The organism is Acidovorax sp. ACV01 (assembly GCF_014851495.1).
GTDB lineage: Bacteria > Pseudomonadota > Gammaproteobacteria > Burkholderiales > Burkholderiaceae_C > Acidovorax > Acidovorax radicis.
This window is the reverse complement of record NZ_JACUZT010000005.1, coordinates 115,344-229,771: the sequence shown is the minus strand read 5'-3', so window position 1 is coordinate 229,771 and position 114,428 is coordinate 115,344. Positions and strand designations below refer to the sequence as shown.

Below are 114,428 nucleotides of genomic sequence, written 5' to 3'. Positions count from 1 at the left end.
CCTTCCTGCCCGCGCGACTTGAGGATGGCCTGACCGTCACCCTCCCGCCAGCATCAGACACCATCTTGCGTGTTGCCTTGCGGTGCGGCCGGGACTACCCCATCGGGCAACAGACGCACTGGACGGTGCAAGGCGCAGAGTACAAAAAACCCCTGGTCGCCATACACACCCGCTACCTGGGGTCCAACTACTACGACCTGGAATGGACACTGACCATGCCAGCAGGCCAAACCCAGGGCGCCACGGTTTCCTCGACGCTGGGTCCGCTCGATTGCGACGTCTCCGCAATAGCCCGTCCTCTCCAGATGCACTGACAAGCCTCCCCGAAAAGGCTGCAAGAAGCATCACCGCAAAGCTCGTGGGCGGTGAAGTGCCTATGTCCGGCCCAACACCCAGGAAAGCGGAAAAAAGTCCCTCCGCGGGGTGGCCTCTTGTTGTTCTGCACCGGCTCTGTGTCGCAACGGCCATATGGTCGTTCGGGATGCAACACACACTCAGCGCTGGAACCTTTTCATCAACCGGCGCAAGAGCCCCGGGGGAGCACCGGGAGTCGTTTCAAACCATTCAGCAACACTCCAGGGCTGGGACGCCTGCAGCCCCGCCCCTCCTTCGCAATCCACTGCCTCTGCTTCTCCTTTGAAGCCTTCAGACGCCACCACCCCACTGCTATAAATAGCGCGCTGTCGCCACAAGTCGGAATATCCGTTGCCATCGGCAACTCCAAAATCCGACAGCCCCGGTGAGCCCATCCGTTTTCTTTTAATGGCCACGATTTCATTTCGCAGAATCAAGCAATGCGACTTTTCATCGGAAGGTAATTCAATGTTTCGGGCAGCTCTCGCGACCATCTCTTTTCCGACCAACCCCGCCACACCCGTGATGAGATCCTGAGGTTCGCACACGGTCGCCAACGCCTTGCCAAAAAGCGCTGGCCCAGTGGGGCACAGCGGTGTGTTGCCGTAGTAGCCGCGGCGCACATTGGCACAGACCATTTGAATAGCGACCTCCAATGCCTTGTGTCTGGGCGGCACGGAAAATACTCCGTTGCTCACATCCCAGGGTGAGGACCACATGAAATCCCGAAACACCACCACGCGGCGCGCATCCATCGGCAATGAGCGCAGAAAATAATACGAAAGATCCGCATAAATACCTCCGTACTCATACAGGACGCAATACCGTGCCAGATCTGCCTTGTATGCGTAGGGCTTCAGCTCCCCAAAGGCCCTCAACACCTCTTGAGAAAATTTTTCTTCAATGAATGAAAACAGCTCCGCATAGCCAAAAAGCTTGTGGGGAATATGGGGGTGGTTTTTTTGAAGAGAATGGACGTTCTCCAGGATGAGATATGGCAAGGACGCTGCATTGGCGTCACCGGACGAGTTGATCCAAATGCTGGTCAGCAGCACTTCTCAACCTTTCAAGCCGAAAGTCATCACAGGCGGCCGATGACCAACATCCATGTGTTCCACGGCTGCGCTGCAGGCCGGATGATCCTGGGCATCTGTCATGGATGCGCGGCGTCCCAATCTTGCAATCTTTCAAAATTGCCGATCTCCATCGCCGTTGTCAGCGGCCGAGGGTGTGCGCCCAATACGGTAGAGAGCAAGATTTTCTCGGCGCCAAGGTACGCGCTCCGGGAGAGTTCTTCTTCTGAAGAGCCGCAATGCGGCAGCCTGATATCCATCAAGATCACATCCCCAGCTTCCACACCGATGGATTGAACGAGAGAGGCATCAGCAGGTTCGCTGGCGGAATCGCTGTCGAGTGAAATGGGCGCCAAATGGGCGCCGGGCACCGTCTTCAGGCTCTTTCCGGCCTGCAGATATACCAAGGCCTTGTATACCCCTCCTCCATCAGGCCCCCAACACAGATCAGCGTTGAGGTGATGCTGGTATTTCCCCCTCAGAAGATCAACATGCCAGGGTTGCGATCTGTTGACGGTGATGTCGCTCAAGCCGATGGATCGGAGCCTGTCACTTCCTGACGCCTCGCCCAAAACCGCCAGAATCTTTTCATTCCCGGATATCCATGTATGAAGCGGCTCCAGGTCGGGATATCGATGAAACCCCGCAAGATGGCCCGCAGAGGGATGGGGGCGTGTTTGTTTTAAAGAACCGATGCTTCTCAGCACCAACTCTCGTGCCCACTCCACTTGGCTGAGGGGATACAAAGCGGGCAATACAACACAACCATCCCTCCGCAGGATCTCCGCTTTTTCGATTGCCTCACCTGAGTTCATCCTCACATCTTTCGATCAAAAGTGGCCGTGCGTAAAACAGTCGCACATTCACAAGGCCCTTCTTGTAGTGCCCCACATCGGTTTGACTCAATACAAATACCCAGATGGGGAACGACAAGTGAAGGTCAAATCAGCCTTGGAGAGCCCATCGGTTGGCGTCTCTATTCGCACAGGAACAGCTGACATTTTTTGGTGGCATTGTTTTACAACAAAAAAGCCCGGGGGTTGCCCGGGCTTCCTGTTCTCACACCCCGCTGATAGGCAGGGGTTGACACTCCATCTCAGTGGAACTGCTCTTCTTCGGTCGAACCCGTCAGGGCCTTCACAGAGGACGAGCCGCCCTGGATCACCGTGGTCACGTCGTCGAAGTAGCCTGCGCCCACTTCCTGTTGGTGCGACACGAACGTGTAGCCCTTGTCGCGTGCTGCGAATTCTGGCTCTTGCACCATGTTCACGTAGTGCTTCATGCCTTCGCCGTTGGCGTATGCATGGGCGAACTGGAACGTATTGAACCAGTTGATGTGGATGCCGGCCAGCGTGATGAACTGGTACTTGTAGCCCAGGGCCGACAGGTCTTCCTGGAACGAAGCGATCTGGCTGTCGTTGAGGTTCTTCTTCCAGTTGAACGATGGCGAGCAGTTGTACGACAGCAGCTTGCCGGGGCAGGCGGCGTGCACGGCCTGGGCGAATTCGCGGGCGAAGCCGATGTCTGGCACGCCGGTTTCGCACCACACCAGGTCGGCGTAGGGAGCGTAGGCCACGCCACGGCTGATGGCTTGTTCCAAGCCGTTCTTGACGCGGTAGAAACCTTCTTGCGTGCGCTCGCCGGTCAGGAAAGGCTTGTCGTTGGCATCGTGGTCAGACGTGATCAGATTGGCAGCTTCTGCATCGGTGCGGGCCAGAACGATGGTGGACACGCCCATCACGTCGGCCGCAAAACGTGCGGAGATCAGCTTTTCGCAGGCTTCCTGCGTAGGCACCAGCACCTTGCCGCCCATGTGGCCGCACTTCTTCACGGCAGCGAGTTGGTCTTCGAAGTGCACGCCGGCAGCGCCCGACTGGATCATGTTCTTCATCAGTTCGAAGGCGTTCAGCACACCACCGAAACCGGCTTCTGCATCGGCCACGATGGGCAGGAAGTAGTCGATGAATTCCTTGTCGCCGGGGTTGATGCCACGGCCCCACTGGATTTCGTCGGCGCGCTTGAAGGTGTTGTTGATGCGGCGAACCATGGTGGGCACCGAGTCGTAGGCGTACAGCGACTGGTCGGGGTACATGGTCTCGGACGTGTTGCCGTCAGCGGCCACTTGCCAGCCCGACAGGTACACGGCTTCGAGGCCGGCCTTGGCCTGCTGCATGGCCTGGCCGGCGGAGATCGCGCCGAATGCGTTCACGTAGCCCTTCTTGGCGCCGCCGTTGATCTTGTCCCACAGCTTTTCAGCGCCGCGCTTGGCCAGCGTGTGCTCGATAGGCAGCGAGCCGCGCAGGCGCACCACGTCGGCGGCGGAGTAGCCGCGCTTCACGCCCTTCCAGCGGGGGTTCTGGGCCCAGTCTTTTTCCAGGGCGGCAATTTGCTGTTCGCGGCTCAGTTGTTCGTTGAGGGATTGAGGCATGAGATCACTCCAGAGGTTGGTTGAAAACGCCGGGCTGCTTGTGCTGCCCTTGGAGATAACTTTAAGTCTTCTATAAGACTTGAGCAAGCTCTTATGTCTTATACAAGAGATAAATTTTTCTCCTTGAAAAACAACAACTTAACCACACCATTTCTCAATACAGAAATTGATTTCTCATATCGAGAAAAATTGCGGCAATGCAACATCTATCGTATTCTGCATTACGAAATCTAGTTTTTGCATTACAAAAAAATCTATGGCGTCACAGAGTGCCCGAACGCGGGGCCTTCAGCCAGTCCCCCTCGGGAATGCGCGGCGCAGAGACTACATATCGGGGATTGATCTCATAGACCAGGCAAGACACGGCTCGCCCGCCTACATCGACCACGATGTCGCGCTTCACATACTCGTCGCTGGGATTAGCGCCCAGGTCCTCGATCTCGTCCAGAACGGTCTCCAGTGCAGGCTCAATGGCATACACCTCGCCCTGAACCCACAAGGGCCCGCCCAGCGCCATGCCCGGATAGGCTCCCAGGTGGTAGAGCACCCCCGCCACTTGGGCGGTGCCCAGGAACCGGGGCGCCGGGCGAAGGCGGGTGATGTCATTGGATCCGCCGCGCCGCAGCGTGCCATAGACAAAGACACAGCGCAGGGAGGCAGCGGGCAGGATTTCGTCGGGCATGATGCGCACCTCTTTTTGGCATAAAACAGGTTCTTGGCAATCTCCAGTCTAGTGAACACCATCCCCAGCCGACCTTTCGCGTATCTGTGCCTGGCCCTCAGCATGGTGCTGGTGGGCAGCTACGTGGCGCTGTCCAAACCCCTGGCCGCCGTGCTGCCGGTATTCCTGCTCGCATGGATGCGCTTTGGCATTGGCGGTGTGGCCATGCTGCATTGGCTCAGGAAGCCCGTGGACGAGCCCCCACTCACCCCACAAACCCGGCGGCTGCTGTTTCTGCAATCGTTCCTGGGCAATTTCCTGTTCACCATCTGCATGATCTACGGCGTGAGTCTGACCGATGCCGTCTCGGCCGGCGTGACCCTGGCTGCGATTCCCGCCGCAGTGGCGGTGATGGGCTGGGCTTTTCTGCGGGAACGCGTCGCACCACGCACCTGGGCGGCCGTGGCCTGTGCCGTGGCGGGAATTGCCTTGTTTTCGCTATCAAAACAAGAGCATTCAGCGCATATTGGACAAGCGCTAGGCACTAAAAACACTCAAAACTTTGCCTGGTTGGGGCCTTGGCTGCTGCTGGGCGCGGTGGTGTGCGAGGCGGCCTATACGGTGATCGGCAAGAAGCTCACGGGCAGCCTGGGGCCCAAGCGCATCTCCTCGCTCATCAACCTGTGGGGCTTTGTGCTGTCCACGCCGTTCGGGCTGTACGCAGCCTGGCATTTCGACTTTGCCGCCGTGGGCTGGGGCATCTGGACGTTGCTGGTGTTCTACGCGCTGGCGGCCTGCGTGTGGACGGTGTGGCTCTGGATGACCGGGCTCAAGGCCGTGCCAGCTGCGCAGGGTGGCGTCTTCTCGGTCATGCTGCCGGTGAGTGCCGCCTTGGTAGGCGTGCTGGTGCTGGGTGAATCGCTGACCCGCTGGCAATGGGCGGCGTTTGCCATCGCGCTGGCCAGCATGCTGCTGGCCACCCTGCCCTCGCGCGCCGCCCTGCGTGTGGGCCGGCATGGCGGCCGCGCAGGCTGATGGGGGCCCACCAGCCACCCAGCCCCAACGGCTACGCAGCCAACGGGCGCGCGCTGACGACGATGCCATCCGCATCGGCATACAACCAGTCGCCCGGCCGCACCCAGACCCCCTGGATCTGCACAGCGACGTCGCGCTGTCCCTCCCCCCTGCGCTCGGTCGGCAAGGGAATCAGCGCCAGTGCACGAATGCCGACGGCCGCCGCGTTCAACTCGGCCACGTCACGCACGCAGCCGTCCACCACCACACCGGCCCAGCCATTGAGCGCAGCGGCAGCCGCCAGATTGCCCCCAACAAGCGCCCGGCGCAGCGATCCGCCACCATCCACCACCAGAACGCGGCCCTCTCCCGGCGACTCCACCGCAGCCTTGACCTGCGTGTTGTCCTCATGGCACTTGACGGTGCTTACCGGGCCTGCAAATGCGGCCACGCCGCCAAAACTCTGAAAAACGGGGGGCAGAACCCGAAAAGCCTCGGTCATGTCGCCCTTGTGCACATCGCAAAAATCACAGGTACTGAAGGGGGCGGCAGAAGGTGCAGCAGTCATTTTTGGAAGGCCTTTCGGACGAAGTGAACAACGGGAACGCAGCGGGCGCACAGCGCCGGACAGGTTGCCCCGCATTGTCATACAGCCCCAGGGGGCGGACTGGAAAACGCGGCCGTCGCAGGCGGCTTTGTCAAGGCGGAAGCGCCGCGTGGGCGACTTATTGGCCTGCACGCGGCACCACCGCTACAAATCGAGGCAAAAAAAGCCGTTTCTCCCTTGGAAACGCGTTTTTTTCCCAGTAGCATCAGCCTGCCAGTGGGAAAGCCTAGTTTTCGCTGGTGAAAATTTACTTCCAACAAGGAAAACCCAACATGGCAACTGCAAAAAAAGCTCCGGCAAAAACAGCCCCCGCAGCCAAGACGGCTGCTGCCCCCGCCAAGAAGCGCACCCCCAACGCTGCTTTCATGAAAGCACTCACGCCCAGCCCCGCGCTGGCCGCCGTGGTGGGCTCGGCACCGCTGCCACGCACGGAGATCATCAGCAAGCTGTGGGTCTACATCAAGGCCAACAACCTGCAAGACGCTGCCAACAAGCGCAACATCAACGCCGACGCCAAGCTCAAGGAGCTGTTCGGCAAGCCCCAGGTCTCGATGTTTGAACTGGCTGGCCTGATCGGCAAGCACGTCAAGTAAACACGCACCGTGGTGCACAAAGAAGCCGGCCCAGCCGGCTTTTTTTCGTCTGGACTCCGGCAAACTGTGGCGTATTGGCATCAATGCAAATGAGAATGACCCGCATTTGATGTAACATAAAGAAGCAAGTCGAAGCACAGCCATGTTGATCTAGCCACTGCCTTTCGTCTGCAATCAGCGCCCCACGCGCCACCTGCACCCATTCCCCATCGACGGAGGCCATCTTGGCAAAAACACGCGCTCAGCGCCGCAGCTCCGTGCTGCGCCCACAACAATCCTCTCCCTCCCCCGTGTCCACCGCATCGCGCGGCTTGTCCTCCGACAAGGCACTGCTTCCGCTGGGCGCGCTGATGCTGGCCGCCTCCGTGGGCGCCATGGCACAAACCACCACACCAGAGAAAACACTGGCCCCCGTCGTGGTCAAGGAACGGGCCGAAGCCCCTGAGGGCAAAGACAGCGTGCGTGCCACCGAGACCACCATTGGCAAGGGCAAGCAGCAGCTGCGTGATATTCCGCAGTCGATCACGGTGGTCACCGAGCGCCTCATCGACGACCGTAACCTCGACACCGTCAAGGAAGCCCTGAAGAACACCGCCGGCATCACTTTTCTGGCGGCCGAGGGCGGCGAGGAAGACATCCGCCTGCGCGGCTTTGCGCTCCAAAGCACGGGCGACATGTTCATCGACGGCATGCGCGACCCCGCGTTCTATGACCGCGACACCTTCAACCTGGACCGCGTCGAGCTGCTGCGCGGATCCGCCTCCATGCTGTTTGGGCGCGGCTCCACCGGCGGCGCTGTGAACCAGGTCAGCAAGGCCCCCCGTCTCATCGATTCCCACCAGGTGGACCTGACCCTGGGCAGCCACCAATACCGCCGCATCACGGGCGACTTCAACATCCTCACGGGTGAAAACGCCGCCCTGCGCCTGAACGCGATGAGCACCACGGCCGACAACAACGGCTCGGGCAGCAGCCTTGAGAAGAAGGGCATTGCAGGCACCTACGCCTTTGGCATCGGCACGCGCGACGAGTTCGCCGTGAGCCTGTACCACCTGGACAACAAGAACGGCATGAACTACGGCATGCCCTGGATCCGCCGCAGCGCCAACTCGCCTGTCAGCGACACCACGCTGCTGCCGCTGGACCCCAAGAACTACTACGGCGCCGCCAGCGACTACAACGCAGGCAGCGCAAGCTTTGCCACGCTGGGCCACATCCACCGCTTTGACGGCGAATCGGAGCTCAAGACCCAGGTGCGTTTTGGCCGCTTCGAGCGCGACCAGCGCGCCGGCACCGTGCGTCTGGCCGCCGCGGCCCAACAGCCGGGCGGCATCGCTGCAACGCTGGACAGCTTCGGCCCCGCCACGCGCCTGACGCGCGGCACGCAGCTCAAGATCCAGAACATGGACACCGTGCACCTGCAAAGCGACTTCAGCAAGAAGTTCGAAGCACTGGGCTACAAACACGAATTGCTGGCAGGCGCCGACTTCGCGCACGAGAAGAAGACCGTGTACGCCGCACGCAACGCCGCACAAGGTGGCGTGGACCTGGTCAAGCCCCCCACCACCGTGGCCACGCCCAACGATGGCGTCGGCGTGGACGAAACACGCCGCGTGCTGCGCACGTCGAGCGACTTCGATGCCAAGGGCTACGGCTTCTATGCCCAGGACCTGATCCAGATCGCTCCCCACTGGAAGCTGCTGGCCGGCCTGCGCTACGACAACATGGATGGCAGCTACAACACGTTTGGCATCCCTGCTGCAGCCCCAGGCCCTGTCACTACCACCAGCTACCGCCAGAAGATTTCCGAGTGGAGCAAGCGTGCGGGCGTGCTGTACCAGCCCAACGATCTGCAGTCGTACCACTTCTCGTACGGCACCTCGTTCAACACCTCGGGCGACACGTACTCGTACAGCGCCGCGACGGTGAACACGCCCCCCGAAGCCAGCCGCAACATCGAGATCGGTGCCAAGCTCGACTCGGCCGACAAGCGCTTCACCACGCGCCTGGCCGTGTTCCACTCCACCAAGTACCGCGAGCGCAACACCGATCCCGACCTGAATATCGCCGTGCTGTCGGGCAAGCGCCACGCTGCCGGCGCCGAGATCGACGTCACGGGTCGCCTGACCTCCAAGTGGGAGGTCTACGGCTCGTACATGTGGATGCCCAGCGCCAAGATCGACATCGGAGCTGAAGGCGCCGAAGGCCAGGGCAGCCGTCCATCGCTCACGCCCCGCCACAGCGGCACGGTGTGGACCACCTACCAGATCACACCTGAACTGCGTGTGGGTGGCGGCCTGAACTTCCGCAGCTCGCAAACCCCCAACCGCAACCCCGGCTGGGAAGTGCCTGGCTACGTGACCGCCGACCTGATGGCCGAATATGCCATCAACGAGCGCTACACGATCAAGGCCAACCTGAGCAACGTGACGAACAAGCTTTACGCCGACTCGATCTACAGCGGCCACTACGTGCCCGGCGCAGGCCGCATCTTCCAGGTCACGGCCAGCATGAAATTCTGATCTGCGTCACAACGTTTCTTCAAGGTATTTGCCGCCCCCTTACCGGGGCGGCTTTTTTGCTTTACAACCCACGCCATGCTGCTCACGCTCCCCGATCTTCTCTCGCCCCACGACCTGCAGACCGCCCGCCAGCTGCTGCGCAATGCCCCTTGGGCCGACGGCAAGGACAGTGCGGGCACACAGGCGCGCCAGGCCAAGAACAATGAACAACTGCCACGCGACTGCGAGGCCGCGCAGCGCATTGCAGCCCTGGTGATGGCGTCGCTGGACCGCAGTGCGCTGTTCCTGACCGCCACCCTGCCCAAGCGCGTGTTTCCCCCGCGCATCAACCGCTACGGCGGCGGAGCCAACCACTACGGCGACCATGTGGACAGCGCCGTGCGCCAGATGGCCGACCGGCGTGAACGCCTGCGCACTGACATCTCGTGCACGGTGTTCCTGTCGGAGCCCGACGAATACGACGGCGGCGAGCTGTGCATCGACGACACGTTTGGCGAGCAGCGTGTCAAGCTGCCGGCAGGCCACGCGGTGATCTACCCCGGCACCAGCGTGCACCAAGTCAGCCCCGTGACCCGCGGGCACCGCATGGCCTGCTTCTTCTGGGTGGAAAGCCTGGTGCGCAGCGACGAGCAGCGGCGCCTGCTCTACAACATGGACATGGCCCTGCTGCGCCTGCGCCAGCAGCACGGCGAATCGCCCGAGACCGTGGCGCTCACTGGCACCTACCACAACCTGCTGCGCATGTGGGCGGATACGTGAGCCAGCCTCCCGCCGATCCCCGCACCGCGCTGCCGCCCGGCATCGTGAACCTGGCAGACCACGAGACCCATGCAGCCACCCACCTGGAGCCCGGAGCCTGGGCCTACTTCAACGGAGCTGCGGCCGACGAGATCACCCTGGCTGCCAACCGCCGGGCCTGGAACCAGATCGGCTTGCTGCCCCGCGTGCTGCGGCCCCTGGCGGGCGGGCACACACGCGTGGAGCTGCTGGGCCGTACGCTGGCCCACCCCATCCTGCTGGCCCCGGTGGCCTACCAGCGCATGGCCCACCCCGACGGCGAACTGGGCGCAGCCTATGCCGCCGCCGCCTTGGGCGCGGGCATGGTGCTGAGCACCCAAGCGAGCACCCGGCTGGAGGCCGTGGCCAGCGCCATCCGGGACGATGCGGGGCGGGGGCCGCTGTGGTTCCAGCTGTACCTGCAGCACGACCCCGATTTCACCCGTGAATTGGTCGAACGGGCCGAACGCGCGGGCTACGAAGCCCTGGTGCTGACGGTGGACGCGCCCTGCCACGGCGCACGCGACCGCGAACGGCGGACCGGGTTCCGCCTGCCGGCTGGCATCAGCGCCGCCAACCTGCTGGGCATGCTGCCCCCGCCGGAAGTCCCGCTCGCCCCCGGCCAGAGCGCACTGTTCGATGACTTGTTGCACCACGCCCCCACCTGGGCCGATGTGCAGTGGCTGCAGTCCATCACCCGGCTGCCCGTGCTGCTCAAAGGGGTGCTGCACCCCGATGACGCCCGTGAGGCAGCCAGCCTGGGCGTGGCAGGAATCATCGTCTCCAACCATGGCGGGCGCACGCTGGACACCACGCCCGCCACCGCCACCCAGCTGCCGCAGGTGGTCGAGGCGGTCCGCGCCGTTCACCCAACGATGCCGGTGCTGGTGGACGGGGGCATCCGGCGTGGCACCGACGTGCTCAAGGCGATGGCGCTGGGGGCCAGTGCCGTGCTGGTGGGGCGCCCCGCCGTCCACGGCCTGGCCAATGCCGGGGCTGCCGGCGTGGCCCACGTGTTGCGGCTGTTGCGCGATGAACTGGAGATCGCGATGGCGCTCACCGGCTGTGCCACCTTGGCCGACGCCTCCCCCGCGCTGCTGGTGCGGCGTTGACGACTTTCCGGCGATCTGGCGCTTTGTCCCCGTTGCGGGAAATGATTTATTGCAAATGCGATAGATTCGTATTTATAATGCAGACACCTTCAACAGCCAGCCACACTGCCTGCCGCCATGATCGTCTGTGTTTGCCGCCGGATTTCCGACCGTGAGATTGCCCGCCACGCACGTGCAGGCATGAGCTTTGACGAAATCCAGTTCGAACTGGGCGTGGCCACCCAATGCGGGTGCTGCGAAAGCTGTGCCCGCGATGTCGTGGCGCAGTGCAGTGCATCGAATCCGGTGGCCGCCCTGCACAATGAGGCAGCGCCGAAAACGATCCAGCTTGCCAGCTCCATTCTGGAAAGCAAGTCATGGAACTCCTCTCTACACTCGCAGGCAGCCTGATCCTCGTCGCAGGCTCGGCCTGGTGGATCTTTCGCAAATAATCGAGGTCTTTTAGGGCGCTAGCGCTTGATGTACAAGCGCTAGCCGCTATCATTTTTATGTCTCACCCAGATCGTTTTGCCACCCCCGGGGGGTTCAGCCGCAACACCGTGATCGTGGGCTCTGTCGTCGCTTTGCATGTTGCGGGCCTTTGGGCCCTGCAGTCCGGCCTGCTGCGCAAGGCCGCCGAGATCATCGTGCCGGCGGAACTGCTGACGGAGTTCATCGCGCCACCCGCCGCACCCAAGATCACGCCCCCGCCGCCCGCCCCCCCGCCGCCGCCCAAGCCCGCCCCCAAGGTGGCTCCGCGCCCCGCCCCCATGCCGGTGGCCATTGCAGACCCCACCCCCGCGCCCAATGCCCCCACGGGCATCACCACACCCCAGCCGCCAGCGCCCCCCATCGAGGCACCGGTAGCGCCCCCGGCGCCACCCGCCCCGCCTGCGCCACCTGCGCCGCCCAAGATCGAGCTGCCTTCCAGCGACGCCGCCTACCTGAACAACCCCAAACCCAGCTACCCCGCCATCAGCAAACGCATGGGCGAGCAGGGCAAGGTGATGCTGCGCGTGCTGATCGGCATCGACGGTACCCCGCAGAAGGTGGAAATCAGCAAGTCCAGCGGCTTCGACCGCCTGGACCGACAGGCCCAGGAAGCCGTCATGCGCTGGCGCTTCGTGCCCGGCAAACGCAACGGCGTGCCCGAGACCATGTGGAACCTGGTCCCTGTCAACTTCGTTCTCGAATAACCAAATTCACCACCAATTACCGCTTTAGGGAGTTTTTCGCATGGAATCGCAATTCGGCATCGCCAACGTCTGGATCCAGGGTGACTTTGTCACCCGCGCCGTCGCCATCCTGCTGCTGGCCATGTCGCTGGCCTCGTGGATCGTCATCCTCATCAAGGCACTGGACATCATCAAGTTCAAGAAACACGCCCGCTCGGCCCAGGACTTCTGGCACAGCGAAGACTTTGCCGCTGGCCTGACCAAGCTGGGCGCCGACCCGACCAACCCCTTCCGCCACCTGGCGCTGGAAGGCCGTGAGGCCACGGCCCACCACCGCAACACCAAGGCGCACCTGCACGACAGCCTGGACGTGAGCGACTGGGTCACCCGCTGCCTGCGCAACTGCATCGACGAATTCACGTCGCGCCTGCAGTCCGGCCTGGCCATCCTGGCCTCGGTGGGCTCCACCGCGCCTTTCATTGGCCTGTTCGGCACCGTCTGGGGCATCTACCACGCGCTGCTGGCCATTGGCACTTCGGGCCAGTCCACCATCGACAAGGTGGCCGGCCCCATCGGCGAGGCGCTGATCATGACGGCCCTGGGCCTGGCCGTGGCCATCCCTGCGGTGCTGGGCTACAACGCGCTGGTGCGTGGCAACAAGTCCATCCTGGGCGGCCTCAACAGCTTCGCCCATGACCTGCACGCCTACTTTGTCACCGGCGCCCGCGTGAATGCGCCCGGCGAGCAAGGCAAGGTCCTGCCCATGAAGAAAGGTGGCTAAGCCATGGCCTTCGGAACCCAAGACGACGCCGATGACGTGATGAACGAAATCAACATGACGCCCCTCGTCGACGTCATGCTGGTGCTGCTCATCATCTTCATCATCACCGTGCCCGTCATGAAGCACTCGGTCAACGTGGACCTGCCCCGCGCCACCAACCAGCCCGAGAACATCAAGCCCGAGACCGTGCGCCTGTCGGTGTCGGCCGATGGCAAGTATTTCTGGAACGAATCGCAGGTCACGGAAGAAGAACTCTTCCCCCGCCTGCAGGCCGAGGCCGCCAAGGAGCCCCAGCCTGACCTGCACATCCGCGGCGACAAGGAAGTGCGCTACGAACGCGTGGCCCAGGCCATGGCCGCAGCGCAACGTGCAGGCGTGCGCAAGATCGGGTTTGTGACCGAGCCCCAGTCCTGAGCGGAGCGTGCGGTGGGCATGTCCTCCGCACCCGATGCGCCAACAGCCTCTGACTCCGCCGGGCTCTCAGCCCGGCAGCCTGTTCAAGCCGCTGCCCGGTACAGCTTTGCTGGCCGGGCAGCGGCGTTGAAGGCCCCCCGGAAAAGCGCCCCCGGACCGGCCAGAAAAAACAACAAAAAGAAACATCAAACCCGCTTGACTTGTAATTGCGAATCGTTATCATTAACAAAACGCACTGCAACGCAACAGGAAAAATCTTCATGCAAGCCACATTGACCGCCGCCTCGCTCCTGCGTCCTCTTTCCGCCGACAAGGCTGCCTCGCAGGTCGGCCACGAAGGGGCCGCCCCTTTTGCCGAGACGGGTGCTGCCGCCGTGGACAGCAGCGCCTTGCTGCAGGGCCAGAAGGCTGTGGCCATCAGCCACAACGGTTCGGTCTACCGCCTGCAGGCCACCAAGCTGGGCAAGCTGATCCTGACCAAATAACGGCGTTTCTCCCTCCCGCGTGAACGGGTGAACGCAAAGGCCCAGCACAGGCCCTCCAGACAGGTTTCATCGTGGGGCGACTCCCGGGCTTGCAACAAGCTCGCAAGGGTCGTTTTTGCCAGCCAACGGGTTCGCCCGCGTAGCCAGGCTTTTTTTCTGCCCAGTTCTCCCCGCCCCAGGATGCTTCGAACCCAACAAAAAACCGGCCACTGGGCCGGTTTTTTGTTGGGGATGCAGGTTTGGAGTGCAAATTTGAAGATTTTTGGCGGTTAGCGCCTGATGGACAAGCGCTCGCAGCTATAAATTCAATAGCACCTTCGATAACCCATGTGCATCAAAGCCCGAGCGCTGCAATCCCGGCACGGGCAATTTGCGCATCTTCGGTCGACTTCACGCCACTCACACCCACGGCACCCAGGCACTGGCCGTCCTTGAGGATCGGCACACCGCCTTCGAGCAGGCCGTCGATGCCCGGCGCGCTCAGGAAGGACGTGCGGCCCCCGTTGACGACGTCCTCATACACCTTGCTCTCACGGCGGCCCAGGGCAGCCGTGCGGGCCTTGGACGGGGCGATGTGCGAGGACACGGCGGCGGCGCCATCCAGGCGCTGCAGCCACAGCAGGTGGCCGCCATCGTCGACGATGGCGATCGTTACCGCCCAGTTGTTCTTCAGGGCTTCGGCTTCGGCCGCAGCGGCCACCGCCTTGACGTCGGCCAGTTCGAGTTCGGGTTTGGTTTTCATGGAGCAATCCGGAAAAGGAAGAAATGAAATGGAGGGTGAACGGGTTGCCAGCAGGCCGCCCCCGGCACCAGAACCGGCAAGCATAGCGGCATCGCAGCGGCCCTTCACCCCCACCCAGGGTGAAAGAACCCTTACCAAAAGTAGGTGACCCAAAGCGGTTATTACAAGGCCAAAAACCATCACCACCTAAAATTTGTCGTGTCTGCGTTGTGCAGGCCAACAAGGAGAGACACAAGATGAATGACCAAGTCACCACCCTGGGCCACTCTGCGGGCTATGGCATCTCGCAGGAAGAGCGCCACAAGGTGCTTCGCAATACTTACTGGCTGCTCGCGCTGAGCATGATCCCCACGGTGCTCGGCGCCTGGGTGGGCGTGGCCACGGGCATCACCCAGTCGCTGCGCGGCGGCGTGGGCCTGATCGTGTTCCTGGGCGGCGCATTCGCCTTCATGTTCGCGATCGAAAAGACCAAGCGCTCGGCCGCTGGCGTGCCGGTGCTGCTGGCCTTCACGTTCTTCATGGGCCTCATGCTCTCGCGCCTGATCGGCATGGTGCTGGGCTTCAAGAACGGTACCGACCTCATCATGACGGCGTTTGCCGGCACCGCAGGCGTGTTCTTCGTGATGGCCAGCCTGGCCAGCGTGATCAAGCGCGACCTGTCGGGCATGGGCAAGTGGCTGATGGTGGGCGCACTGGTGCTCATGGTCGGCGCCGTCATCAACGTGTTTGTTGGCTCCTCGGTCGGCATGATGGCGATCTCGGTGGCTGCCATCGGCATCTTCAGCGCCTACATGCTGTATGACCTGAAGCAGATACTGGACGGCGGCGAAACCAACTACATCAGCGCCACACTGGCGCTGTACCTGGACATCTTCAATGTGTTCCAGAGCCTGCTGGCCCTGCTGGGCATCATGGGTGGCGAGCGGGACTGATCCCCCCGTACTCGCGTGTGACCATCCTCAAAGGCTCCTCCGGGAGCCTTTTTTCTTGTACCTTTGCGCCGCCCGGGCCTCAATAGCGCGCACGGCGTGCCGATAATGCAAGTACATGTATCGCAAACCTTCCTCCACCGCATTGCGGCTGCTGGCTCTCTCCAGCATCCTGCTGCTGACTGCCTGCGACAAGATTCCCGGCCTGGGCCCGGACCCGCGCGTCGCCCAGCGTGAGGAGGAAGCCAAGGCCATCGGCGGCGCCTGCCGCCACGCACTGCGGGGCCTGGAAGACTGCTACACCCTGAACCCCAAGGCCGCCAAGGCCTCGGTGTTTGCCGGGTGGAAGGACATGGACGCCTACATGCGCGAGAACAAGCTGGAAGGCACACCTTCGGTGCTCGGCAAGGTGGAGAAGCCCGAACGCACAGAGCGGTCCGGCGACATCGAGACCGAACCCCGCGACCCCGCTGCCAGCCGCAGTCGCAGCTAACAACCCCGTCCCGCCATCAGCATCTGAGGGGGCAGCCAGCACAGTGGCCGCCCTGCCCTCGCCTTGGGCTCAGACGCGCTCGAACACCGCCATGCTCTCCACGTGGGCCGTGTGCGGGAACATGTTCACCATGCCCGCCGCCGTGCACTGGTAGCCCCCCAGGTGGACCAGCAGCCCGGCATCGCGGGCCAGCGTGGCGGGGTTGCAGCTCACGTAGACGATGCGTTTCGGGGGCGTCCAGCCCTCGGCCCCAGCAGGCAATGGCCCTGCGCCCTCAGCACCGATGCGCGCCTGCTCGATGTCCGCAAGGGCCTTGGCCAGGGCGAATGCGCCTTCGCGGGGCGGGTCCACCAGCCATTTGTCGGCAGATCCGTCGGCCACCAGCATCTCTGGGGTCATCTCGAACAGGTTGCGCGCTACAAAATCAGTAGCTGCCAATGCTTTATGGTCATGCGCTACGGCCTGATTCAAGGCATAGTTTTCGCGCGAACGTGCCACCAGCGCCTCGCTGCCCTCAATGCCCAGCACCTCGCGGGCCTGCGTGGCCAGCGGAAGTGTGAAGTTGCCCAGGCCACAGAACCAGTCGATCACACGCTCATGGGGCTGCACATCCAGCAGGCGCAGCGCGCGCGACACCAGCACGCGGTTGATGTGCGGGTTCACCTGCGTGAAATCGGTGGGCTTGAAGGGCATGGTGATGCCGAAGTCCGGCAGTGCATACGACAGCTGCTCGCCGCCTTCGTCCAGCAGCTTCACGGTGTCCGGCCCCTTGGGCTGCAGCCACCATTGCACGTGGTGCTCGGCCGCAAAGGCGCGCAGCCGGGCGAGGTCATCCGCGCTCAGCGGCTCCAGGTGGCGCAGCACCATGGCGGTCACGGTGTCGCCACAGGCCAGTTCGATCTGTGGGCAGGTGTCGCGTGCGTCCATGCCTGCAATCAGCGCCCGCAAGGGCATCAGCATGGCGTCCACATGGGGCGGCAGCACAGGGCACTGCTGCATGTCTGCCACATAGCGGCTTTTGCGTTCATGAAAGCCGATCAGCACCTGGCCCTTCTTGATCACATGGCGCACGGACAGCCGGGCGCGGTAGCGATAGCCCCAGGATGGGCCTTCGATGGGGCGCAGCATGGTCTGGGCCTTGACCTTGCCCAGGTGCCAGAGGTTGTCTTCCAGCACCCGCTGCTTGACGGCCACCTGGGCGCCGACATGCAGATGCTGCATCTTGCAGCCGCCGCACGCACCGGCATGCAGGCCAAAGTGTGGGCAGCCAGGGCGCACGCGCTGCGACGATTCACGGTGAATCGCCAACAGGCTGGCCTGCTCCCAGTTGTTCTTTTTGCGGTGGGTGTTGGCGGTAACCAGCTCGAATGGCAAGGCACCGTCGATGAAGATGACCTTGCCGTCGGGCTTGCGGGCGACGCCCTGGGCATCCAGGTCCATGGACTGGACCTGCAGCCAGCCCTCGGGCAGGTCGCCCTGGGAATTCTGCTCGGTCGGTTCAAACGCGGGGGATAGTTCTTTCGGTTCGCTCATCCCCCGATTGTCTCAGGCCCGGGACGCCCTTCCGCCGGGGCCGCCTGACCGGGGTCCTGAGAACCTGCTCACGATCACGCAGGGGATCGTGAGCCGCTTCTTAGCCGCGATCTGCGCGGGCAGGACGGCCACCCATGCCCATGGAGCCCGTGGCCCCCTGTGCAGACGCCAGAGGCAGCTTGTTGATGGGGAGGTCGCAGTTGTGGTTGTCGGGCGAGAACACCAGCGTGGAGCCCGGGGCAACGAGAGGCAGGGTCTGGTGAATCTGGTAGGACATGTCCACCGGCGGCTCGGGCGCGCGGTACACGATGTCCTTGTCGGGGCCGTAGACCACGTAGCACGAGGCCGCGGCCGACTGGCTGAAAAAGGCGGCTGCCAGCAGGGCAGCAGCAGCGTATGGGAAGCGGATCATGGTTCTTCTCCTCAATCTGGCAGGTCTGCTGGGCATTATGCGGGCTTTGGCAGGTCGAGCCAATGTGGGTGTGGCCTGGAGGCTGCGGTGCGGCTGCACGCCCCCCTGGCTTTCAACGCAGATGCAGGTGGTTGGTGTGCTTGACCTCCTCCATCACCGCATAGGTGCGTGTCTCGCGCACGCCCGGCAACTGCCACAGCACATTGCCCGCAAACACGCGGTAGGCATTCATGTCGGCCGAGCGCGTCTTGAGCAGGTAGTCGAACCCGCCCGCCACCATGTGGCATTCCATGATCTCGGGGTGCACCTGCACGGCAGCCTTGAACTGGTCGAACACGTTGGGCGTGGTGCGGTCCAGCAGCACCTCTACAAACACCAGCATTCCCGCACCCAGCTTCAGGGGGTTCAGGCGCGCCTCGTAGCCCAGGATGAAGCCATCGCGCGTGAGGCGCTGCACGCGCGCCAGCACCGCCGTGGGCGACAGGGCCACGGCCTCGGCCAGCTTGAGGTTGGCAATGCGGCCGTCTTCCTGCAGGATTGACAGGATCTTGCGGTCAATCCGGTCCAGATCGGGTTCTATTTGCATTTCGGTTAGTGATTTATTCGGTTTTGTCGCCAATTTTCGACCATTTATTCACCATTAACCCAAGGATCATCGCCAATAACGCGCCCCACCCACACTTTCACCTGGTGTTGGGCCCCGCCAAACTCCTGAAAGACACCGCCATGACGCAGCCCTCCGCCCCGTTTGCAGACTTCGCGCCCCGCACACCGCTGAACAACCCGCAGCGCGCAGCCATCACCGCAGCCACCCGCCGCCCCGAGCCCGAGGCCCTGGCCCCGCTGCTGGCCCAGGCCCGCCTGCCTGCCGATCAAGCAGCGTCGGCCGAGCAACTGGCGCTGCGCATTGCCAAGGCGCTGCGCGAGCGCAAGGCCAGCGCAGGGCGCGCGGGCATCGTGCAGGGGCTGTTGCAGGAGTTCTCGCTGTCCTCGCAAGAAGGCGTGGCGCTGATGTGCCTGGCCGAGGCCCTGCTGCGCATCCCCGACAAGGCCACACGCGATGCGCTGATCCGCGACAAGATCAGCCACGGCCAGTGGGATGCCCACCTGGGCAAGAGCCCGTCGCTCTTCGTCAACGCCGCCACCTGGGGCCTGCTGATCACCGGCAAGCTGGTGGCCACACACAGTGAAGGCAGCCTGGGCAACTCGCTGGGCCGCTTGATTGGCAAGGGGGGCGAGCCGCTGATACGCAAAGGCGTAGACATGGCGATGCGCATGATGGGCGAGCAGTTTGTGACCGGCGAAACCATCGACGAAGCGCTGCGCAACGCCCGCACGATGGAAGCCGAGGGCTTTCGCTATTCGTACGACATGCTGGGCGAAGCGGCACTGACCAGCGAAGACGCCGAGTGCTACTACGCCTCGTACGAGCAAGCCATCCACGCCATTGGCAAGGCCTCTGCCGGGCGCGGCATCTATGAAGGGCCGGGCATCTCCATCAAGCTCTCGGCCCTGCACCCGCGCTACAGCCGCGCCCAGTTTGGCCGCGTCATGGACGAGCTGTACCCGCTGGTGTTGCGCCTCACGGCCCTGGCCAAGCAGTACGACATTGGCCTGAACATCGACGCCGAAGAAACCGACCGCCTGGAGCTGTCGCTGGACCTGCTGGAGCGCCTGTGCCACGAGCCCACGCTGGCGGGCTGGAACGGCATTGGCTTTGTGATCCAGGCCTACCAAAAGCGCTGCCCCTACGTCATCGACTATGTGGTGGACCTGGCCCGCCGCACCCAGCGCCGCCTGATGGTGCGCCTGGTCAAGGGCGCGTACTGGGACAGCGAAATCAAGCGCGCCCAGGTCGATGGTCTGGAGGACTACCCCGTCTACACCCGCAAAGTGCACACCGACATCTCGTACATCGCCTGCGCCAAGAAGCTGCTGGCCGCGCCCGAAGCCGTGTACCCCCAGTTCGCCACCCACAACGCCGAGACGGTGGCCACCATCTACCAACTGGCAGGCAGCAACTACTACGCCGGGCAATACGAATTTCAGTGCCTGCACGGCATGGGCGAGCCGCTGTATGAGCAGGTGGTGGGCGCCATCACCGCCGGTAAATTGGGCCGCCCGTGCCGCATCTACGCCCCCGTGGGCACACACGAAACCCTGCTGGCCTATTTGGTACGCCGTCTGCTGGAAAACGGCGCCAACACCTCGTTCGTGAACCGCATTGCCGACGAAACGATTGCACTGGATGAGCTGGTGAAGAGCCCTGTAAAGGTGGTGGACCAACAAGCTGCGGCAGAAGGCGCCGCTGGCCTGCCCCACCCGCGCATTGCCACACCCCAAGGTCTGTATGGCGCGCACCGCACCAACTCGCGTGGGCTGGATTTGTCGAACGAAAACACGCTGACCGAACTGGCCGCCACGCTGCAAGCCACGGCAAACCACGCCTGGACGGCGGCGCCGCTGCTGGCCAAGGACGTGCCCGCAGGCCCCATCCAGCCCGTGCGCAACCCCGCCGACCACCATGACGTGGTGGGCCAGGTGCAAGAAGCCACCGCCGCCGACGTAGACCAGGCCCTGGCCCACGCCCAGGCCGCCGCAGCCCCCTGGGCCGCCACACCGCCCGCCAAACGCGCCGCCGCCCTGCTGCGCGCGGCCGACCTGCTGGAAGCGCGCATGTTGCCCCTGCTGGGCCTCTTGATGCGCGAAGCGGGCAAGAGCGCCAGCAACGCCGTGGCCGAAGTGCGCGAGGCCGTGGACTTTCTGCGCTACTACGCGGCCCAGGTGCAAAGCACCTTCGACAACGCCACCCACATCCCGCTGGGCCCCGTGGCCTGCATCAGTCCCTGGAATTTCCCGCTCGCCATCTTCATGGGCCAGGTGGCGGCGGCGCTGGCTGCGGGCAACCCCGTGCTGGCCAAGCCGGCAGAGCAGACCCCGCTGATCGCCGCCGAAGCCGTTCGCCTGCTGTGGCAGGCCGGCGTGCCCTGCGCCGCAGTGCAGCTGCTGCCCGGCCAGGGCGAGACCGTGGGCGCCCGCCTGATTGGCGATGCCCGCGTGATGGGCGTGATGTTTACCGGCTCCACCGAGGTGGCGCGCATCCTTCAGCGCACCGTGGCCGGGCGCTTGGATGCTGCAGGCCGCCCCATCCCGTTGATTGCAGAAACCGGCGGGCAGAACGCGATGATCGTGGACTCGTCCGCCCTCGTCGAACAGGTAGTGGGCGACGCCGTGTCGTCCGCCTTTGACAGCGCAGGCCAGCGCTGCTCGGCCCTGCGCGTGTTGTGCGTGCAAGACGACGCAGCCGACCGCGTGGTCGAGATGCTGCAGGGCGCCATGGGCGAGCTGCGCGTTGGCAATCCGGGTGCGCTGCGCGTGGACGTGGGCCCGGTCATCGATGCCGACGCACAAGCGGGCATCACCCAACACATCGAGACCTTCAAGGCGAAGGGCCAGCGCGTGTTCCAGCACCCGAACCATGTTTCGGCAGCCGGAGCACAGGGCACCTTTGTGCCGCCAACCCTGATCGAGCTGAACCACATTGGCGAACTGCAACGCGAAGTCTTCGGCCCGGTGCTGCACCTGGTGCGATATGCCCGCAACGACCTGGACCAGTTGCTCGACCAGATCAACGCTACCGGCTACGGCCTGACGCAAGGCGTGCACACCCGCATCGACGAAACCATTGCCCGCGTGGTCAACCGCGCCCATGCCGGCAATGTCTACGTGAACCGCAACATGGTCGGCGCCGTGGTGGGCGTACAGCCGTTTGGCGGCGAAGGCCTGTCGGGCACGGGCCCCAAGGCAGGCGGGCCGCTGTATCTGCTGCGGCTGCTTTCCCAGCGACCAGCCGACGCGCTGGCCCGCACCTTTGCCGACGCGGATCGCATCGTGCCGCCCGAGGAAACGCAGCGGGAACGGCTGCTGGCCCCGCTCCATACGCTGCAGCAATGGGCTACGGCACAAGGCCATCCCGCCCTGGCCCGCACCTGCGAGCGGTTTGCCGCAGAAACCCAAAGCGGCACTGCCCGCACCCTGCCCGGCCCCACGGGCGAGCGCAATGTCTACACCCTGGCTCCGCGCAGTCGCGTGCTGTGCGTGGCGCTAGGCACCGACGACCTGCTCACACAAACCGCAGCCGTGCTCGCCACGGGCGGCACGTCGCTTTGGCCGACCGATCAAGCCGGCCTGCGGGCACAACTGCCCACGCTGGTACAGGCCCAGATCACGCTGCAGGACAACGCACTGGTGGACACCGCGGTGGAGCTGGACGCCGTGCTGCACCACGGTGACGCGACCTCTCTGCACACGGTGTGCACCGCCCTCTCCCAACGCCACGGGCCGATCGTGGGGGTAACAGCATTGCCAACCGGCGCGGTGGATATCCCGCTAGAGCGCCTGATCATCGAACGCGCGCTGAGCGTGAACACGGCGGCTGCGGGCGGGAATGCGAGCTTGATGACGATTGGATGAGCACCAGCCACCGGAGAGTCTTCTTTAGGGAGAAAAATTGAACCGAATTGGCCGCTAGCGCTTGTTGATAAAGCGCTAGAAGCTATTGATTTAATAGCATTTCAAGATGCTGATGCTAGTGGCAGATTGAGCAACAGGTTCTGCGGCTTGATGCGCACCACGCCCTCGGCGTTGGTCGCCAGCCCCAGGTACACCGGCTTGCCCGCCACATCGGCGCGCATCTCGGCTGGGTTGCCGAAAGTCAGCGTAAACAGGCTTACCAAGCGCGCCATGCGGTCGGCATCCACCGGCCGGTCCTCATACAGGTCGTTGAGGATGGCCGTGGACTCCACATCCAGCCCCACGTGCCAACGCCACGCACTGTCGGTGACCTGGTGCACAGGCTCGATGTGCACCTGCACACCCAGAAAGTGCCGCACCCAGCGCTCCAGCACCCCCGACAGCGCCTTGAGGCCCGAGCGGGCGCGCGTCATCTTGAAGGTGAGGCCATGGCTCAGGTCCTGTGTCAGTTCGTGGGTCAGGTCGAGCAAGAAGTGGTGCCGGTCGCTTTGCGCCCAATACAGCGGCGCGTTGTCGGCCGTGAGCACCTGCAGGTCGATGGCGGGCTGCAACGCTCCGCTTTGCAGCAGCAGACGGCCTACGTCCCCCAGCCCGGCGGTCTCGTTGAGCAGGTCGAGCGTGGTCCTATCGCCAGCCAGCATCTGCCCGCTTTGCTGCGCAATGCGCTGCGGGCGAAACAGCATCTCGGCCGCGCGCGCCTCCATGGCATCGTCACAGCGGTCCAGCAGATGGCGCAGCACGGCCTGCACCATGGCGTCGATGAACACGGCCGGGATGTTGACGGCCCCGCTGCGCATGAGCTGCAGATAGCAGGCCTCCAGCGAACCCGCCTCCATCAGCGCATCCCGAAATCGCAGGAACACGGTGTAGTTCTCGCGCGCATCGCTGTCCTGCACCGCTGCCAGCTCCTGAGGTGCGACGCTGCGTGCGGGCGAAGCGGCCAGCGATTCGTGCAAAGCCACCTCCGACGGGCACGACTCTGGCACCAGGGCCAGTTCGGGTCGGGTCAGCAGCCATTGCAGGTACGCATCGGTGGGCACCAGCCAGCCGCGCGTATCCCGGGCCAGTGCCTGAAAGCCGCATCCGGGCCAGAAATCAGCGGGCGCCGTCATGCGAAGGCCCTTTGCCCCAGGGGGAAGAGCGTTGTGAGGGGGCCAGTGGGGGGCATCAAGGGTCGGACCATGGAGGACGTGGGGTGGAAGCTGGGGTGGATGTGGGCGTGCAACGGGTGGTTTCACAGAAGGTTGCGGCACGGCGCGGGCACAGGCGGTGACTGCTGCCATCGCATTCTGCACAGCTTATGCGGGGCGCGGGCGCCTCTCGCCGACTGCCCCGACCCCATCAGCGAAAAGGGTGCGGCCTCGTACCGAAAAGCACCGTTTTTCCGCTGCTTACTCCGGGATTGGCGCGGGCGAATTCAGGGATCATCAGGGCAACGTCCATAGAACCCCCATCGGCCCGGTGATTGGCCCGGTGCCACGCCATGGACTGCCAGTCCATTGAAGGAGTCGCAAGATGCTCGATATTTCACAAGCCACCAACATGCTGACGTCCCTGGGCGTCTCCAGCACCATGGCGGCCAAGGCGGCCGAGCGCACGGCCCAGAATCACGCGGGCGCAGACCCTGTCACCTTTCTCAAAGAACTGCAGACCACGCTGGAACAGCTGTCTGCCGAGGCGGCGCAGGGAACAGCGGCTGGCACCACGGGGGCTACCACCACGGCCGCACAAACCAAACCCTACCAATCCACTGCGGCCCTCTACAGCAGCAAGGCCGCGGCGGAAACCGGGACGACCCAGGCCGCAGTCAAGGCGCCCTTCAGCAACCTGGAAGAATTTCGCGAATGGGAAAGTGACCTGGGCGACACTTTTGCAGAAGACTATGAAGTGCCGGACTATGTGCGGATGATTTCGATGTCGCTGAGCGGTGGGGACCAGGAAGTGGTCGGCCGCTACATGTTCTTCAAGAACCACCCTGAGTTTGCAGCCGACTATGAAGCCATTCGCAGCGGCAAACTGTCCAAGTTCCCGACGGACGGCTCGACGCTCGTCAAGAGCGACCTGACCGAGATGCCTTCGGAGACTGCATCGTTCTACAAGAAAAACACCGCCAGGCTGCTGGCGGCCGAGGGGTTCAACATGGACCCGACACTCGCCAAGATGCGAACAGATGGCGTTGTCGAGGTGCCCGACGGCGTCAATCCGTCGGAATGGCTCATGAACAACCGCTGGACGCCCGACGAAATCGTGGCCCAGAACAACCGCGTCGTTTTTGCCCGCGCACCGTACATCGGCCTGGACGGAAAAGGTGCCGACACCTACCGCCTGACCACCTACGACTCCGCCACGAACAGCATCATCAACTTCGACGGAATCGCCTACGACCCGGTCACTGGCGAAGCCAAAGCCTGATCCTGGCCCAGCATGGGGGTTTGCCTTCTTCCATGGGAGGGGGAAGGCGCGGTCTGGCATGGTCCGCCTAAATGAACCTTTTCAACCAGGGGATACGGTGGAAAACCAGTGCCACCACCAGCGCGCCCCCAAACACCAGAGCAGCCACAAGCGGCACGGTGAGCAACGGCGCATGGTCCTCGGGCTTGAAACCGTATTCCCTGAACGACTCCAACAAAATGGGGTGCACCAGATAGACGCCCAGCGTCAACGGAGCAACCCGCTGAACAGACTGCGCCCATCTACCCGCCAACGCGCATCGCTTGAGCATCAGCATCACGCTGATCGACATGGGAACGACGGACAGGCTCAGGTAGCCATAGAAATACAGCCCTTTGTCCAGCCCTTGCGCACGGCCCAGCCAGTAACAGCCCACGGCGGTGACCGCCACAGCCAACCCAAAGACCGCCATCAACACGGACAGAGGGACCTTTCTGTCACTGGTCTGGATCAGGTAGCCGCAGAGGAAATACGGCAGGTACGGCAGAAACCAGTTGATGAAGAGGCCCGCTTCATCGCCAGAGAAAACGCGGGAAAACTCGTTCGCGCCAGACAGCACAAACATCAAGGCCACGAGCCACCACAGATCGCGCCGGCTTGTGTTGCGGACCAGCGTCCTCAGGAAGGGAACGAACAGGTACAGGCACAGGATCATGTACAGAAACCACAGGTGGTAATGGGGCCACCCTCTGGCAACGCTGCGCAAGACATCCATCGCGCGCAGCTCGGCCAGGGCCCCCCGGTGGTTCCAGAGAATGTAAACCGCGCTCCAGAAAGCAATTGGCAGCAGGACCCGTGCCGCCCGCTTGCGGTAGAACTCGGCCACGCTCTCGGTCTTGCGGGGGTCGAGCAACAACGCCCCACTCACCATCACGAACACCGGCACACACCAGCGCACGAGTGCGTCGTACAGATTGCCGTACCACCAGCCGGAGGAGCCCAGCGCGGTCAGGGTCACCACGCTGGCGGCCACGTGCAGGACCACCACGGCCAGGATCGAGACGACCCTCGCAGCATCAAGCCAGATCATTGTTTCCAGGTCTTGGCGTGACAGTGCTTGTTATTCCCACTCGATCGTCGCAGGCGGCTTGCTGCTCACATCGTAGGTCACGCGGTTGATGCCACGCACCTCGTTGATGATGCGGCCTGACACCTTCTTGAGCAGCGCATAGGGCAGCTCCGCCCAATCCGCGGTCATGAAGTCGCTGGTCTGCACGGCGCGCAGTGCCACCACGTAGTCGTACGTGCGGCCATCGCCCATCACGCCCACGCTCTTGACCGGCAGGAAAACGGTGAAGGCCTGGCTGGTCAGGTCGTACCAGGTCTTGCCGGTGGATTCGTCGATGTGGTTGCGCAGCTCTTCGATGAAGATCGCGTCGGCGCGGCGCAGCAGGTCGGCATACTCTTTCTTCACCTCGCCCAGGATGCGCACGCCCAGGCCCGGGCCGGGGAATGGGTGGCGGTAGACCATTTCAGGCGGCAGGCCCAGGGCCACGCCGAGTTCGCGCACTTCATCCTTGAACAAATCGCGCAGGGGCTCCAACAGCTTGAGGCCCAGCTGCTCGGGCAGGCCGCCCACGTTGTGGTGGCTCTTGATGGTGACGGCCTTCTTGCTCTTGGCGCCGCCGGATTCGATGACATCGGGGTAGATGGTGCCCTGGGCCAGGAAGGTAGCGCCCTTGTGGCCTCCGTCACCGGCCTTCAGTTTCGCGGCTTCGGCCTTGAACACGTCGACGAACAGGCCGCCGATGATCTTGCGCTTGGCTTCGGGCTCGCTCACGCCCGCCAGCTTACCCAGGAAAAGGTCGCTGGCGTCCACGCGGATGACCTTGGCGTGCAGCTTGCCGACGAACATGTCCATGACCATGTCGCCTTCGTTCAGGCGCAGCAGGCCGTGGTCGACGAACACGCAGGTGAGCTGGTCGCCGATGGCGCGGTGAATGAGCGCTGCGGCCACGGACGAATCGACGCCGCCTGAGAGGCCGAGGATCACTTCCTCGTTACCCACCTGCTGGCGGATCTGTTCCACCGCCTCGGCAATGTGGTCGCGCATGACCCAGTCGGGGCTGGTGCCGCAGATGCCGAGCACGAAGCGGTCCAGAAGCGCTCTGCCCTGCACGGTGTGCGTGACTTCAGGGTGGAACTGCACGGCGTAGAAACGGCGGTCTTCGTCGGCCATGCCGGCGATGGGGCAGCTGTCGGTGCTAGCCATGAGTTTGAAGCCCGGGGGCAGTTCTGTGACCTTGTCGCCGTGGCTCATCCACACGTTGAGCATGCCGTGGCCTTCAGCGGTGGTGAAGTCGGCAATATCCTTGAGCAGTGCGGTGTGGCCGCGGGCGCGCACGGCGGCAAAGCCGAACTCGCGCTTGTGGCCGGTTTCGACCTTGCCACCCAGTTGCTGCGCCATGGTTTGCATGCCGTAGCAAATGCCCAGCACGGGCAGGCCCAGATCGAACACGGCCTGCGGGGCGCGGTCGGTGGTGTCTTCAGTCACGCTGGCATGGCTGCCCGACAGGATGATGCCCTTGAGCGAACCGTCCTTGGCATAGTCACGCACCCATTCGTCGGTCACATCGCACGGGTGCACTTCGCAGTACACATTGGCCTCGCGCACGCGGCGGGCGATGAGCTGGGTGACTTGCGAGCCGAAATCGAGGATGAGGATTTTCTGGTGTTGCATGGTGGTGGTCCGTCAGAGGCGGGAGAGGTCGAGAAGTGGTACACCGCTGCGCTGTGCGGCAGCGGCCTGTTGGGGATCGAATGTGGCCAGCGGCAGGCGCAGCGAGCGCGCCAGCCACATATAGGCAGCGTCAAAGGTCGGCAAACCGGTTTCCAGCGCCACATCGAGCACGGCCTTGTGCTGGGCGGGGGCGAGTTCGTGGAGCTCCACCCGATGGCGGACGGCTTCAAGCACGCCCCACAGGCCTTCGACGGCGGAAGCGGGGATGCGTCCGCTGTTCACCCCGCTGGCAAGGATGTTGTTGCACTCCCAGTGCCAGAGGTTGGGTGCCTGGGGTTCGACCTCGTCCCGGCGGATCAGCGTGTACAAGCGGCGGGTATGTTCGCTAGCGGTATCGGGCAGCAGCCAGGCTGCGGTGACGGAGGCATCAAGCACGAAGGCGGTCATGCAGTGCTCCGTCCTGTGCGACGCAGGCCATCCACCGTTGATGACCCTGCGGGCTGGATGCTGGCATGCAGCGCGTCCATCTGACCCAGCTCGCGCGTAATCTGCTCGTCGGAAATTACCGGACGGCGGCGCACGGGCAGCATGCGCACTACTTCCTTGCCATGGCGGGTGATACGCACCTCTTCGCCCTGCTCGACCAGTTCGATCAAGGCAGAGAATCTGCTTTTCGCTTCATAAATGCCGACGGACTGCATAAATAAAAAAGTCTGGCCTGAATGGTGAATTCAGACCAGACTATATCAGTCTGGCCTGATTTTTTCAATCAGGCCAGATTGGATCAACGAAGGATCAGTCAGCGCGGTAGTTCGGCGCTTCCTTGGTGATCTGCACGTCGTGCACATGGCTTTCTCGGATACCTGCAGTGGTGATCTCGACGAACTCGGCCTTGTTGTTCATCTCTTCGATCGTGGCGCAGCCGCAGTAACCCATGGAGGCACGCACGCCGCCGGCCATCTGGTAGACGATGGAAACCATGGAACCCTTGTAGGGCACGCGGCCTTCAATGCCTTCAGGCACGAGCTTGTCGGCATTGGGGTTGCCAGTGCTCGATTCCTGGAAGTAGCGGTCGGCACTGCCCTGCTGCATGGCGCCAATGGAGCCCATGCCGCGGTAGCTCTTGTAGCTGCGCCCCTGGAACAGGATGACCTCGCCGGGCGCCTCTTCAGTGCCCGCAAACATGCCGCCCATCATCACCGTGCCAGCGCCAGCGGCCAGGGCCTTGGCGATGTCGCCGCTGTAGCGAACGCCACCATCGGCAATCAGTGGCACGCCCGTGCCCTTGAGTGCGGTGGCTACGTTGTCGATGGCCATGATCTGGGGCACGCCCACGCCGGCCACGATGCGGGTGGTGCAGATGGAGCCCGGGCCGATACCGACCTTGACGGCGTCCGCACCAGCTTCGACCAGCGCCAGCGCGGCCGCGCCGGTGGCGATGTTGCCGCCGATTACATCGATCTGCGGATAGTTCTGCTTGACCCAGCGCACGCGGTCGATCACGCCCTTGCTGTGGCCATGGGCGGTGTCCACCACAATGACATCGACACCCGCCTTGACCAGCGCTTCCACGCGCTCTTCAGTGCCCTCGCCCACACCCACCGCAGCACCCACGCGCAGACGGCCAGCGGCATCACGCGCCGCATTGGGGAAGCTTGTTTGTTTGGTGATGTCCTTCACCGTGATCAGACCCTTGAGCTCAAAGGCGTCGTTGACGACCAGGATGCGTTCGAGCTTGTGCTTGTTGAGCAGCGCCTTGGCTTCGGCGGGCGTGGTGCCCTCCTTCTCATTGACCGTGATGAGTTTTTCGCGCGGGGTCATGATCTGGTGGACCTTGACGTCGTAACGCGTCTCAAAACGCAAGTCGCGGCCGGTGACGATACCCACCACCTTGCCGCCATCGCACACCGGGAAGCCCGAGATACCGAGCTGTTCGGACAGCTGCAGCACCTGCAGCACGGTGTGTTCGGGGGTGATGACCACCGGATCACGCAGCACGCCCGATTCGTAGCGCTTGACTTTGGCCACGTGGGCAGCCTGCTCTTGCGCCGTGAGGTTCTTGTGCACGATGCCGATGCCGCCCTCCTGGGCAATGGCAATGGCCAGGCGCGCCTCGGTCACGGTGTCCATGGCGGCGGACACAAGAGGCAGATTCAGCTGGATGTTACGGGAGAGTTTCGTCGCGAGGGACGTGTCCTTGGGCAGGACCTGGGAGTACGCTGGCACCAGCAACACATCGTCGAAGGTGAGCGCTTTTCCAAGAAGGCGCATGAGAAAGCTCCAAAAAACGGATTGTACCCGCGCCGCGTGTGGCGAAAACACGCCCACCCGTCCGCAACGCACTGGCGGGGGGGGAATCACATGGATAAACTTGTCCGCATGAAAATGCACAAGCTTCTCCTGCTGGCCGTGGCCTGCACCTGGACCATGGGCGCAGCAGCGCAATGGCAGTGGATCGACAAGGACGGCCGCAAGGTCTTCAGTGACCGCCCGCCACCACAGGAAACCCCTGAAAAAAACATCCTGAAGCAGCCGGGTGGTGGCGTCCCACGTTCAGCACCCGCCCCAGCGGCAGCCACGCCAGCGGATGGCGTCCCTGCGGCCACCGCCACCGCAGCAGCCTCCGCACCAAAGCCCGCCGCCAGCGCGCCGGGCAGCGGCAAGGACAAGGCCCTGGAAGAGAAAAAAGCACAGGCAGAAGCCGCGGAAGCAGCCAAGAAAAAGGCGGAGGAAGAAAAGCTGGCCAAGGCCAAGGCGGACAACTGCACACGTGCGCGTCAGGCCAAGGCAACGTTTGACTCGGGCAAGCCAGTCACTCAGTCCAACGCACAAGGCGAGCGCATCTTCCTCGACGAATCCGCCCGCGCGGCAGAATCCAAGCGCATCGAAGGCATCATCGCTGCCGACTGCAAACGCTGACGCACAGCCGCCACCAAGGGCGGTGTCAGTAGCCCGATTTCCCCCCGGCCGCTGACGGGAAAACAAACCAGTAGTGCGGGCACCCTGGCGCGCAAAACGCTCACGGCGGGCAACCTTGGGGTCCACTTTCAGCGAGCGATAAACCTCTACGCGGTCCAGGTGCTTGACAGGCGCATCCAGTGACGCAGCACGGCCCCAGATTCCCAAGGTCGGCACATCTTCTGCACTGACTTGCGGCACCAGCGCGACATCCGCCCCGCAGGCCCGCAGTGCATCGCCCACGGTAGCGCCTTGGGGCAACTCCAGCACCCATTCCTGCGTTCTGCGGGGGGCGAGACAGACCACCACCGTGACCTGCACGGTAGGCCTGAGCACCAGCTCAGCCATACACCTGCTCCGCCCGCTTCACAAATGCATCGACCATGCTGCCCGCGATGCGGTCGAACACAGGGCCCACCAGCGCGGCCAGCGCCGCGTTGTCAAAGCCGTAGTTCAGGCTCAGCTCGACCTTGCAGGCGCGCTGGCTGCCATCGCCCACGGGATGGAAGTGCCAATCGCCGTCAAGCTGCGAAAACGGCCCTTTGATGAGGTGCATCTGTACGCGCCGCCCAGCCTCGTGGGTGTTGCGCGTCACAAAGGTCTGGCGAATCCCGCTGAACGCGATGCCCACCTCGGCAGTCATGCCATCCTTGGTTTGCTCCAATACGCCCGCGTGATCGCACCATGGCAGAAATTGGGGGTAGTGCTCCACCCCGGTGACCAGGGCAAACATTTCTTCGGGGCTGTACCAGATGAGGACGGACTTGTGAACGGTTTTCATGCAGACTGTGCCCGGCATCAATGTGCGCAAGCGGGGGAAATTAGAATCGCTGCCAGCGACACCCACCCATTGTAGGGAGGCCTTTTAACTCCCGGTTTGTGCCGCATCTACATCTTCATGGCCAAAAAACCCGATCCCACGTCCCGCATTGCCGACAACAAAAAGGCGGCCTTCAATTATTTCTTCGAGGAGCGCCACGAGGCGGGCATGGTGCTGCATGGCTGGGAGGTCAAGGCGCTGCGCGAGGGCAAGGTGCAATTGACCGATGGCTATGTGCTGATCCGCGACGGCGAGCTGTATCTGCTCGGCTGCCTGATCCATGCGCTCAAAACGGCCTCCACCCACGTCAATCCCGAATCGGCGCGCACCAAAAAGCTGCTGCTCAAGAAGGACGACATCAAACATCTGATCGTCAAGGTGGAGCAAAAAGGCTACACCCTGGTGCCCCTGAACCTGCACTGGAAAAACGGCTTCGTGAAATGCGAGATCGCCCTGGCCAAGGGCAAGGCAGAGCACGACAAACGCGACACCATCAAGGACCGCGAAGGCAAGCGCGAGGTCGAACGTGCGATGAAGAGCAGGAATCGCTAGCCCCCCTGCCCCAAGAGGCCAGTTAGCACCTGTTTGAGCGAAATGCCTTTTTTCTGGTGCCGTGGAATAAACCGCTGCACCCATGTGTTTACCCCTGTGCAAGGCAGCATTCGCGCCCACCTGCACCCTCTCAGGAGAAACCCATGAAGAAATTGGTATCAATGGCTGCCGCACTCATCGCCATCGCTGGCATGGCGGGTTGCGCGTCCATGTCCGAACCCCCCGTGAAGACCGTGGACGGCGTACTCGTCGGCGCGGGCGGCATGACGCTTTACACCTTTGACCGCGACGCAACCGGCAGTGGCAAATCGGTCTGCAACGGCGCCTGCGCCACCAACTGGCCTCCCCTCGCGGCCAGCACGGCGCCAGGCGGTGACTACACCATCGTCACCCGCGATGATGGCAAGACCCAGCTGGCCTACAAGGGCAAGCCGCTGTACTACTGGATCAAGGACACCAAGCCTGGAGACAAAACGGGCGAAGGCGTGAACCAGGTGTGGCGCACCGCACGGCCGTAAGAGCCCGCGCAGCGCAACACAGGCCCCACACGGCATGAATCGCACCCAGGTCATCGAACAGCTGCCGGGCCTGCGCCGCTACGCGCGGGTGCTGACGGGCGACAGCTGGGCTGCCGATGACCTGGTCCAGGACACGCTGGAGCGGGCCTGCAGCAAGTGGCTGCTTTGGCGCAACGGCAGCGACCTTCGCGCATGGTTGTTCACCCTGATGCACAACCTGTATCTCAACCAACGCCGCGCGTTGCCCGCGCTGCCCCCTCTGGCCATCGATGAGGTTCAAGACCAGCTGCAAGTCGCCCGCGCGCCCTCAGATGACGCCCGGGACCTGGAGCGCTGCCTGCAGCGCCTGCCCGCCGACCAGCGGGCCGTGCTGCTGCTAGTGGCGATGGAGGACATGAGCTACGAAGATACCGCACGCATCCTGAACATTCCGGTGGGTACCGTCATGTCACGCCTGTCGCGAGCCCGCATGCGCCTGCGGGTGCTGATGGACCGGGAGCCCACACCAGGCTCGGCACCGGCCGCCCCGGCGGGCCCAGCCGCAGCAGCAGGTACGCCGCCTGCGATGCGCCGCCTCAAATAGCCACCCTGACCCGATCCTCCACCATGGACCCGAAACACCCAGCCCCCCCAGCACGCGCTGATGAGAGCAGCGCCTGGCATGCCCTTGTGGACGGCCGGTTGCCGCCCGCCCAGGAACAGGCGCTGCGCGAGCAACTGCGGGACGATGAGGAGGCACAGGCCACACTGGCCCACTGGCAGGCGCAGCGGCAGCGGCTGCACGACCTGCACCAAGACCTTCTCCAAGCCCCCATTCCCGACGCCTTGCTGGCCGCAGCATTGCGCGCCACAGACCGCCGGGAGCAACAGGCGCAGTGGTGGCGTTGGGGTGGCATGGCAGCCTCGGTCCTGCTGGCCTTTGTGCTAGGCTGGACGGGACGCAGCCAGTGGCCCGCAGGGTTACCCGGTAAAACACTGGCTACTGGCCAAGGTGCCACGCTGGTGGCAGCCGAACCGGCACAGCGGTTCGCACAGCAGGCCTCGGTGGCCCACGCGGTGTACCAACCCGAAGTGCGTCACCCGGTAGAGGTCACGGCTGCCCAGCAAGACCACCTGATGCAATGGCTGTCCAAACGGCTGGACCGACAGCTGAAAGTCCCTGTGCTGGGCGCCCAGGGCTATGAACTGGTGGGAGGCCGGTTGTTGCCCGGCGATACCGGAGTGCGCGCACAGTTCATGTACCAAAACAGCGCAGGCCAACGAATCACACTGTACCTGGGCGCTCTAACTCCCACCCCGCCCCGCCCTGCCAATGACAATCAGGGCGGCACCAAAGCGCGCGTGGAAGCACCGACGGCAGCACCCACCACCGCGTTCCAGTTCACACACGAAGGCCCGGTGCCGGGCTTTTACTGGACGGATGCCGGCTTTGGCTACGCGCTGAGCGGACAGTTGTCACGCCCCGAGTTGTTGAGCCTCGCCACAGCGGCGTACCAGCAGCTGAACCCCTGACGCGCCGCTTGCGGCCCGGCCCGACCATGGCCGGCCGCCTAAGGTCAGGACAAATGGGCCAGCGGGTGGGCGTGTGTGGGCCAGGGGCTGGCGAAGAACGGCGCCACCATCTCCGGCGCCACATCTTCAATACGTCCAGGGTTCCACTTCGGCGCATGGTCCTTGTCCACGGCCAGGGCGCGGATGCCCTCCAGTGTTTCGCTCTCGCCCGGGCGCAGGAAGAAGCAGTGGCGCACCATGTCGCGCTCCATGCGCAAGTCTTCCGCCAGACCCATGTCGCGCGCTCGGCGGATTTGCTCCAGCACCACGTGCAGCATCAGCGGCGAGCGCTTGCGCAGCGTGGCGGCCGTGGCACGCGCCCAGTCGGTGTCAGCAGTTTCCAGCGCAGCGACAATCGCACCCACGGTTGGGAGCGAAAAATATTGGTCAATTTGGGCCCTGGCGCTTGAATGGCGAGCGTCAATAGCTATAAATTTAGAAGCAACAAAATCCCGAGCCGCCTTGCCATCCGCAAAGCTCTGGACTCCCAGTGCCTCCCACACGGCCGCCTGCTGGTCCGACGGCAGGCAGCCATCCGCCAACTGGTTTTCGATGGCATCACCCGCGCCAATGGTGTCACCCGTGAGGGCCAGCCACTCGCCCACGCGGCCGGGGCAGCGCGAGAGGAAGTAGCCGCCGCCCACGTCAGGGAACAGGCCGATGGCCGTCTCGGGCATCGCCATCTTGGTGCGCTCGGTCACCACCCGCAGCGCTGCACCCTGGCTGATGCCCATGCCGCCGCCCATCACGATGCCGTCCATGAACGCGATATAGGGCTTGCCGTAGTTGTGAATCAGGTGGTTGAGCGCGTATTCCTCGGTGAAGAAGTCTTCCAGCAGCGGATTGCCCTGGCTGCCCGCCTGGTGCAGAAATCGAATGTCCCCACCGGCGCAGAAAGCACCGAACGGACCCTCCTTGTTGCTGCCACGGATCGCCACCGCGAGCACACGCGCATCGTTCTGCCAGGCCAGCAGAATACCCATCAGATCGCGCACCATGCCCAGCGACAAGGCGTTGAGCGCACGTGGGCGGTTCAGGGTGATGAAGCCTATCTGGCCACGCACTTCACTCACAATTTCCGCCGCCACTGTCGTCTCCGTCATTTTTGTTCCTTCCAGCCTAAAAGTTCATTGAAAACCAGCGCACCGATCACCAGCGCGCCCCCAGTCAGCACCGCTACGCTGGGCTCTTCGCCCGCACCCAGCCATGCCAGCAAGATGCCAAAGATCACCTCCAACAGGCCCAGCAGCGCCATCTCGGGCGCCTTGAGCACACGCCCGCAGCGCACCGCCAGCACGCAAGGGATCGCCAATTGCACCACGCCCAGCAGGGCGAGCAATCCAAGGTCATGCAATGACGCTTGGAATGGCAGGGCCAGCGGCAGTGTGGCCACCACCGAAATCACCGCGCCCACCAGCACGGCCGGCACGAGATCCACCGCATGGCCATGCCGCTGCGAATGCTGCACCACGGTCCAGTTGATGGCTGCTGCCACCGGCACACACAATGCCACCAAGGTCCCCGCCAGCGGCAGGCCCGCCATCTGTGAACCATACATCCACGCAATGCCCAGACCCGCCACCGCAATCGCAGCCCAGGTGCGCGGTGTGATGTGGTGGCCGATGAAAACACGCGCAAACAGCGCCGTGAGCAGCGGTCCCGCTGCCATGGTGACCAGCACATTGGCCACCGGCATGAGCAGGATCGCCACCATGAAAGCGGTGAACATCACGCTCCAGCAGACGCCCGAGACCCACAGCGCGCGGCCGCTGTGGCGCATAGAGGAAAACACGGCCCGGCCCTGCAAGGTCGGCAAGATGATGAGCAACGCCAGCAGTGTGAAGAAGCTGCGCCAGAAGGTCACCTCGAAGCTGCGCGCGTGTTCGAGGTGGCGCGTGACCACACCGGCGATGGACCACATCAGGGTCACCGCCACCATCAAGGCCACCGCGCGGGAATGCGTGAGCTTCAGCATGGGAACCTGCAGTTCATGGAATCTGGGGGAACAAGGGATTCAAGACGGCAAAAAGGGCCACAGCATGGCAGTGGCCCTTCGGGTCGCGCATCGGGAGCGCAGCTCCTCGACGCGCAACGATGCTACCGGTTTAAGCCACCACAAGAAGCGGCCCCAACCAGTAAAGCAGCTCAGGAGCGGCCTGCGCGCTTGCGCTCGTTTTCCGTCAGGAACCGCTTGCGGATCCGGATGGACTTGGGCGTGATTTCGACCAGCTCGTCGTCCTCGATGAATTCCACTGCGTATTCCAGGGTGGCATCAATCGGAGGCGTGATCTTGATCGCGTCTTCCTTGCCGCTCACACGGAAGTTGGTCAGCTGCTTGGTACGCGTCGCGTTCACGATCAGGTCGTTGTCACGGCTGTGGATGCCCACAATCATGCCTTCGTACACAGGGTCGTTCGCCTTCACGAACATGCGGCCACGGTCGTCCAGCTTGCCCAGGGCGTAGGTGAAGATTTCACCGTCGTCCATGGAGATCAGCACGCCGTTCTTGCGGCCGCCGATGTCGCCTTTGTGCGGCTCGTAGCTGTCGAAGATGTTGCTGATCAGGCCCGAGCCGCGCGTCAGGTTCAGAAATTCGTTGGTGAAGCCGATCAGGCCCCGTGCGGGAATGCGGTACTCCAGGCGCACACGGCCACGGCCGTCCGGCTCCATGTTCACCAGCTCGCCCTTGCGCTCGCCCAGGGCTTGCATGACGCCGCCTTGGTGGCCTTCTTCGATGTCGACCGTCACCAGTTCGATAGGCTCGTGCTTTTCGCCATTCACGTTCTTGAACACGACGCGGGGCTTGGACACAGCCAGCTCATAGCCTTCACGGCGCATGTTTTCCAGCAAGATGGTCAAGTGCAGTTCGCCGCGACCCATGACTTCGAAGATACCTTCTTCGTCGGTCTCGGACACGCGCAGGGCCACGTTGTGCTGCAGTTCCTTCTGCAGGCGGTCCCAGATCTGGCGGCTGGTCACGAACTTGCCTTCACGGCCGGCCAGCGGGCTGGTGTTCACGCAGAAGTTCATGGTCAGCGTGGGCTCATCCACCTTCAGCATGGGCAGCGGCGCGGGATTGGCGGGGTCGGTCACGGTCACGCCGATGCCGATGTCTTCGATGCCGTTGATCAGCACGATGTCGCCAGGGCCGGCCAGGGGCGTCTGCATGCGGTCCAGACCCTGGAAGGTCAGCACCTGGTTCACGCGGCCCTTGATGCTCTTGCCATCGGGGCCTTCCATCACCAGCACGTCTTGGCCGGGCTTGATGGTGCCTTGGCTGATGCGGCCCACACCGATGCGGCCCACGAAGGTGGAGAAGTCCAGCGCCGAGATTTGCAGTTGCAGCGGAGCGGCTGGGTCACCCGTGTTCGGAGGAACGTGGCTGAGGATGGTGTCAAACAGGGCCGACATGTCGGGCCCCCACTGCTCGCCCGGCGCGCCTTCTTCGAGCGACGACCAGCCGTTGATGCCCGAGGCGTACACCACGGGGAAGTCGAGTTGTTCGTCGGTAGCACCCAGCTTGTCGAACAGGTCGAATGCGGCGTTCACGACCTTGTCGGGGTTGGCACCAGGCTTGTCCACCTTGTTCACGACCAGAATCGGGCGCAGGCCCAGGGCCAGGGCCTTCTTGGTCACGAAACGCGTCTGGGGCATGGGGCCTTCTTGCGCGTCGATCAGCAGCACCACGCTGTCGACCATGGACAGCGCGCGCTCCACTTCACCGCCGAAGTCCGCGTGACCAGGGGTATCGACGATGTTGATGTGCGTGCCCTTCCAGCTCACGGCACAGTTCTTGGCCAGAATCGTGATGCCGCGTTCCTTTTCGATCGCGTTGTTGTCCATCACCGTATCAACCACTTTTTCGTGGTCGGCGAAGGTGCCGGACTGGCGCAGCAGCTGGTCGACCATGGTGGTTTTGCCATGGTCAACGTGGGCAATGATGGCGATGTTGCGGATTTGTTTAGTCATAGTTTTTCCAATGTGCCGCTGGCTTGTAGGTGCGGCGTGCCTTCCAAAATTTGTTGAATTTCCAGCGGACTCAGGAGCCTGTCGGGCACCAGCTCCCCGCCAGCGATGTGACCTACCCCCAGCAAGGCCGGAGGGGTGTCGCCAAAAACGGCCACTGCACTTGCATCGGGCCAAGACCCACGGCGACGCACGCCCGACAGGAACCGCGCCGCATTGTCGCTGTCCAGCGTGACACGCACGTGTTGTGCCAACAGCGATTCAGGGGCTTCCAGGCAGGCAAGGCGCTCAGCCTCGGGCATGGCTTCAAGTTGGGCCAGCGTGACGCAGCGCTCCACACCGATACCGCCGGTATCGATGCGGCGCAGGAAGGTCAGATGTGCTCCGCAACCCAGCGCAGCCCCAATGTCTTCACCCAAAGTGCGGATGTAGGTGCCCTTGCTGCAGGTCACTATCATTTTAATAGCTACCTGCGCTTCATCTGCTTGCGCCAGGGTCAGTTTTAATGTATGAATGACGACATCACGCGCCTCACGCTCCACCGTGACACCGGCCCGGGCGTATTCGTACAGCGCCTTTCCATCCTTCTTGAGCGCGCTGTGCATGGGCGGCACCTGGCGGATGGGGCCGGTGAACTTCTTTTGCACGGCCTCCAGACGCTCAGGGGTCAGCTGTGCGGGGTCCACATCGCAGCGCTGCACCACATCGCCTTCGGCGTCGCCGGTGGTGGTGGTGGTGCCCAGCAAAGCAACGGCCTCGTAGGTCTTGGCGGCATCGAGCTGCAACTGGCTGAATTTGGTGGCTGCGCCGAAACACAACGGCAACACGCCGGTCGCCAGTGGATCAAGCGTGCCTGTATGGCCCGCCTTTTCGGCGCGCAGCAGCCATTTCGCCTTCTGCAAGGCGTCATTGCTCGAAAGGCCGAGCGGTTTGTCGAGCAACAACACCCCATGCACAGGGCGCCGCTGCACCCTGGTGCGAGGCGCGTGCATGGACTACTCCTCTTTGGCGCGCGACGAAACAGCCTTGGCAATCAAGGCGTTCATGTCGGCCGCACGCTCGGAAGTGCGGTCAAACACAAAGTGCAGCGTGGGCACCGTATGGATGTGCAAGCGCTTGAACAACCCATTGCGCAGGAAACCTGCAGCCTGATTGAGCGCCGCCTGCGTTTCCACAGGGTCACCCGTCAACAGGCTGAAGAACACCTTGGCATGGGCGTAGTCGGGAGTCACCTCCACACCCTGCAGCGTCACCATGCCCACGCGCGGGTCTTTCAACTCGCGCGCGATCAGCTCCGTCAGATCGCGCTGGATCTGATCGGCCACCTTGAAGGCGCGGTTGGGGGTGGAGGACTTCTTTGCAGCCATGTCGTCGTACCGTTGCTTTACAGCGTCCGGGCGATTTCCTTGATGTCAAAGAATTCGAGGTGATCGCCTTCCTTGATGTCGTTGTAGTTCTTGAGCTTGATACCGCACTCGAAGCCTTCCTTGACATCCTTGACATCGTCCTTGAGGCGCTTGATCGAATCGACTTCGCCGGTGTAGACCACCACGTTGTCGCGCAACAAGCGGAAGCGTGCGTTGCGATGGACCATGCCCGAGGTGATGTACGAACCAGCAATCGTGCCGATCTTGGTGGCCACGAACACCGTGCGAATCTCGGCCGTACCGATGATCTCTTCGCGCTGCTCTGGGGCCAGCATGCCGGACATTGCCACCCGCAACTCGTCCACAGCGTCGTAAATGATGCTGTAGTAGTGCAGATCGACGCCATTGCCCTCGGCCAGCTTGCGCGCACCGGCATCTGCCCGCACGTTGAAGCCGATCACGATGGCCTTGGAGGCGATCGCCAGGTTGATGTCGGACTCGCTGATGGCGCCGACGGCGGCGTACACCAGTTGCACCTTGACCTCGTCGGTCGAGAGCTTGAGCAGCGACTGGGCCAGCGCTTCCTGCGAACCCTGCACGTCGGCCTTGACGATGATGGGCAGTGTCTTCACTTCGCCTGCCGTCATGTCGGCGAACATGTTCTCGAGCTTCGCAGCCTGCTGCTTGGCCAGCTTGGTGTTGCGGAACTTGCCTGCACGATAGGTAGCGATTTCACGGGCACGGCGTTCGTCCGTGAGCACCATGAATTCGTCGCCTGCCTGGGGCACTTCCGTCAGACCCTGGATTTCCACCGGGATCGACGGGCCTGCCGTCTTGGCAACCTTGCCGTTTTCGTCCAGCATGGCGCGCACGCGGCCATAGGTCTGGCCGGCCAGCACGATATCGCCCACCTTGAGGGTACCGGCCTGCACAAGCACAGTTGCCACAGGGCCGCGGCCCTTGTCGAGCTGGGCTTCGATCACGAGGCCCTTGGCCAGCGAATCGACCGGAGCCTTGAGTTCCAGCACTTCGGCCTGCAGCAGCACTTGTTCCAGCAGCGTGTCGATGCCCATGCCGGTCTTGGAAGACACAGGCACAAAAGGCGAATCGCCACCGTATTCTTCCGGCACCACCTGCTCCACGACCAGCTCTTGCTTTACGCGCTCAAAGTTGGCGTCGGGCTTGTCAGCCTTGGTGATGGCCACCACGATAGGAACACCCGCCGCCTTGGCGTGCTTGATGGCTTCCTTCGTCTGGGGCATCACGCCGTCGTCCGCTGCCACGACCAGAATCACGATGTCGGTGGCCTGCGCGCCGCGGGCACGCATGGCCGTGAAGGCCTCGTGACCCGGGGTATCGAGGAACGACACCATGCCGCGTGGCGTTTCCACGTGGTAGGCGCCAATGTGCTGCGTAATGCCACCGGCTTCGCCCGCAGCCACCTTGGCACGGCGGATGTAGTCGAGCAGCGAGGTCTTGCCATGGTCCACGTGGCCCATGACGGTGACCACAGGTGCGCGTGGCAACAGCTCGACATCCTTCTGGCCCGAATCTTCGTCGGTGAAGGCTTCTGGATCGTCCAGCGCCGCCACCACAGCCTTGTGGCCCATTTCTTCCACCATGATCATGGCGGTGTCCTGGTCCAGCGGCTGGTTGATGGTGACCATCTGGCCCATCTTCATCAGGGCCTTGATGACTTCGTTGGCCTTGATCGACATCTTGTGCGCCAGTTCCGCCACCGTGATGGTTTCTGGAACGTGCACTTCGATGATGCGCGCCTCCACCGGAGCAGCCTGCTGGTGGTCGTCGCGATGATCGCGGTTGTCGCCACGGCGGCCACGGGGGCCACCACGCCAGTTGTTGCGCCCGACACCGCCGCTGCTGTCGCCACGGGTCTTGATTTCCTTCTTCTTGGCAGTATCGCCTGCCCAGCTGGAAGACAGCTTGGCCGACTTCACTTCCTTGCCCGCACCCGGTGCACCCGCACCTGCGCCAGCCGTGGCCGGAGCGCCTGCACGCGCCACACCGGTGCCGACAGCAGGCTTGTGCAGCGTGCCCTTCTTGGCGTCACCCACCGCAGCGGGCTTGGCCACCGGCTTGGGTTCCTCAGGCTTCTTGGCCACCATGACCGCCTTCTTGGGCGTGGCCATCATGGAGCGGATGGCGGCAGCTTCGGCCTCGGCCTTGCGGCGGCGGGCGTCGAGATCGGCGGCACGCGCTGTTTCCTCGTCGGCGCGCGCCTTGGATTCAGCAGCGGCCTTCTCGCGGGCTTCGGTCTGGGCGGCAGTGCGCGCAGCCGTTTCAGCTGCTTGCTCGCGGGTAGCCTCCTGCTTCACGGCAGAGGCTTGCGCCTTCTTTTCGGCTTCCTGGGCTGCGTAGGCAGCGGCGCGCTCTTCGGCTTCGCGCTCGCGCTTTTCGCGGGCTTCGCGTTCGGCGCGCTTTTCGGCCAGCTCTGTTTCCTGGCGGCGGATCAGCTCAGCCTGGCGGCGGGCCTCCTCCTCGCGGCGAGACAGTTCCAGGTCTTCGCTGGAAACAGCAGCCTCTTCCACGGCGGCGGACGCATGGGACTCCGCAGAGCCCTCGGCGCCTTCGTCGCGCTGAATGAACGTGCGCTTCTTGCGCACTTCCACCTGGATCGTGCGGGCCTTGCCGGTGGCATCGGCCTGCTTGATCTCGCTGGTGGACTTCTTCACCAGCGTGATCTTCTTGCGATCGGCCGAGGCCGTGCCATGGCTGGCCTGCAGGTAAGCAAGCAGCTTTTGCTTGTCCGATTCGGTCAACGCGTCGGAAGGGGCAGCCTTGCCCACGCCCGCAGCCTTGAGCTGGTCGAGCAGGGTTTCAGATGATTTTTTGAGTTCGGTTGCAAACTCGGCGACAGTATTACTGGACATATGTGGTTCGTGCCTCCCTGACCTTTACTCTTGCCCCGCGAACCAATGTTCGCGCGCCTTCATGATCAAGGCCTTGGCATCTTCTTCAGACTGTCCGGTCAGGTCGGTCAGTTCATCAATGGCCAGATCGGCCAGGTCGTCACGTGTGTGCACACCGCCTTCGGCCAATTTTGCAATCAGCTCCGGGGTGAGGCCTTCGAGGTCGCGCAGGTCCTGGGAGACCTCTTCCACGCTTTCCTCACGGGCGATTTCCATCGTGAGCAGCGCGTCCTTGGCTCGGGCGCGCAACTCGTTGACAGTGTCTTCGTCAAAGCTCTCGATCTCCAGCATTTCCTGCAGCGGCACATAGGCCACTTCTTCGAGGCTGTTGAAGCCTTCGGAGATCAGGATGTCGGCGATTTCCTCGTCCACATCGAGTTTTTCCATGAACAGCTTGCGGGCCGTATCGGTCTCGTTGGCCTGCTTCTGCGCGCTTTCAGCGGCGTCCATGATGTTGATCTTCCAGCCGGTCAGGTCGGAAGCGAGGCGAACGTTCTGGCCGCCGCGGCCGATGGCGATGGCGAGGTTCTCCTCATCCACCACCACGTCCATGGCGTGCTTTTCTTCATCCACCACGATGGAGGACACGTTGGCCGGAGCCAGTGCACCAATCACGAACTGGGCGGGGTCTTCGGACCACAACACGATGTCCACGCGTTCGCCGGCGAGCTCGTTGGTCACCGCATTCACACGGGTGCCGCGCACGCCGACGCAGGTGCCAATGGGGTCCACGCGCTTGTCGTGAGAGAGCACGGCGATCTTGGCGCGCGAGCCGGAGTCGCGGGCGCAGGACTTGATCTCCAGCAGGCCTTGCTCAATCTCGGGCACTTCCTGGCGGAAGAGCTCGATCATGAACTCGGGGGCCGAGCGCGACAGGATGATGGGCGCGCCGCGCAGCGTCAGGTCCACTTCCATGATCATGGCGCGCACACGGTCGCCACTGCGCAGGTTTTCCTTGGGGATCATCTCCCCACGGCGCAGGCGGCCTTCCACGCGGCCGGACTCGACAATGATGTCGCCCTTGTCCATGCGCTTGACGGTGCCGGTGAAGATGCGTTCGCCGCGCGACATGAAGTCGTTGAGCAGCATCTCGCGCTCGGCGTCGCGGATCTTCTGCAGGATGACCTGCTTGGCGGCCATGGCGCCGATGCGGCCGATGGGCACCGACTCGACGCCTTCTTCGATGTACTCACCGACTTCGATGTCTGCAATGCGATCCTTCGCATCCATCAGCAGTTCTTCGGCTTCAGGGTTTTGCAGGCCCGCATCATCGGGCACGACCAGCCAGCGGCGGAAAGTCTCATAGTTGCCGCTGTCGCGATCCACGGACACGCGAATGTCCACCTCGCCCTGGTACAGCTTCTTGGTAGCCTGGGCCAGGGCCGACTCTACGGCGCCCAAGACCACATCACGCTCCACGTTCTTCTCGCGTGAAATGGCCTCAACCAACATCAACAATTCGCGATTCATGCGACGACTCTCCTATTTCAATCACCTGAGGGCGGTGGCTGCGCAGTGCAGCCCTGCCCCATTTATTCAGCAGCAGGGGCAGGTGCTGACCCAGCCTTGCCCGCGCGCCCCTTGAAATCCACGATGGGGGCCAGACGGGCGTCCCGGATTTCATCCAGGGTGAATCCCATGGCCTGCAACGGAGCAGGCACGCGTTTTTTGCTGACTTTTTGACCTGGTTTCACGGGGGGCTCTTCGCTCCAGACGATCTGCCATCCCCCGTTGTCGGCCCGCTCGAGCGTGCCGCGAAATTTTTTGCGGGTGGCGTTGACTTGCCCGCCGCTTGCGGCGCCGATCGGCGCCCTCAGTGTGATGTCGATGACCGAGCCTTCAAAGCGCACGAAGTCCTGGTCGTGGCGCAGGGGGCGGTCGATGCCGGGCGAGGACACTTCAAGCCGCTTGTACTCAACGCCATCGACTTCCAGCGCAAACTGCAGCTGGCGCGTGACCTTCTCGCAATCCTCGACGGTGACATACTGCTCCACCAGGGGCGCGGGCGCATCGGCGGCCGGCTGCACCCAGGGCAAGTCGATGGTGACACGCAGCAGCCCCCCGGCGGAGCGTTCGATCTCCACCAGGTCATATCCCAGGCCCGTCACAATTTGTTCAACGACTTGCTGCAATGCCACGTGTTCAGTTCAATCCCGAAAAAAACAACACAACTTGCGCAAACCGGGATCAGGCACGTTGCCCACCCATCGGCACACTGCACGTGCACCCATTTTTTTGCGCAAATCCAAAACAAAAAACCCGATAACCCCCGGAGACCCTCTCCGACAGCTTCGAGCTCCAAAAGCGTTCGACCAAAAAAAACGGGCGGTTGGTACCCGCCCGTTTGGTCGTGAGAGTCGTATTGTAGCGTGCAAAGTGTTGATTTGCAAAGGCGCGCACAGGGAAAACTGTTGTCAACGTGCCCATGCCTGTGTTCATGCGGCCCGCCGGGCGGTGCAGGGCCAAAACGGCACCCGGCGCTTATCCAATCGGCGCGAGCAGCTATGACAGTGATAGCGGCGCCAGCAGCTCGGCCAGGTCGGCTTCGGTGAACAGCGGCTCCGTGCGTGCGGCGGCGCCGCCGCCGTACAGGCTGCCGGCCAGCTGCGCCTTCCTGTCCTGCAGCGCCAGGATGCGCTCTTCGATGGTGCCCTGCGCCACGAGCTTGATCACCCACACGCTCTGCGTCTGGCCGATGCGGTGGGCGCGGTCGGTGGCCTGGGCTTCGGCCGCGGGGTTCCACCAGGGGTCGAAGTGGATCACGGTGTCGGCCTGCGGCAGGTTCAGCCCCACCCCGCCCGCCTTCAGGCTGATGAGGAACAGCGGCACCTGCCCGCTGGTGAACTGCGCGATGACCGCGTCACGCTTTTGGCTCTGCCCGGTGAGCTTGACCCAGGGCAGGCCGCGCTTTTTCAGCTCGGCCTCGATCAGCGTGAGCATGCTGGTGAACTGCGAGAACAGCAGCACCCGCCGCCCCTCGGCCAGCATTTCGGGCAACAGCGCCATCAGCTGCTCCAGCTTGGCCGATGCGCTCACCCCCCGGGCGGCATCGAGCGGCAGCAGCTGCGGGTGGCAGCACACCTGGCGCAGCTTGAGCAATGCGTCCAGCACGGTGATCTGCGATTTGGCCAGCCCCTTGGTGTGCAGGGCCTCGCGCACGGTTTTCTCCATGCCCAGGCGGATGGTCTCGTACAGGTCGGCCTGCGCACCGGCCAGCTCCACCGGCATCACGGTCTCGACCTTGGGCGGCAGCTCGCCGGCCACCAGCGCCTTGGTCCGCCGCAGCATGAACGGCGTGATGCGCGCGCGCAACTGCGCCATGCGCGCGCCGTCGCCCTGCTTTTCGATGGGCGTGCGAAACACCTGCTTGAAGCGCTGCTGGCTGCCCAGAAACCCCGGCATCAAAAAGTGGAACAGGCTCCAGATCTCGCCCAGGTGGTTTTCCATGGGCGTGCCCGACAGGCACAGGCGGTGGCGCGCGTTGAGCGCGCCCACCACCTGCGCCGCCTGGGTGCTGGCGTTCTTGATGTTCTGCGCCTCGTCCAGCACCACCAGGTGCCACGGCTGGGCCAGCCACCGGTCGCGGTCACGCTGCAGCAGCGAATACGGGGCGATCACGAGGTCGTGCTCGGCCACCGCGTCGGCCACCGCATGGCGGCCCGCGCCATGCAGCACCAGGCAGCGCAGGCCGGGGCAAAAGCGTGCGGCCTCGCGCTGCCAGTTGCCCATCAGGCTCACGGGTGCAATGACGAGCGCGGGGTCGGTCAGGCGCCCGGCGTCTTTTTCGACCTGGATGTGGGCCAGGGTCTGCAGCGTCTTGCCCAGGCCCATGTCGTCGGCCAGCACCCCGGCCAGGCCGTGGGCGCGCAAGAACTGCAGCCAGTTCAGGCCCTGCTGCTGGTATGGCCGCAGGGTGGCGCGCACGACGGCGGGCAGCGGCACCTGGGGCAAGGCACTGGCGCCCTGCAGCTGGTCCACCACGGCGCGCAGCGCGTGGGCGCCCTGCCACGGCACGCCCTGGCCCAGCGCGGCGCTGGTGCGCAGGGCGTCCAGGCGCGACAGCTTCAGGCTGTCGGCGGTGAAGTCGTGCGCCCGGTCGCCCACCAGGTCCAGCAGCGCAGCCATCCAGGGGCGCAGGGTGTCGGTCGGCAGGCGCACGAAGCCCGGGCCCTGCAGCGATGGCAGGTACACATAGGGCGGCAGCTGCGGCAGACCGGTGGCGGCATCCAGCGGCTGGTCGGCTGCGGCGGCGATCAGGTCGGGCAGCCAGGGCAGGATGTTGTGGCGCACGCCGTTCACCTCCATGCCCAGCGACAGCGCAAACCAGGGGGACGTGGCCTCATCGCCTGCGCCTGCGCCTTCTCCTCCCTTGCCATCGCCATCGCCCGCACCCCCTGGCTGCAGCGCCACGGCCAGCGTGTCGGCATGGGTGATCCAGCCGTTGAGCGCCGCATCCACCGTGACGGCAAAGCCTGCGTCGCGCAGCACCGCGAAGCCGTTGTCGGCCCAGTGCATCCAGGCGGTTTGCGGCTGCTCGCCCGGAATGCCGAACAGGCCGTCGTCGGTGCCCAGCAGGCCCAGGTGAAGCAGGCGTTCGATGGCCGACAGCTCGGCCGCTGCATCGCGCTGCAGCAGCACCTGGCCGCCGTCGGCCCCCGGGACCATCACGGCCAGGTCCTGCCCCGCCCACCAGCCCACGTGGCCCTGGTAGTCGAACTGCAATTGCGCGGTGATGAGGCCCATGTCGGGCATGTCTGCAGGCGGTGTGGGCGCCAGAAACAGCCGCGCCAGGGGCTTCACGCCCTGCACCCGGGCGAAGGTCGCCCCCACCGGCGGCAGCGGCAGCACGCCGCCCAGGCGGGTGGCCAGGTCGGCCTGGTGTTTTTGCAGCGCCGCGGTGCTCAGCGCCGGCGCCTTGAGCAGCATGGCCAGTTGCGCCGCGCTCAGGCCCTGCAGGTCGACCGTGCCGCACAGGCCGTTGGCAGCGTCCACGTACAAAGGCGGGCTGTTGCTGCACAGCGTGGCCGTGGTGCCGGGCAGGCCGGGGCGCAGCGCCCAGGTGGTGTCGCCACCGGCCGCAGCCGGGGCGCGTGACTCGTGCCAGGCCCAGGCGATAGCCAGCGGTGGCCCCCAGGCCAGGGGCGTGCCCACCATGGAGCCGCCCGCATCCGCAAACAGCCGGCCGGTGCTGGCCGCCTGCTGCAGCGCCAGCACGCCCACCGAGCCCTCCAGCACCGCCACCGGCCCGGCGCTGTAGGCCGAGTAGTAGCCCAGCCCGCGCGGCATGGCGCGCAGCAGCTGCAGTACCTGGCGGTCGGCGTCGCTCGCGCGGTCGTACACCGCCTGCCCTGGCGCGGGCTGGGTGCGCACCGGCTTGGGCTTGGCCCAGCCGCCGGTCAGCTTGGGGTAGGACACCACGGCTTCGAGCTGCATTTGCTGCAGCGTGGCGCGGGGCAGCCCCACGGTGGAGACCAGATACAGGTACTGCTCGGGCCGGTCCACCTGCGGATCGGAGGGTGCGGTGGCCGACGCGCCCGCCGCGCGGTCCCATTCGCGCAGCCAGTGCACCAGCCGCGCCTCGGCCTCGGTGCGGGCCAGCGCTTCCTTGCGCTCTTGCAGGGCTTTCAGGGCGTCCGCAGCCTGGGTGGCCTGCGTGGCCGTGGCCGGCGGCTCGCCGCCCAGGTGCACGGATTTGAGCGCCAGCGCCACCGCGTGCTTGCAGTCGGCGCCCACCGGGCAGCTGCACTCGCCCCACCACGACTGGACCACGCCGGCGTCGGACAGGGTGAGCTGGACGCGCACGGCATACGGCACCGGCTGGCTGCCCAGCACCTCGCCGTCCAGCGCCCACCCGGCCATGCCGTCCGGCTTGACGGCGATGCGCAGCACGGCCCCTTGGCGGTGCAGCGCTGCCCCGCGCGACCAGGTGCCCTTGTCGCACTGGGCCTGCAATGAACCGATCTGGAACCAGGGGGGACGGGGTGTAGGCACAAAATTCAAGCAAAAAACGGCTCTACCGCTTGTCTATCAAGCGCCAGCAGCTATAAAAACAGGAGCATTTCGCACCAACAGAAGAGAAGACCGCCGCAGCGCCTACCGGCTGCGCGCCGCGCGCACGCGCTCGAAGACTTCTTGCGCCTCGCCCCCCGTACCGCCTGTACTGCCCGCACCGCCCGCCTGGGGCGACGACGCCTGCAGGCTGGCCAGCAGCCGCCCCAGTACCGGCGCCTGCGGCAGCAGCGGCCCGAGGAACAGCGCCCGTTCGCCATCGGCGATCAACAGCGTGGGGAAGGTTTCCACATCCAGATCCCCGGCGATCTCCGCGTCGTCCTCGATGTCCACCCATTCGAAGCGCACGTCCGGGTGCGCGCGGGCCAGTTCGTCGAACAGGGGGCGGTACACGCCGCAGGTGCCGCACCAGGCAGCGCACAGGCACACGGCCCACCAGCCGCCCGGGGTGGCGGCGGCCGGGCTCTGCGGCGTGGGGTCTGGCAACGGGGCCGGGCTTTGCATCGACGGGGGCTCCTTCGGGGGTGGGCGGCGCGGCGGGCGCTGCCGGCAGACCCTGCCACCGCACCACCGCGCCTTTACATGCCGCGCCGTTCGCGGGCGCGGTAAACCTCGATGGTACCCACACCGGGCGCCCGGTTGCCCCAGCTGTTGCGCACAAAGGTGGTCACCGCCGCCACGTCCTCGTCGCCCAGCGTTTGCTGAAACGGCGGCATGCCGTGCGGGCGCGGGTTGCCGGCCGTGGCGGGCAGGTAGCCGCCCTGCAGCACCACCCGCACCGTGTTGGTCGGGTCGGCCAGCAGCACGGCGCGGTTGCCCGCCAGCGCCGGGAAGGCGCCCGCCTGGCCCTGCCCGGCATCGCCATGGCATTGCGCGCACTGCTGCTCGTACACCTTGCCGCCCCGCGCCATGGCGGCGGCGGGTGGCGCGGTGTAGGGCGCCGGGGTGGCGCGGGCGGCCTGCTGCGGCAGCGCCTGCAGGTACACGGCCATGGCACGGGCGTCGGCATCGGTCAGGTACTGCGTGCTGCGGAACACCACCTCGGCCATGGGGCCCAGCACCGACCCGTGCGGGGCCACGCCGGTTTTCAGCAAGGCCACCACGTCGTCGGTGGCCCAGTCCTTCACGCCCGCCTCGGCCGCCGCGTTGAGCGCAGGGGCATACCAGTTCTGCACCGGGATCAGCCCGCCGTTGAAGGCCTTGGCGTCGGCCGTGGCGCCCAGCGCGTTGCGCGGCGTGTGGCAGGCCGTGCAGTGGCCCAGGCCGTTGACCAGGTAGGCGCCGCGGTCGTATTCCGCCGTCTTCGTGGGCGCGGCGTCGCCAGCGGTGCTGGCGGCGCCCGGGGCAAAGAACAGCGCACGCCACACCCCCAGCGCCGCCTGCGTGCTGTACGGAAAGCGCAGCGCGTGCGCGCGGTTCGGCTCGCTGGCGGGGGGCACGCTGCGCAGGTACGCAAAGATGGCGTCCGAATCCGCACGCGTCACCTGGGTGTAGTTGGGGTACGGAAAGGCCGGGTACAGCAGCCGCCCGTCCTTGCTGCGGCCATGGTGCATGGCGCGCCAGAACTCGGCGGACGTCCAGCTGCCGATGCCCTGTGCCGGGTCGGGCGTGAGGTTGGAGGTGTGCACCACGCCGAACGGCGTCTCGATGCCGCGCCCGCCCGCAAACGGCGCGCCGCCCTGCGTGGTGTGGCAGGCCATGCAGTTGCCGACGCGCGCCAGGTACTCGCCGCGCGCCATCAGCTCGGGCGTGCTCTGCAGCGTCTCGGCCGCGGGCAGCGGCTCTTCGCCGCGCAGGTTGAGCGTGATGACGGCCGCGGCCGCGATGCCCACGGCTGCCAGCACGGAAGAAAGGGTCCAGAGGATGCGTTTCATGGGGGCATCCTTCTCAACGTGCTGAAACTGCTGCGGCCACGGGCACCTCGGCCACGCCGCCGCAGCGGGCGGGCATGGCGGCCGGCAGCGTGCGCGCGGGCTTGCCGCCCGCTGCCACCGGCTGGGCCGCCAGCCAGGCCGACACGGCGCTCACATCGTCGGGCGTCAACTGCCGGGCGATGTCGGCCATGCAGTCGGGCGCATGGGCGCGGCGCTGGCCGGTCTTCCAGGCGCCCAGCTGGCTGTTGAGGTAGTCGCGCGGCAGGCCCAGCAGGCCCGGGATGGACGGCGCCACGCCCGTCATGGCGCTGCCGTGGCACGACACGCAGGCAGGGATGCGGCGCGCAGCGTCGCCCAGGTGCACCAGCACGCGCCCCTGCTCCAGCGCGGCGGCCGGCGCCTGGGGTGCGGGCGGCGGCGGGTACGGCACATCTTGCGCGGCAAAGTGCTCGGCCATTTCACGCAGGTAGTCGTCCGTCAGGTGCTCGATGAGGTAGGTCATCTGCGGGTAGCTGCGCCGCCCGTCGCGGAAGTTGAGCAACTGGTTGGCCAAGTAGCCCGCCGGCTTGCCGGCGATGCGCGGAAAGTAGCCGTCGGGCGTGGCGCGGCCTTCCTTGCCGTGGCAGGCCGTGCAGGCCAGCACGCGCGAGGCCATCGACGACGCGGACACCGTGGCGGACGGGGCCGCCGCAGCCGTCGCAGGAGTGGACACGGGCTGGGCCCAGGCGCCAGCGCTCCACGCGAGCGCCATTGCGGCAGTGGCGCCGGCCAGGCGGGAAACAGGGCGCAGCAGGCTGCGCAGGCAATCGATCATGGGGTTTTGTCAGTCGGGAAACGGCCGGCCCGCACACATCGCGACGGGCACCAGCACACGCCGCCACTCTACGCCCCGCCCCAAAAACAGTACAGATTCAGTTTCGAGTTAAAAATACAGATCAGTTTGCCCTGGATCAACCCCAGCCTCCCATGAAACGCTACGAACGCCACGCCGACGCCATCGCCCAGCTCATCCACAGCGGCGCCCTGCGCCCGGGCGACCGCGTGCCGTCGGTGCGCGAGGCCAGCCGCACGAGGGGCATCAGCCCGTCCACCGTGTTCGAGGCGTACTACCTGCTGGAGGCCCAGGGCCTCATCCACGCCCGGCCGCGTTCGGGCTACTACGTCAGCACCCGGCTGCCCGCCGCAGGCCTGCGCCCCGCCGAGCCCCTGCCCTCGCAGCCCGCGCACACCTCCACCGGCGTGGCCATCAGCGACCTGGTGTTCGAAGTGCTGGGCCTGGCGCGCGACCGCGACCTGGTGCCGCTGGGCTCGGCGTTTCCGGGGCTGGAGCTGTTTCCGCTGGAGAGGCTGGCGCGCTGCCTGGCCAGCGGCATGCGCAAGCTCGACCCCTGGAACATCGTGCAAAGCCTGCCGCCCGGCGACGAACGCCTGCGCCAGCAGATCGCGCTGCGCTACGGCCTGCACGGCAGCGCGGTGGATGTGGAAGAGATCATCATCACCAACGGCGCGATGGAGGCCCTGAACCTCTGCCTGGAAGCCGTCACCCAGCCGGGCGACATCGTGGTGGTCGAATCGCCCACCTTCTATGCCGCCTTGCAGGCGCTGGAGCGGCTGAACCTGCAGGCACTGGAAATTGCCACCCACCCGCGCGACGGCATCGACCTGGCCGCACTGGCCGAGGCGCTGGAGCGCCAGCCAGCCCACCAGCGGGTCAAGGCTTGCTGGCTCATGCCCAGCTTTCAGAACCCCCTGGGCAGCCTGATGCCCGAAGCAAAGAAGCGCGAGCTGGTCGCCCTGCTGGCCCGCCACCAGGTGCCGCTGATCGAAGACGACGTGTACGGCGAGCTGCACTTCGCCCCGCACCGCCCGCCCCCGGCCAAGGCGTTCGATACCCAAGGCCTGGTGATGCACTGCAGCTCGTTCAGCAAGAGCCTGGCACCCGGCTACCGCGTGGGCTGGGTGGCGGCGGGCCGCTTTGCCACGGCGGTGCAGCGCTTGAAGCTCATGACCACCCTGTCGGCCGCCACGCCGTCGCAGCAGGCGCTGTCCGAATACCTGGCCCAGGGCGGCTACGACCGGCACCTGCGCCAGCTGCGCCGCAGCCTGGCGCAGCAGCAGGCCATTGCCCTGGCGGCGGTGGCCCGGCACTTCCCGCCGGGCACGCGGGTCTCGCAGCCCGAGGGCGGGTACTTTGTGTGGGTGGAGCTGCCCGCGCAGGTCGACGCCCTGCAACTGCACCGCCAGGCACTCCAGCAGGGCATCAGCCTGGCGCCGGGGCAGATCTTTTCGGCAGACCGGCGCTTTGCCCACTGCGTGCGTATCAACTACGGGCATCCGGCGCAAGAGCGGTTTGAAGCAGCCTTGGCCACCGTCGGTAGACTGGCTACGGCCTTGGCGGTCGACGACTCTGCCGGAAAGCAAAAACAAGCTTCAAAACAGATGGAGCCCTGAGAGCACCTTGGTGTGCGGCAGAAAGAAAAACACAAGGAAGTCCTCCTTCATGTGCACTCTTCTGCACTCTTTTTTTGATAGCTACAAGCGCTTTATAGACAAGCGCTGGCAGCCTGTTTTGATCATTTTTTTGCCGCGCTTTGCATGCGTGGGCTCAGAAACGCTCCCATTCGTCGTCATCGCCTCCTGCCAATGCCGGCGCCGGGCTGTGCGCCCAGGGCTTGCCGTCGGCAGGGGCGGCACCTGCCTTTGGCGTGGGCAGTTTTGTCTGGGGTTTGACCGCCGTCTTGGGGCCGCGGAAGCTGCTGCCACCGGCCTTGGACGGTGTAGCGCGATGGGCGGCCATCCCCGGTGCAGGCATGGAGGCCCGGGCTGCAGGTGCAAGGGAAATGCCGGTGCTTGTATTGGCGTTGGCGTTGGCGTCCAGCTTGAACACAGCCACGGCCCCCACCAGCGCCTGGGCCTGCTGGCGGCAGCGGCCATTTCCTCCACCAGCGCGGCGTTCTGCTGCGTGACCTGGTCCATCTGCGTCACGGCCTCGCCCACCTGCGACACACCCGTGCTCTGCTCGCTGCTGGCCGCACTGATCTCACCCATGATGTCCGTCACGCGGCGGATGGAGGACACCACCTCGGTCATCGTCACACCCGCCTTGTCCACCAGCGCCGAGCCCTGCTCCACGCGCTCGACGCTGGCGGTGATCAGGGCCTTGATCTCCTTGGCGGCCTCGGCACTGCGCCCTGCCAGGCTGCGTACTTCTCCGGCCACCACCGCAAAGCCCCGGCCTTGCTCACCCGCACGGGCCGCTTCCACCGCAGCATTGAGCGCCAGGATGTTGGTCTGGAAGGCGATGCCGTCGATGACGCTGATGATGTCGGCGATCTTCTTGCTGCTGTCGTTGATGCCTTTCATGGTCTCCACCACTTCGGCCACCACGTCCCCCCCCTGCACGGCCACGGTGGAGGCGTTCACGGCCAGCTGGTTGGCTGCCCGCGCGTTGTCGGCGTTCTGGCGCACGGTGGAGCCCAGCTCTTCCATCGACGCTGCGGTCTCTTCCAGCGCGCTGGCCTGCTGTTCGGTACGCGCCGACAGGTCGTTGTTGCCCGACGCAATCTGCGAGCTCGCCGATGCAACACCTTCGGCATTGCTGCGCACCGCGGCCACGGTGTTCACCAGGCTTTGCTGCATGCGCTGCAGGGCACTGAGCAGGTGGCCAGTTTCGTCTTGGGACTGAACGGTGATCTGGCCACTGAGATCACCGCCGGCCACACGGTCAGCAGCCTCCACCGCCCGTGCAAGGGGGCGGGTGATGGACCGGATGATGGTGACGGCGAGAAAGAGGGCAATGGCAATCGCGAGTGCCCCCGCAATCAACACATCCCGTTGCAACGCAGTAGCAGCGGCTTCTGCCCGTTCACCCGCTTTTGCGGTGACCTGGGCCTGATATTCAACCTGCTCGTGGATGGCGGCCTGGTAGGCCCGCTGTGCGGGGCGGTATTGCTCTTCGAGCAGCTTGATGGCTTCGTCCTTCTGCCCTTGCTGGATCATGCCCAGGTACTGCACGCCGATCTTTGCAAACTCCGCCCGCCGCTGCTGCATCCGGGCAAGGAGTTCCTTGCCATTGGTGGAGGTGATCAGCGAATCCAGCGTTTTGTACTGCGCGTCCACTTCCGCCCTGGACGCGGTAATCTGGTCCATCGACGATTTGACCACCGCCTCGGTCGTGAAAATCGCCAGATTGCGCACCTGGATGGCTTGCACATTCACCCGGTCGGTAAGGGTTCCCAGTGCTCTGGTGATCGGGATGCGCACGTCAATGACGTCCTTGAGCTCCGTGCGCTGGTTCGCAGACCGGATCAGGCTGACCGCACCCAGCGCGATGAGCAAAAGCACCATGACGGAAAACGCTACGGCGAGTCGGGTTGAAATCCTCAGCTGGTTCATCCTGCTTCTCCTCTGAATGGATGTTTTCTCTGGCTGCCGACACCTTATCCGTGGGGGGCCTTTGTCACCAGACCTATTTCGCCGCAGCCGGGCCGTGTCTTGATCTTCGTCAAGATCGGCATGCTCTCGCCCAGGCATTTGCGGGCCAGCCACTGCACACGCAGCTGTCAAGTTGGCGACACCAACCCCGCCAGAGCCCAGCCCCCCAACCTTGGGATTGGAGAGCTAGCTCCAGTCCACCCCCCAATGCACAGCCAAAAAAATGCTACCTTCCATGGCGGCCTCACCGCCCGTGCGCGCCTTTGCTTTTGATTGACGACCCGATGCCCTTTTTCAGCAACAAAGAAACCGACCCCAACCACATCCCGGCTCCCGGCCTGCCGCTGCTGGCACTCGAGCTGCGGGCCCCGTGGGAGTTTGGCGCGGTGTTGCCCGCCTGGCCTGTGCTACAGCGCGCCCCACGCGGCGACGGCCACACGGTGATCGTGTTTCCGGGCCTCACGGCAGGGGATGCCACCACCGTTCCGCTGCGCCGCTACCTGGAGTCGCGCAACTACGACACCCTGGGCTGGGGCCAGGGCCTGAACCTCGGCCCCAAGGATGGAGTGCTGGAAAACGCCAAGCGCCAGCTGCAGGAGGCGTATGACGCGAGCGGCGGCAAGGTGAGCCTGGTGGGCTGGAGCCTGGGCGGCGTCTATGCGCGCGAACTGGCCAAGGAAATGCCCGATCGGGTGCGCTGCGTGATCACGCTGGGCACGCCGTTTGCGGGGCACCACACCTCCACCAACGCGTGGCGCATCTACCAGCTCGCCAGTGGCCGCAGCATCGAGCGCGAGACTGAAAACTACAACCTGCCCGAAGCGCCCCCGGTGCCTACCACCAGCATCTACTCGCGCAGCGATGGCGTGGTGGCCTGGCGCGGCAGCATCCAGGCGCCGGCGGCGCACAACCCGCACACCGAAAACATCGAAGTGGTGGCCAGCCACTTTGGCATTGGCCTGAACCCCAGCGCCTGGTGGGCCGTGGCCGACCGCCTGGGGCAACCGCACGGCCCTGACGTGGATTGGCAGCCCTTTCAACGCCCCAGGATTCCGGGCTTGCACCTGGTGTATCCAGACCCCCATCGGTAAGCGCCTTGGACGGGGCGCGGTCGCAAGCCCCACCCAAACCAACAAAAAACACGCTGAGGAAAATCCGCAGCGTGCTTTTTTTTTGATAGCTATGAGCGCTTGATAGACAAGCGCCAGGGGCTGTTTTTAATCACACCCCCATGGGCTCGGGCAGTGTGCCCCGCTCAGAAGCTCTCCCAGCTCAGAAGCTCTCCCAATCGTCGTCGTTGCCTCCCTTGGCTGCTGCGGGCGCTGGCGCGCTGGCAGCCGGGGCCTTGGTACTGGTTGCGGGGGCGGCTGCGCTGGTCTTGGGGGCCGCCAGGCTGGCCTGGGGTTTGGCGGGCTTTGTGCTGCCGATCTTGCCGGCGCTTTTGTTCGCGGCTGCACTTCGTTGGGCCGTGAATGCGGGGGCGGCGATGGGCGCGCGGGGTGCTGGCGCTGGCGCGCTGCTGCGTGCCGTGCTGGCATCGAGCTTGAACACCGCCACGGCGTTCACCAGTTCGCCCGCCTGGGCGTTCAGCGCGCTGGCCGCTGCCGCCATTTCTTCCACCAGCGCTGCATTCTGCTGCGTGGCCTGGTCCATTTGCGTGACGGCTTCTCCCACCTGGCCCACGCCTGCGCTTTGTTCGCTGCTGGCGGCGCTGATCTCGCCCATGATGTCGGTCACGCGCCGGATGGCGCTGACCACTTCGGCCATGGTGGCCCCGGCCTTGTCCACCAGGGCGGTGCCTTGTTCCACGCGTTCCACGCTGGCATTGATCAGGGCCTTGATTTCCTTGGCAGCCTCGGCGCTGCGCCCTGCCAGGCTGCGCACTTCTCCGGCCACCACCGCAAAGCCCCGGCCTTGCTCGCCCGCACGGGCCGCTTCCACCGCAGCGTTGAGCGCCAGGATGTTGGTCTGGAAGGCGATGCCGTCGATGACGCTGATGATGTCGGCGATCTTCTTGCTGCTGTCGTTGATGCCTTTCATGGTCTCCACCACTTCGGCCACCACGTCCCCCCCCTGCACGGCCACGGTGGAGGCGTTCACGGCCAGCTGGTTGGCTGCCCGCGCGTTGTCGGCGTTCTGGCGCACGGTGGAGCCCAGCTCTTCCATCGACGCTGCGGTCTCTTCCAGCGCGCTGGCCTGCTGTTCGGTACGCGCCGACAGGTCGTTGTTGCCCGACGCAATCTGCGAGCTCGCCGATGCAACACCTTCGGCGTTGCTGCGCACGCCCGACACCACGCGCGCCAGATTGGCACGCATGTCCCCCAGCGCCGTGAGCAGCTGGCCCATTTCGTCCTTGCCGCCCGGCGGCACCTCGGTCGTGAGGTCACCCTCGGCAATGGCCCGGGCAGCCCGCACGGCATGGTGGGCCGGCCGGGAAACGGTGCGCGTGATGCCCACGCCCAGCAGCGCAGCCAGCACCACACACACCACCAACGTGCCCAGCAACCACAGGCGCGCCCTGTCAAACACTTCCCGGGCGTCGGCATTGGCCTGCACCGCGTTCTCGGCGTTGATCTTCTGCAGCTCCCCCAACGTTTCCGCCGTGGCCACGAAGGCGGTTTCCGACTCTCCGGCATACAGCATGCCCAGCGCGTCGCCCGTCAGCTCCAGGGTTTCGGTGGTGCTGAAATCCACGTTCTTGGCGACCTCGATCAGGTTGGCCTGCACCACGAGGTAGGCGGCCTTGCGCTGCTTGTACAGATCGAAGGCCTCGCGCTCGCGGGGCGTATCGACCAGGGGCGCCAGGGTCCCCTCGACCCGCTCCACATCCTTGTGCCGCGCCAGCACCTGTTCGGAAAACGCCTTCACTTCGGGGACATTTCGCGCCGTGGCCAGGCCTCCCTCAGAGCGGCGCATGCGGTTGAGCAGCACCCGCAGCTCGCCCACCTGCGCGACGGTGGGCAACAGGTTCGTGGCCAGGTTGTCCGCGTTGCTGTGAATGCGCGACATCTGGACGAGCGCGGTCACGCCCAGCAGCGTGGTGAACAACACCATCAGCAGAAAACCCGCCCCCAGCTTGACGCCGATGCGCAGATCGGAAACTTTCATGAATCACCCTTCACATTGCGTTGCCCACACAAGGCACTTCGACGCATGCCAATCTGTATTGCTCAGCACCGCATATTTGTAACCAAATGCAGTCTAACAGTGTCACAAGTCCTGCAAAGCGGGCTTTTCCCCTACAGCGAGGCACCACGCGGCCATAAAAAAAGCATGCGGGTTGTGACCCGCATGCTTTTTCGAGGGAATCCCTTGATGCTATACTATTTATAGCTACAAATTAATTTCCATCAAGCCCTAGAGGCTATTTTTATGCCAACCGCCTTCAGGCGTGGGCCTTCTTGTAGCTTTCAATGCCGTCGACGATTTCCTTCTTGGCGCCGTCAATGCCTTCCCAGCCCAGCACCTTGACCCACTTGCCCTTTTCCAGGTCCTTGTAGTGCTCGAAGAAGTGGGCGATGGCGTTGCGGCGCATGGCGTTCACGTCGTCAATGGTCTTCCAGTGGTCGTACATGGGCAGGATCTTGGACGTGGGCACGGCAATCACCTTGCCATCCACACCGGCCTCGTCTTCCATCATCAGGATACCCAGGGGGCGGCACGTCACGACCACACCGGGGTGCAGGGGGTAAGGCGTGATCACCAGCACATCCACTGGGTCGCCGTCGCCCGACAGCGTCTGCGGCACGTAGCCGTAGTTGGTCGGGTAATGCATGGCCGTGGTCATGAAACGGTCCACAAAAATGGCGCCCGATTCCTTGTCCACTTCGTACTTGATCGGGTCGGCGTTCATCGGGATTTCGATGACGACGTTGAAGGCATCGGGAACGTTCTTACCTGGGGGGACGTTGTTGAGGGACATGTCTTTGGAGAGTGGTTTGTTGACGGTAACCCGCGAGGCATCCGGCGCTGATGCAGCGCAATGAAGCGTCGGGATTAACCCTGATTTTAGGCGCACGCCCCTTTCTGCCCGCTTGCAAACCGGCGTTTGCCTGTAAATTGGGCCTGTTGGCCAATCGACTCCTGCCGCGAAATGCACAGGGAGCACGAGGAAGCAACGCAACGGAAGCACCACCGTCCTGCGTTGTGTTTCCTTCCGTGCAACTGAATATTTCAAGGAGTGACGAATGGCTGGAAATACAGCGCTGACTGCCCCTCTGATACTGGCTCTGGTTTGCGGATTGATTGCGGTGGCCTATGGCATCTGGGCCCGGGGATGGATCCTGGCCAAGGACCCCGGCAACGCCCGCATGCAGGAGATTGCCGCCGCCATCCAGGCCGGTGCCGCCGCCTACCTCGCCCGCCAATACAAGACCATCGCCATCGTTGGCGTGGTGCTGGCGGTTCTCATTGGCATCTTTCTCGACGGCACCACGGCCGTGGGCTTTGTGGTGGGCGCGGTGCTCTCGGGCGCCTGTGGCTTCATCGGCATGAACGTATCGGTGCGCGCCAATGTGCGCACGGCGCAGGCGGCCACACAGGGCATTGGCCCCGCGCTCGATGTCGCGTTTCGCGGCGGGGCCATCACCGGCATGCTGGTGGTGGGGCTGGGGCTCCTGGGCGTCACGGGCTTTTACTGGTTCCTGGCGGGCAATGGCAACCTCACGCCCACGGCCAATCTGGCCAATCTGCTCAACCCGCTGATCGGCTTTGCGTTTGGCTCGTCGCTGATCTCGATCTTTGCGCGGCTGGGGGGCGGCATCTTCACCAAAGGCGCCGACGTGGGTGCCGACCTGGTGGGCAAGGTGGAGGCCGGCATCCCTGAAGACGATCCGCGCAACCCCGCCGTGATCGCCGACAACGTGGGCGACAACGTGGGTGACTGCGCGGGCATGGCGGCCGACCTGTTCGAGACCTATGCGGTGACGCTGATCGCCACCATGGTGCTGGGTGCCCTCCTGGTGGTGAGCGCACCGGTCAACGCCGTGGTGTACCCGCTGGCGCTGGGCGCCGTGTCCATCGTGGCGTCCATCATCGGCTGCTTCTTTGTGAAGGCCTCGCCCGGCATGAAGAACGTGATGCCGGCGCTGTACAAGGGCTTGGCGATTGCGGGCGTGCTCTCGCTCATCGCGTTCTACTTCGTCACGGTGTGGATCATGCCGGACAACTCCATCATGGCCAGCGGCAGCCAGATGCGCCTGTTTGGCGCCTGCTTCACCGGGCTGGCGCTGACGGCTGCGCTGGTCTGGATCACCGAGTTCTACACCGGCACACAGTATTCGCCCGTGCAGCACATCGCGCAGGCCTCCACCACCGGGCACGGCACCAACATCATCGCGGGCCTGGGCGTGTCCATGCGGTCCACCGCCTGGCCGGTGATCTTCGTGTGCCTGGCCATCCTCTCGGCCTACCAGCTCGCGGGCCTGTACGGCATTGCGGTGGCGGCCATGTCGATGCTGTCCATGGCGGGCATCGTGGTGGCGCTGGATGCCTATGGCCCCATCACCGACAACGCCGGCGGCATTGCCGAGATGGCCGAGCTGCCCAGCAGCGTGCGCGACATCACCGACCCGCTGGACGCCGTGGGCAACACCACCAAGGCAGTGACTAAGGGCTACGCCATTGGCTCCGCAGGCCTGGCCGCGCTGGTGCTGTTTGCCGACTACACGCACAAGCTCGAGAGCTACGGCCGCGCCATCACGTTCGACCTGTCCGACCCGCTGGTCATCGTGGGCCTGTTCATCGGCGGCCTGATCCCCTACCTGTTCGGTGCCATGGCCATGGAGGCCGTGGGCCGCGCCGCCGGCGCCGTGGTGGTGGAGGTGCGCCGCCAGTTCCGCGACATCCCCGGCATCATGGAAGGCACGGCCAAGCCCGAGTACGGCAAGGCCGTGGACATGCTGACCACCGCCGCCATCAAGGAGATGGTGATCCCCAGCCTGCTGCCCGTGGTCGTGCCCATCGTGGTGGGCCTGGCCCTGGGCCCCAAAGCGCTGGGCGGACTGCTGATGGGCACCATCGTCACCGGCCTCTTCGTGGCCATCAGCATGTGCACCGGCGGCGGCGCCTGGGACAACGCCAAGAAGTACATCGAAGACGGCCACCACGGCGGCAAGGGCAGCGAGGCCCACAAGGCCGCGGTGACTGGCGACACCGTGGGCGACCCCTACAAGGACACCGCCGGCCCGGCCATCAACCCGCTGATCAAGATCATCAACATCGTGGCACTGCTGATCGTGCCGCTGGTGGTCAAGTTCCACGGCGGATGAAGCGCACGGACCCGGCCTGACAAGCCGGAAATCCAGGTAAACAAGGGGCCTCAGGCCCCTTTTTGCCGCGTACCATGGCAGGCACCGGTTCCCGTCCTCCCAGAAGATGGCCTTGAAACACACCACACCGTCGGCCCCCGCGCCCTCCGCCAGCGATACCACGCCCTACCAGCACATCGTGCACGACGTGCTGGCACAGGCCCGGCCCTTGATGGAGCGCGTCGCTGAAGCCACGCGCATGGCCCTGCAGGCGCGCCAGGACCAGGCCCGCACACCGGGCGAACACCACGCCATGCAGGAAGCGCGGCAACAGCTGTCGCGGCTCACGTCCGTGATGGGCGAGCGTTACCCCGACGCACTGCGCAAGGCACTCGACCAGGAAGCGGTACAGAACGAGGAAAAACCCACGCGCTCCCTGTTCACCATCCATTTCGACGACCTCGAACTGATGGACGAGGCACAGATCAACGACAGCGTGGAGCGCGCCCGCGCCCGGCAGGTACTGATCTCTGCAGTGGAGGGGCCACTGGCCGACCTCGACGCCCTGGTGTGCGCGGCCCTGGACCTGCCCCGCGTGCAGCCCGAGCACAACCCCCTGCGCCCCGAAGTCTTCCTGCAGGCATTGCAGACCGTGGTGTCGCAGATGCAGGTCACAGACCAGGTTCGGCACGACTGGATGGGACCCATGGCCCAGGCGCTGGGCGCTGAGCTGCGTGGGCTCTACCTGGCGCAGACGGATCGGCTCAAGCTCAGCGGCGTGCAGCCTGTGGGCTATGCGATGCGCCAGGCCGACGGCCAGGTGGTCTACGTTGCGCCGGCCGAAGGCGGCGTATCCCCCGGCTTTGCATCTGACAACGACCTGTCCACAGCGGAAGCCCACGCCGACCCCCTGCTCACACTCGACCGCCTGCGCCGCCTGCTGCTGGGCGAGTTCAGCGAGAACCCCGCGCTGGCACAAGCATCTGCCACGACATCGACACCCGAGTCCGAAGAGAACTTCGCGGACCGGTTTGCCCGCGAGTTCGAGAACCCGGACCAACTTCCCCGCATCGACCCGCCCGCCACGGATTTCGCTGCCACCGTGCCCGCCGCCTTTGAGGCGCTGCAGGAGATGAACCAGGTCAGCCACATGATGGAGCGACTGGGAGGCCAGCGCTCCCAGGCAAGCGGCAGTGCAGGCGCCAACCCCGCAGCCCCGCCACGCAAACATTCCGGCGGGCTGGGAGAAGCCTTGAGCATGGAGGTGGTGGCGCTGATGGTGGACAACATCGCGCGCGACAGCCGGCTGCTGTGGCCCGTGCAGCAATTCATCCGCGCGCTGGAGCCCGCCTTGATGCAGCTGGCACTGGCCGACCCCCGGTTCTTCAGCCACAAGGAGCACGCCGCGCGCCGCCTGCTGCAGGACATCACCGACCGCAGCCTGGCCTTCAGCAGCACCGAGGCCCCCGGTTTCCAGAGCTTCATGCGGTCGCTCATGAACATTGCAGGCCCACTGGCCACGGCCACCATCGAGGGGCCCGACGACTTCGAGCACGTCCTGCAGCAATTGCACGCCAAATGGGCAGAGAAGGACCAGCAGCGCAAGCAGGAGCGCCAGCGCGCCATCGAAACCCTGCAGCATGCCGAGCAGCGCCACCTGCTGGCCGCCCGGATATCGCGCGACCTTTGGCTGCTGCCTGATTTCGGCAAGGTGCCCGACGAAATCTCCCGCTTCCTGCTGGGCCCCTGGGCCCAGGTCATGGCCCAGGCGCGCCTGACTGCCACCACCGGCCGTGCCGACCCGGGCCGCTACGAGGAACTGGTGGACGCCTTGATCTGGAGCGCGCAGCCCGAGCTGACCCGCGCAAACACCGGCCGGCTCGCGCGCCTGCTGCCCAAGCTGCTGGCCAAGCTGCGCGAGGGCCTGGCGTCCATCGACTACCCCGCCACCCGGACCGAGGCCGTCTTCGAGCTGCTGATGGAGCTGCACCAACAGGCCTTCAAGCCCGGTCCCAGGGTTGCCACCCAACCCCCCGCCCCGCCACCCGAGGCGCAGGCGGCGGCGCCGCCAGTCCCCCTGGACGATGACGACCCGTGGGTGGCCCCCTCCGAGGCCAAGGAATCCGGCTATGTGGATATCTCGCAGTCCCCCGAACTGGAGAGCGTGGTACCGGCGCCAGAGTCCACCTCCAGCGATGCCACCGCGATGCCCCACCTGGCCCCATTGGCGCCCTTGGCTATTGGCACCTGGGTGAACCTGCAGGTGGCAGGCCATTGGGAGCGCACCCAGTTGTCCTGGATCGGCTCACAAGGCAACCTTTTCCTCTTCACCAGTGCCTCTGGCCGAACCCAGTCGATGACCCTGCGCCTTCTGGACAGGCTTTTCCAGCAAGGCGCAATGCAGGTGCTGACCGAACAGACCGTGGTGGACGAAGCCCTGGACGCCGTGGCGCAGGCGGCCATGCGCAACAGCGTGGAGAGCAGGTTGTAATTTGCTCCTGAAAGAAGAGCGCCTAGCGCTTTATGGATAAGCGCCAGGGGTCATTTTTATCCCAAACATATCCTGAAAACCTGGCGCAGAACCCTGGGGGGCGGGCCCGTCACGGTCGCCGCGCTGCCTATCGTTCCTCTGGTAGTCAAACGCCATCCGGAGTGATACGCTGGGGGCGTCCAGTCCAAGGCTTTGCGACATTCGAGAGATCGAGGGGATTTGTCAGGGCCTTAGCCCGCTTCGGCGGGCTTTTTTACGCCTTCTCCGTTACGCCTTCTCCGCTACGGCGGGCTATTTTTCGTCTTTTCAGCTCTGGCGGTTTTTCACACCGACTCTCCCGCAGCGGGCAACACAAGCACCACCCTGAGGCCGCCAAGGTCGGCGGGTTCCAGGTCCAGCCGCCCTCCGTACATGGCCGCCAGGTCCTGCACGATGGCAAGGCCCAGTCCCGTGCCCGGCACCGTTTCGTCCAGCCGCACGCCGCGCTCCAAGGCCTGCGCGCGCTGCGCGGCACCGATGCCGGGGCCGTCGTCTTCTACCTTGATCAAAAGCTGGCGCAACGGTTTCTCAGCGTCCTCACCCTGCGCGTGTGCTGTCAGCCGCACGGTGGACTGTGCCCATTTGCAGGCGTTGTCCAGCACGTTGCCGAGCATTTCCTGCAGATCCTGCGCCTCGCCCGCAAAGAACAGCGGAGCATCGGGCAGTGCAATGGTGATGTCTACGCCCTGCCCGGCATGCACCTTGTTCATGACACGCACCAGTCCACCCACCACCGGCTCCAGCGCCGTCCGCTGGCCGGGCAGGTGCGCCGAGGCGGCCACGCGTGAGCGTGCCAGGTGCCAGTCGATGTAGCGCCGCGCGACCTGCACCTGGTCGCGCACCAACGCAGCCAACGCTGCGCCATCACTGGGTGCCGTCGCGCGGGCCGCGTTCTCCAGCACGGTGAGCGGTGTTTTCAAGGCGTGCGCCAGATTGCCCGCCTGGGTGCGCGCACGCTCTACCACCTCGGCATTGCGGCCCAGCACGGCGTTGAAGTCATCCACCAGCGGCTGCACCTCGGCAGGGAATGCGCCCTGCAACTGGGTGGCGCGCGCCTGTTGCACATCCTGCAAGCCCCGCTGCAGCGCCTGCAAGGGCCTGAGCCCCACCGCCACCTGGGCCCAGGCGGCGGTTGCCAGCAGCACCAGCAGCGCCGCCAGCGACAGCACCAGCACACGCGTGAACCGCGCGGTGGCCGCCTGGGTGGCCTGCAGATCGGCCGCCACGATCAGGCGCCAGCGCGCCGCATCCACGCCCTCGGCACGCACGGTGCGCTCCAGCACCAGCAAGGGCGCGCCCTGCGGGCCTGCCACCTCATGCACATGCACCGCGCCATCGGCCAGGGCATCCACCTGCAGGGCCAGGCTGGTGTCCCACAACGAGCGCGAGCGCAGCATGCCGGCACGGCCGTTACCATCGGGCGCCATGGCGTCCACCTGCCAATACAGGCCGGAATAGGGTTTGAGCCAGCGCGGGTCCGACAGCGCCTGCGCAGCGATCACCGGCTGGCCCTGGGCATCAAACCCCAGCCGCGCCGTGACCTGGTCCAGCTGCTGCACGAGGGCCGCCTCGAACTGGCGCTGCACATGCTCGCGGAACAGCCCACTCAGCACAAAACCAGCCAATACCACGGCCACAGCCACCCCCGCCACCGTCACGGCCAGCAACCGAAACCGCAGGGAGCGCGACCAATGCAACCCACCCCGGTTCATGGTGGCACCAGGCGGTAGCCCATGCCACGCACTGTCTCGATGCGGGCAGAGTGGTTCGGGTCTTGGGAGAAAGCTTGCAGTTTTTTGCGCAAGCGCCCCACAAAGACTTCGATGGTGTTGGATTCCCGGTCAAAGTCCTGCGCATAGATGTGTTCGGTCAGCTCGCTGCGCGACACCAGAACGCTCGGCCGGTGCATGAGGTAATCGAGCACCTTGTATTCATGCGCCGTGAGCGCCACGGGCTGGCCCGCGCAGGTCACGCGGCCACTGCGGGTGTCCAGCGACCAATCGCCACACTGCAGCACCGCCGACGCCTGCCCGCTGGCGCGGCGTATCAGTGCGCGAAGGCGTGCCAGCAGTTCTTCGAGGTGAAAGGGCTTGGTCAGGTAATCATCGGCACCGGCGTCGATACCCGCCACCTTTTCGTGCCAGTTGTCGCGCGCGGTCAGGATCAGCACCGGCATGTTGCGCCCCTCGGCCCGCCAGCGCTTGAGCACCGTGAGCCCGTCCACCACCGGCAGGCCCAGGTCCAGGACCACGGCATCCACCGCCTCGGTGTCGCCCAGAAACTGGGCGTCGCGCCCGTTGTCGGCCTCATCCACGGTGTAGCCCGCGCCGTGCAGCGCAGTGCGCAACTGGGTGCGCAGCAGCGTGTCGTCTTCTACCAGGAGGATGCGCATGGGTGGCTAATTGCGAGGCTGCTCTCGCCGGTGTTCTCGGCCGGTTCGTTGATCGTCGCGCGATTTGATGCGCAGCACCTCGGCCGTGCGTGCGTCCAGCTTGATCTTGGTCAACTGCCCGGCAGGTGTGAGCAGCTTGATCTCGTAAATCCAGCGATCCCGCTCCTGCTCCTGCTCCTGCTCCAGCTCCACTTCCAGCACCTGGCCGGGCACTTCGCGCTGCAGGCGCTCCAGCACTGCGGGCAAGGGCAGCACCTGGCCTGCCTGCACGGCCTGCCGGGCGCGGTCATGGCCGTCATGGCCGCTGGCCGCAGCGGACGGCGCGACCAACGCCGTGCCCCACAGCGCCCACGCAGCCACCGCCAGGCGTGCGGCGTGGCGGCGAGTGGGTGTGCGGCAGCTCGTCGAAAACATGGGCCATTGTCCTGCGCAGTTTCTGAACGGCCGATGAACGGCTCTTTCACGCGCCGTTCAGGCCGCCGTTTCAACAATGGCAACACACGAAGACACTCAAAAGGGCCCCACGATGACAACCGTTCGCCACCTGGCAGTTGCAGCACTGTTTGCTTGGACAGTAGCCAGCCCGAGCCACGCCGCAGACACCACCGCCGCCCAGCAGCTCGCCCACTGGAGCGCCCAGGCCGGCAGTCCGGGCAACGCCGGCAAGGGCCAAGTGCTCTTCACCACCCGCCACGGCGGCGAGTGGTCCTGCGCCTCGTGCCACGGCACGCCGCCCACCGCGCAAGGCAAACACGCCAGCACTGGCAAATCGATTACGCCCTTGGCCCCGGCGTTCAACCCCAAGGCCTTCACCGACACCGCCAAGGTCGAAAAATGGTTTCGCCGCAACTGCAACGACGTGCTGAGCCGCGAATGCACGGCCGTCGAAAAAGCCGATGTGCTGGCCTACCTCAGCGCCCTCAAGCCTTGAACTGCAGCACCATGAAAAAACTTTCCCACCTCCGCCCCGCTGCCATGGCCGCCGTCCTCTGCGTGCTCACCACGATGACGCTGTCCGGCGCCCATGCAGACGGCGGGCGCGCCATGCCCCGCAACGTGCCCAGCGCCTACACGCAGGAATGCGCCGCCTGCCACACCGCCTACCCGCCTGGCCTGCTGCCCGCAGCGTCGTGGAACCGCGTGATGACGGGTCTGGACAAGCACTACGGCACCGACGCATCGCTCGACGCAGCCACCGTGCGCCAGCTCAGCCAGTGGCTGCAGGCCCACGCAGGCACCTACAAGCGCGTGAACGAGGAGCCGCCCGAGGACCGCGTCACCCGTTCGGCCTGGTTTGAACGCAAGCACCGAAAGATCGAACCCGCCACCTGGAAGCTCGCCAGCGTGAAAAGCGCCGCCAACTGCGCGGCCTGCCACACGGGCGCGGACCAAGGGCAGTTTGACGACCACGACCTACGCATGCCGGCGGGGCTGGATGCCCGCTCACGCCGCGCCTGGAACGACTGACCGCCACGCACGGCCCTCCTCCGGAGCCCCTACAAAGAGAACACGATGAACAACACACCCACCCTCCATCCCGCCGACGCAACGGCGCAACCCACTCTGGCTAAAGTGCCCAGCCGCCGGGTCATCGACGCACCCACACGCATGTTCCACTGGCTTTTTGCGCTGTGCTTTGTGGGCGCCTACGCCACGGCCGACGGCGAGCACTGGCGGCTGCTGCACGTCACCCTGGGCTACACCATGGCGGGACTGCTGGGCTTTCGCTTGCTGTACGGCATCTTCGGGTCGCGCACCTCGGGCCTGGGCCTGCTATGGCGCAAGCTGGCAGGGGCGCCCGCACGGCTGCGCGCTCTGCCCCAGGCGCAATCGGTCACACAGATCAACTGGCGCCAGGGCCAGAACCTGCTGATGGCACTGGCCATCGTGTTGCTGCTGGCGCTGGTGGTGCCCCTCACGCTCAGTGGCTACGCCACGTACAACGACTGGGGCGCTGCGCTGGGTGGCCACTGGATGGGAGAGGTGATGGAAGAGGTGCATGAGTTCTTCGGCAACACCCTGCTGTTTGTGGTGCTGGCCCACATCGCGCTCATTGCAGGCTTGAGCGTGCTGCGCCGCAAGAATCAGGCGCTGCCCATGCTCACCGGCCGGGTGGCGGGCAACGGGCCCGATCTGGTCCCGAAGAACCGCACCTGGCTCGCCGCCCTGCTGCTGATCGCGACACTGGCCTTCGGTGCCTGGCAGTGGCAGCAGTCGCCCAACGGCTGGGTTGCCAGCGGCATATCAGCCGAGCGCCAACGGCACCACGATGACGACTGAGTCATAGCCACCGACCACGAAGGAAACACCCCATGAAAATCTACATGTGTGCCGTTTGCGACTGGATCTACGACGAGGCTGCGGGCCTGCCCGACCACGGGATCGCGCCCGGCACCCTCTGGGCGAACGTGCCCGCCGACTGGCGCTGCCCGGAGTGCAATGTCGGCAAGGCAGACTTTGTGATGTGCGAGGTGTAAGAACCTGTTCAACGTCTTTTTGGAGTTGCACAAGTACCTTGCCGGGATGGGATGCTAGGCGCGGTGCGCAGTGGATAGCTTGGCTATCCACAAGCGCCGCAACGCCGCAGACCGCCCGGCAAGGCACTTGCCCGAAGGGTTGGAGTGAAATCGGGCGATTGGGCGCCTCTGCTGCTTGCATGGGCACGAGCCCATGCGGCGCATCCGAAGCATCCACTCATCCCGATTGCACTCCAATGCAATCTCCAAAAAGACATTGAACAGGTTCTAAGGAAAGGACACCGGGCGCAGCGCACTGCGCTGCATCAGGGCTGCAGACACCAGCGCGCGGTATAACGGTTGCACCGTTGCGACCCTCCTTGCAACGCAGCTTCACGGTCCACATGCCCACTACCGACTCCACTACCGGCCTCGACCCAGCCGTTGCCGCCCAGCGCCTGCGCGAGGAAGGCCCCAACGAACTGGGCATCAGCCAGCGCCGCACGCTGCGCGACATGGCCTGGGACGTGGTCACGGAGCCCATGTTCCTGCTGTTGCTGGGCGCAGGCGCCATCTACCTCGCGATGGGCGATGCGCACGAGGCGCTGATCCTGCTGGGCTTTGTGGTCATCATCATGGCGATCACGGTGCTGCAGGAGCGCCGCACCGACAACGCGCTGAATGCCTTGCGCGACCTCTCCAGCCCCCGCGCGCTGGCGTTGCGCGGCGGCACCATAGTGCGCATTGCGGGCCGCGACGTGGTGCGCGAAGACCTGCTGATGGTTGCCGAGGGCGACCGCATTCCGGCCGACGGCACGCTGCTGCAGGCGCACGAGCTGGCCGCCAACGAGTCGATGCTGACCGGCGAATCGGAGCCAGTGGCCAAGCAACCTGCCGACAAGGTGTTTGCAGGCACGCTGGTGGTCAGCGGCCAGGGCCTGCTGCGGGTGACTGGCGTGGGACGCCACACCGAACTGGGCCGCATTGGCCAGTCGCTCGACACCATTGCGCTGCAGGCCTCGCCCTTGCGCGACGAGATGACCCGACTGACCCGCAAGCTGGTGGTCATCGGCCTGTCGCTCTGCGCACTGCTGGTGTGCCTGTTCTGGGCGCTGCGGGGTGATGCACTGCAGGCCGTGCTGGCAGGCATCACGTTGGCCATGGGCATCCTGCCGCAAGAGCTGCCAGTCATCATGATCGTCTTCCTGGCCCTGGCCGCACGGCGGCTGGCGGCGCAGCAGGTGCTCACGCGGCGGCTCAACGCCATCGAGACGCTGGGCCAGACCACGGTGCTGTGCGTGGACAAGACCGGCACGCTCACCCAAAACCGCATGGCGGTGGCGGAGCTCTGCATTGCGGGCCAGGAGCTGGATGTGCAACACCTGCCAGCCGCGGCGGATGGCAGCGCGCTGCCCGATGCCTTCCACGAACTGCTCGAATACGCCGTGCTGGCCAGCGAGATCGAACCGCACGACCCCATGGAACAGGCCTTTCACCGCATGGCGGCGGACCACCTGGTGGACACCGAGCACCTGCACCCCGCATGGTCGCTGGCACGCGAATACGAGCTGTCGCCCCAGTTGCTGGCCATGAGCCACCTGTGGCGCGACGGCATCTCGGCGCACGACACGGTAGCCACCAAGGGCGCACCCGAGGCCGTGGCCGACCTTTGCCACCTGCCCGACGCCGAACGCGCCGCCGTCAGCGCCCAGGCCGCGCGCCTGGCCGACCGGGGCCTGCGGGTGCTGGGCGTGGCCAAGGCACGGCACCACACACAAGACACCTGGCCCGACGCCCAACACGACTTTGACTTTGAATGGCTGGGTCTGGTGGCCCTGGCCGACCCACTGCGCCCCGAGGTGCCCCAGGCCGTTGCGCAGTGCCGCCAGGCGGGCATTCGCGTGGTGATGATCACTGGCGACCACCCCCGCACCGCGCGCGCCATTGCAGCCCAGGCGGGCATCGCCAACGACCGCGTGGTCACCGGCGACGAGCTGGCCCACATGCCACCGCAAGTGCTGGCCGAGCAGGTCCGGCAGGTCAGCGTGTTTGCGCGCATCAAGCCGCACCAGAAGCTGGCGCTGGTCGAAGCCCTCAAGGCCCAGGGCGAGGTGGTGGCCATGACGGGCGATGGCGTGAACGACGCCCCCGCCCTCAAGGCGGCACACATCGGCATCGCCATGGGCCAGCGCGGCACCGATGTGGCGCGCGAGGCCGCAGCCCTGGTGCTGCTGCACGACGACTTCGCGGCCATCGTGCTGGCGATTCACCGGGGGCGGCAGACCTTTGCCAACCTGCGCCAGGCCATGGTCTACACACTGGCGGTGCACGTGCCCATCATTGGGCTGGCGCTGCTGCCAGTGCTGTTCGGGCTGCCGCTGGTGCTGGCACCGCTGCACATTGCGTTTCTGGAACTGGTCATCGACCCGGCCTGCTCTATCGTGTTCGAGGCCGAGGAAGGCGCTGCCGACCTCATGCAGCAGCCACCGCGCGAGGCGAACGAGCCTCTGCTGTCATCCCGCCACATCCTGCTGAGCCTGCTGCAGGGCAGCGTGGTGACAGCAGCCGTGGTGGGTCTGTATGCCTGGCTGCTGGGCCAGGCGGCACATGCCGCCACCGCCAGCACGGCCGCGTTTGTGGTGCTGGTGGCGGCCAACGCCGCACTCATCCTGCCCAGCCGCAGCAGCCAAACCAGCTGGCGCAGCCTGTGGGCAGGCCTCACGCCCGTCAGCCTTTGGGTGCTGGGTGGCACGCTGGCGGGGCTGGCAGCTGTAACCACGGTGCCATGGCTGGCTGCACCGTTCAAATTTGCGCCGCTGTCAGTGCTGCAGTGGCTGGCCGCACTGGGTGCCGGGTGGGCCACGGTGGCCGTGTTACAGGGCTGCAAACGCTGGTTCCGTGTCGCAGCCACACCCCATTAGAAATCGGCAGAAATCGCGGCCCGAAGCAGCGCCGCAGACGGCGCTACAAGCTCCTGCAGGGCCCCAGCCCGACCCTGCTCGATGGACTGCAGCACCATTTCATTGATGCCTCCCACCACCGCCACGGCCATCGCGGGATGCAAAGGAGCCCCCCGGCTCTCGCCAGTGCGCTGGTTGATCACTTCCAGCATCAGGTCCACCAACTGCTGATTGACCCGCCTCCGCGCGGCCAGGCCGGGCATGCCCAGGCCCAGGATTTCAATGAACAGGGTGCGCAGCAAGACCGGGTTGCAGGCCAGTGCACCGAAATACGCCGAAAGTGCCTGCTCCAGCTGTGCCTGCCAGTCGCTTTGGCGGTCGATGGCGCCGCGCAGCACCGCCAGTGCGTTACCGCTGGCGGATTCGTACAGCGCCGTGAGGCATTCGGCCTTGTCGGCAAAGTTCTCGTAGAAGGTGCGGCGCGACACGCTGGCCTCGCGCACGACGTCGGCGATGGTGGTGTCGGCATAGCCTTTGGCCGCCACGGCGCGGGCCATGCCCTCCAGCAGGCGGGCGCGGTGCTCGGCGCCCACTGCGGCGCCTGGTCGGGTGGTTTCTTGCACGGCAGTCATGGCTTGCGGATTCCCTCGTTGATCACAGGTACTTGACGGTACCACATGTACACCCCATGATTCCAGCCACTGGTACCACAAAGTACCAACAACCCCGGACTTTCTCTTTTCACTGTGCTCCCGGAGACCCTTTCTCATGACCGAACTCGTCGTGCGACGCCTGCTCATTGATCTGGAAACGCCCTTTGACCGCCACTGGTGCGGTGGCGATGCGTTTCGCACGGCGTTCTTCAATGCGCTGTCGATGAGTTTTCCGGTGGGCGAACAATTCTTCATCGACGCGGTGAAGGGCGGGCACAAGGCCATGCCGCCCGAGCAACACGCGAAGTTCGCTGACGAGGTCCGGGGCTTCATCGGACAAGAGGCGACCCACCGCCGCATCCATGCGCTGTTCAATGGGCACCTCGAAAAGCAGGGCCTGGTCAACGAATGGGCATCCCGCGCGCAGGAACGCATGCAGCTTTTCGCCGGAGCCGACCCCCGCCACCCCCTGGCCGTGACGGCTGCCAACGAGCACTTCACCGCCCTGCTGGCTGAATGGCTGCTGGCCCACCCCGAGACCCTGCAGGGGGCGGAGCCGCGCCTGGCCACCATGTGGCAATGGCATTGCGCCGAAGAGTCCGAGCACAAGAACACGGCCTTCGACATTTACCAGGCCCTCGGCGGCAATCACGAGTGGCGCATCACCTGGTTTCGCCGCATCACCATGGTGTTTGTGGGCGATGTGCTGCGCCAGACGGTGGGCAACCTGCGCCGCGATGGCACGCTGTGGCACTGGCGCACCTGGTCCAGCGCCGCGCGCACGCTGTTTGGCAAAGGGGGGCTGGTGCGGGAGACATGGCGCCCTTGGCGCGAGTACCTGCGGCGCGACTTCCATCCCAGCCAGCACGGAACCGATCTCTCGCAGCGCTGGCTGGCCGAGCACAGCGAGCAGTACGTGCCGGTTGGCGCGCAGTGAGCCGCCAAGATCGGTAGGGACTTGCCTTTAACGGCTCTGCGCCAACCCGGCCCACACATCCATCGGCAGCCATTCCAGCGGCAACCGCACGTCCACCCCCTCGCGGCTCCCGCGAGCGCGCAGGTAGGCCATGGACGCATCAAAGTCGTCGAGCGGCGGCGGCATGGGCTGCATGGGTTGGCCGGGCGGCTGCCAGAAGTCGTCCCAGTGGATGGGGATGACGCGCCGGGCACCCACGGCAGCGATCACCTCGGTCCACAGCGCATCGCGGTAGCTCTCGGGCCGCGGACCCAGGGCACCGATGCCCTGCATCACCACGTCGGCGTGCACGCCCCGCAGGGCCCCGGGCTCAAAGCCCGCGCTGCCCACGATGAGCAAGGTCTTGCCCCCATGCTCGATGTGCAGCGCATAGCTTTGGCCTTCCTTGTAGTCGCTGGCACGCACGGGCGGGTGCAAGGGCTCCGTGATCTCGCCGCCGGTAAAGCCGGTGGGCGCATGCCGGCTGGGGTACAGCGTGGCGGTAAAGCGTCCAAAACGCAGGGGCTCCCCCAGCTTCGCGCTGCGGATCTGCGCCTCGGGCAACCCCGCGCCCCGGCCCACGTTGGCCGTGGACGGCGAGCCCAGCAGCAACGCACCCGTGCGCCGTGCGACCTCTGGGGCATCCATGGCATGGTCATAGTGCGAATGCACGGGGATCACCGCTGCGAGCCTGCCGTTCTTGCCGGTCAGCCCAGCACGCTCCAGGCCCTGGGCGATGGCCTGCAGGTCGGGCTCCACCTTGCCAAGGAAGGTCTGCAGCTTGCCGGGGCGCGAGAAAAAGCCGTCGGTGAGCAAGGCCGTTTCTCCATCGTCCAGCAGCACGGTGGAGACCCCTAGGAAAGTCACCTTCAGCGGCGCCGGCGGCCCACTACCAACGGGCGCCTTCCAATGCAGGTCCGCGTAAGGTGCGAGCGATGGATGCTGCTGCAGCGCCCACCAAAGCGCAGCCAGCGCCAGCAGCACCAAGGCCAGCACCGCCAGCAGTGCCCTCTTGAACACCGCCCGCACTATGGCACCGCCTTCACAAGGGCCTTGGCCTGCCGCCGCAGCACCAGCGTGCCAAACAGCGTGGCCAGGACGTACATGCTGACCGAGTAAATCGCCGCAGGCAGTGCCAGCTGGAAATTGCCCAGCACCGACAACGCAATAAAAATCGCCAACGTGGAGTTGTGGATGCCGATCTCAAAGCTGATGGCCGTGGCCATCGATTTATCCAGCCCCGCCGCGCGCGAAAGGTAGTAGCCCGACGCGAGGCTGATGGCGTTGAACAGCAACACGGCCGGACCGATGACCGCGAAGGATTCGACCAGCGCTGTCCATTCCTTGGCAATCGCAATCAGCGCAAACGCGGCCAGCACCACGGCGCTGAAGATCTTCATGGGCTTTTCCATGCGCGCGCTGAAGGCCGGCGCGCGCCGGTGCACCGCCATGCCCAGCACCACGGGCACCAGCACGATGATGATCACCTCGACCACCTTGCCAAACTGCAGCGGCACCACCTGGCCGGTATGGGCAAAGGTGTTGATGGCCCAGTTGGTGATGACCGGCAGGCTCACGATGGACAACACGGTGTTGATGGCGGTGAGCGAAATGTTCATCGCCACGTTGCCGCCAAACAGATGGCTGAACAGATTGGCCGACACACCGCCCGGTGATGCAGCCAGCAGCATCAGCCCCACCGCGTAGAGTGGCGCCACGCCCAGCAGCACGATGAGGGCATAGCACGCCGCAGGCAACACCAGCACCTGCAGCACCAGGGCCAGCACCACGGCACGTGGGTGGTGCATGAGGCGCTGGAAATCCCCCACCGTGAGAGAAAGGCCCAGGCCGAACATGACCAGCCCCAGGGCGATGAACAACAAGGTGGGAAGTACGGAAACAAAGCTCATGGGTCACACACGGTCAGACGGCTGCCGCGCTCCATTCATGCAGAAACCAAAACGACAAAACCCATGGCACCGCTGAGATGCCATGGGTCTGGCAGGGCAGATCCACCCTGACAACAAGGGAACACGGTGAAGGGAAACCGGCTTGGGCTTACGCGGCTGCCTGGCTGGTGCGCAGCCGCACCGGGCCGCTGCGCTGCTCAATCGCCGCCTGCACTTCCTTGCGCAAACCCAGCGCAAAGGCCCACTCGGCCACCACAAACAGCGGGCCGACGATCAGGCCCACCAGGTCGTCCACAAACGCGGGCTTGCGCCCTTCGTAGTAGTGGCCCACGAACTGAATCACCCAGCCCACGGCAAACAGCCCGATGCCCGTGGCCAGCCACACCGCCAGGCTTTGCATTGCCACCCATTGGCCGCCTGCCAGCATGGCGGCCAGCAGCGCCGCCATCACCAGGCCAAAACGCGCATCCAGCCGGAAGTAGAAAACACAGCTGGCCAGTGCGCCAAACAGCGCCGGGCTCAGCGGCAACTCGCCCACCATCCACGTGGGGCGCGACAGCAGTATGACCACGGCCAACATGATCATCGGCACGCCCACAAAGTGGGTGTGGATGTTGCGCGGGTCGCGGTGGTAATCGGCGTACTGGGCCAGGTGGTCGATCAGGGTTTTCATGGGTGTCTCCTGGTATTGTTTTGAGCAGGATCAATGGTCGCCCTGCGACGGCGCCTGCGTCTGTCGGACACACGACAAAAGAAAGTCAAAGCCCGCAAGCCCAAGACCCTTCCCGTACACACGCTGGCGGACTTCCCTCGCCGCTCCCTTTTTTGTTTTGCGCCCCTTCTTTCCCGCATGACCGACCCTGCCGCCTATCTGCCCGTGCTCCAGTCCGGACGCTGGTTTGCCCACCTGCCACCCGACTTTGCCCAGCCGCTGCTGGCCATGGCACAGCTGCGCCATCTGCAGACGGGCGAAGTGCTGTTCCTGCGCGGCGATGCGCCGTGCGGGCTGTACGCGGTGGTGCGCGGCGCGGTCAGCATCTCGGGCACCGGGGGCCGGGCCGACGAGGCACGGGCCGCGCTGCTGATCCGCCTGGAGCCGCCGCAATGGTTTGGCGAGATCTCGGTGTTCGACAACTCCGCACGCACCCACGACGCGCAGGCCACCGAGCCGACCACGCTGGTGCACATCCCGCACGAGCGGCTTCAGCACTGGCTGCAGGCCCACCCGCAGCACTGGCATGCGCTGGCCCTGCTGCTCACCGACAAGCTGCGTTCGGCGTTTGTGGCCATGGAAGAGCTGGCGCTGCTGCCCGCGCCGCAGCGCCTGGCGCGGCGCCTGGTGATGATGGCCGAGGGCTATGGCCAGTGGACGGCCGAGGGCCAGTCGCGCCGCGTGATTGGCATCTCGCAAGAGCAGTTGTCGCTGATGCTGGCCATCTCGCGCCAAACCACCAACCAGATCCTCAAAGACCTGGAATCGCGCCACCTGGTGCGCGTGCAGCGCGGCGAGGTGGAGATCCTGGACCTGGCAGCGCTGCGCGCCACCTGCTATTGAATTGCTATCAACTATGTAGCTGCTAGCGCTTTACCAACAAGCGCCAGAGGCATTTTTTATTCAAATAATAAGCACACATTCCATTTCCGGGCAAAATGACGGCCATGCAACTGAACTACATCGCCAACGCCTCGGTTCCGTCCGCCTCGGGCCGCACGATTGCCATGATCGACCCGTCCGACGGCCAGCCCTTCGACGAGATCCAGCGCAGCAACGCCGACGACATCGATGCGGCGGTGCATGCGGCGCGCCAGTGCTACCACGCAGTGTGGCAAAAGATGGCGCCCGTGGACCGGGGCCGCCTGCTGCAAAAGCTCTCGGCCAAGATCCTGGAACATGCCGACGAGTTGACTGCGCTGGAACAGCGCGACTGCGGCAAGCCCACCAAGCAGGCGCGGGCCGACGCGATTGCACTGGCGCGCTACTTCGAGTTCTACGCCGGCGCCTGCGACAAGTTCCATGGCGAGACCATTCCCTACCCCGACGGCTACAGCGTGCTGACCTGGCGCGAGCCCCACGGCGTGACGGGCCACGTCATCCCCTGGAACTACCCCATGCAGATCTTCGGCCGCAGCGTGGGCGGTGCCCTGGCGGCGGGCAACGTGTGCGTGGTCAAGCCGGCCGAAGACGCCTGCCTGTCGCTGATCCGCGTGGCGCAACTGGCGGCCGAGGTGGGCTTTCCGTCCGGCGCGCTCAACATCGTCACCGGCTACGGCCATGAAGTGGGCGACGCGCTGGCGCGCCACCCCGGCATCGACCACATCAGCTTCACCGGCAGCCCCAAGATCGGCACGCTGATCCAGCAGGTGGCCGCCGAGCGCCACTGCCCCGTGACGCTGGAGCTGGGCGGCAAGAGCCCGCAGATCATCTTTGCCGATGCGGACCTCGATGCCGCCATCCCCGTGGTCATCAACGCCATCGTGCAGAACGCCGGGCAGACCTGCTCGGCGGGCTCACGCGTGCTGATCGATTCGCTGATTTATGAACCACTGCTCGAACGCCTGGGCAAGGCGTTTGAAAAGCTGCGCGTGGGCCCCGCCGCCATGGACCTCGATGTCGGCCCGCTGATCCGCCAGACCCAGCAACAGCGCGTGTGGGACTTCCTGTCGGACGCCCAGGTGGCCGGCATCCCCATGGTGGCCCAGGGCGTGGTGGTGGACGAAGCCCCCGAGACCGGCTACTACCAGGCCCCCACCCTGCTGCGCGATGTGCCCGTGGGCCACCGCCTGGCGCAGGAAGAAGTGTTTGGGCCCGTGCTGTGCGCCATGGCCTTTCAGGACGAAGACCACGCCGTGGAGCAGGCCAACGCCACGCAGTTCGGCCTGGTGGCCGGCATCTGGACGCGCGACGGCGCCCGCCAGTTCCGCATGGCCAAGCGCGTGCACAGCGGCCAGGTGTTCATCAACAACTATGGCGCTGCCGGTGGTGTAGAGCTGCCGTTTGGCGGCGTCAAGTCCAGCGGCTACGGGCGCGAAAAGGGCTTTGAGGCGCTGTACGGCTTCACCACGCTCAAAACCGTCGCCATCAAGTACGGTTGATGGCGCAACGGCAGCGTCTGTCGCGCCCGCGCGCGACGGCTCGGCTGTGCACCGCTAACCTTTGCCTTTTTGCACGACGCTTTTCCCCATGCCCCTGAGCCCTCCCGCCCCCCGCACCTTGAAGCACGTCCGCCGGGTGAACTACCAGGGCTTTGAACGCAACGATGGCCTGTGGGACATCGAAGGCGAGCTGCACGACAGCAAGGCCTACGACGCGCCCTCCTTCCGCGACGCAACCCAACAGCGTCTGGCGGGCGAGGCGATCCACCACATGTGGCTGCGCGTCACGGTCAACCGCCAGTTGGTGGTGCAGGCCATCGATGTGGCCATGGATTCGCACCCGCTTAAAGGCTGTACCGAAGCCCAGGCTGCGCTGCAGCAGATGGTGGGCTGCAGCATGGCACGCGGCTGGCGCCAGGCCATCCAGAAGCACCTGGGTGGCGTGGCCAGCTGCACGCACCTGCGTGAATTGCTGTTCAACCTGGCCACAGCAGCCTTCCAGTCCGTGCCCGCCGTTTTTTCGTCCAGCAACCCCGACGAACCGCCACGCCACCTGGGCCAGTGCACGGGATGGGACTTCAACGGCAGCGGCGTGAAGGAATACTTTCCGCAGTTCTATGGCCGGGTGCCGCAGGCGCCTGCCGCCGTGGCCGCAGACACCTCCCCGCAGTCACCCACCCCCGAAATATCCGTCGAATCTGCCTCTAGCGCTTTATAGACAAGCGCTAGCAGCTATCAAATTTGACACCCCCAACAAACCTATCGGAGAGCCCATGCGCGCACAGAACAAATCCATCATCGTCACCGGCGCCGGCAACGGCATTGGCGAAGGCATCGCCAAGCGCCTGGCCGCTGAAGGCGGCAAGGTCATCGTCAACGACATCAACGAGGTCGGTGGCCAGCGCGTGGTGGCCGAGATCACGGCAGCGGGCGGCACCGCCGCTTTCTTCAAGGCCGATGTGACGAAATCCGCCGAAGTGAAGGCGATGGTCGAAGAAGCCGTGCGCCTGTACGGCCGCCTGGATGTGGTGGTGAACAACGCAGGCTGGACGCATCGCAACCGCCCCATGCTTGAAGTGAGCGAGGAAGAGTTCGACAAGGTCTATGCCATCAACATGAAGAGCATCTACCTGAGCGCCATCCACGCCGTGCCCGCACTGCGCCAGGCCGGTGGCGGCAGCATCATCAACATCGCCTCCACCGCTGGCCTGCGGCCCCGCCCGGGGCTGACCTGGTACAACGGCTCCAAGGGCGCCGTCATCATCACCAGCAAGTCCATGGCGGCCGAGCTGGGCCCCGACAACATCCGCGTGAACTGCATCAACCCCGTGTTCAACCCCGACACGGGCCTGGCCGCCGAGTTCGCGGGTGGCCCCGTGGACGAGGCCCGCCGCGCCAAGTTTTTGGCCACCATTCCGCTGGGCCGCTTCTCTACCGCGCTGGACGTGGCCAACGCCGCGCTGTACCTCGCCAGTGACGAGGCATCCTTCATCAGTGGCGTGTGCATCGAGGTGGATGGCGGACGCTGCGTGTAAAGGCTCCAAGCGCGCTCGCAAGCCACTATCACTTGCGTTTGCGCGCGCCCAATCCGCACCAAGGCAGTGCGGATTGATTTGACGGTCTTGAAGCCGCTGCCTATAGTGCCGCCGATGTTTGCGAGCCACTCCCACGACACAACCGCCAGCGCGACCGCGCCGCTGCGCCGTGCCGCGCGCTCGCAGGCCACGCTCCAGGCCGGTGACCGCCAAGTCTGCACGCTCGCTGCAGATTCCTGAGCCCGGCGACACCCCTCCCCTCCGCATTCTTTTCGCGCACCTCCTGTCGCCGGGCCCCTCGCCCAGCGCCAGCTTGCGCCTTGGTAGCAACCAGGGCGCGAACGTCAGGAGTGTCCATGCCCCCGTTTCCTTCGGGCGAGATTTCGCTCGCCCCGTGCGCCCCTGCGCTCAGCCTTCCCGCCGATGAGGCAATCGCCAACACGGCCATCGCCACTGACATCACCCGCCAGTTCATCCGTGCCAAGCGGCCCTGCGCCGACGGCTACCGCTGGTACCTGCGCCGCCAGGAGGGCGCCAGCAACTACCAGGCCCTGCTGGACGACCTGGTGCGCGAAGGCCGCGTGGAAGACGCCTGCTGGATGCTCGACCAGTTCGGCCCCACCAACGATGTACTGGAGGTGGAGCATCTGGGGGCCGATGCGCTGGTGTTTGCCGGCAGCGTGCGGTGCGGGGGCAGCGCCGATGTGGATGGTGTGCTGCGCACGGGCCGCAGCCTGAGCGTGCGGGGCGGCCTGCGGGTGGGCGGCGCACTGCGGGTTGGGGAAGACCTGCGCGTCTCGGGCGCGCTGCGCTGCGATGGCAGCGTGCGGTGGCACGGCGATGCGCGCGTGGGCGGGTCCCTGGTGGTCGCGCAGCGCCTGCAATGCACGGGCAGCCTGCGGGTGGGCGGTGAGCTCGATTGCGGCGCCTCGGCCCACATCGGCGGCCCATGTACGGTAGGTCAGGACCTGCGAGTCACCGCCGATCTGGACTGCGGCAGCGGCATCAAGGTGGGCGGCCACCTGCTAGGCGGGGCCTCCGTGCACGCCGTGCGTGGACTCCAGGTGGCGGGCGACGTGGACTGCCAGAGCCACCTGCAGGTGGGCTGGGGCGTGCGTGCGGGTGGGCACATCCACGCCGGAGGGGCCATCCGCGCGGGTGAAAGCCTGTGGGCGGGAGAAACCATTGCAGGGGGCGAGGCCTATGGCGTGTATGCGGGCCTGGTGGTGCCCCTGACGGACTGGCCAAACAGCGCCAGGGTATGCGCCCGCGAACAGCCAGCGCGGTTGTTGAGCGGCTGCTGGACCGAGGGCCATGGGGAAGCGCCATGATGCCCGGAGTCAGCGCCCTGCCCCTCGCGCCCCGCATAGCCTCCGGTACCCCGTCCGCAGGCGGCTGGCTGGGCCGGCTGGGGGCGGTGGGCCACCTGCTGACCGAACTGCGCATCGACGTGGACCTGTCGGGCCGCGACATCCAGCGCGAGTTTGACGCCCTGTACGACCGCATCCGCACCAACCCTCGCGCCCGCGATGCGATGCGCCCGCTGGCCCTGCCCCTGCCCGGGCTGGAGTTCCGCCTGCGCGAGGCCGACGGCGAATATTTTGTGTATGCCATCGACCCGCTGCGCAACCGCATCGTGGCGTACACCGTGTTCAACCGGCTGGTCGAGGTGGACCGCCACACCGACCGCCACCTGCGCGCGCCCCACGCCAAGGTCGTGGACGGCTACCGCCGCATGGGCATTGCATCCGCCATCTACCGCTGGTGGCTGGACTCGGGGAGGAGCCTGATAACAGGCGCACGCCAGTCGGCCGGCGCCCACGGCCTGTGGATGGCCCTGGCCCGAGACTACGAACTGGCGGCGGCGCGCATCGACACCCACAAACGCGTCCAGCAGCTGCCGCTTCCACCACCCCCGGGGTTTTTCAACGCGCTGGACACCCGGCTGGTGCTGGTGGGGCGCGATTGCCGCCTGGCGGACTTCATGCAGCACAGGGCCTGGGGCGGCTGACCGGGTGACCCTGCCGCTCCCAGGCTCTCAGCCCAGCACTTCGCGCAGGGCAGCGTCGTACAGGCCGGTGAGCTTGTCCATCACCCCCAGCAGCCGTTCGCTGGTGGTGGCCACGGCGTTCAGCCCCGTGTCATCGGCAGGGCGGCGCAGTGCGGATTCAAAAAACAGCCACTGCGAATCGGCCAGCTCCAACTCGTTGCGGATGGAAGGGGTGGAGACGGGCGCCGCCTTCAGCGTCTGCAGGGCCTGGCGGAAATCCATTGCGTCTGACGCCAGTTGCGCCTGCACCACCTTGGAGTCCACCTTGGCAGCACTCAAAAAGTAGTTCTTGGCCAGGCGCTGCGACAGCATGCGCTGGCGGCCCGCCAGGTTCACCAGGCGGGCACTGGGTGCCTGTGCCATCTTCTCGACGGCCTCGGTCACGGCCTGCGCAATGAGCAGCGTGCGGTCGGCCTGCTCCGAGGCCGCCACCACCAAGGCCGTGGTGGAGGCAGGCGCAGAGGTCATCTGGTTGAGCAGGGCAAACTGCTTTTGCACTTCGGCCAGCTGCCGTCCGACGTCTGCGGGCCATTGGCCTGACTGCATGCCCTTGGCCAGTTCACCGCTGCCCGTCTGCACCATCTTGCGCGCCAACCCCATCACATCCACGGCCGCACCGGGCAGCACCTGCAGGTACTGCTGGCAATAGGCCTTGGCCATGCGCTGCGAAAGGGCGCGAAACCAGCCCGCATAGTTGATGGCCCCCGACAACCCCATCTGCGCCTGGGCCCCTGTCGCCCAAGTTGCCCAGGTAGGTAGCAGAATGCCGGCCGCCACCCACTGAAGGGCCACGCGGCGCTGGCATGGCGTGGCATCGGCTGAAAATTCACGCGTCAACATGGGAATCCCCTTGAAATCGGATGTGCAGATTGTTGCAATGCAGCATCCAGAACGCACTGCGCCATGTCAAAGGAGGGCCATACCACCGCCTTCGCAAAACTTGACCGCGATCAACTCCGCGCGCAGGGGCTTGCCCCCTCTGCAGGCGCCCATGCGGCAAAATCACGCCATGGCCGAACGTGTGATTCCTCTGGTGGACCAACGCATCGCCGCTCTGGCGGCGCGGGTGCCCACGCATCCCGTGGCCCCCACGGGCCTGCTCACCGACACCCGGGGCCGTCCGCTGCGCGACCTGCGCATCAGCGTGACGGACCGCTGCAACTTCCGCTGCAACTACTGCATGCCCAAGGAAGTGTTCGACAAGGACTACCCCTACCTGCCCCACGGCGCCTTGCTGAGCTTTGAAGAGATCACACGGCTGGCGCGCCTGTTCCTCGCGCATGGTGTGCGCAAGATCCGCCTGACGGGCGGCGAGCCCCTGCTGCGCAAGAACCTAGAAGCGCTGGTGGCCCAGTTGGCAGAACTGCGCACCGTGGACGGCCAAGCGCCCGACCTCACGCTGACCACCAATGGATCGCTGCTGGCGCGCAAGGCCCGCGCACTGAAGGATGCAGGCCTGAACCGCGTGACCGTGAGCCTCGATGGCCTGGACGACACGATCTTTCGCCGCATGAACGACGTGGACTTTCCGGTGGCCGACGTGCTGGCGGGCATCGAGGCCGCGCATGTGGCGGGCCTGTCGCACATCAAGGTCAACATGGTGGTCAAGCGGGGAACCAACGACCACGAAATCTTGCCCATGGCACGCCACTTTCGCGGCACGGGCACCACGCTGCGGTTCATTGAATACATGGACGTGGGCGCCACCAACGGCTGGCGCATGGACGAGGTGCTGCCCTCAGCCGAGTTGATCGAACGGCTGCGCGCCGAGCTGCCCCTGGTACAGCTCGACCCGAGCAGCCCCGGCGAAACCGCCGAGCGCTGGGGCTATGCCAATGCCCAGGGCCAATACGACCCCGCCCTGGGCGAGGTGGGCGTGATCAGCAGCGTGACCCAGGCTTTTTGCCACGACTGCAACCGCGCGCGCCTGTCCACGGAAGGCAAGCTCTACCTGTGCCTGTTTGCCTCGGAGGGCTACGACCTGCGCACCCTGCTGCGCGGCGGCGCCAGCGACGAAGCGATTGCCTCGGCCATCGCCCCCATCTGGCAGCAGCGCAGCGACCGCTATTCGGAACTGCGCAGCAGCCTGCCTGCGGATACCACGCAAGGCGGCGCGCGGCGGGTGGAGATGAGCTATATCGGCGGCTAGCTGTGGGGCCAGCCCCATGCATCTCGATCCTGTGGAGCCCCTGCACCGCACCAGGGTACGGGCGCCGATTGTTTTAAGGCACCATGGGTGGCTGCGGCCTTCACCCTTTCCTCACCCCATGCCCCTTCAACCCACGCACCGCGCCCTGTTTCTGGCCAATGCCACCGTCCTGGTCACGCACCAGATCGATGCCGCGTACTGGCACGAGTGGGAGCTGTTCCACATCCCCGGCGGCCACCAGGTCAACCTGCTGCTCAACCTGCCCATCATTGCGCTGGTGCTGTATGCCCAGGCACAGGTCGCCCGCGGCGAAGGCCCGGCGGCCCTGGCGTTCTACAAGCTCATGCCCTGCCTCGGGGCCTTGACCGTGGCGATCCACGGCCTGTTTTTTGCCCTGGGGCACGAGGCGTTCGCGCAACCCGTGTCCCTGGGCCTGCTGGCCTGCACAGCCGTCCTCTCGTGCCTGCAACTGACCGCGCTGCGTGCCCGGCAGCCGCTGTAGCGCCCTGCTTTTCACCCATCGCCCACCCCCCATGATTGAAACCCAAGACATCACCGGCCTCGTGCTTGCAGGCGGACGCGGCAGCCGCATGGGCGGCGTCGACAAAGGCCTTCAGAGTTTTCGCGGCCTGCCTCTGGCGCTGCACACGCTGATGCGGCTGCAGATGCAGACCGGCGCCACCATGGTCAATGCCAACCGCAACCTCGCGGCCTACGAGGCGTTTGGCGCCCCCGTGTGGCCTGATGTACTGGCCGACTACGCTGGTCCGCTGGCGGGCTTTCTGACCGGGCTCGAGCGTTGCGAGACTCCCTGGCTGCTGACGGTGCCCTGCGACACCCCCCTGTTCCCACTGGACCTGGCCCAGCGCCTGGCGGCTGCGGCCGACGCCCAGGACGCCGACATCGCCATGGCCGCAGCGCCCGAGGACGATGGCACGGGCCACACCACCGTGCGCACCCAGCCGGTGTTTTGCCTGCTGCGCGTGGACCTGCTCGAAAGCCTGGTCGCCTTCACCCAGGCCGGCGGCCGCAAGATCGATGCCTGGACGGCCCAGCACCGCTGCGCCATCGTTGCGTTTGACCAGCCGGGCGATGACCCCAAGGCCTTCTTCAACGCCAATACGCTGGCCGAGCTGCACTCGCTGGAAAACACCAGCGCGCCGCAGGCTTCACGGGCCTCATAGACCTGACCGCCCCTTCAACCGCCATGAACGCGCGCCCAACCACGGCTATCAGTTCCGTACAGATCCGCCCCTTGGTCGCCGCAGATGCCGTGGCCTACAAGGCCCTGCGCGACGAGGCGCTGCGCACCGCACCGGATGCGTTCACGTCGGACTATGAATCGTCGGTGGGCCGCGATGCCAGCGAGTATGTGGCGCGCTTTGGCACCGTGGAATCGGGCCAGTTCTTCCTGGGTGCCTTCGATGCCGCAGGCCAGTTGCTCGGCTGCCTGGGCTGCGAACGCGAGCAGCGCACCAAGCAGCGCCACTGTGCCGTGCTGGTGGGCATGATGGTGTCGCCTGGTGCGCAGCGCCAGGGCATTGGCCAGCAGCTGGTGGCCGCCTGTGTGGCAGCAGCCTGCCGCGTACCTGGCCTGACCCAGTTGGTGCTGACGGTGACGGCCTCCAACACGCACGTCGTGCACCTGTACGAGCAGGCCGGGTTCCGCGCCTGGGGCCTGTTGCCCCGCGCCATCGTGGTGGACGGCGTGGGCTTCGACAAGCTGCACATGGTGCGCGTACTCATCCCTGATTCCAACGACACAGATCCATGAAAACCATTGCCCAGATTGCCGCCGAGCTGCAAGGCTACGACCCGCAGGCCCTGAGCGCTGCCGATGTGAACGCGTTTCTGCAGCGGCTGGTCGAGCCCGTGACCGCCACCGAAGAGCTCCCCCTCTTCGACGCCCTGGGCCGCGTGCTGGCGCGGGACGTGGTCTCGCCCCTCAGCGTGCCTCCGCACGACAACTCGGCGATGGATGGCTATGCCTTTGCGGGCGCGCAGCTCGTTGCCGGGCAGCCCCTCTCACTGCGGGTAGTGGGCACGGCACTGGCGGGCAAGGCCTGGGTGGGCGCCGTGGCAGCGGGCGAGTGCGTGAAGATCATGACCGGCGCCATCATGCCCACGGGCCTGGACACCGTGGTGCCGCAGGAGTTCACCAAGGCCGCAGCCGATGGCCACATCACCATCGCAGCCGATGTGCTGAAGGCCGGTGACAACCGCCGCTTCAAGGGCGAAGACCTGATGGAAGGCGGTCTGGCGCTGGCCCAGGGCACGCTGCTCAGCCCTGCCGCCCTGGGCCTGGTGGCCAGCCTGGGCCTGCCCACCGTGACGGTGTTCCGCCGTCTGCGCGTGGCGTATTTCTCGACCGGCGACGAGATCCTGAGCCTGGGCGAGCCACCGCGCGAAGGCGCCGTGTACGACAGCAACCGCTATACCGTCTTCGGCCTGCTCACCCGCCTGGGCGTGGAGGTAATCGACCTGGGCGTGGTGCGCGATGAGCCGGCACTGCTGGAGGTGGCCTTTCGCAACGCCGCACAGCGCGCCGATGCCATCATCACCAGCGGCGGCGTGAGCGTGGGCGAGGCCGACCACACCCGCACGATGATGAAGAAGCTCGGCGACGTGGCCTTCTGGCGCATCGCGATGCGGCCCGGCCGCCCGATGGCGGTAGGGAGCATTGCCGCTACTGAAAATCAAGAAAAAATGGCCTCTAGCGCTTATCCATCAAGCGTTAATAGCTACCAAAATAATAGCAAGCAATCCCACGGCGGCGCTGTGCTGTTTGGCTTGCCCGGCAACCCCGTGGCCGTGATGGTGACCTTCCTCGCCTTCGTGCGCCCCGCCCTGCTGCGCATGATGGGCAGCACCCACACCGCCCCGCCCCTGGCGCGCGCCACCAGCACCGAAGCCCTGCGCAAAAAACCCGGCCGCACCGAGTACCAGCGCGGCACCATCACCACCGCCGCTGATGGCACGCTGCAGGTGTGCACCACCGGCAACCAGGGCTCGGGCGTGCTCAGTTCCATGGTGCAGGCCAATGGGCTCATCGTGCTGCACCACGGCCAGGGCAATGTGGCGGTGGGCGATACGGTGGATGTGATGGTCTTTGACGGCGTCATTTGACCCCCCCTGAGTCGCGTCGCGCCTTCCCCCCAGGGGGACGACGCCCTCAGTGCGGGGCGGTCCTTGCTCGGCGCCCCTCCCAGGTGCCGCGCCCGTGGCACCCGCGCAGGCGAAGCACCGCACAATGGGTTTTTCCTCTGCACTTGTTTGGAAATCTTGCGCCTATGCCCTACGCCGCCCGACACCTTGCCCAACCCCCATCCCGCGATGACGTGGACCGCCTGCCCGGTGCCACCGTGGTGGAATTCGGTACCCCCTGGTGTGGCCATTGCCAACGTGCACAGCCCCTCATTGAGCAGGCACTGAAAGACTGCGCAGACGTGGCACACATCAAGGTGGAAGACGGCCCCGGCCAGCGCCTGGGCCGCACGTTTGGCGTCAAGCTGTGGCCGACGCTGGTGTTTTTGAAGGACGGAAAAGAGGTGGCGCGCCTGGTGCGGCCACAAACCCTGCAGGATGTGCTGGATGCGCTACCGGCAAACGGGGCGCCAATCTGAGCCCCCCAACGCCCTGAATGAAAAGAAGCCCCGGCGGGGCTTCTTTTCATTCTTCTTGCGCCAAGCTCTCTGGCTCGGGCCAAGGGCTACTTGGCCACGTAATCGTGTGGATGCAGCGGATGCCCTGGCTCCTCGGCTGCCACGGCCGTGTTGGCACCCGGCACCGCCTTGCGCGCGAACAGGGTGTACATGGTAGGCACGACAAAAATGGTGAGCAACGTGCCCAGCGACATGCCGCCCACAATCACCCAGCCAATCTGCGTGCGCGTCTCGGCACCAGCGCCCGAAGCCAGCGCCAGCGGGATGGCGCCCAGCACCATGGCGCCCGTGGTCATCAGAATGGGCCGCAGGCGCTGGGCCGAGGCTTTGACCAGCGCATCCACCATCTCCATGCCCTGCTCGCGCAGCTGGTTGGTGAATTCCACAATCAAGATGCCGTGTTTGGTGATCAGCCCCACCAGCGTGATCAGGCCAATCTGCGAATACACGTTGATCGACCCGCCGCTCCACTTGAGTGCCAGCAACGCGCCAATCATCGACAGCGGCACCGAGACCATGATGACCAGGGGGTCGATGAAGCTCTCGAACTGCGCCGCCAGCACCAGGAAAATAAAGACCAGGGCCAGCACGAAGACGATGCCCAAGGCTCCCTGCGAGCTCTTGAACTCCCGCGAGGTGCCATTCAGGTCCGTGGTGTAGCCGGGCTTGAGCACCTTGGCGGCGGTAGCGTCCATGAAGTTCAGCGCCTCGCCCAGCGAGTATTCGGGCGACAGGTTGGCCGTGATGGTGGCCGAGCGTCGCTGCCCGAAGTGGTTCAGCTCGCGCGGGCTCACGCTCTCGCGCACCTTGACCAGGCTTGACAAGGGAATCATGGATTCATTGCGGCCCCGCACGTAGATGGTGTCAATGTTCTCGGGTGTGGTGCGGCCCCGGGCCGCCGTCTGCACGATCACATCGTATTGCTCGGCATCGCGCTTGTAGCGGGTCACGGTGCGGCCCCCCAGCATGGTTTCGATGGCCTTGGCCACCACGTCCACATTCACCCCCAGGTCCGCAGCACGCTCCCGGTTCACCTCGATGCGCAACTCGGGCTTGTTCAGGCGCAGGTCGACGTCGGGCCCCACGATGCCGGGGTTCCGCGAGATTTCGGCCATGAAAGCGTTGGTGACGGCATTGAGGTTTTCGTAGCTGTCCGAGGTCTGGATCACATAGGTGAGCGGCCGCGCCCGGAAGCCCTGCCCGAGCGATGGCGGCGTGATGAGAAAGGCGCTGACGCCCGGCAGGCCCGAGACCTTGGGCTGCAGCTCCCGCGCCAGCTCCAGGGTGGTGCGATTGCGTTTTTCCCAATCGACGGTGCGGTAAATCACACTGCCCTGGGCAACGGTGGGGTTGCCGATGTTGGCAAAGATCCGGTCGAACTCGGGGTAGTCGCGGCCGATTTTCTCCAGCTCTAGCGCGTAGCGGTTGGTGTAGTCCAGCGTGGCGCCGTCGGGTGCGGTCACGCTGGCCAGGATGGTGCCCCGGTCTTCCAGGGGCGAAAGCTCTTGCCGCATGCTGGGGTACACCACCACCAGCGCAGCGCCACTGATGGCCATGACGGCCAACACGATCCAGCGGGCCTGAAAGATGGCGCCGCGCACACCACCACGTTCGCTGCCTTGGCTGCGCCAGCGTGCGGTGACCAGCCACCGCAGCAGGCGGCCATAGGCATCCGACAGCGCGTTGAGCCAGCGCTCCATCGAGCGGTCGAACCAGTTGGGCTTGGGGTTGTGCTTGAGCAGCAGCGAACACATCATGGGCGACAGGGTCAGCGCCACAAAGCCCGACACCACCACAGCGCCTGCCAATGCCAGGGCAAACTCCACAAACAGCCGGCCGGTGCGCCCCGGGGTAAAGGCCAGCGGGGCATACACCGCCACCAGCGTCAGCGTCATGGCCACGATGGCAAAGCCGATTTCGCGCGCGCCTTTGATGGCGGCCGAGAATGGGTCCAGCCCCTCTTCGATGTGGCGGTAGATGTTCTCCAGCATCACGATAGCATCGTCCACCACCAGGCCAATGGCCAGCACCAGCGCCAGCAGCGTGAGCGTATTGATGGAAAACCCGGCCAGCGACATCAGCGCAAAACTGCCCACCAGGCTCACCGGGATGGTGATGATGGGGATGATGGACGCGCGGAAGGTGCGCAAAAACACAAAGATCACCAAGGCCACCAGCACCACGGCCTCGGCAATGGTGCTGTACACGCTTTTGATCGAGCGGTCGATGAACAGGGAGTTGTCGTTGGCAATGTCGATGCCGATGTCCGGTGGCAGGTCGGCCTTGAGCGTGGGCAGCATGGCGCGCACACCCTGCGCCAGTTCCAGCGGGTTGGCCGTGGCCTGGCGGATCACGCCCACCGAAATGGCCTCGCGCCCGTTCAGGCGCACCCGGCTGCGGTCGCTGGCAGCCCCTTCCTCCACCTTGGCCACGTCACGGATGCGCACCGGAAAGCCGTTCACGGTGCGGATCACCACCTCGGAAAACTGCGACGGCGTCGCCAGATCGGTCTGTGAGGTGACGCTGAACTCGCGTTGCTGCGACTCGATGCGGCCTGCAGGCAGCTCCAGGTTGTTGCGGCGGATGGCGTCTTCCACATCCTGCGTGGTCAGGCGGTAGCCCGCCATGCGTTCCGGGTCGAGCCACACGCGCATGGCGTACTTGCGCTCGCCATAGATGGGCACATCAGCCACACCGGTCACCGTCTGCAGCCGGGGCTTGACGATGCGGTTGATGAGGTCGTTGATCTCGAGCGGTGTGCGTGTGTCGCTGCTGAAGGCCAGCCACATCACGGGCGAGGCATCGGCCTCCACCTTGGCGATCACGGGCTCGTCCACTGCGTCTGGCAGGCGGTTGCGCACCCGTGCAGTGCGGTCGCGCACCTCGGCGGCGGCGTTGTCCGCGTCTTTTTCGAGTCGAAAACGCACGCTGATCTGGCTCTGCTCCGCGCGGCTGATGGAGGTGATCACATCCACCGCATCGATACCGGCGATGGAATCCTCCAGCGGCTTGGTGACCTGCGATTCGATCACCTCGGCCGATGCGCCTGCATAACGCACGCTCACCGTGACCACGGGCTCATCGATCTTGGGGTATTCGCGCACCGAAAGGCGCGTAAAGCTCACGGCACCAATCAGCAGCACCAGCAGCGACAACACGGTCGCAAAGACCGGTCGGCGTATCGATATTTCAGCGAGTTGCATCGCAGTCCTGGAACTTCATCGATCACGCGGGATGGCGTGGGCTGCCTTGTGGTGCCCGGCTGGGCGTGCCTGCAGGCTGGCAAGGGTTGGGGCCAGGCAACGGAGCCACGACGGCATTGGGCGATGCTGCAGTAGTGGTGATGGCGGCCACGGGTGCTGCAGCCATCGGCTGCGCCGCCGCGCGGGGGCCGCCGGCGGTGTCGGCCGCCGTGGGCACCGGTGCATCGGCTGCCGCTACCGCACTGCCAGCACTGGCTGCGCCCATTGTCCCTGCCGCTCCAGATGCAGCGCGCGCAGGTGATGGCGACGGCGACGCACCATTGCCCGGCTTGCCCAGCTCCACCACACGCACCACGGTTCCGTCCTTCTGGATGCGCTGCTGCCCTGCGGTGACCACCATGTCTCCCAGAGCCAGGCCATCCACCACCTCCACAAAACCCGGGGTGCGGGCCCCCAGCTTGACGGGGGTGCGTTGGGTCGCGCGGCTGCCGGGCTCCTTGCCATCGACGATCTTGAGCACATAGGGGCTGCTGCCGTCGGGCACCACGGCCTCCTCGGGGATCACTCGGGCATTGCTGCGCTCCGAGAACACCGCCGTCACGCGCGCAAACATGCCGGGGCGCAGTTGCAGGCGCCGGTTGTCGATGCAGCCGCGAACCGCCACAGCGCGGCCGTCGGTGTCAATCTGGGGGTTGATGGCCTGCACCACGGCGCTGTAGCGCACGCCCGGCAAAGCGTCGAACACCACCTGGGCGGTCTGGCCCGTGCGGACCTTGCTCTGCAGGCGCTCGGGCAGGCGGAAATCCACGTAGACCACGTCCAGGTCTTCGACATTGACAATGTCGGCGCCGTCTTTCAGGTAGTCGCCCACGTTCACGCCGCGAATACCAGCAATGCCGTCAAACGGCGCCACGATCTTCAGGCGCGAGGCCGTGGCCTGCGCCAGGGACAGCTTGGCCCGCGCCACTTCGAGGTTGGCAGCGCTTTCGTCGACCGAACGCTGGCTGATGAAGCCCTGGGCCACCAGCTCCTGGTTGCGTTTGTGGTTGGCCTGGGCAATCGACAGTTCGGCCTGGCTCTGCTGGACCTGCGCGCGGGGCAACTGGTCGTCAAACTGCACCAGCACCTGCCCGCGCCGCACGCGCTCACCATCGCGGAAATTGAGCGCCGTGATGCGCCCGCTCACCTCGGGGCGCAGCACCACGCTTTGGCGCGATTTGAGACTGCCCACCGCTTCGGCATCGTCGCGCAGCGCCATCTGCCGCACTGCCACGGCCTCCACCGCCACGGGGCGACCAGCGCCCCCTCCCTTGGCTGCAGCGCCGGCGGGTGCATTGCCCCCTGCACCGGGCGCTGACGACTCGCTGCGCGGGGGCTGCGCCGGTTTTTGAAGCCACCAGGCAGCGCCCGATGCGGCAGCGATGCCGATGACAGCGAAAACGATGTATTTGTTCTTGGACGCCATGGGTCAATGAAAGCGGGTGGTGTGGGGAGCGCAATCAAACAATGTATCAGTGCGTGTCTTGCGCTGCATCCAACCACGGTATGACCCCAAGGGCAATTGCGGCAGATTTACGCAGGCTTTACATGCTGCAGAAACAAAAAAAGCCCCCGAAGGGGCTTGTAGCGCAGAAATGCCACCGCGCGACGCTTTGGCATACGCCAGCGATCACCCGCGCCCCAGGGCCTTGTCCACGCCCCGGTTGGCCAGCGCATCGGCACGCTCGTTGCCCGGATCGCCAGAATGCCCTTTCACCCACCGCCATTCGATGCGGTGTCCCCCCGTGCTCACAAGGGCATCCAGCCGCTGCCACAGCTCCACGTTCTTGACCGGTTGCTTGGAGGCCGTGCGCCAGCCCTTGGCTTTCCAGCCATGGATCCACTCGGTAATGCCCTTGCGCACATATTCGCTGTCCAGATACAACGTCACGGCGCAGGGCCGCTTGAGGGCGGAGAGCGCCTCGATCACGGCCATCAGCTCCATGCGGTTGTTGGTGGTACCCAGCTCTCCACCAAAAAGCTCTTTCTCCGTCGATCCCGAGCGCAACCATGCACCCCACCCTCCGGGGCCCGGATTGCCCTTGCAGGCGCCATCTGTGTATATCTCTACCTGGTTCAAACTGTGTTCCTGTCTCTGTCATCGCTGCCTGTGAATAGGCGGGAGGTGCGGCCCGTTGCCCCCACCGGGCCGGCGCGGTTGGCAATGGGCACCGTGGCGGCGGACCGCTGCCGGGTGGACCGCCAGGCGGGCTCCAGCAAACGCATGCCATGTACCCGCTTGACCGCAACCAGAAAATAGGCCGCGCCAAAAATGGGCCACCACCGCTCGCCCAGTGGGTCCATGAAGCCAAAACGCTCCAGCCACTGGGTGCTGCGCACCGCTGGACGATAACAGCCAAACTGGGCCGACTCGACCTCGAAACTCAAAAGCCTGAGCCAGTCGCGCAGGCGCCGGTAGCCAATGAACTCGCCCACGTCGGGCAGGTACAGCGTGCCCTTGCCCATGCGCTGGTACATGCGCGCACGCCACTGGCGCAATCCCCACAGGCTCGTGGGGTTCAGTCCGCTGATGACCACCCGCCCCTCTGGCACCAGCACCCGCTCCACTTCGCGCAGGGCCGCATGGGGGTCCATGCTCAGCTCCAGGGTATGGGGCAGCACCAGCAGATCGAGGCTGGCCTCCGCAAACGGCAAGGCCACGGGTTCCGTCAGCAGATCCACCGTGCGGCGCTGCAGGGGGGCGTCGCCGCTACCGGTCTCCAGAAAGGCAATGGAACCCTGCACCGCCTCCTGCCCCAGGGCCAGCCACTGGTGCGGCATGCGGTTGGCACGCAGGCCATCCAGCAGGGGCATTCCGAGCTGCAAGCTGTGGTACCCAAAGATATCTGCCACCGCCTCATCGAAGCGCGCCTGCTCCCACGCCAGCAGGTACCGGCCCGGCGGGGAATCGAACCAGTGGTGCAAACCTATAATTTGATCGCTCATGAACTTGCTGCCGCTACCCGCCTTTACCGACAACTACATCTGGATGCTGCATGACGGCCGCCAGGCGATCGTCGTGGACCCGGGAGATTCTGCGCCCGTGCTGCAGGCCCTGCAGCACCTTGGTGTGCAGTTGCAGACCATTCTAGTCACGCACCACCACGCCGATCATGTCGGCGGCGTGGATGCCCTGCGCAACGCCACTGGCGCCACGGTCTATGGCCCCGCCCGCGAAAAAATTCCCGAGCCGCTGCACCGCCTGACGCACGGCGATGTCGTGGAAACGCTGGGGCTGCGCTTTGAAGTCATCGACGTGCCGGGCCACACCGCCGGCCACATTGCCTACTACTGCCCCGACATCGACGGTGCGCCTCTTCTGTTCTGCGGCGACACACTTTTTTCGGGCGGCTGTGGCCGGCTGTTTGAAGGCACGCCCGCCCAGATGCTGGACTCCCTGGACCAGCTCGCAGCGTTGCCGGGGAACACCCGCGTATGCTGCACGCACGAGTACACGCTCTCCAACCTGAAATTTGCCCGGGCCGTGGAACCCGGCAATGCGGCACTGCTCCACTACCACACCCAATGCGAGGCACTGCGGGCCAGCCAACAGCCCACACTGCCGTCGCGCATGGCCCTGGAGCGAGACATCAACCCCTTCCTGCGCGTGCGTCAACCTGCGGTGGCCCAAGCCGCCCAAGGCTACGACACGCAGGTGAATCAAGACGATGCAGTGGCGGTACTGGCCGCACTGCGCCAATGGAAAAACGAGTTTCGATGAAAATTTTGCACATCGCCTGCCTGGCTTGCGCGCTCTGGCTCACGGGCTGCGCCACCACCGGGCCTTCGCAGGACAGCGCAGCTGGCACCGCCCCTTCTTCCTCCACCGGCGCCCCACCCCGGACCTCCCACACCCCCGTCATTCCCAACGGCCCGCTCAGGCCGATTACGGCAGCGCAGGCTGCCAGTGGCGAGGTCGCGTCGCTTTCGACCCCCGCCGACCTGTGGGACCGCATCCGCCGTGGCTTTGCCATGCCCGACCTGCAGCATGAACTGGTGCAAGACCGCGAGCAGTGGTATGCCACGCGCCCCGACTACATGCAGCGCATGACCGAGCGCTCCAGCAAGTACCTGTTCCACATCGTTGAAGAGCTGGAGCGGCGCGGCATGCCCACCGAGCTGGCGCTGCTGCCCTACATCGAAAGCGCGTTCAATCCCCAGGCCGTCTCCAGCGCCAAGGCGGCTGGCATGTGGCAGTTCATGCCCGCCACGGGCAACTATTTCGACCTCAAGCAGAACGCGTTCCGCGATGACCGCCGCGATGTGCTCGCATCCACACGCGCCGCGCTCGACTACCTGCAAAAGCTCCACGGCATGTTCGGCGACTGGCACCTGGCCCTGGCCGCCTACAACTGGGGCGAAGGCAGCGTGGGACGGGCCATTGCCCGCAACCAGAAGCAGGGACTGGGCACCAGCTACACCGACCTGAACATGCCGGCTGAAACCCGCATGTATGTGCCCAAGCTGCAGGCCGTCAAGAACATCGTCGCAAATCCCGAGGCCTTCCGCACCGAGTTGCCCCTCATCGAAAACCACCCCTATTTCCAGACGGTGGACATCACCCACGACATCGACGTGGCCCTGGTCGCCACGCTGGCCGGCGTGCGCGAAGAGGACTTCCGGGCATTGAACCCGTCCTTCAACAAACCGGTGATCCTGGCAGCAGGCACGCCACAAGTCCTGCTGCCCTGGGACAACGCCAAGGTGTTCCAGCGCAACCTTGAAGCGCGCCGCGAGGGGCAATATGCCAGCTGGACCGTGTGGTCCGTGCCGTCCACGATGACGGTGGCTGAAGCCGCCCAGCGGGCGGGCATGAGCGAGAACGACCTGCGCAGCATCAACAACATTCCCCCGCGCATGCTGATCAAGGCGGGTTCGGCACTCATGATCCCGCGTTCGTCCGCCATTCGCCAGGATGTGTCCTCCCACCTGGCAGACAATGGTCAGGTCGCTTTCTCGCCAGAGATCGTCACCCGCCGCACGACGGTGAAGGCCGGCAAGGGCGAGACCGTGGCCAGCATTGCCCGGCGCTACAAGCTCACGGCGGCCAACGTGGCGGACTGGAACGATGTGCGCGCGTCAGCGGCCTTCAAGGTAGGCCAGCAGGTGGTGGTGTATCTGCCCGTTCGGCAGGCCGCCCCGCAGGCACGGAACGCACGCACGCCGGTGGCGCGCTCCGGCGCTGCAGGCAAGCGCGCAGCCGATGCGCCGGTGCGCCGTGGAGGCACGCCCTCCAAGGTCAAGCGCCGCTGAAACGCCACAGACGAAGCGCGAGAGGCGTGCCGAGAACCAGCCTCAGAACTTCAGGGAGTGCATGCCCAGCAGCCCCAGGATGCCCATGATGATGAGATACAGCGCCACGATGGTGCTGAGCAGACGGGGCATGACGAGGATAAGGATGCCCGCGATCAAGGAGACGAGTGGGCCGACGCTGAGGGTAAAAGACATGGTGCAATCCTTGGTGGGGTAGGTGACTGGTAGGCCGAGGCTACGGCAAACCGAACGCCGACGAATGTAAGCCATCTTCCCGACCCGAACACCCACGCCGCCACCGGAAGTGCGCGGAGTCACTTCAACGTCCAAGGCTCTGGCGACGCCACCGGCACGCCAGCGGCCAGCTCCAAGCGCCCCCCAAGGGGCACCTCGCATTCAGACGTTGAATTTCTGCCGCGCCTTGCGCACAAAGTCGTTGGTGTAGGTGCGAGTCAGCTCCACCTTGAAATCCGCCAGCTCGGGGTGCACCCGCGACAACACGCGCAAGGCCGTGGCCGCGCCATCGTCGGGCATCATCCCATGGGTCGAATAGGTCTCGCGCACGCGGCTGAAGGCGGCCAGGTACAACCCCCGGTCTCCCATCAGATAGCCCGCGGGCACCGCCTTGACGATGTCTGCAGGTCCCGCCGTCTGCAACCACTTGAGGGCATGCACGATGCCGTTGGCCAGCGCCTGTGCCTGTGCGGCATGTTTTTGCAGGAAGGCTTGCGGTGCATAAAGGCAGCTGGCAGGCATGGCGCCGCCAAACATCTCCTGTGCGGCCTTGAGCGAACGCATGTCGCCGGCAATGCGTGTGTCTGCCTTTTGCTCCAGCAGCGTCATGATGGGGTCCGCATGGCACAGCGCGTGCACCTGGCCGGAACGCAGAGCGTTCATCGCGGCCACGCCCGAACCCACGCCGACAAATGCCACGTCGCGCGGGCCCAGGCCCGCCCGCGCCAGCACCAGGCTGGCCGCGAGGTGCGTGGACGACCCCACGGACGACACACCAAGGCGTCGCCCCCCCAAATCCGCCAGATCCTTGTAGGCAGGCAGCGAGCGCAGCGAAACCCCCAACGCCAGCTGGGGCGCACGCCCCTGCACCACCAGCGACCGATAGGCCTGACCGCGCACCTGCTGCCGGATGGTGTGCTCGAAAGCCCCGGCACAGACATCCGCCACGCCGTCCTGCACCGCCTGCAGCGCCAGTGCACCTGCCGAAAAATCGCGCACCGTCACGTCCAGCCCTTCCGCCCGGAAGTAGCCCAGTTGGTCGGCCAGCGCCAGCGGCAGGTGGTAGAGCACACCCTGCCCACCCACGGCGATGGTGACGCTGCCCAGTGCTGCGCCGTCCACCTGCGCCCGCACGATGGCAGGCGCAAACACCCCCGCCGCCGACAGGGCAGACACGGCACCAAAGGCGCGGCGAGTGAGTAAAGGACGGGTCATGAAAATCAGTGAACGTTGCAATGCTGCATTGCAACAATCGTGCCGCAGAGCCAGCAAGCCCGCATCAGGGGGAATCCCAGCGGGTTTCTACTTACCAGGGTTTAAAAAACTATAGAAATGGGACGCAACAGCCCCGAAAAAGGAGCCCCAGCCCATTCAAGGGCCAAGCCGACGAGGGTCAGCGGTAGCCGAGAAACAGGATGCCAATGTTGACCAGCAGCGCCCCGGCCCAGACCGCACTGCGCACGGTGGGCATGTCGGACACGTACATCATGATGTAGAAGATGCGCAGCATTACGTACAAAAGCGCCAGGATGTCCAGCAACGTCTGCCCCGCCCCCAGCAGGTGCGCAATGATCACGGCACCGATGAAGAACGGCAAGGCCTCGAAACTGTTGGCCTGCGCCGCATTGGCGCGGGCCCGCCAGTCCGTCTGCCGCGCCATCCAGGCGCGGGGATCGTGGTTGTCAAAACCGCCGTCCTTGCGCGACTTGCCCAAGCTGCCACTCTTGGCGAGCCAGGCGCAGCCAATGGGAAGCAAGGCCGCGATCAGCACGCACCAGTAAGCCACTGTGAACCGTGCAACATGCATGGTGGTATTCATTTTTAAGCCTTTTTGGGCTCCAGCGCTTGATACATAAGCGCTAGCAGCTATTAAATTGTGAGTATTCTAGCCGCCGTGGACCCCTGGTTCCGTGAACTGCCTACCGGCGATCCACCAGTGCATGCGCAATCGTGCCCAGGTCCACATACTCCAGCTCGCTGCCCACGGGCACACCACGCGCCAGCCGTGTCACATGCAGCCCCCGGCTCTTGAGCGCCTCGCTGATCACATGGGCCGTGGCCTCGCCCTCGGCATTGAAATTGGTCGCCAGGATGACCTCCTGCACGGTGCCGTCGGTGGCCCGGTCCATGAGCTTTTGCAGGCCAATCTCCTTGGGGCCGATGCCATCGAGTGGGCTCAGCCGCCCCATGAGCACGAAATAAAGCCCCTTGAACGCGCCCGTGCGCTCCAGGGCCGACTGGTCTGCCGGCGTCTCCACCACACACAGGCGCGTGGCATCACGCGCTGGGTCCAGACAGGTGCTGCAGACCTCGGCCTCAGTGAACGTGTGGCAGCGGGCACAGTGGTGCACCGACCCCGCGGCCTCGTGCAGCGCCTGCGACAACACCTGCGCCCCCTCGCGGTCGTGCTGCAGCAGATGGAACGCCATGCGCTGCGCAGACTTGATCCCCACCCCCGGCAACCGGCGCAGCGCCTGGATCAAAACGTCGAGGGAATCGGTGGTGGACATTGGTTGGGATGGAAATCTGGAAAAACTTGGGGCGCTTGTAGCGGCAGGACGGCTTCGACAAGCTCAGCCCGAACGGTTGTGTGGAGAAGAGGCTTCACCCCCTCGCAAGCTCGCCACCACGAACAAACAACAAAAAAGGTCTCGCTGAACCCGGTATTCACACCCCGCCTTCACGGGCGTAGCGAACGGGATGAGCTGCTAGGCGGACGGAGCACAGCAACCGGAACGTACTTGCCTAGTACGTGAGGATTGCGAACACCGCCCAACGACGCAGATCGCCCGCTCGGTAGCCAGCCTCAGAAGGGGAATTTCATGCCGCCGGGGAGGCCTGGCATCCCTTGCGTCAGCTTGCCCATCTTCTCCGCCGAAGTTTCCTCCGCCTTGCGCACCGCCGCATTGAACGCCGCCGCCACGAGGTCTTCCAGCATGTCCTTGTCTTCGGCCAGCAGGCTCGGATCGATGGTGATGCGCTTGACGTCGTGTTTGCAGGTCATCAGCACCTTCACCAGGCCGGCACCCGATTCACCTTCCACCTCGATGAAGGCCAGTTCGTCCTGCGCCTTCTTGAGGTTGTCCTGCATCGCCTGGGCTTGCTTCATGAGGCCGGCGAGTTGTCCTTTGTTGAACATTTTGGTTTCCTTTTCAGTTTCTATCGTTGGATACAAGTACGTAATGAGAGGGCGTGCAGCGGGTCATCATGCAGGCTTGATGCTGCCCGGCACGATTCTCGCGCCGTAGTCACGCATCAGCGATTGGACGAAGGGATCGTTGTTCACGATTTCTTCTGCGCGGCGCTGGCGCTCGGCAGCGGCAGCGGCGTTGCGGCGGGCGGGGCTGTCGATGACTACACCCACTTCCACCGTGATCTGGGTGGCGTGGCCGGCAGCCTCCAGCGCGGCGCGCAGGCGCTCGCGTGCGGTGGGCTGGTTCAGGGACTCACGCTCCACACGCAGCAGCCAGTGGCCCCCGTCGCGCGCCACCAGTTGCGACTGCAGTGCCAGCTCACGCACCAGGGCGGTAATCGACTCTGCCACCACCATCTGCCGCACGGTGGCGTGCCAGACATCGCCTTCTTCCGTGGGCGTATAGCGCGCAGAAACGGGCGTGGGGGCAGAGAGCGGCAGCGGTTGCAGCCGTTCACCCGGCTCAGGCGATTCACGCACCGGAATCGCTACAAATTCAGGAGCGCCTTGCGCTTGTTGATATTGCGCTGGAGGCTGATTTCTTTCAAACCTCTCGGGTGTCCGCACCGGGAGCACCGTGGCGGCTGAACCCATAGGCGGCACGGTGCCCGGCTCGTCCGAGCCCGGCCAGGGAGGCGGTTCAGAGGAATCGGCAGCTTCGGAAGACAGGTCTTGCACCACCGGCGGTGCCAAGCCTGCAGCCGCAGCTACGGCTGCCACCGCTGCTGCGGGTGAAGCCGCTTGCGCCGGGGGCACAGGCGCAGCGCCCACCGGAAGAGCCTGCGGCGCAGGAGCCACCGCCGTTCGAACCACGGGCGCCGGCACAGCCACAGCCGCAGCGGGAGGTGCCGCAGAAACCGCCGTTGCTGAATCGGAAGACGCGGTTTCAGCCCGCGTCAGAGTTTTTTTTTCAGCCGAATCGCCCGAAGGCTTGAACGCCAGCAAGCGCAGCAGGACCATGGTCAGTGCCGCGTACTCATCCGGCGCCAGGCCCAGTTCACCACGCCCGTGCAGGCACAGGCTGTAGAGCAGCTGGGTTTCGTCGGCAGGCATCAACGCAGCCAGGCGGGCCGTTTCTGCCGCCTCGGGGTCATCGGCATCCACGGCCCCGGCCATCTGGGGCACGGCCTGGAACACCGCCATGCGCTGCAGCACGGCGCTCATTTCTTCCAGCGTGGAAGCGGCAGACAGGCCGTTGAGGCGCAGCGTGTCCGAGGTTTCCACCACCGTCTTGCCGTCGCCCTGGGCGAGCGCATCAATGAGCCGGAACACGTAGGAACGGTCCACCGCACCCAGCATCTGGCGCACGGCGGCTTCCTGCAACTGGCCACTGCCGAAGGCGATGGCCTGGTCGGTGAGCGAAAGCGCATCGCGCATGGAACCCCGCGCGGCGCGCGAGAGCAGGCGCAGGGCCTGGGGCTCGGACGACACGTTCTCCGACGCCAGCACCTGCGTGAGGTGCGACAACACGGTCTCTGGCGCCATGGGACGCAGGTTGAACTGAAGGCAGCGTGAGAGGACGGTAACCGGCACCTTCTGCGGGTCCGTCGTGGCCAGCACAAACTTGAGGTACTCGGGCGGCTCTTCCAGCGTCTTGAGCATGGCGTTGAACGCCGTGTTCGTGAGCATGTGCACTTCGTCGATCATGAAGACCTTGAAGCGCCCTTGCACAGGCTTATAGACGGCCTGCTCCAGCAGGCTCTGCACCTCGTCCACACCCCGGTTGGAGGCCGCGTCAAGTTCGGTGTAGTCGGGGAAGCGACCGCTGTCGATGTCTGTGCAGGCCGAGCAGACGCCACACGGCGTGGCGGTGATGCCGCCCTGCCCGTCTGGCCCCTGGCAGTTGAGGGACTTGGCCAGAATGCGCGACACCGTGGTCTTGCCCACGCCCCGCGTGCCCGTGAACAGGTAGGCGTGATGCAGGCGCTGCTGGGTGAGCGCGTTGGTCAAGGCCTGCACCACGTGCTCCTGCCCCACCATTTCGGTGAAATTGCGGGGACGGTACTTGCGGGCGAGCACGAGGTAGGACATCCGGCAGATTCTACGGGCTGGGCCGGGTGTCCTTTCGGCATCCCGGGCAACGGGGCTGTTCAGAAAAGTGCGTCCGCATCCGTCGTACAATCGCAGGTGACGGGCCTCCCCGCATGGTGAAGCGGCCAACCGGGTCAGGTGGGGAACCAAGCAGCCCTAACTGTGGAGTCAGTGCCGGGGGTAAGGCTCGTCAACTTCTTTTTTCGGTGCCGTTGCGCGCCTGCGCAATGGTCCCGGCGCCATGTTCGCGCCCACCCCCTCCCCACTTTCATTCGGCCCGACATCTGTCCTGCGGGCCAGGGCAGCCTTTGGCCTCCTGTCAGCGCTGTCCGACACCGTTTTGCGGTGTGCCGGATTGCACAACCCCGGTGGAAAGCGCACACTTTGTTGCATCGCTTCATCCTTTATTTTCATCGGGTGCTGCCATGTCAACCCGCCGAATTTCGCCAGTGATTCCTTACCGCCACGGCGCGCTGGCGGTCGGTTTGAGTCTCGCAACAGCCAGTGCAGCATGGGGAGCCGATCCGCGCGGCCTGAGGTTTGCCGACGAAGCCTGGGCCAGCCTGCAACAAGAAGCCAGCAGCCGGTCTTCATCCACCTATGAATTGAACAGTGTCGTGCTGCCCAGTCTGGGCGAGACGCCTTTCTGGCAGACGACGGGAGCGGTCCACACGGGCAGCAGCGTCCACAGCACACAGCAGATCGGCATGACACGCTGGTTCACGCCAGGTTCGCCCGAATCGCTCGCATCGCCCGATGCGCGGAGCAGTTTCGGGCTGCTGCTGGGCATGACCGCACCCGCCCCATCTGCTGGCACAGCCCCCCTCACAGCGGGCGCTATGGTGCCCGCGAGTTTGGACCTGGGGGTGCGCTGGCGGTCCCGCCTCGACAGCGGGCACCATCTGGACATTACAGCCTGGGCGCGCGCGCCCCAATGGAGCCAGCCCCAGGATGCCATGGGCATGATCTGGCAGTCGCAGCCGCCGATGTACGGAACCCGGATGGAGGTGCAGTGGGCATCCTCCCGCACCGGGGGTCTGGTGCCCGAGTTTGGCGCTGTGGGCGTGCAATTGCAGGGCGGATCGCGACTGGTGCTGCGGGCGCGCAAAGGCGGGCCCATGCTGTACTACCGCGCCAAGTTCTGACCCCCTGAGACGCTCCGCGCCTTCCCCCCGAAAGGGGACGCCTCCAGTGGACCGGCAAAGCCGGATCCACGGTGGCACTGGCGTTGACAGTGCGCCAGGTGCTGACGGCAGGTCTTCTTTAAGCGCCTTGCGCCAGCCAGCGCAGCGCGCCCTCGCCCGCCACGCGGCCGCTGGCCATGCTGGCCGTGATCAAGTAGCCCCCTGTGGGAGCCTCCCAGTCCAGCATTTCGCCCGCGCAGAACACGCCGGGTGCAGCGGTGGCCATGAGGTGGGCATCAAGCGCTTCAAAAGCCACGCCGCCTGCGGTGCTGATGGCCTCGTCCAGAGGGCGAGCGGCAATCACCGTGATCGGCAGTGCCTTGATCGCATGGGCCAGCGCCACGGGGTCGTTCACACCGTCCTTGCCCAGGTGTTCGTACAGGATGCCCGCCTTGATGCCATCCAGCCCCAGGCGGCTCTTGAGGTGGCTGGACAACGAGCGTGATCCGCGTGGATGGCGCACCTCCATCAGCACGCGTTCGGGCGTGTGGTCGGGCAGCAAATCCAGATGGAAAGTGGCATGGCCGTGCGCCTGGATCTCGTCGCGCAGCAGGTGCGACGCGGCATAGACCAGGCTGCCCTCGACGCCCGTCGCGGTGGCCACAAATTCGCCCCGCCGGCTGAAGGTGCGGCCCTGGCTGTCGGTCAATGCGAGCGCCACGGTCTTGAAGGGCTGGCCCGCAAAACGCTCGGCAAAGTGGGGCGTCCAGCCTGTAGCGGGCTCAGGCGTGCGGCCAATGAGTTCCTGCAGGAACGCGCGGCGCGTCTCGCCCGCAGGCACGTCGCCACGCAGCACGTCGAAACCGCAATTGGCGGGGCGCAGCGGTGCCACGGCAATCCCGCGCTCGGCCAGAAAGGGCACCCAGGCGCCGTCCGAACCCAGGCGTGCCCAGCTTCCCCCGCCCAGCGCCAGCACCACGGCGCGCGCATGCACCACCCTGTCGTCGCCGGATGGCGCGGCAAAGCGCAGCGCACCATCGCCCGCCCAACCCAGCCAGCGGTGCCGCATGTGGAACAACACACCCTGCCCCCGCAAGCGCTGCAGCCAGGCGCGCAGCAACGGCGCCGCTTTCATGTCGGAGGGAAAAACCCGGCCCGACGTGCCCACAAAGGTCTCCACCCCCAGCCCCTGCGCCCAGGCGCGGATCTCGGGCCCGCCAAACGCGGTGAGCCAGGGTTCAACCTGCGGCTGGCGCTCTGCAAAACGGGTGGCAAACGGCGCATGGGGCTCGGAGTGCGTGAGGTTCAGCCCCCCTTTGCCGGCCAGCAGGAACTTGCGCCCCACCGAGGGCATGGCGTCGAACAGATGGACCACCACGCCCGCTTGCGCCAGCACTTCGGCGGCCATGAGCCCGGCAGGGCCTCCGCCCACGATGGCGACATCGCAGCGCAGATCGGCCACGGTATCGGGGGCGGGAGGAACAGCAACATTCATGGAAAAACCTTTGGAGGGGGCTAGCAATCGGAACGACCGTCAGAACAGGGAACCCTGGGGCGAATCGTCAGCGCCGGGCCTCTGCGGCGGGGGCGGCGATGCGGTCTTCGGTTCCTGCGCGGCGGGGGCGAGAGTATGCCGCAGAGCCGCTTCGGTGACCGGCTGCACGCCAGGCCCGCCAAGGGATATCTCCGGCACCAGCACCAGGCGCCCGTCGCCCGTGAGGAAAGCCGCGCGCACGGGTTCGCCAGGCGCCTGCCCCCGTACGGCGCTGCGGTAGCGCTGCAACTGCGCCAGCAGTGCGGGCTGGCGCTCGGGCTCGGCGGCACTTTTGTAGTCCAGCACCCACCAGCCCACACGCTCGGGTGGCTGGTGGCAGTGCACCAGGCGGTCGATGCGCAGGCTTTGGCCCTGGTAGCGCAGGGGTGCTTCGTTGATGGCGGTGTCCACCACCGTGGCATCCCAGGCCCAGGCGCCTTCGCCCGCCAGGATGCGCTGTGCCGTCTGGGCCGCAACCCGCGCGGCGCCCACGGTGATGTCGAAGTCCTGCGCCAGCCGGGCCACGCGGGCCGTCGGCCAGCCCTGGGCGCGCAGTTCCATCAGCGAAACACCTGCCACGCCGGCCTGCTCCAGCAACTGGTGCATGGCCTCGCCCAGGCGCGATGCAGGGCTGGACAACGATGCCTCCAGGTCGGCCGAATCAGTGCCTTCTTCCACCACCCGGAGAGTAGTGCGCAGTTCGGCAGGAAGCACAGGCAACTCGGCCAGCGTGAATTGGTCGTGCATGCTGCCCGTCCTCGCGGCAACCCCATCGGCTTCAACGACCTCGTCCAACCCCTGCGCATCCGCAACCAAGGGCGCCAGCCGGTTCCACCAGCTGCCGGGCGCTGACACGCTGGGCAGCACGGACGACAGTGCCAGGCAATGTTTGGCGCGTGTCATGGCCACGTACAGCATGTTCAGTTCTTCGCGCTGACGGGCCTGTTGCTCGGCGGCCAGGGCGGCTTCGGCGCTGGGGGGCGGGCTGGATTCGCTGGCCAGAAAGACAAAACCTGCGGGTTCCGTCTTTTCGCCGGGCCAGTCCACCAGCACGCCCATGGTCTCGGCCTTTTGTGGGCGGGTGTCGGTGTCGAGCAGCAGCACGCAGCGCGCCTCCAGCCCCTTGGCGCCGTGCACGGTGAGCAGGCGCACCGCCTGCGCATCCACCCGGCCGGGCGCACGCACGCCGCCCTTCTTCATGGCACGCACAAAGGCATAGGGCGTGAGGTAGCGGCCACCGTCGTGCTGCAGCGCGGCCGACAGCAGCGCGCGCAGGTTGGCCAGCACCGCCATGCGCTGCGCGGCGGGCGTGGCAGCGGCAAAGCGGGCCAGCACGTCGCCATGCTGGTAGATGGCATGCAGCGCGTCGTGCGGTGGTAAGGCGTCCACCCAGGCTTTGTATTGGGCCAAATTGGCCGCTAGCGCTTGTTTATCAAGCGCCATTAGCTCACTTTTTTGCAGCAAATCAAACCAACTAGTGCCCGCGTGCTCTGGCTGGCGGCGCAGCTTCGCCAAGGCCACCAAGGCCTCGTCGCCCAGGCCAAACAGTGGCGACTTGAGCGCACGCGCCAGCGAGAGGTCGTGCCCGATGGAAACCAGGGCATCCAGCAGCGCCACGATGTCCTGCACCTCGGGCGCGTCGAACAGATCGGCCTTTTCGGGCTGCACACAGGGCAAATGCAAGGCGCGCAGGGCGTCTTGCATGGCCGCAAGCCGGTCGCGCTTGCGAGCCAGCACCAGCACTTCGTTCGGCGGTGTGCCCGCAGCAATCTGCGCCGCCACCCAGGCGGCAGCCTGCGTGCATTCGCGCATGCGCTGGGTTTCTTCGGCCTCGTGGCGTGGCTCGGTCAGGCTGTCGCGCCAGGCCATGGGGTCGTTGCCGGGGCCATCGTCGGCATCAGCGGGCAGGATGGCCGGCAGGCGCAGCAAGGTGCCCGGGTCGGTCGACTCGGTGGTGTGGTCGCGAAAACCCGTGGTCTCGTGCTGCGCCTGCGCCGTGCCCATCACGTGGTTCACGGCGGCGATCACGCCCGTGGCGTTGCGGCGGGTGTGGTCGCAGCTGAGCAGGTCGCCCCCCAGCCCATCGCGCACAAAAGCCTGCGCGGCGATGAACACCTGCGGCTCGGCGCGGCGAAAGCGGTAGATGCTCTGCTTCGGGTCGCCCACGATGAACACGCTGGGCGGTTTCTGACCGCTGGCGCCGCCGCCCGAGCCCGCATAGCCTGACAACCAGGCATGCAGCGCCTGCCACTGCAGCGGGTTGGTGTCCTGGAACTCATCCACCAGCAGGTGGCGGATGCGTGCATCCAGCCGCTCCTGCACCCAGCCCGACAGGATCGGGTCGGCCAGCATGACCAGGGCCGTGCGCTCCACATCGTTCATGTCCACCCAGCCATGCTGCTGCTTGACGGCGGCAAATTCCGCGATCAGGCAGCGGGCCAGCCGGGCCATGCGCTGCTGGTGTTGCCAGGCGTCGTGCTGGCGGCGGGCGGTAAGCAGGCGCTGCAGCTCGGGTTCGGCCTCCTGCGCGGCAGCGAACTTTTCGAGGTTCTTCGACAGCCGGTCTTCCTTGGCCACGAATATGGCCTTGCGCAACACGTCCAGGCGCAGGTTCAGGTCGCCGCAGGCCAACGCATCGATGATGGCATCGGCCGCCTTTTGTGGCGTCTTGTTGGTCTCGGCCCCCAGGGCCTTGGCGCGGGCCAGCCAGCGCTGGTGGCAAGCGTCGTCCTGCAGCGCGTCGGCGGGCTCGTTGAAAGCGGCCAGATCCGGGTACTGCACCTGGAATGGCGGCACCGAGGCATCGACCACCCCCGCCACATCGGCCAGGTCAAACTCCACCCGCTTGGAGAGCGCCGCCGCCAGCGCCTTGTGGGTTTGCGAGCGGCCATGGCGCGCGACTACCGCCTCGTAGTCGGCCCGCAGGCTGGCGCTGGTGGCGACCGTGTGCAGGAACGGCCCCCACACCTCACGCACGGCCTCGGCATCGTCTTCGAGCAGCTCAAAATTGGCAGGCAAGCCCTGGGCCTGCAGCAGCGCCAGCGGGGCCGTGCCGAGCAGCGCTGCAAACCAGCTGTGGAAAGTGCGGATCTGTACCGGGCGGCCACTGGCCAGCATCTGGCGGTATAGATTTTGTAGCGCCTCGCGCTTGTCCAGTGCGCGCTGGGGGCTGATTCCTCTTGCAACCAGCTCTCGGGTCAGGTCATCAAGCGGTGCCTCGGCAAACGCCTCCAGCCATTCCTGCAGGCGCTGGCGCATTTCACCGGCCGCCTTCTTGGTGAAGGTGATGGCCAGTATCTCGTGCGGCGCGGCGCCGTCGAGCAAGGCCCGCAGCATGCGCGAGACCAGCATCCAGGTCTTGCCCGCGCCCGCGCAGGCCTCCACCGCCACGCTGCGCGCGGGGTCGCAGGCGATGGCGTAGAACGCCTCGCGGGAAACGGGGTGGCCGTTGTGTTCGTAGGCAGCGTTCATTCCCAGAAATCCTTGCGACACAGGCCGCGCGCAACGCAGTAGTCGCAGACCATGCCCTCACCCAGCGCGGGCATGGGGTCGCCCGCAGCGATGCGTTCGAAGTCGTGCTGAATGCCTTCCACGAGCAGGTCGCGCAGGTGCACCACCTCTTCCTGTTCGTGCATCTGCGTCTCGCCCCGCTCGCCCACGTTCACGTACGCGGCGCGCAGCGTGTCGTGGCTCAGCAAGGCTGCGTAGAAAGCAAGCTGGGTGTCTTCGGCGCCCGCGCCAATGCGCTTGCGTGTGACGGTGTCGTTTTCGGTCTTGTAGTCGATGACCAGTGGCGTGGGCTCGCCCGTGGACGAGACGGCGTCGATGCGGTCGATGGTGCCCACCAGCTGCAGGGCGCCCAGCGGTTGGGTGGTCTGCACCTCGGCCTGCCGAAAGTGCCCCCCAGCCTGCTCATGCTGCGCAAGCCAGCGCAGATAGCCATCGCGCACCTGCGGCCAGCCTGCGGCAAACGGTAGAAAGTCGCCCGCCCCCAGGCCTTGCTGCAGCGTGACGGCCTGCGCGGCACTGTCCATGCGGGCCACCCGCGCGGCAGCGTCGTCGGTCGGGTCGGCCAGCAGCTCTTCATGAAAATGCTGGAGCACCGCGTGAAGCCAGTTGCCGAAGTCGCGTTTGTCCACTTCAGCCGCCAGTTCGTCGGCCTCTTGCAGGCCCAGCTGGCGCAGCGCAAAAAAGCGGTAGGGGCAGTGCCGCAGGTCGGAATACGCGGTGGACGACAGGCGTACCACCGGCAGCGCGCTCCCATCGGGCAAGGGACGCGCCGTGGGGTTGGCCGCCACGGTGCGCTGGCTGCGGTCGTCCGCGCCTTGGGTGGCCGCGCCATCCAGGTGCAACGCCAGCACCAGCGCGCTGGCCAGCAAGGGCTCGCCGCCTTCGTCGCCTGTGCGCCACAGCACATCTACCACCGGTGTCTGCAGCGCGTGTTGCCAGGCGGCGCGCTGTGCCACCTCCAGCGATTCGCGCGTGGGCAGGCCCCAGGCCTGGCGCTGCGCCTGGGTCCAGTCACCCACGGGTTCGGGCGAGGGCTGCAGGCGTTTTTCATCGCAGCCGGGCAGCACCAAGGCGGCAAACGGCCGGGCCAGCAGCTGGGGCATGGGCAGAACGATCACGGGAGCATCACCAGGCTGGGGAGGCACGTAGCGCGCGGCCTCCAGCACTTCGTTGGTCCAGCGGGTGAATTCGGGCAGAGACATGCGGCGGCCTGCGCCATCCCAGTCCTCCAGCTCGGCCTCCTGGCCTGCCTGCAGGCGCAGTGCCATCAGCACGCGGGCGCCTGCGGGGTCGTCTTCCAGCGCGGCCCACTGGCCGCTGCCCACCAACAATTCACGCAAGGCCTGCAGCCACTGCGACAGCGGGCGCGGCGCGCGCAGGGCTTCGCGCCAGCCCTGTACCTGGGCCACACAGGATGCCATGGCGGGCTTGTCCGACCAGTCGCGCCCGGCAGCGCCGGACCAGGTGGCGACCGAAGCCTTGCGCAAGGCACGCTCCAGACCATTGAGCACCGTGGGGTCAAAAACCGGCGCATGTTTGAGCCAGTCGAGCACCTCATCGGCCGAGGCATTCCAGGCCGAGGCCTTGAGCGCGGCCATGAGTTGCGCCGCAGCCCGGGTGGTGGACAACGTCCAGCCGTTTTCATCACGCACCGCTACACCGCAACTGGCCAGATGCGCGCCAATACGGCGCGTGAGGGCGCGGTCATTGGCCGCCAGCGCCACCGGGGTGCGGCCGGCCACCACATGCGCCAGCACACAGGCGGCGGCACGCTGGGCTTCATCTTCGGCATCCTGCGCGGCGTGCAGCGCAATGTGGCCAGCGGCATGGGCGTCTGTCGCCCCAGGCGGTAAGACCAGGGCCGCGGCTTTGTCGCCCCAATGGACCTGCAGGGCCTGCGCCAGGGGCTCGACTTGAAAGCCTTGCAGCACAACCAAAGCGTCCACCGACTGGTGCACGCCGGGCTCGAACAACACGTCGGTGGCATGGCGCGAGGCCAGCACCCATTCCAGCGCAATGCGGGCCACCACGGCCTCAAACCGCAGGGTGGAGCCTTCGTCGGGCTCGGGCATCAGGCTGCGCGCCTGAATACCCCAGGCTTCACGCTGCACCGGAGCGATGGCCGCCACAGCCACCGCCAATTGGGCAGCAGCCTCTTGCAGAGGCACCGCCAGCACATCGCGTTGCGCGGCCAAGCCGGCGCGATCAAGCAAGGTGCGCGCAGTGAGGGTGTCGCGTGCCACGTCTCCAGCGAGGTCATCGCCCTGCGGCACAAAGGCCGCCAGCTGTCGGGCCCAGTTGCGTGTGGTTTCGAAACGGGGGGCAAATCCGTCGGCATGGTGCAAGGCCCAATAGCGCTGAGCCCAGGGCATGAGCTGCGCATAGGGAACCAGCACCACGGTGCGCGCAGGGTGGGCCCGCAGCCCCCGCATATGTGCCTCTACCTGGGCCAGCACACGTTGCCACACTGCGGCGCATTGATCACTTTTCGCTATGACAGTCATAGCGTCGCAAGGCCCGGCCACACCGGTGAACGTGGGATTGGTTTCTGTCACAATGCCCTGACTTTAAACGTACACCGGTCACAACCCGCTCAAAATCAAGGAATCCGCCATGGCCAGCGAACTCATCAAACATGTCTCTGACGCCAGCTTTGAAGCCGACGTGCTCCAGCCCGGCTCCGCCGTGCTGGTGGATTACTGGGCCGAATGGTGCGGCCCCTGCAAAATGATCGCCCCCATCCTGGACGAAGTGGCAGGCACCTACCAGGGCAAGCTGCAGATTGCCAAGATGAACGTGGACGAAAACCGCGAGATCCCCGCCAAGTTCGGCATTCGCGGCATCCCCACGCTGATGCTGTTCAAGGATGGCCAGTTGGCCGCCACCAAGGTCGGCGCCATGAGCAAGGCGCAACTGACCGCCTTCATCGATCAGCAACTGGCCTGATCCACACCCACAACCCCGCGCCCGCCCATGCACGCGGGGTTGTTTGTTTTCACGACACAGATTGCAGCGCCAGACACAGACCGAATTCGGACCCCGTGAATCGTCCGCTTTATTTCCTGTCATAATTCCTTTAGATCACCGGCCTGCACGCATTGGCAGCCGGACCGAGATCCCCGGCGAGCCAGACCTGCAAACAGCAGCCCATCTGGCACCAGCCCTCCTCCCCCAAGATTCATACCAGCTCCGCCAAGGAGTCATTCCATGCACTTAAACGAACTCAAGGCACTGCACGTGTCTGAAGTCCTGAAGCAAGCCGAAGAACTCGAAATCGAAAATACCGGCCGCATGCGCAAGCAGGAGCTGATGTTTGCGATCATCAAGAAGCGCGCCAAGACCGGGGAACAGATCATTGCCGACGGCGTGCTGGAGATCCTGCCCGACGGCTTCGGCTTCCTGCGCAGCCCGGACACGAGCTTTACCGCCAGCACGGACGATATCTACATCAGTCCCAGCCAGGTGCGCCGTTTCAATCTGCACACCGGCGACATGATCGAAGGTGAAGTCCGCACACCCAAAGACGGTGAACGTTACTTCGCACTGAACAAACTCGACTCCGTCAACGGCGGCCCGCCGGAGCAGAACAAGCACAAGGTGATGTTCGAAAACCTGACGCCCCTGTTCCCCAAGGAGCAGATGCGCCTGGAGCGCGACGTCAAGAGCGAAGAGAACATCACCGGCCGCATCATCGACATCATCGCGCCCATCGGCCGTGGCCAGCGCGCGCTGATCGTCGCCCCGCCCAAGAGCGGCAAGACGGTGATGATGCAGCACATCGCCCACGCCATCACGGCCAACAACCCCGATGTGCACCTGATGGTGCTGCTGGTGGACGAGCGCCCTGAAGAAGTGACCGAAATGCAGCGCACGGTGAAGGGCGAAATCATCGCCTCCACCTTCGACGAGCCCGCCGCCCGCCACGTGCACGTGGCCGAGATGGTGATCGAGCGCGCCAAGCGCCTGGTCGAGCTGAAGAAGGACGTGGTGATCCTGCTCGATTCGATCACCCGCCTGGCCCGCGCCTACAACAACGTCGTGCCGTCGTCCGGCAAGGTGCTGTCGGGTGGTGTGGACGCCGCCGCGCTGCAGCGCCCCAAGCGCTTCTTCGGCGCCGCGCGCAAGGTCGAGGAAGGTGGCTCGCTCACCATCATCGCCACCGCCCTGGTCGACACCGGCAGCCGTATGGACGAAGTGATCTTTGAAGAATTCAAGGGCACCGGCAACTGTGAAATCCACCTGAACCGCCGCCTGTACGAAAAGCGCGTGTTCCCCGCGATTGAACTCAACAAGAGCGGCACGCGCCGCGAAGAGCTGCTGCTGGCGCCCGAGATCCTGCAAAAGACCCGCATCCTGCGCCAGTTCATGTACAACATGGACGAGATCGAGTCGATGGAGCTCATGATCAAGAACATGAAGGCCACTAAGACCAATGTGGACTTCTTCGACATGATGCGAAGGGGTGGATAAGCTCCCCCTGAGTCGCTTCGCGCCTTCCCCCTGAGAGGACGTCACCCGTGGCCTGGCGGAGCCAGTTCCACGGTGGCACTGGGCCTTGGGCCGCGCCGGTTTTTTCCGCTGTGACGGGTGCGCAGCGGCGCTGAACAAGACACATATTTGCCCTATGCAATAATAGAGGGCTTTTTCTGCGGAAAGTACGCTGGATGTTCCACGGCGCAAAGGTTGCACCGGGTTCAGCACGGCTCCCGCACTTGACAAGGATTGATCATGAAAGAAGGCATTCACCCCAACTACCGCGAAGTCCTGTTCTCGGACCTGTCCAACGGTTTCAAGTTCGTGACCCGTTCGTGCGTGAACACCAAGGAAATGGAAACCTTCGAAGGCAAGGAATATCCGCTGTTCAAGCTGGACACCTCCTCGGAGTCGCACCCCTTCTACACCGGTACGCAAAAGTCGGTGGACAACATGGGTGGCCGCGTGGAGCGCTTCCGCAACCGTTTCGGCAAGACCGCAGCGAAGTAATTCGTCCTTGCGTTCCCGCCAAAAAGGCAGCCCGGGCAACCGGGCTGCCTTTTTCTTTGGTTTTGCCCTTATTCTCGGTGGCTCCGCTTTTGCCGCCCTCTGACGCGTGAATCCACCAACCCCCGCCATCGTTACCCAGAACGCTGTCAGCCCCCTGCCACGCTGGGCACTGGTCCTGCTTTGTATTGCCTACGTCGTGCCCGGCTTCATCGGGCGCGATCCGTGGAAAAGTGCGGACGTCACGGCGTTTGGCTACATGCTGGAACTGGCCCACGGGCGTACGCCCTGGCTGAGCCCCCTGCTGGGCGGCATGCCCCCGGAGACCGAAGGATTGCTGCCGTACTGGCTGGGTGCATGGGCCATCCAGCTGGCGCCACAGTGGGTTTCTGCCGAAATGGCGGTTCGACTCCCCTTCGCCTTCCTGCTGGTCATCACCCTCATTGCCACGTGGTACGCCGTCTACTACCTCGCCCGCAGTCCGGGAGCGCAGCCTGTGGCTTTCGCCTTTGGAGGCGAAGCCAACCCACCCGACTACGCCCGCGCGATTGCCGATGGCGGGCTGCTGGCACTGATTGCCTGCCTGGGTCTCGCGCAACTCTCTCATGAAGTCACCAGTTATCTGGTGCAGCTCAGTTGTACGGCGCTGATCTTCTTTGCGGTTGCAGCCATGCCACACCGCACCATGGCCCCTGCCGTGGCGCTGGTCGCGGGCCTGGTCGGGCTCACGCTGGCGGGCGCTCCCGCGCTTGCGGCATTGCTGGGGTTGGGCAGCATGGCGGTGGTGGTGTATGCGCCCGGCAGCCCGACAGACCGCCGTCTGCGCTGGGCGCTCACCCTGGCGGCGATCACGCTGGTGGCGGCATGGATCGCCTGGGGGCTGGATCTCTGGCGCTGGCGGATTGTGGGTTCCGGCTCTGGCGGCAAGGAATGGCAGAGCCTGGCGCGGCTGCTGCTATGGTTTGGATGGCCCGCCTGGCCCCTCGCACTGTGGACCCTGTGGCGATGGCGCAAGCAGATCATCAGCCGCCAGGGGCACCGGCACCTGCTGCTTCCGCTGTGGTTCTCGGCGGTTTCCATCGCTGCCACCTTCACCACCCAGCCCGCAGACAGGGCCTTGCTGCTCGGCCTGCCGGCCCTGGCCGCACTGGCCGCGTTCGCCTTGCCGACGTTGCGACGTAGCGTGGGTGCTCTGATCGACTGGTTCACACTGCTGTTCTTCACCATTTCTGCACTGGCGATCTGGGTGATCTGGATTGCCATGCAGACGGGCGTTCCCGCCAAGCCTGCGGCCAATGTGGCCAAGCTGGCCCCCGGTTTTGTGCCGCAGTTTTCTGCGCTGGCCCTCATCGTGGCCCTGGCGGCCACCGTGGGCTGGTGCAGCTTGGTGTGGTGGCGCGCCTCGCGCAACCGGGCCCCCATCTGGAAGAGCCTGGTGCTGCCCGCCAGCGGCGCGGCGCTGGGCTGGCTGCTGCTGATGACCCTGTGGCTCCCACTGCTGGACTATGCCCGCAGCTACCGCCCCCAGGTTCGCAGCGTGATGGCCACATTGGGCCCGTCCCCGGGCTGCGTGCAGACCGTGGGACTAAACCGCGCCCAGGTGGCGGCACTGCAGTACCACGGCGGCCTTTCGCTGCAACGGGCAGGCCTGCAGGACGAGTGCGACTGGCTGGTGGCGGACATCGCTTCCTGGCCTCCGTCCGAGCGCATGGTGAATGTGGCGCGCTGGGAAGCCCGGGCCACCATTCCACGCCCCACTGACAAGAACGACCACCTCCTGGTGTTTCACCGTGCGGGGCCTGCACGCTGATGCCCGAATGATGCTGGGGTAATGTCCGAGCTTTCGACCATCTCCCGCCACGCCATCACGGTGCTGGCCGGGCAACTGGCTGTGATGGCGTTTGGCGTGACGGACACCATCGTCGCCGGGCGCCATGGAGAAGCCTCGCTCGCCGCATTGTCGGTGGGCAGCGCCATCTTCATCAGCGTGTATGTGGCGCTGATTGGCGTGCTCCAGGCGTTGCTTCCGGTATGGGCCGAGCAGCGCGGCGCCCGACAGACCGATGC

100 protein-coding genes, 1 other RNA gene and 3 pseudogenes (2 of these 104 cut by a window edge) are annotated in these 114,428 nt (G+C 65.3%); 51 read left to right on the top strand and 53 right to left on the bottom strand.

Going from position 1 to position 114,428, the window contains the following annotated elements; all coding sequences use genetic code 11:
• Positions 1-314: the 3' portion of a hypothetical protein gene (locus IB243_RS16135; protein ID WP_225584988.1), read on the top strand. Its footprint begins 1,627 nt before the window's first position; only the last 314 of its 1,941 coding nucleotides appear in the window; its start codon lies off the left edge, out of view; it ends in the stop codon at positions 312-314.
• 180 nt (positions 315-494) lie between these two features.
• Here IB243_RS16135 and IB243_RS16130 read toward each other — a convergent pair whose 3' ends face one another.
• The 4 genes from IB243_RS16130 to IB243_RS16115 form a co-directional block, all read right to left on the bottom strand.
• Positions 495-1,409: a glycosyltransferase gene (locus IB243_RS16130; RefSeq protein WP_192428304.1), complete on the bottom strand. Its 915-nt coding sequence runs from the start codon at positions 1,407-1,409 to the stop codon at positions 495-497.
• Between the two features lie 98 nt (positions 1,410-1,507).
• Positions 1,508-2,242 carry a hypothetical protein gene (locus IB243_RS16125; RefSeq protein WP_192428302.1) on the bottom strand — a complete coding sequence of 245 codons (735 nt, stop codon included), beginning with the start codon at positions 2,240-2,242 and terminating at the stop codon, positions 1,508-1,510.
• Positions 2,243-2,523: 281 nt separating this feature from the next.
• Positions 2,524-3,855, bottom strand: a complete 1,332-nt coding sequence (gene aceA, locus IB243_RS16120; RefSeq protein ID WP_056171944.1) for an isocitrate lyase — start codon at positions 3,853-3,855, stop codon at positions 2,524-2,526.
• Positions 3,856-4,117: 262 nt separating this feature from the next.
• Entirely contained in the window at positions 4,118-4,537 is a 420-nt protein-coding gene (locus IB243_RS16115) for a gamma-glutamylcyclotransferase (RefSeq protein WP_192428300.1), read from the bottom strand.
• A gap of 51 nt (positions 4,538-4,588) precedes the next feature.
• Between IB243_RS16115 and IB243_RS16110 the strand changes: the two genes are divergently transcribed.
• Entirely contained in the window at positions 4,589-5,551 is a 963-nt protein-coding gene (locus IB243_RS16110; RefSeq protein WP_370540346.1) for a DMT family transporter, read from the top strand.
• A gap of 31 nt (positions 5,552-5,582) precedes the next feature.
• On the opposite strand, the gene rraA is transcribed toward IB243_RS16110, so the two are convergent.
• The gene (rraA, locus tag IB243_RS16105) at positions 5,583-6,098 is read right to left on the bottom strand and encodes a ribonuclease E activity regulator RraA (RefSeq protein ID WP_192428298.1); all 516 of its coding nucleotides are present in this window, start codon (positions 6,096-6,098) and stop codon (positions 5,583-5,585) included.
• Positions 6,099-6,409: 311 nt separating this feature from the next.
• On the opposite strand from rraA, the gene IB243_RS16100 reads away from it, so the two are divergent.
• The 9 genes from IB243_RS16100 to hemP all read left to right on the top strand — a co-directional run bounded on the left by IB243_RS16100 (position 6,410) and on the right by hemP (position 13,975).
• Entirely contained in the window at positions 6,410-6,730 is a 321-nt protein-coding gene (locus tag IB243_RS16100; protein WP_010458169.1) for an SWIB/MDM2 domain-containing protein, read from the top strand.
• Between the two features lie 350 nt (positions 6,731-7,080).
• Positions 7,081-9,252, top strand: coding sequence for a TonB-dependent siderophore receptor (locus IB243_RS16095; protein WP_085940279.1), 2,172 nt, complete (start codon positions 7,081-7,083; stop codon positions 9,250-9,252).
• A 75-nt stretch (positions 9,253-9,327) separates the two neighbouring features.
• Positions 9,328-10,011, top strand: coding sequence for a Fe2+-dependent dioxygenase (locus IB243_RS16090; RefSeq protein ID WP_057270557.1), 684 nt, complete (start codon positions 9,328-9,330; stop codon positions 10,009-10,011).
• The gene (locus IB243_RS16085) at positions 10,008-11,141 is read left to right on the top strand and encodes an alpha-hydroxy acid oxidase (RefSeq protein ID WP_192428296.1); all 1,134 of its coding nucleotides are present in this window, start codon (positions 10,008-10,010) and stop codon (positions 11,139-11,141) included. Before IB243_RS16090 ends, IB243_RS16085 begins: the two co-directional genes overlap by 4 nt.
• Before the next feature lie 117 nt (positions 11,142-11,258).
• Positions 11,259-11,531 (top strand): bacterioferritin-associated ferredoxin, encoded by a 273-nt coding sequence (locus tag IB243_RS16080; protein ID WP_010458177.1) that lies wholly within the window; start codon positions 11,259-11,261, stop codon positions 11,529-11,531.
• Between the two features lie 98 nt (positions 11,532-11,629).
• A complete protein-coding gene (locus tag IB243_RS16075; RefSeq protein ID WP_192428294.1) occupies positions 11,630-12,316 on the top strand; it encodes an energy transducer TonB in 687 nt (228 codons plus the stop codon).
• A 40-nt stretch (positions 12,317-12,356) separates the two neighbouring features.
• A complete protein-coding gene (locus IB243_RS16070) occupies positions 12,357-13,076 on the top strand; it encodes a MotA/TolQ/ExbB proton channel family protein (RefSeq protein WP_192428292.1) in 720 nt (239 codons plus the stop codon).
• 3 nt (positions 13,077-13,079) lie between these two features.
• Entirely contained in the window at positions 13,080-13,490 is a 411-nt protein-coding gene (locus IB243_RS16065) for a biopolymer transporter ExbD (protein ID WP_010458183.1), read from the top strand.
• A gap of 260 nt (positions 13,491-13,750) precedes the next feature.
• The gene (hemP, locus tag IB243_RS16060; RefSeq protein ID WP_192428290.1) at positions 13,751-13,975 is read left to right on the top strand and encodes a hemin uptake protein HemP; all 225 of its coding nucleotides are present in this window, start codon (positions 13,751-13,753) and stop codon (positions 13,973-13,975) included.
• A gap of 334 nt (positions 13,976-14,309) precedes the next feature.
• On the opposite strand, the gene IB243_RS16055 is transcribed toward hemP, so the two are convergent.
• Positions 14,310-14,717: a heme-binding protein gene (locus IB243_RS16055; RefSeq protein ID WP_010458090.1), complete on the bottom strand. Its 408-nt coding sequence runs from the start codon at positions 14,715-14,717 to the stop codon at positions 14,310-14,312.
• 236 nt (positions 14,718-14,953) lie between these two features.
• Here IB243_RS16055 and IB243_RS16050 point away from each other — a divergent pair, with 236 nt between their 5' ends.
• Together IB243_RS16050 and IB243_RS16045 are read left to right on the top strand one after the other, a co-directional pair.
• Positions 14,954-15,649 carry a Bax inhibitor-1/YccA family protein gene (locus IB243_RS16050; protein WP_010458089.1) on the top strand — a complete coding sequence of 232 codons (696 nt, stop codon included), beginning with the start codon at positions 14,954-14,956 and terminating at the stop codon, positions 15,647-15,649.
• 115 nt (positions 15,650-15,764) lie between these two features.
• Positions 15,765-16,139, top strand: coding sequence for a hypothetical protein (locus IB243_RS16045; RefSeq protein ID WP_010458088.1), 375 nt, complete (start codon positions 15,765-15,767; stop codon positions 16,137-16,139).
• 69 nt (positions 16,140-16,208) lie between these two features.
• On the opposite strand, the gene rlmD is transcribed toward IB243_RS16045, so the two are convergent.
• The 3 genes from rlmD to IB243_RS16030 form a co-directional block, all read right to left on the bottom strand.
• Entirely contained in the window at positions 16,209-17,672 is a 1,464-nt protein-coding gene (gene rlmD, locus IB243_RS16040; RefSeq protein ID WP_010458086.1) for a 23S rRNA (uracil(1939)-C(5))-methyltransferase RlmD, read from the bottom strand.
• 100 nt (positions 17,673-17,772) lie between these two features.
• On the bottom strand, positions 17,773-18,084 hold the full coding sequence (locus IB243_RS16035) for a hypothetical protein (RefSeq protein WP_010458084.1): 312 nt from the start codon (positions 18,082-18,084) through the stop codon (positions 17,773-17,775).
• 112 nt (positions 18,085-18,196) lie between these two features.
• Positions 18,197-18,670 (bottom strand): Lrp/AsnC ligand binding domain-containing protein, encoded by a 474-nt coding sequence (locus IB243_RS16030; RefSeq protein WP_192428288.1) that lies wholly within the window; start codon positions 18,668-18,670, stop codon positions 18,197-18,199.
• Between the two features lie 140 nt (positions 18,671-18,810).
• Here IB243_RS16030 and putA point away from each other — a divergent pair, with 140 nt between their 5' ends.
• Positions 18,811-22,557 carry a trifunctional transcriptional regulator/proline dehydrogenase/L-glutamate gamma-semialdehyde dehydrogenase gene (gene putA, locus IB243_RS16025; RefSeq protein ID WP_192428286.1) on the top strand — a complete coding sequence of 1,249 codons (3,747 nt, stop codon included), beginning with the start codon at positions 18,811-18,813 and terminating at the stop codon, positions 22,555-22,557.
• A gap of 101 nt (positions 22,558-22,658) precedes the next feature.
• Here putA and IB243_RS16020 read toward each other — a convergent pair whose 3' ends face one another.
• Positions 22,659-23,729: a DUF6352 family protein gene (locus IB243_RS16020; protein WP_192428284.1), complete on the bottom strand. Its 1,071-nt coding sequence runs from the start codon at positions 23,727-23,729 to the stop codon at positions 22,659-22,661.
• Positions 23,730-24,132: 403 nt separating this feature from the next.
• On the opposite strand from IB243_RS16020, the gene IB243_RS16015 reads away from it, so the two are divergent.
• Positions 24,133-25,029: a hypothetical protein gene (locus IB243_RS16015; RefSeq protein ID WP_192428282.1), complete on the top strand. Its 897-nt coding sequence runs from the start codon at positions 24,133-24,135 to the stop codon at positions 25,027-25,029.
• Between the two features lie 67 nt (positions 25,030-25,096).
• Here IB243_RS16015 and IB243_RS16010 read toward each other — a convergent pair whose 3' ends face one another.
• The 5 genes from IB243_RS16010 to guaB form a co-directional block, all read right to left on the bottom strand.
• Complete coding sequence (locus tag IB243_RS16010; protein ID WP_192428280.1) at positions 25,097-26,098, bottom strand: acyltransferase; 1,002 nt, start codon at positions 26,096-26,098, stop codon at positions 25,097-25,099.
• A gap of 30 nt (positions 26,099-26,128) precedes the next feature.
• Positions 26,129-27,748 carry a glutamine-hydrolyzing GMP synthase gene (guaA, locus tag IB243_RS16005; protein ID WP_192428278.1) on the bottom strand — a complete coding sequence of 540 codons (1,620 nt, stop codon included), beginning with the start codon at positions 27,746-27,748 and terminating at the stop codon, positions 26,129-26,131.
• Positions 27,749-27,760: 12 nt separating this feature from the next.
• On the bottom strand, positions 27,761-28,195 hold the full coding sequence (locus IB243_RS16000) for a type II toxin-antitoxin system VapC family toxin (RefSeq protein ID WP_192428276.1): 435 nt from the start codon (positions 28,193-28,195) through the stop codon (positions 27,761-27,763).
• Positions 28,192-28,449, bottom strand: a complete 258-nt coding sequence (locus IB243_RS15995) for a type II toxin-antitoxin system Phd/YefM family antitoxin (protein WP_029412806.1) — start codon at positions 28,447-28,449, stop codon at positions 28,192-28,194. The genes IB243_RS16000 and IB243_RS15995 overlap by 4 nt, the downstream gene beginning before the upstream one ends.
• Before the next feature lie 94 nt (positions 28,450-28,543).
• Complete coding sequence (gene guaB / locus IB243_RS15990; protein WP_057224993.1) at positions 28,544-30,019, bottom strand: IMP dehydrogenase; 1,476 nt, start codon at positions 30,017-30,019, stop codon at positions 28,544-28,546.
• Between the two features lie 108 nt (positions 30,020-30,127).
• Between guaB and IB243_RS15985 the strand changes: the two genes are divergently transcribed.
• Positions 30,128-30,667, top strand: a complete 540-nt coding sequence (locus IB243_RS15985; RefSeq protein WP_192428274.1) for a DUF4124 domain-containing protein — start codon at positions 30,128-30,130, stop codon at positions 30,665-30,667.
• 162 nt (positions 30,668-30,829) lie between these two features.
• On the opposite strand, the pseudogene IB243_RS27455 reads toward IB243_RS15985, so the two are convergent.
• Together IB243_RS27455 and IB243_RS15975 are read right to left on the bottom strand one after the other, a co-directional pair.
• Positions 30,830-31,054 (bottom strand): annotated as a pseudogene (locus tag IB243_RS27455) (RnfH family protein); the annotation flags it as partial.
• Complete coding sequence (locus IB243_RS15975) at positions 31,047-31,487, bottom strand: type II toxin-antitoxin system RatA family toxin (RefSeq protein ID WP_010458060.1); 441 nt, start codon at positions 31,485-31,487, stop codon at positions 31,047-31,049. The pseudogene IB243_RS27455 and the gene IB243_RS15975, both read right to left, overlap by 8 nt.
• Positions 31,488-31,604: 117 nt before the next feature.
• Between IB243_RS15975 and smpB the strand changes: the two genes are divergently transcribed.
• The 4 genes from smpB (at position 31,605) to IB243_RS15955 (ending at position 34,108) form a co-directional block, all read left to right on the top strand.
• Entirely contained in the window at positions 31,605-32,078 is a 474-nt protein-coding gene (smpB, locus tag IB243_RS15970; RefSeq protein ID WP_010458059.1) for an SsrA-binding protein SmpB, read from the top strand.
• 143 nt (positions 32,079-32,221) lie between these two features.
• Positions 32,222-32,596, top strand: coding sequence for a hypothetical protein (locus tag IB243_RS15965; protein ID WP_192428272.1), 375 nt, complete (start codon positions 32,222-32,224; stop codon positions 32,594-32,596).
• Positions 32,597-32,630: 34 nt separating this feature from the next.
• A complete protein-coding gene (locus IB243_RS15960) occupies positions 32,631-33,179 on the top strand; it encodes an RNA polymerase sigma factor (protein ID WP_192428270.1) in 549 nt (182 codons plus the stop codon).
• Between the two features lie 23 nt (positions 33,180-33,202).
• Positions 33,203-34,108: an anti-sigma factor gene (locus IB243_RS15955; protein ID WP_192428268.1), complete on the top strand. Its 906-nt coding sequence runs from the start codon at positions 33,203-33,205 to the stop codon at positions 34,106-34,108.
• 44 nt (positions 34,109-34,152) lie between these two features.
• Here the strand turns inward: IB243_RS15955 and IB243_RS15950 are convergent, their stop codons facing one another.
• The 12 genes from IB243_RS15950 to IB243_RS15895 all read right to left on the bottom strand — a co-directional run bounded on the left by IB243_RS15950 (position 34,153) and on the right by IB243_RS15895 (position 51,107).
• Entirely contained in the window at positions 34,153-35,250 is a 1,098-nt protein-coding gene (locus tag IB243_RS15950; RefSeq protein WP_192428266.1) for an enoyl-CoA hydratase/isomerase family protein, read from the bottom strand.
• Positions 35,247-36,122, bottom strand: coding sequence for a DMT family transporter (locus IB243_RS15945; protein WP_057225008.1), 876 nt, complete (start codon positions 36,120-36,122; stop codon positions 35,247-35,249). Before IB243_RS15945 ends, IB243_RS15950 begins: the two co-directional genes overlap by 4 nt.
• Before the next feature lie 170 nt (positions 36,123-36,292).
• Positions 36,293-38,116, bottom strand: coding sequence for a translational GTPase TypA (typA, locus tag IB243_RS15940; RefSeq protein WP_192428264.1), 1,824 nt, complete (start codon positions 38,114-38,116; stop codon positions 36,293-36,295).
• Positions 38,113-39,105: a tRNA pseudouridine(55) synthase TruB gene (truB, locus tag IB243_RS15935; RefSeq protein WP_192428261.1), complete on the bottom strand. Its 993-nt coding sequence runs from the start codon at positions 39,103-39,105 to the stop codon at positions 38,113-38,115. The genes typA and truB overlap by 4 nt, the downstream gene beginning before the upstream one ends.
• A gap of 3 nt (positions 39,106-39,108) precedes the next feature.
• Positions 39,109-39,480, bottom strand: a complete 372-nt coding sequence (gene rbfA / locus IB243_RS15930; RefSeq protein WP_010458038.1) for a 30S ribosome-binding factor RbfA — start codon at positions 39,478-39,480, stop codon at positions 39,109-39,111.
• A 17-nt stretch (positions 39,481-39,497) separates the two neighbouring features.
• Positions 39,498-42,371, bottom strand: coding sequence for a translation initiation factor IF-2 (infB, locus tag IB243_RS15925; protein WP_010458036.1), 2,874 nt, complete (start codon positions 42,369-42,371; stop codon positions 39,498-39,500).
• A 24-nt stretch (positions 42,372-42,395) separates the two neighbouring features.
• Positions 42,396-43,880: a transcription termination factor NusA gene (gene nusA / locus IB243_RS15920; RefSeq protein WP_010458033.1), complete on the bottom strand. Its 1,485-nt coding sequence runs from the start codon at positions 43,878-43,880 to the stop codon at positions 42,396-42,398.
• 62 nt (positions 43,881-43,942) lie between these two features.
• On the bottom strand, positions 43,943-44,548 hold the full coding sequence (gene rimP / locus IB243_RS15915; RefSeq protein WP_192428259.1) for a ribosome maturation factor RimP: 606 nt from the start codon (positions 44,546-44,548) through the stop codon (positions 43,943-43,945).
• 364 nt (positions 44,549-44,912) lie between these two features.
• Positions 44,913-48,269 carry a DEAD/DEAH box helicase gene (locus IB243_RS15910; RefSeq protein ID WP_225585007.1) on the bottom strand — a complete coding sequence of 1,119 codons (3,357 nt, stop codon included), beginning with the start codon at positions 48,267-48,269 and terminating at the stop codon, positions 44,913-44,915.
• A 234-nt stretch (positions 48,270-48,503) separates the two neighbouring features.
• The gene (locus IB243_RS15905; protein WP_192428257.1) at positions 48,504-48,923 is read right to left on the bottom strand and encodes a thioredoxin family protein; all 420 of its coding nucleotides are present in this window, start codon (positions 48,921-48,923) and stop codon (positions 48,504-48,506) included.
• Positions 48,924-48,997: 74 nt separating this feature from the next.
• On the bottom strand, positions 48,998-50,293 hold the full coding sequence (locus IB243_RS15900) for a cytochrome c (protein WP_192428255.1): 1,296 nt from the start codon (positions 50,291-50,293) through the stop codon (positions 48,998-49,000).
• Between the two features lie 13 nt (positions 50,294-50,306).
• Positions 50,307-51,107 (bottom strand): c-type cytochrome, encoded by an 801-nt coding sequence (locus tag IB243_RS15895; RefSeq protein ID WP_192428253.1) that lies wholly within the window; start codon positions 51,105-51,107, stop codon positions 50,307-50,309.
• Between the two features lie 152 nt (positions 51,108-51,259).
• Between IB243_RS15895 and IB243_RS15890 the strand changes: the two genes are divergently transcribed.
• Positions 51,260-52,744: a PLP-dependent aminotransferase family protein gene (locus IB243_RS15890; RefSeq protein WP_192428251.1), complete on the top strand. Its 1,485-nt coding sequence runs from the start codon at positions 51,260-51,262 to the stop codon at positions 52,742-52,744.
• A gap of 154 nt (positions 52,745-52,898) precedes the next feature.
• Here IB243_RS15890 and IB243_RS15885 read toward each other — a convergent pair.
• Positions 52,899-54,688, bottom strand: a pseudogene (locus tag IB243_RS15885) (methyl-accepting chemotaxis protein).
• Between the two features lie 323 nt (positions 54,689-55,011).
• On the opposite strand from IB243_RS15885, the gene IB243_RS15880 reads away from it, so the two are divergent.
• Positions 55,012-55,818, top strand: coding sequence for a triacylglycerol lipase (locus tag IB243_RS15880; RefSeq protein ID WP_057271562.1), 807 nt, complete (start codon positions 55,012-55,014; stop codon positions 55,816-55,818).
• A 181-nt stretch (positions 55,819-55,999) separates the two neighbouring features.
• Here IB243_RS15880 and IB243_RS15875 read toward each other — a convergent pair whose 3' ends face one another.
• Positions 56,000-57,835, bottom strand: coding sequence for a methyl-accepting chemotaxis protein (locus IB243_RS15875; protein ID WP_192428249.1), 1,836 nt, complete (start codon positions 57,833-57,835; stop codon positions 56,000-56,002).
• 277 nt (positions 57,836-58,112) lie between these two features.
• On the bottom strand, positions 58,113-58,649 hold the full coding sequence (gene ppa, locus IB243_RS15870; protein ID WP_010458012.1) for an inorganic diphosphatase: 537 nt from the start codon (positions 58,647-58,649) through the stop codon (positions 58,113-58,115).
• Positions 58,650-58,914: 265 nt separating this feature from the next.
• Between ppa and IB243_RS15865 the strand changes: the two genes are divergently transcribed.
• Entirely contained in the window at positions 58,915-60,996 is a 2,082-nt protein-coding gene (locus tag IB243_RS15865; RefSeq protein ID WP_192428247.1) for a sodium-translocating pyrophosphatase, read from the top strand.
• A gap of 106 nt (positions 60,997-61,102) precedes the next feature.
• On the top strand, positions 61,103-63,466 hold the full coding sequence (locus tag IB243_RS15860; RefSeq protein ID WP_192428245.1) for a DUF1631 family protein: 2,364 nt from the start codon (positions 61,103-61,105) through the stop codon (positions 63,464-63,466).
• A gap of 323 nt (positions 63,467-63,789) precedes the next feature.
• On the opposite strand, the gene IB243_RS15855 is transcribed toward IB243_RS15860, so the two are convergent.
• The 3 genes from IB243_RS15855 to IB243_RS15845 are packed head-to-tail and all read right to left on the bottom strand — an operon-like array spanning position 63,790 to position 66,311.
• Positions 63,790-65,217, bottom strand: coding sequence for a sensor histidine kinase (locus IB243_RS15855; protein WP_192428243.1), 1,428 nt, complete (start codon positions 65,215-65,217; stop codon positions 63,790-63,792).
• Complete coding sequence (locus IB243_RS15850; protein ID WP_192428241.1) at positions 65,214-65,897, bottom strand: response regulator transcription factor; 684 nt, start codon at positions 65,895-65,897, stop codon at positions 65,214-65,216. Before IB243_RS15850 ends, IB243_RS15855 begins: the two co-directional genes overlap by 4 nt.
• 6 nt (positions 65,898-65,903) lie before the next feature.
• Positions 65,904-66,311, bottom strand: coding sequence for a PepSY domain-containing protein (locus IB243_RS15845; protein ID WP_192428239.1), 408 nt, complete (start codon positions 66,309-66,311; stop codon positions 65,904-65,906).
• 112 nt (positions 66,312-66,423) lie between these two features.
• Between IB243_RS15845 and IB243_RS15840 the strand changes: the two genes are divergently transcribed.
• From IB243_RS15840 to IB243_RS15820, 5 genes and pseudogenes are all read left to right on the top strand, one after another.
• Complete coding sequence (locus IB243_RS15840; RefSeq protein ID WP_192428237.1) at positions 66,424-66,828, top strand: DUF1924 domain-containing protein; 405 nt, start codon at positions 66,424-66,426, stop codon at positions 66,826-66,828.
• A gap of 11 nt (positions 66,829-66,839) precedes the next feature.
• A complete protein-coding gene (locus IB243_RS15835; RefSeq protein WP_192428235.1) occupies positions 66,840-67,364 on the top strand; it encodes a diheme cytochrome c in 525 nt (174 codons plus the stop codon).
• A gap of 45 nt (positions 67,365-67,409) precedes the next feature.
• Positions 67,410-68,177 (top strand): cytochrome b/b6 domain-containing protein, encoded by a 768-nt coding sequence (locus IB243_RS15830; RefSeq protein WP_192428233.1) that lies wholly within the window; start codon positions 67,410-67,412, stop codon positions 68,175-68,177.
• 53 nt (positions 68,178-68,230) lie between these two features.
• Positions 68,231-68,374, top strand: a pseudogene (locus tag IB243_RS15825) (rubredoxin); the annotation flags it as partial.
• 383 nt (positions 68,375-68,757) lie between these two features.
• Positions 68,758-71,274: a cation-translocating P-type ATPase gene (locus IB243_RS15820; RefSeq protein WP_192428229.1), complete on the top strand. Its 2,517-nt coding sequence runs from the start codon at positions 68,758-68,760 to the stop codon at positions 71,272-71,274.
• Here the strand turns inward: IB243_RS15820 and IB243_RS15815 are convergent.
• A complete protein-coding gene (locus tag IB243_RS15815) occupies positions 71,271-71,885 on the bottom strand; it encodes a TetR/AcrR family transcriptional regulator (protein WP_192428227.1) in 615 nt (204 codons plus the stop codon). The two genes, IB243_RS15820 and IB243_RS15815, sit on opposite strands and share 4 nt — an antisense overlap.
• 136 nt (positions 71,886-72,021) lie before the next feature.
• Here IB243_RS15815 and IB243_RS15810 point away from each other — a divergent pair, with 136 nt between their 5' ends.
• The gene (locus IB243_RS15810; protein WP_010457987.1) at positions 72,022-72,843 is read left to right on the top strand and encodes a metal-dependent hydrolase; all 822 of its coding nucleotides are present in this window, start codon (positions 72,022-72,024) and stop codon (positions 72,841-72,843) included.
• A 27-nt stretch (positions 72,844-72,870) separates the two neighbouring features.
• Here IB243_RS15810 and IB243_RS15805 read toward each other — a convergent pair whose 3' ends face one another.
• The 3 genes from IB243_RS15805 to IB243_RS15795 all read right to left on the bottom strand — a co-directional run bounded on the left by IB243_RS15805 (position 72,871) and on the right by IB243_RS15795 (position 75,444).
• Positions 72,871-73,881 carry an MBL fold metallo-hydrolase gene (locus IB243_RS15805; RefSeq protein WP_192428225.1) on the bottom strand — a complete coding sequence of 337 codons (1,011 nt, stop codon included), beginning with the start codon at positions 73,879-73,881 and terminating at the stop codon, positions 72,871-72,873.
• An 8-nt stretch (positions 73,882-73,889) separates the two neighbouring features.
• Positions 73,890-74,771 (bottom strand): bile acid:sodium symporter family protein, encoded by an 882-nt coding sequence (locus IB243_RS15800; protein WP_010457982.1) that lies wholly within the window; start codon positions 74,769-74,771, stop codon positions 73,890-73,892.
• Positions 74,772-74,919: 148 nt separating this feature from the next.
• Positions 74,920-75,444, bottom strand: a complete 525-nt coding sequence (locus IB243_RS15795) for a DUF962 domain-containing protein (protein ID WP_010457980.1) — start codon at positions 75,442-75,444, stop codon at positions 74,920-74,922.
• 177 nt (positions 75,445-75,621) lie between these two features.
• Between IB243_RS15795 and IB243_RS15790 the strand changes: the two genes are divergently transcribed.
• The 6 genes from IB243_RS15790 (at position 75,622) to IB243_RS15765 (ending at position 81,410) form a co-directional block, all read left to right on the top strand.
• Positions 75,622-76,326, top strand: coding sequence for a Crp/Fnr family transcriptional regulator (locus IB243_RS15790; RefSeq protein ID WP_057270458.1), 705 nt, complete (start codon positions 75,622-75,624; stop codon positions 76,324-76,326).
• A 104-nt stretch (positions 76,327-76,430) separates the two neighbouring features.
• The gene (locus IB243_RS15785; RefSeq protein WP_010457974.1) at positions 76,431-77,864 is read left to right on the top strand and encodes an aldehyde dehydrogenase family protein; all 1,434 of its coding nucleotides are present in this window, start codon (positions 76,431-76,433) and stop codon (positions 77,862-77,864) included.
• Between the two features lie 88 nt (positions 77,865-77,952).
• Entirely contained in the window at positions 77,953-78,582 is a 630-nt protein-coding gene (locus tag IB243_RS15780; protein ID WP_192428223.1) for a DUF2889 domain-containing protein, read from the top strand.
• Positions 78,583-78,637: 55 nt separating this feature from the next.
• Positions 78,638-79,399: an SDR family oxidoreductase gene (locus IB243_RS15775; RefSeq protein WP_192428221.1), complete on the top strand. Its 762-nt coding sequence runs from the start codon at positions 78,638-78,640 to the stop codon at positions 79,397-79,399.
• Positions 79,400-79,755: 356 nt separating this feature from the next.
• The gene (locus tag IB243_RS15770) at positions 79,756-80,730 is read left to right on the top strand and encodes a polymer-forming cytoskeletal protein (RefSeq protein ID WP_192428219.1); all 975 of its coding nucleotides are present in this window, start codon (positions 79,756-79,758) and stop codon (positions 80,728-80,730) included.
• Complete coding sequence (locus tag IB243_RS15765) at positions 80,727-81,410, top strand: hypothetical protein (protein WP_192428217.1); 684 nt, start codon at positions 80,727-80,729, stop codon at positions 81,408-81,410. The genes IB243_RS15770 and IB243_RS15765 overlap by 4 nt, the downstream gene beginning before the upstream one ends.
• 27 nt (positions 81,411-81,437) lie before the next feature.
• Here IB243_RS15765 and IB243_RS15760 read toward each other — a convergent pair whose 3' ends face one another.
• Positions 81,438-82,289 carry a type IV pili methyl-accepting chemotaxis transducer N-terminal domain-containing protein gene (locus IB243_RS15760; protein ID WP_192428215.1) on the bottom strand — a complete coding sequence of 284 codons (852 nt, stop codon included), beginning with the start codon at positions 82,287-82,289 and terminating at the stop codon, positions 81,438-81,440.
• Between the two features lie 169 nt (positions 82,290-82,458).
• On the opposite strand from IB243_RS15760, the gene moaA reads away from it, so the two are divergent.
• From moaA to IB243_RS15730, 6 genes are all read left to right on the top strand, one after another.
• Positions 82,459-83,598, top strand: a complete 1,140-nt coding sequence (gene moaA / locus IB243_RS15755) for a GTP 3',8-cyclase MoaA (protein WP_192428464.1) — start codon at positions 82,459-82,461, stop codon at positions 83,596-83,598.
• Between the two features lie 118 nt (positions 83,599-83,716).
• Positions 83,717-84,100: a DUF6713 family protein gene (locus tag IB243_RS15750; RefSeq protein WP_192428213.1), complete on the top strand. Its 384-nt coding sequence runs from the start codon at positions 83,717-83,719 to the stop codon at positions 84,098-84,100.
• Between the two features lie 31 nt (positions 84,101-84,131).
• Positions 84,132-84,782 carry a molybdenum cofactor guanylyltransferase MobA gene (gene mobA, locus IB243_RS15745; RefSeq protein ID WP_192428211.1) on the top strand — a complete coding sequence of 217 codons (651 nt, stop codon included), beginning with the start codon at positions 84,132-84,134 and terminating at the stop codon, positions 84,780-84,782.
• A gap of 23 nt (positions 84,783-84,805) precedes the next feature.
• Positions 84,806-85,372, top strand: coding sequence for a GNAT family N-acetyltransferase (locus IB243_RS15740; RefSeq protein WP_192428209.1), 567 nt, complete (start codon positions 84,806-84,808; stop codon positions 85,370-85,372).
• Positions 85,369-86,724, top strand: a complete 1,356-nt coding sequence (gene glp, locus IB243_RS15735) for a gephyrin-like molybdotransferase Glp (protein WP_192428207.1) — start codon at positions 85,369-85,371, stop codon at positions 86,722-86,724. The genes IB243_RS15740 and glp overlap by 4 nt, the downstream gene beginning before the upstream one ends.
• 164 nt (positions 86,725-86,888) lie before the next feature.
• Positions 86,889-87,221, top strand: a complete 333-nt coding sequence (locus IB243_RS15730) for a thioredoxin family protein (protein WP_192428205.1) — start codon at positions 86,889-86,891, stop codon at positions 87,219-87,221.
• Positions 87,222-87,307: 86 nt separating this feature from the next.
• Here the strand turns inward: IB243_RS15730 and IB243_RS15725 are convergent, their stop codons facing one another.
• From IB243_RS15725 to IB243_RS15710, 4 genes are all read right to left on the bottom strand, one after another.
• Positions 87,308-90,463, bottom strand: coding sequence for an efflux RND transporter permease subunit (locus IB243_RS15725; protein WP_192428203.1), 3,156 nt, complete (start codon positions 90,461-90,463; stop codon positions 87,308-87,310).
• 22 nt (positions 90,464-90,485) lie between these two features.
• Positions 90,486-91,928, bottom strand: coding sequence for an efflux RND transporter periplasmic adaptor subunit (locus IB243_RS15720; RefSeq protein WP_192428201.1), 1,443 nt, complete (start codon positions 91,926-91,928; stop codon positions 90,486-90,488).
• A gap of 204 nt (positions 91,929-92,132) precedes the next feature.
• Positions 92,133-92,582, bottom strand: a complete 450-nt coding sequence (gene rnhA / locus IB243_RS15715; protein ID WP_010457945.1) for a ribonuclease HI — start codon at positions 92,580-92,582, stop codon at positions 92,133-92,135.
• Positions 92,579-93,448: a class I SAM-dependent methyltransferase gene (locus tag IB243_RS15710; protein WP_225584986.1), complete on the bottom strand. Its 870-nt coding sequence runs from the start codon at positions 93,446-93,448 to the stop codon at positions 92,579-92,581. The genes rnhA and IB243_RS15710 overlap by 4 nt, the downstream gene beginning before the upstream one ends.
• On the opposite strand from IB243_RS15710, the gene gloB reads away from it, so the two are divergent.
• Positions 93,447-94,223 carry a hydroxyacylglutathione hydrolase gene (gene gloB / locus IB243_RS15705; protein ID WP_192428199.1) on the top strand — a complete coding sequence of 259 codons (777 nt, stop codon included), beginning with the start codon at positions 93,447-93,449 and terminating at the stop codon, positions 94,221-94,223. The genes IB243_RS15710 and gloB overlap by 2 nt on opposite strands.
• Positions 94,220-95,755, top strand: coding sequence for a transglycosylase SLT domain-containing protein (locus IB243_RS15700; protein WP_192428197.1), 1,536 nt, complete (start codon positions 94,220-94,222; stop codon positions 95,753-95,755). The genes gloB and IB243_RS15700 overlap by 4 nt, the downstream gene beginning before the upstream one ends.
• Before the next feature lie 42 nt (positions 95,756-95,797).
• Here IB243_RS15700 and IB243_RS15695 read toward each other — a convergent pair whose 3' ends face one another.
• The 6 genes from IB243_RS15695 to dnaX form a co-directional block, all read right to left on the bottom strand.
• The gene (locus tag IB243_RS15695) at positions 95,798-95,950 is read right to left on the bottom strand and encodes a DUF3096 domain-containing protein (protein ID WP_010457938.1); all 153 of its coding nucleotides are present in this window, start codon (positions 95,948-95,950) and stop codon (positions 95,798-95,800) included.
• A gap of 201 nt (positions 95,951-96,151) precedes the next feature.
• Entirely contained in the window at positions 96,152-97,204 is a 1,053-nt protein-coding gene (locus tag IB243_RS15690) for an ABC transporter substrate-binding protein (RefSeq protein ID WP_192428195.1), read from the bottom strand.
• 178 nt (positions 97,205-97,382) lie between these two features.
• Positions 97,383-97,808 carry an MAPEG family protein gene (locus tag IB243_RS15685; protein ID WP_010457934.1) on the bottom strand — a complete coding sequence of 142 codons (426 nt, stop codon included), beginning with the start codon at positions 97,806-97,808 and terminating at the stop codon, positions 97,383-97,385.
• 100 nt (positions 97,809-97,908) lie between these two features.
• On the bottom strand, positions 97,909-98,499 hold the full coding sequence (gene recR / locus IB243_RS15680) for a recombination mediator RecR (protein ID WP_010457933.1): 591 nt from the start codon (positions 98,497-98,499) through the stop codon (positions 97,909-97,911).
• A gap of 296 nt (positions 98,500-98,795) precedes the next feature.
• Positions 98,796-99,128: a YbaB/EbfC family nucleoid-associated protein gene (locus tag IB243_RS15675; protein WP_010457931.1), complete on the bottom strand. Its 333-nt coding sequence runs from the start codon at positions 99,126-99,128 to the stop codon at positions 98,796-98,798.
• A gap of 66 nt (positions 99,129-99,194) precedes the next feature.
• Entirely contained in the window at positions 99,195-101,213 is a 2,019-nt protein-coding gene (gene dnaX / locus IB243_RS15670; protein WP_192428193.1) for a DNA polymerase III subunit gamma/tau, read from the bottom strand.
• 98 nt (positions 101,214-101,311) lie between these two features.
• Here dnaX and ffs point away from each other — a divergent pair.
• An RNA gene (gene ffs, locus IB243_RS15665) (signal recognition particle sRNA small type) lies at positions 101,312-101,408 on the top strand.
• A gap of 290 nt (positions 101,409-101,698) precedes the next feature.
• Positions 101,699-102,358 carry a hypothetical protein gene (locus IB243_RS15660; protein WP_225584985.1) on the top strand — a complete coding sequence of 220 codons (660 nt, stop codon included), beginning with the start codon at positions 101,699-101,701 and terminating at the stop codon, positions 102,356-102,358.
• A 118-nt stretch (positions 102,359-102,476) separates the two neighbouring features.
• On the opposite strand, the gene IB243_RS15655 is transcribed toward IB243_RS15660, so the two are convergent.
• From IB243_RS15655 to IB243_RS15645, 3 genes are read right to left on the bottom strand one after another with little or no spacing between them, the layout of a single operon-like run.
• A complete protein-coding gene (locus IB243_RS15655) occupies positions 102,477-103,832 on the bottom strand; it encodes a TIGR03862 family flavoprotein (protein ID WP_192428191.1) in 1,356 nt (451 codons plus the stop codon).
• Between the two features lie 39 nt (positions 103,833-103,871).
• A complete protein-coding gene (locus IB243_RS15650; RefSeq protein WP_192428189.1) occupies positions 103,872-107,342 on the bottom strand; it encodes an exodeoxyribonuclease V subunit beta in 3,471 nt (1,156 codons plus the stop codon).
• Positions 107,339-109,885, bottom strand: a complete 2,547-nt coding sequence (locus IB243_RS15645; RefSeq protein WP_192428187.1) for a PD-(D/E)XK nuclease family protein — start codon at positions 109,883-109,885, stop codon at positions 107,339-107,341. Before IB243_RS15645 ends, IB243_RS15650 begins: the two co-directional genes overlap by 4 nt.
• A gap of 109 nt (positions 109,886-109,994) precedes the next feature.
• On the opposite strand from IB243_RS15645, the gene trxA reads away from it, so the two are divergent.
• From trxA to IB243_RS15620, 5 genes are all read left to right on the top strand, one after another.
• Positions 109,995-110,327: a thioredoxin TrxA gene (gene trxA / locus IB243_RS15640; RefSeq protein WP_008906761.1), complete on the top strand. Its 333-nt coding sequence runs from the start codon at positions 109,995-109,997 to the stop codon at positions 110,325-110,327.
• Positions 110,328-110,588: 261 nt separating this feature from the next.
• Positions 110,589-111,851 carry a transcription termination factor Rho gene (rho, locus tag IB243_RS15635; RefSeq protein ID WP_010457918.1) on the top strand — a complete coding sequence of 421 codons (1,263 nt, stop codon included), beginning with the start codon at positions 110,589-110,591 and terminating at the stop codon, positions 111,849-111,851.
• A gap of 258 nt (positions 111,852-112,109) precedes the next feature.
• Positions 112,110-112,364 carry a type B 50S ribosomal protein L31 gene (locus IB243_RS15630; RefSeq protein ID WP_008906759.1) on the top strand — a complete coding sequence of 85 codons (255 nt, stop codon included), beginning with the start codon at positions 112,110-112,112 and terminating at the stop codon, positions 112,362-112,364.
• Positions 112,365-112,470: 106 nt separating this feature from the next.
• Positions 112,471-114,171: a hypothetical protein gene (locus IB243_RS15625; protein ID WP_192428185.1), complete on the top strand. Its 1,701-nt coding sequence runs from the start codon at positions 112,471-112,473 to the stop codon at positions 114,169-114,171.
• Positions 114,172-114,192: 21 nt separating this feature from the next.
• On the top strand, positions 114,193-114,428 hold the start of the coding sequence (locus IB243_RS15620) for an MATE family efflux transporter (protein WP_192428183.1). It continues 1,132 nt past the right edge of the window; 236 of the gene's 1,368 nt are visible here — the first part of the coding sequence; its start codon is at positions 114,193-114,195; its stop codon lies beyond the right edge, outside the window.

What these genes read in the sequence shown, in the direction of transcription:
- IB243_RS16125 (WP_192428302.1), bottom strand. Translation starts at nt 2,242, where the DNA reads ATGAACTCAGGTGAGGCAATCGAAAAAGCGGAGATCCTGCGGAGGGAT.
- aceA (WP_056171944.1), bottom strand. Translation starts at nt 3,855, where the DNA reads ATGCCTCAATCCCTCAACGAACAACTGAGCCGCGAACAGCAAATTGCC.
- IB243_RS16115 (WP_192428300.1), bottom strand. Translation starts at nt 4,537, where the DNA reads ATGCCCGACGAAATCCTGCCCGCTGCCTCCCTGCGCTGTGTCTTTGTC.
- rraA (WP_192428298.1), bottom strand. Translation starts at nt 6,098, where the DNA reads ATGACTGCTGCACCTTCTGCCGCCCCCTTCAGTACCTGTGATTTTTGC.
- IB243_RS16100 (WP_010458169.1), top strand. Translation starts at nt 6,410, where the DNA reads ATGGCAACTGCAAAAAAAGCTCCGGCAAAAACAGCCCCCGCAGCCAAG.
- IB243_RS16095 (WP_085940279.1), top strand. Translation starts at nt 7,081, where the DNA reads ATGCTGGCCGCCTCCGTGGGCGCCATGGCACAAACCACCACACCAGAG.
- IB243_RS16090 (WP_057270557.1), top strand. Translation starts at nt 9,328, where the DNA reads ATGCTGCTCACGCTCCCCGATCTTCTCTCGCCCCACGACCTGCAGACC.
- IB243_RS16080 (WP_010458177.1), top strand. Translation starts at nt 11,259, where the DNA reads ATGATCGTCTGTGTTTGCCGCCGGATTTCCGACCGTGAGATTGCCCGC.
- IB243_RS16075 (WP_192428294.1), top strand. Translation starts at nt 11,630, where the DNA reads ATGTCTCACCCAGATCGTTTTGCCACCCCCGGGGGGTTCAGCCGCAAC.
- IB243_RS16070 (WP_192428292.1), top strand. Translation starts at nt 12,357, where the DNA reads ATGGAATCGCAATTCGGCATCGCCAACGTCTGGATCCAGGGTGACTTT.
- IB243_RS16065 (WP_010458183.1), top strand. Translation starts at nt 13,080, where the DNA reads ATGGCCTTCGGAACCCAAGACGACGCCGATGACGTGATGAACGAAATC.
- hemP (WP_192428290.1), top strand. Translation starts at nt 13,751, where the DNA reads ATGCAAGCCACATTGACCGCCGCCTCGCTCCTGCGTCCTCTTTCCGCC.
- IB243_RS16055 (WP_010458090.1), bottom strand. Translation starts at nt 14,717, where the DNA reads ATGAAAACCAAACCCGAACTCGAACTGGCCGACGTCAAGGCGGTGGCC.
- IB243_RS16050 (WP_010458089.1), top strand. Translation starts at nt 14,954, where the DNA reads ATGAATGACCAAGTCACCACCCTGGGCCACTCTGCGGGCTATGGCATC.
- IB243_RS16045 (WP_010458088.1), top strand. Translation starts at nt 15,765, where the DNA reads ATGTATCGCAAACCTTCCTCCACCGCATTGCGGCTGCTGGCTCTCTCC.
- rlmD (WP_010458086.1), bottom strand. Translation starts at nt 17,672, where the DNA reads ATGAGCGAACCGAAAGAACTATCCCCCGCGTTTGAACCGACCGAGCAG.
- IB243_RS16035 (WP_010458084.1), bottom strand. Translation starts at nt 18,084, where the DNA reads ATGATCCGCTTCCCATACGCTGCTGCTGCCCTGCTGGCAGCCGCCTTT.
- IB243_RS16030 (WP_192428288.1), bottom strand. Translation starts at nt 18,670, where the DNA reads ATGCAAATAGAACCCGATCTGGACCGGATTGACCGCAAGATCCTGTCA.
- putA (WP_192428286.1), top strand. Translation starts at nt 18,811, where the DNA reads ATGACGCAGCCCTCCGCCCCGTTTGCAGACTTCGCGCCCCGCACACCG.
- IB243_RS16020 (WP_192428284.1), bottom strand. Translation starts at nt 23,729, where the DNA reads ATGACGGCGCCCGCTGATTTCTGGCCCGGATGCGGCTTTCAGGCACTG.
- IB243_RS16015 (WP_192428282.1), top strand. Translation starts at nt 24,133, where the DNA reads ATGCTCGATATTTCACAAGCCACCAACATGCTGACGTCCCTGGGCGTC.
- IB243_RS16010 (WP_192428280.1), bottom strand. Translation starts at nt 26,098, where the DNA reads ATGATCTGGCTTGATGCTGCGAGGGTCGTCTCGATCCTGGCCGTGGTG.
- guaA (WP_192428278.1), bottom strand. Translation starts at nt 27,748, where the DNA reads ATGCAACACCAGAAAATCCTCATCCTCGATTTCGGCTCGCAAGTCACC.
- IB243_RS16000 (WP_192428276.1), bottom strand. Translation starts at nt 28,195, where the DNA reads ATGACCGCCTTCGTGCTTGATGCCTCCGTCACCGCAGCCTGGCTGCTG.
- IB243_RS15995 (WP_029412806.1), bottom strand. Translation starts at nt 28,449, where the DNA reads ATGCAGTCCGTCGGCATTTATGAAGCGAAAAGCAGATTCTCTGCCTTG.
- guaB (WP_057224993.1), bottom strand. Translation starts at nt 30,019, where the DNA reads ATGCGCCTTCTTGGAAAAGCGCTCACCTTCGACGATGTGTTGCTGGTG.
- IB243_RS15985 (WP_192428274.1), top strand. Translation starts at nt 30,128, where the DNA reads ATGAAAATGCACAAGCTTCTCCTGCTGGCCGTGGCCTGCACCTGGACC.
- IB243_RS15975 (WP_010458060.1), bottom strand. Translation starts at nt 31,487, where the DNA reads ATGAAAACCGTTCACAAGTCCGTCCTCATCTGGTACAGCCCCGAAGAA.
- smpB (WP_010458059.1), top strand. Translation starts at nt 31,605, where the DNA reads ATGGCCAAAAAACCCGATCCCACGTCCCGCATTGCCGACAACAAAAAG.
- IB243_RS15965 (WP_192428272.1), top strand. Translation starts at nt 32,222, where the DNA reads ATGAAGAAATTGGTATCAATGGCTGCCGCACTCATCGCCATCGCTGGC.
- IB243_RS15960 (WP_192428270.1), top strand. Translation starts at nt 32,631, where the DNA reads ATGAATCGCACCCAGGTCATCGAACAGCTGCCGGGCCTGCGCCGCTAC.
- IB243_RS15955 (WP_192428268.1), top strand. Translation starts at nt 33,203, where the DNA reads ATGGACCCGAAACACCCAGCCCCCCCAGCACGCGCTGATGAGAGCAGC.
- IB243_RS15950 (WP_192428266.1), bottom strand. Translation starts at nt 35,250, where the DNA reads ATGACGGAGACGACAGTGGCGGCGGAAATTGTGAGTGAAGTGCGTGGC.
- IB243_RS15945 (WP_057225008.1), bottom strand. Translation starts at nt 36,122, where the DNA reads ATGCTGAAGCTCACGCATTCCCGCGCGGTGGCCTTGATGGTGGCGGTG.
- typA (WP_192428264.1), bottom strand. Translation starts at nt 38,116, where the DNA reads ATGACTAAACAAATCCGCAACATCGCCATCATTGCCCACGTTGACCAT.
- truB (WP_192428261.1), bottom strand. Translation starts at nt 39,105, where the DNA reads ATGCACGCGCCTCGCACCAGGGTGCAGCGGCGCCCTGTGCATGGGGTG.
- rbfA (WP_010458038.1), bottom strand. Translation starts at nt 39,480, where the DNA reads ATGGCTGCAAAGAAGTCCTCCACCCCCAACCGCGCCTTCAAGGTGGCC.
- infB (WP_010458036.1), bottom strand. Translation starts at nt 42,371, where the DNA reads ATGTCCAGTAATACTGTCGCCGAGTTTGCAACCGAACTCAAAAAATCA.
- nusA (WP_010458033.1), bottom strand. Translation starts at nt 43,880, where the DNA reads ATGAATCGCGAATTGTTGATGTTGGTTGAGGCCATTTCACGCGAGAAG.
- IB243_RS15910 (WP_225585007.1), bottom strand. Translation starts at nt 48,269, where the DNA reads ATGGCCGGGTGGGCGCTGGACGGCGAGGTGCTGGGCAGCCAGCCGGTG.
- IB243_RS15905 (WP_192428257.1), bottom strand. Translation starts at nt 48,923, where the DNA reads ATGCAAAGCCCGGCCCCGTTGCCAGACCCCACGCCGCAGAGCCCGGCC.
- IB243_RS15900 (WP_192428255.1), bottom strand. Translation starts at nt 50,293, where the DNA reads ATGAAACGCATCCTCTGGACCCTTTCTTCCGTGCTGGCAGCCGTGGGC.
- IB243_RS15895 (WP_192428253.1), bottom strand. Translation starts at nt 51,107, where the DNA reads ATGATCGATTGCCTGCGCAGCCTGCTGCGCCCTGTTTCCCGCCTGGCC.
- IB243_RS15890 (WP_192428251.1), top strand. Translation starts at nt 51,260, where the DNA reads ATGAAACGCTACGAACGCCACGCCGACGCCATCGCCCAGCTCATCCAC.
- IB243_RS15880 (WP_057271562.1), top strand. Translation starts at nt 55,012, where the DNA reads ATGCCCTTTTTCAGCAACAAAGAAACCGACCCCAACCACATCCCGGCT.
- IB243_RS15875 (WP_192428249.1), bottom strand. Translation starts at nt 57,835, where the DNA reads ATGAAAGTTTCCGATCTGCGCATCGGCGTCAAGCTGGGGGCGGGTTTT.
- ppa (WP_010458012.1), bottom strand. Translation starts at nt 58,649, where the DNA reads ATGTCCCTCAACAACGTCCCCCCAGGTAAGAACGTTCCCGATGCCTTC.
- IB243_RS15865 (WP_192428247.1), top strand. Translation starts at nt 58,915, where the DNA reads ATGGCTGGAAATACAGCGCTGACTGCCCCTCTGATACTGGCTCTGGTT.
- IB243_RS15860 (WP_192428245.1), top strand. Translation starts at nt 61,103, where the DNA reads ATGGCCTTGAAACACACCACACCGTCGGCCCCCGCGCCCTCCGCCAGC.
- IB243_RS15855 (WP_192428243.1), bottom strand. Translation starts at nt 65,217, where the DNA reads ATGAACCGGGGTGGGTTGCATTGGTCGCGCTCCCTGCGGTTTCGGTTG.
- IB243_RS15850 (WP_192428241.1), bottom strand. Translation starts at nt 65,897, where the DNA reads ATGCGCATCCTCCTGGTAGAAGACGACACGCTGCTGCGCACCCAGTTG.
- IB243_RS15845 (WP_192428239.1), bottom strand. Translation starts at nt 66,311, where the DNA reads ATGTTTTCGACGAGCTGCCGCACACCCACTCGCCGCCACGCCGCACGC.
- IB243_RS15840 (WP_192428237.1), top strand. Translation starts at nt 66,424, where the DNA reads ATGACAACCGTTCGCCACCTGGCAGTTGCAGCACTGTTTGCTTGGACA.
- IB243_RS15835 (WP_192428235.1), top strand. Translation starts at nt 66,840, where the DNA reads ATGAAAAAACTTTCCCACCTCCGCCCCGCTGCCATGGCCGCCGTCCTC.
- IB243_RS15830 (WP_192428233.1), top strand. Translation starts at nt 67,410, where the DNA reads ATGAACAACACACCCACCCTCCATCCCGCCGACGCAACGGCGCAACCC.
- IB243_RS15820 (WP_192428229.1), top strand. Translation starts at nt 68,758, where the DNA reads ATGCCCACTACCGACTCCACTACCGGCCTCGACCCAGCCGTTGCCGCC.
- IB243_RS15815 (WP_192428227.1), bottom strand. Translation starts at nt 71,885, where the DNA reads ATGACTGCCGTGCAAGAAACCACCCGACCAGGCGCCGCAGTGGGCGCC.
- IB243_RS15810 (WP_010457987.1), top strand. Translation starts at nt 72,022, where the DNA reads ATGACCGAACTCGTCGTGCGACGCCTGCTCATTGATCTGGAAACGCCC.
- IB243_RS15800 (WP_010457982.1), bottom strand. Translation starts at nt 74,771, where the DNA reads ATGAGCTTTGTTTCCGTACTTCCCACCTTGTTGTTCATCGCCCTGGGG.
- IB243_RS15795 (WP_010457980.1), bottom strand. Translation starts at nt 75,444, where the DNA reads ATGAAAACCCTGATCGACCACCTGGCCCAGTACGCCGATTACCACCGC.
- IB243_RS15790 (WP_057270458.1), top strand. Translation starts at nt 75,622, where the DNA reads ATGACCGACCCTGCCGCCTATCTGCCCGTGCTCCAGTCCGGACGCTGG.
- IB243_RS15785 (WP_010457974.1), top strand. Translation starts at nt 76,431, where the DNA reads ATGCAACTGAACTACATCGCCAACGCCTCGGTTCCGTCCGCCTCGGGC.
- IB243_RS15780 (WP_192428223.1), top strand. Translation starts at nt 77,953, where the DNA reads ATGCCCCTGAGCCCTCCCGCCCCCCGCACCTTGAAGCACGTCCGCCGG.
- IB243_RS15775 (WP_192428221.1), top strand. Translation starts at nt 78,638, where the DNA reads ATGCGCGCACAGAACAAATCCATCATCGTCACCGGCGCCGGCAACGGC.
- IB243_RS15770 (WP_192428219.1), top strand. Translation starts at nt 79,756, where the DNA reads ATGCCCCCGTTTCCTTCGGGCGAGATTTCGCTCGCCCCGTGCGCCCCT.
- IB243_RS15765 (WP_192428217.1), top strand. Translation starts at nt 80,727, where the DNA reads ATGATGCCCGGAGTCAGCGCCCTGCCCCTCGCGCCCCGCATAGCCTCC.
- IB243_RS15760 (WP_192428215.1), bottom strand. Translation starts at nt 82,289, where the DNA reads ATGTTGACGCGTGAATTTTCAGCCGATGCCACGCCATGCCAGCGCCGC.
- moaA (WP_192428464.1), top strand. Translation starts at nt 82,459, where the DNA reads ATGGCCGAACGTGTGATTCCTCTGGTGGACCAACGCATCGCCGCTCTG.
- IB243_RS15750 (WP_192428213.1), top strand. Translation starts at nt 83,717, where the DNA reads ATGCCCCTTCAACCCACGCACCGCGCCCTGTTTCTGGCCAATGCCACC.
- mobA (WP_192428211.1), top strand. Translation starts at nt 84,132, where the DNA reads ATGATTGAAACCCAAGACATCACCGGCCTCGTGCTTGCAGGCGGACGC.
- IB243_RS15740 (WP_192428209.1), top strand. Translation starts at nt 84,806, where the DNA reads ATGAACGCGCGCCCAACCACGGCTATCAGTTCCGTACAGATCCGCCCC.
- glp (WP_192428207.1), top strand. Translation starts at nt 85,369, where the DNA reads ATGAAAACCATTGCCCAGATTGCCGCCGAGCTGCAAGGCTACGACCCG.
- IB243_RS15730 (WP_192428205.1), top strand. Translation starts at nt 86,889, where the DNA reads ATGCCCTACGCCGCCCGACACCTTGCCCAACCCCCATCCCGCGATGAC.
- IB243_RS15725 (WP_192428203.1), bottom strand. Translation starts at nt 90,463, where the DNA reads ATGCAACTCGCTGAAATATCGATACGCCGACCGGTCTTTGCGACCGTG.
- IB243_RS15720 (WP_192428201.1), bottom strand. Translation starts at nt 91,928, where the DNA reads ATGGCGTCCAAGAACAAATACATCGTTTTCGCTGTCATCGGCATCGCT.
- gloB (WP_192428199.1), top strand. Translation starts at nt 93,447, where the DNA reads ATGAACTTGCTGCCGCTACCCGCCTTTACCGACAACTACATCTGGATG.
- IB243_RS15710 (WP_225584986.1), bottom strand. Translation starts at nt 93,448, where the DNA reads ATGAGCGATCAAATTATAGGTTTGCACCACTGGTTCGATTCCCCGCCG.
- IB243_RS15700 (WP_192428197.1), top strand. Translation starts at nt 94,220, where the DNA reads ATGAAAATTTTGCACATCGCCTGCCTGGCTTGCGCGCTCTGGCTCACG.
- IB243_RS15695 (WP_010457938.1), bottom strand. Translation starts at nt 95,950, where the DNA reads ATGTCTTTTACCCTCAGCGTCGGCCCACTCGTCTCCTTGATCGCGGGC.
- IB243_RS15690 (WP_192428195.1), bottom strand. Translation starts at nt 97,204, where the DNA reads ATGACCCGTCCTTTACTCACTCGCCGCGCCTTTGGTGCCGTGTCTGCC.
- IB243_RS15685 (WP_010457934.1), bottom strand. Translation starts at nt 97,808, where the DNA reads ATGAATACCACCATGCATGTTGCACGGTTCACAGTGGCTTACTGGTGC.
- recR (WP_010457933.1), bottom strand. Translation starts at nt 98,499, where the DNA reads ATGTCCACCACCGATTCCCTCGACGTTTTGATCCAGGCGCTGCGCCGG.
- IB243_RS15675 (WP_010457931.1), bottom strand. Translation starts at nt 99,128, where the DNA reads ATGTTCAACAAAGGACAACTCGCCGGCCTCATGAAGCAAGCCCAGGCG.
- dnaX (WP_192428193.1), bottom strand. Translation starts at nt 101,213, where the DNA reads ATGTCCTACCTCGTGCTCGCCCGCAAGTACCGTCCCCGCAATTTCACC.
- IB243_RS15655 (WP_192428191.1), bottom strand. Translation starts at nt 103,832, where the DNA reads ATGAATGTTGCTGTTCCTCCCGCCCCCGATACCGTGGCCGATCTGCGC.
- IB243_RS15650 (WP_192428189.1), bottom strand. Translation starts at nt 107,342, where the DNA reads ATGAACGCTGCCTACGAACACAACGGCCACCCCGTTTCCCGCGAGGCG.
- IB243_RS15645 (WP_192428187.1), bottom strand. Translation starts at nt 109,885, where the DNA reads ATGACTGTCATAGCGAAAAGTGATCAATGCGCCGCAGTGTGGCAACGT.
- trxA (WP_008906761.1), top strand. Translation starts at nt 109,995, where the DNA reads ATGGCCAGCGAACTCATCAAACATGTCTCTGACGCCAGCTTTGAAGCC.
- rho (WP_010457918.1), top strand. Translation starts at nt 110,589, where the DNA reads ATGCACTTAAACGAACTCAAGGCACTGCACGTGTCTGAAGTCCTGAAG.
- IB243_RS15630 (WP_008906759.1), top strand. Translation starts at nt 112,110, where the DNA reads ATGAAAGAAGGCATTCACCCCAACTACCGCGAAGTCCTGTTCTCGGAC.